This is a genomic window from Azotobacter bryophylli (assembly GCF_042643485.1).
GTDB classification, from domain to species: domain Bacteria; phylum Pseudomonadota; class Gammaproteobacteria; order Pseudomonadales; family Pseudomonadaceae; genus Azotobacter; species Azotobacter bryophylli.
Genome location: NZ_JBHRSJ010000006.1, coordinates 1 through 108,142 on the forward strand (window position 1 = coordinate 1; position 108,142 = coordinate 108,142).

At 62.8% G+C, this 108,142-nt stretch carries 92 protein-coding genes and 4 pseudogenes; 50 read left to right on the top strand and 46 right to left on the bottom strand.

What is annotated here, in order from left to right; all coding sequences use genetic code 11:
• Positions 1-623, bottom strand: a pseudogene (locus tag ACFOJE_RS03580) (hypothetical protein); the annotation flags it as partial.
• 219 nt (positions 624-842) lie between these two features.
• Here ACFOJE_RS03580 and ACFOJE_RS03585 point away from each other — a divergent pair.
• Positions 843-2,312: a DUF4118 domain-containing protein gene (locus ACFOJE_RS03585; protein ID WP_377812897.1), complete on the top strand. Its 1,470-nt coding sequence runs from the start codon at positions 843-845 to the stop codon at positions 2,310-2,312.
• A pseudogene (locus ACFOJE_RS03590) lies at positions 2,309-2,995 on the top strand (response regulator); the annotation flags it as partial. The gene ACFOJE_RS03585 and the pseudogene ACFOJE_RS03590, both read left to right, overlap by 4 nt.
• A 7-nt stretch (positions 2,996-3,002) precedes the next feature.
• Here the strand turns inward: ACFOJE_RS03590 and ACFOJE_RS03595 are convergent.
• From ACFOJE_RS03595 to ACFOJE_RS03640, 10 genes are all read right to left on the bottom strand, one after another.
• Positions 3,003-3,473, bottom strand: a complete 471-nt coding sequence (locus ACFOJE_RS03595) for a ferritin-like domain-containing protein (RefSeq protein WP_377812898.1) — start codon at positions 3,471-3,473, stop codon at positions 3,003-3,005.
• 11 nt (positions 3,474-3,484) lie between these two features.
• Entirely contained in the window at positions 3,485-3,769 is a 285-nt protein-coding gene (locus ACFOJE_RS03600; protein ID WP_377812899.1) for a ferredoxin family protein, read from the bottom strand.
• A gap of 10 nt (positions 3,770-3,779) precedes the next feature.
• Positions 3,780-5,078 (bottom strand): FAD-dependent oxidoreductase, encoded by a 1,299-nt coding sequence (locus ACFOJE_RS03605; RefSeq protein WP_377812900.1) that lies wholly within the window; start codon positions 5,076-5,078, stop codon positions 3,780-3,782.
• A 12-nt stretch (positions 5,079-5,090) separates the two neighbouring features.
• On the bottom strand, positions 5,091-6,173 hold the full coding sequence (locus ACFOJE_RS03610; RefSeq protein WP_377812901.1) for an electron transfer flavoprotein subunit alpha/FixB family protein: 1,083 nt from the start codon (positions 6,171-6,173) through the stop codon (positions 5,091-5,093).
• A 10-nt stretch (positions 6,174-6,183) separates the two neighbouring features.
• A complete protein-coding gene (locus ACFOJE_RS03615) occupies positions 6,184-7,029 on the bottom strand; it encodes an electron transfer flavoprotein subunit beta/FixA family protein (protein WP_377812902.1) in 846 nt (281 codons plus the stop codon).
• Between the two features lie 24 nt (positions 7,030-7,053).
• The gene (locus tag ACFOJE_RS03620; RefSeq protein ID WP_377812903.1) at positions 7,054-7,272 is read right to left on the bottom strand and encodes a 4Fe-4S binding protein; all 219 of its coding nucleotides are present in this window, start codon (positions 7,270-7,272) and stop codon (positions 7,054-7,056) included.
• 347 nt (positions 7,273-7,619) lie between these two features.
• Positions 7,620-8,150, bottom strand: a complete 531-nt coding sequence (locus ACFOJE_RS03625) for a hemerythrin domain-containing protein (protein ID WP_377812904.1) — start codon at positions 8,148-8,150, stop codon at positions 7,620-7,622.
• 98 nt (positions 8,151-8,248) lie between these two features.
• Complete coding sequence (gene glgB / locus ACFOJE_RS03630; protein ID WP_377812905.1) at positions 8,249-10,459, bottom strand: 1,4-alpha-glucan branching protein GlgB; 2,211 nt, start codon at positions 10,457-10,459, stop codon at positions 8,249-8,251.
• Complete coding sequence (gene treS, locus ACFOJE_RS03635) at positions 10,456-13,773, bottom strand: maltose alpha-D-glucosyltransferase (RefSeq protein ID WP_377812906.1); 3,318 nt, start codon at positions 13,771-13,773, stop codon at positions 10,456-10,458. The genes glgB and treS overlap by 4 nt, the downstream gene beginning before the upstream one ends.
• A gap of 62 nt (positions 13,774-13,835) precedes the next feature.
• Positions 13,836-15,854 carry an alpha-1,4-glucan--maltose-1-phosphate maltosyltransferase gene (locus ACFOJE_RS03640; protein ID WP_377812907.1) on the bottom strand — a complete coding sequence of 673 codons (2,019 nt, stop codon included), beginning with the start codon at positions 15,852-15,854 and terminating at the stop codon, positions 13,836-13,838.
• Between the two features lie 288 nt (positions 15,855-16,142).
• Here ACFOJE_RS03640 and ACFOJE_RS03645 point away from each other — a divergent pair, with 288 nt between their 5' ends.
• Positions 16,143-16,304, top strand: coding sequence for a hypothetical protein (locus ACFOJE_RS03645; protein WP_377812908.1), 162 nt, complete (start codon positions 16,143-16,145; stop codon positions 16,302-16,304).
• A gap of 6 nt (positions 16,305-16,310) precedes the next feature.
• On the opposite strand, the gene ku is transcribed toward ACFOJE_RS03645, so the two are convergent.
• Positions 16,311-17,195, bottom strand: a complete 885-nt coding sequence (gene ku / locus ACFOJE_RS03650) for a non-homologous end joining protein Ku (protein ID WP_377812909.1) — start codon at positions 17,193-17,195, stop codon at positions 16,311-16,313.
• A gap of 189 nt (positions 17,196-17,384) precedes the next feature.
• Between ku and ACFOJE_RS03655 the strand changes: the two genes are divergently transcribed.
• The 7 genes from ACFOJE_RS03655 to ACFOJE_RS03685 all read left to right on the top strand — a co-directional run bounded on the left by ACFOJE_RS03655 (position 17,385) and on the right by ACFOJE_RS03685 (position 21,647).
• Positions 17,385-18,053: a Bax inhibitor-1/YccA family protein gene (locus ACFOJE_RS03655; protein WP_377812910.1), complete on the top strand. Its 669-nt coding sequence runs from the start codon at positions 17,385-17,387 to the stop codon at positions 18,051-18,053.
• A gap of 98 nt (positions 18,054-18,151) precedes the next feature.
• Complete coding sequence (gene tusD, locus ACFOJE_RS03660; RefSeq protein WP_377812911.1) at positions 18,152-18,544, top strand: sulfurtransferase complex subunit TusD; 393 nt, start codon at positions 18,152-18,154, stop codon at positions 18,542-18,544.
• 1 nt (position 18,545) lies between these two features.
• Entirely contained in the window at positions 18,546-18,905 is a 360-nt protein-coding gene (gene tusC, locus ACFOJE_RS03665) for a sulfurtransferase complex subunit TusC (protein ID WP_377812912.1), read from the top strand.
• Positions 18,905-19,201 (top strand): sulfurtransferase complex subunit TusB, encoded by a 297-nt coding sequence (gene tusB / locus ACFOJE_RS03670; RefSeq protein WP_377812913.1) that lies wholly within the window; start codon positions 18,905-18,907, stop codon positions 19,199-19,201. The genes tusC and tusB overlap by 1 nt, the downstream gene beginning before the upstream one ends.
• On the top strand, positions 19,198-19,533 hold the full coding sequence (locus ACFOJE_RS03675; protein ID WP_377812914.1) for a TusE/DsrC/DsvC family sulfur relay protein: 336 nt from the start codon (positions 19,198-19,200) through the stop codon (positions 19,531-19,533). Before tusB ends, ACFOJE_RS03675 begins: the two co-directional genes overlap by 4 nt.
• Complete coding sequence (locus ACFOJE_RS03680) at positions 19,530-20,510, top strand: glycosyl transferase family protein (RefSeq protein ID WP_377812915.1); 981 nt, start codon at positions 19,530-19,532, stop codon at positions 20,508-20,510. The genes ACFOJE_RS03675 and ACFOJE_RS03680 overlap by 4 nt, the downstream gene beginning before the upstream one ends.
• 84 nt (positions 20,511-20,594) lie before the next feature.
• Positions 20,595-21,647: a glutathione S-transferase family protein gene (locus tag ACFOJE_RS03685; RefSeq protein WP_377812916.1), complete on the top strand. Its 1,053-nt coding sequence runs from the start codon at positions 20,595-20,597 to the stop codon at positions 21,645-21,647.
• Here ACFOJE_RS03685 and cysG read toward each other — a convergent pair.
• From cysG to ACFOJE_RS03715, 6 genes are all read right to left on the bottom strand, one after another.
• Positions 21,644-23,035 carry a siroheme synthase CysG gene (gene cysG, locus ACFOJE_RS03690; RefSeq protein WP_377812917.1) on the bottom strand — a complete coding sequence of 464 codons (1,392 nt, stop codon included), beginning with the start codon at positions 23,033-23,035 and terminating at the stop codon, positions 21,644-21,646. The two genes, ACFOJE_RS03685 and cysG, sit on opposite strands and share 4 nt — an antisense overlap.
• Positions 23,036-23,104: 69 nt before the next feature.
• Positions 23,105-24,385, bottom strand: coding sequence for a serine--tRNA ligase (gene serS / locus ACFOJE_RS03695; protein WP_377812918.1), 1,281 nt, complete (start codon positions 24,383-24,385; stop codon positions 23,105-23,107).
• Positions 24,386-24,401: 16 nt separating this feature from the next.
• Positions 24,402-24,776 carry a fluoride efflux transporter CrcB gene (crcB, locus tag ACFOJE_RS03700; protein WP_377812919.1) on the bottom strand — a complete coding sequence of 125 codons (375 nt, stop codon included), beginning with the start codon at positions 24,774-24,776 and terminating at the stop codon, positions 24,402-24,404.
• Positions 24,773-26,098, bottom strand: coding sequence for a replication-associated recombination protein A (locus ACFOJE_RS03705; protein WP_377812920.1), 1,326 nt, complete (start codon positions 26,096-26,098; stop codon positions 24,773-24,775). Before ACFOJE_RS03705 ends, crcB begins: the two co-directional genes overlap by 4 nt.
• Before the next feature lie 8 nt (positions 26,099-26,106).
• Positions 26,107-26,730, bottom strand: a complete 624-nt coding sequence (gene lolA, locus ACFOJE_RS03710) for an outer membrane lipoprotein chaperone LolA (protein WP_377812921.1) — start codon at positions 26,728-26,730, stop codon at positions 26,107-26,109.
• A 26-nt stretch (positions 26,731-26,756) separates the two neighbouring features.
• Positions 26,757-29,555, bottom strand: coding sequence for a DNA translocase FtsK (locus tag ACFOJE_RS03715; RefSeq protein WP_377812922.1), 2,799 nt, complete (start codon positions 29,553-29,555; stop codon positions 26,757-26,759).
• Positions 29,556-29,903: 348 nt separating this feature from the next.
• Between ACFOJE_RS03715 and trxB the strand changes: the two genes are divergently transcribed.
• From trxB to infA, 4 genes are all read left to right on the top strand, one after another.
• Complete coding sequence (gene trxB / locus ACFOJE_RS03720) at positions 29,904-30,851, top strand: thioredoxin-disulfide reductase (RefSeq protein WP_377812923.1); 948 nt, start codon at positions 29,904-29,906, stop codon at positions 30,849-30,851.
• A 43-nt stretch (positions 30,852-30,894) separates the two neighbouring features.
• The gene (gene aat, locus ACFOJE_RS03725; RefSeq protein ID WP_377812925.1) at positions 30,895-31,575 is read left to right on the top strand and encodes a leucyl/phenylalanyl-tRNA--protein transferase; all 681 of its coding nucleotides are present in this window, start codon (positions 30,895-30,897) and stop codon (positions 31,573-31,575) included.
• A gap of 78 nt (positions 31,576-31,653) precedes the next feature.
• Positions 31,654-32,361: an arginyltransferase gene (locus ACFOJE_RS03730; protein ID WP_377812926.1), complete on the top strand. Its 708-nt coding sequence runs from the start codon at positions 31,654-31,656 to the stop codon at positions 32,359-32,361.
• A 103-nt stretch (positions 32,362-32,464) separates the two neighbouring features.
• Complete coding sequence (infA, locus tag ACFOJE_RS03735; protein ID WP_002553999.1) at positions 32,465-32,683, top strand: translation initiation factor IF-1; 219 nt, start codon at positions 32,465-32,467, stop codon at positions 32,681-32,683.
• 64 nt (positions 32,684-32,747) lie between these two features.
• Here the strand turns inward: infA and clpA are convergent, their stop codons facing one another.
• Both clpA and clpS read right to left on the bottom strand, forming a co-directional pair.
• A complete protein-coding gene (gene clpA / locus ACFOJE_RS03740; RefSeq protein WP_377812927.1) occupies positions 32,748-35,018 on the bottom strand; it encodes an ATP-dependent Clp protease ATP-binding subunit ClpA in 2,271 nt (756 codons plus the stop codon).
• A 29-nt stretch (positions 35,019-35,047) separates the two neighbouring features.
• Positions 35,048-35,410 carry an ATP-dependent Clp protease adapter ClpS gene (gene clpS, locus ACFOJE_RS03745; RefSeq protein WP_377812928.1) on the bottom strand — a complete coding sequence of 121 codons (363 nt, stop codon included), beginning with the start codon at positions 35,408-35,410 and terminating at the stop codon, positions 35,048-35,050.
• A 223-nt stretch (positions 35,411-35,633) separates the two neighbouring features.
• Here clpS and cspD point away from each other — a divergent pair, with 223 nt between their 5' ends.
• Positions 35,634-35,906, top strand: a complete 273-nt coding sequence (cspD, locus tag ACFOJE_RS03750; protein ID WP_377812989.1) for a cold shock domain-containing protein CspD — start codon at positions 35,634-35,636, stop codon at positions 35,904-35,906.
• A 567-nt stretch (positions 35,907-36,473) separates the two neighbouring features.
• Here cspD and ACFOJE_RS03755 read toward each other — a convergent pair.
• Entirely contained in the window at positions 36,474-36,698 is a 225-nt protein-coding gene (locus ACFOJE_RS03755) for a hypothetical protein (protein WP_377812929.1), read from the bottom strand.
• Positions 36,699-37,086: 388 nt separating this feature from the next.
• Here ACFOJE_RS03755 and ACFOJE_RS03760 point away from each other — a divergent pair, with 388 nt between their 5' ends.
• A complete protein-coding gene (locus ACFOJE_RS03760; RefSeq protein WP_377812930.1) occupies positions 37,087-43,749 on the top strand; it encodes a DUF3320 domain-containing protein in 6,663 nt (2,220 codons plus the stop codon).
• Between the two features lie 613 nt (positions 43,750-44,362).
• Here the strand turns inward: ACFOJE_RS03760 and ACFOJE_RS03765 are convergent.
• The 6 genes from ACFOJE_RS03765 to ACFOJE_RS03790 all read right to left on the bottom strand — a co-directional run bounded on the left by ACFOJE_RS03765 (position 44,363) and on the right by ACFOJE_RS03790 (position 51,660).
• On the bottom strand, positions 44,363-45,961 hold the full coding sequence (locus ACFOJE_RS03765) for a GMC family oxidoreductase (RefSeq protein WP_377812931.1): 1,599 nt from the start codon (positions 45,959-45,961) through the stop codon (positions 44,363-44,365).
• A 1-nt stretch (position 45,962) separates the two neighbouring features.
• On the bottom strand, positions 45,963-46,796 hold the full coding sequence (locus ACFOJE_RS03770; protein ID WP_377812933.1) for an ABC transporter ATP-binding protein: 834 nt from the start codon (positions 46,794-46,796) through the stop codon (positions 45,963-45,965).
• Positions 46,784-47,587, bottom strand: a complete 804-nt coding sequence (locus ACFOJE_RS03775) for an ABC transporter permease (protein WP_377812934.1) — start codon at positions 47,585-47,587, stop codon at positions 46,784-46,786. The genes ACFOJE_RS03770 and ACFOJE_RS03775 overlap by 13 nt, the downstream gene beginning before the upstream one ends.
• A gap of 41 nt (positions 47,588-47,628) precedes the next feature.
• Positions 47,629-48,615, bottom strand: a complete 987-nt coding sequence (locus tag ACFOJE_RS03780; protein ID WP_377812935.1) for an ABC transporter substrate-binding protein — start codon at positions 48,613-48,615, stop codon at positions 47,629-47,631.
• A gap of 139 nt (positions 48,616-48,754) precedes the next feature.
• Positions 48,755-50,128 (bottom strand): aspartate aminotransferase family protein, encoded by a 1,374-nt coding sequence (locus ACFOJE_RS03785; RefSeq protein WP_377812936.1) that lies wholly within the window; start codon positions 50,126-50,128, stop codon positions 48,755-48,757.
• A gap of 41 nt (positions 50,129-50,169) precedes the next feature.
• The gene (locus ACFOJE_RS03790) at positions 50,170-51,660 is read right to left on the bottom strand and encodes an aldehyde dehydrogenase (RefSeq protein WP_377812937.1); all 1,491 of its coding nucleotides are present in this window, start codon (positions 51,658-51,660) and stop codon (positions 50,170-50,172) included.
• A gap of 474 nt (positions 51,661-52,134) precedes the next feature.
• Between ACFOJE_RS03790 and ACFOJE_RS03795 the strand changes: the two genes are divergently transcribed.
• Complete coding sequence (locus ACFOJE_RS03795) at positions 52,135-53,046, top strand: LysR family transcriptional regulator (RefSeq protein ID WP_377812938.1); 912 nt, start codon at positions 52,135-52,137, stop codon at positions 53,044-53,046.
• 33 nt (positions 53,047-53,079) lie between these two features.
• On the opposite strand, the gene argE is transcribed toward ACFOJE_RS03795, so the two are convergent.
• The 14 genes from argE to icd all read right to left on the bottom strand — a co-directional run bounded on the left by argE (position 53,080) and on the right by icd (position 65,648).
• On the bottom strand, positions 53,080-54,234 hold the full coding sequence (gene argE, locus ACFOJE_RS03800; protein ID WP_377812939.1) for an acetylornithine deacetylase: 1,155 nt from the start codon (positions 54,232-54,234) through the stop codon (positions 53,080-53,082).
• 114 nt (positions 54,235-54,348) lie between these two features.
• Positions 54,349-55,023 carry a DUF1028 domain-containing protein gene (locus tag ACFOJE_RS03805; protein ID WP_377812940.1) on the bottom strand — a complete coding sequence of 225 codons (675 nt, stop codon included), beginning with the start codon at positions 55,021-55,023 and terminating at the stop codon, positions 54,349-54,351.
• A complete protein-coding gene (locus ACFOJE_RS03810; protein WP_377812942.1) occupies positions 55,020-55,454 on the bottom strand; it encodes a RidA family protein in 435 nt (144 codons plus the stop codon). The genes ACFOJE_RS03805 and ACFOJE_RS03810 overlap by 4 nt, the downstream gene beginning before the upstream one ends.
• Before the next feature lie 29 nt (positions 55,455-55,483).
• Positions 55,484-56,800 carry a flavin-containing monooxygenase gene (locus tag ACFOJE_RS03815; RefSeq protein WP_377812943.1) on the bottom strand — a complete coding sequence of 439 codons (1,317 nt, stop codon included), beginning with the start codon at positions 56,798-56,800 and terminating at the stop codon, positions 55,484-55,486.
• A gap of 240 nt (positions 56,801-57,040) precedes the next feature.
• Entirely contained in the window at positions 57,041-57,364 is a 324-nt protein-coding gene (locus tag ACFOJE_RS03820; RefSeq protein WP_377812944.1) for a hypothetical protein, read from the bottom strand.
• A gap of 154 nt (positions 57,365-57,518) precedes the next feature.
• Entirely contained in the window at positions 57,519-59,288 is a 1,770-nt protein-coding gene (locus ACFOJE_RS03825; protein ID WP_377812945.1) for a DUF927 domain-containing protein, read from the bottom strand.
• Complete coding sequence (locus ACFOJE_RS03830) at positions 59,275-60,159, bottom strand: toprim domain-containing protein (protein WP_377812946.1); 885 nt, start codon at positions 60,157-60,159, stop codon at positions 59,275-59,277. Before ACFOJE_RS03830 ends, ACFOJE_RS03825 begins: the two co-directional genes overlap by 14 nt.
• On the bottom strand, positions 60,152-60,466 hold the full coding sequence (locus ACFOJE_RS03835; RefSeq protein ID WP_377812947.1) for a hypothetical protein: 315 nt from the start codon (positions 60,464-60,466) through the stop codon (positions 60,152-60,154). Before ACFOJE_RS03835 ends, ACFOJE_RS03830 begins: the two co-directional genes overlap by 8 nt.
• A gap of 86 nt (positions 60,467-60,552) precedes the next feature.
• The gene (locus ACFOJE_RS03840; RefSeq protein ID WP_377812948.1) at positions 60,553-60,864 is read right to left on the bottom strand and encodes a hypothetical protein; all 312 of its coding nucleotides are present in this window, start codon (positions 60,862-60,864) and stop codon (positions 60,553-60,555) included.
• Positions 60,861-61,178: a hypothetical protein gene (locus ACFOJE_RS03845; RefSeq protein WP_377812993.1), complete on the bottom strand. Its 318-nt coding sequence runs from the start codon at positions 61,176-61,178 to the stop codon at positions 60,861-60,863. Before ACFOJE_RS03845 ends, ACFOJE_RS03840 begins: the two co-directional genes overlap by 4 nt.
• A gap of 509 nt (positions 61,179-61,687) precedes the next feature.
• Positions 61,688-61,900 carry a helix-turn-helix transcriptional regulator gene (locus tag ACFOJE_RS03850; protein WP_449224143.1) on the bottom strand — a complete coding sequence of 71 codons (213 nt, stop codon included), beginning with the start codon at positions 61,898-61,900 and terminating at the stop codon, positions 61,688-61,690.
• A 205-nt stretch (positions 61,901-62,105) separates the two neighbouring features.
• Positions 62,106-62,843, bottom strand: coding sequence for a hypothetical protein (locus tag ACFOJE_RS03855; RefSeq protein WP_377812950.1), 738 nt, complete (start codon positions 62,841-62,843; stop codon positions 62,106-62,108).
• A gap of 91 nt (positions 62,844-62,934) precedes the next feature.
• Positions 62,935-64,179, bottom strand: a complete 1,245-nt coding sequence (locus ACFOJE_RS03860) for a tyrosine-type recombinase/integrase (RefSeq protein ID WP_377812952.1) — start codon at positions 64,177-64,179, stop codon at positions 62,935-62,937.
• A gap of 212 nt (positions 64,180-64,391) precedes the next feature.
• Positions 64,392-65,648, bottom strand: coding sequence for an NADP-dependent isocitrate dehydrogenase (icd, locus tag ACFOJE_RS03865; RefSeq protein ID WP_377812953.1), 1,257 nt, complete (start codon positions 65,646-65,648; stop codon positions 64,392-64,394).
• 710 nt (positions 65,649-66,358) lie between these two features.
• On the opposite strand from icd, the gene ACFOJE_RS03870 reads away from it, so the two are divergent.
• The 10 genes and pseudogenes from ACFOJE_RS03870 to ACFOJE_RS03915 all read left to right on the top strand — a co-directional run bounded on the left by ACFOJE_RS03870 (position 66,359) and on the right by ACFOJE_RS03915 (position 77,195).
• Positions 66,359-68,587: an NADP-dependent isocitrate dehydrogenase gene (locus ACFOJE_RS03870; protein WP_377812954.1), complete on the top strand. Its 2,229-nt coding sequence runs from the start codon at positions 66,359-66,361 to the stop codon at positions 68,585-68,587.
• A 990-nt stretch (positions 68,588-69,577) separates the two neighbouring features.
• Positions 69,578-69,868: pseudogene (locus ACFOJE_RS03875) on the top strand (alpha/beta hydrolase); the annotation flags it as partial.
• A 250-nt stretch (positions 69,869-70,118) separates the two neighbouring features.
• On the top strand, positions 70,119-71,168 hold the full coding sequence (locus ACFOJE_RS03880; RefSeq protein WP_377812955.1) for an NAD(P)-dependent alcohol dehydrogenase: 1,050 nt from the start codon (positions 70,119-70,121) through the stop codon (positions 71,166-71,168).
• 14 nt (positions 71,169-71,182) lie between these two features.
• On the top strand, positions 71,183-71,875 hold the full coding sequence (locus ACFOJE_RS03885; protein WP_377812956.1) for an SDR family oxidoreductase: 693 nt from the start codon (positions 71,183-71,185) through the stop codon (positions 71,873-71,875).
• Positions 71,876-71,969: 94 nt separating this feature from the next.
• Entirely contained in the window at positions 71,970-72,863 is an 894-nt protein-coding gene (locus ACFOJE_RS03890) for a LysR family transcriptional regulator (protein WP_377812957.1), read from the top strand.
• Positions 72,864-73,097: 234 nt separating this feature from the next.
• Positions 73,098-73,340: pseudogene (locus tag ACFOJE_RS03895) on the top strand (MFS transporter); the annotation flags it as partial.
• Between the two features lie 23 nt (positions 73,341-73,363).
• Positions 73,364-73,768, top strand: coding sequence for a LysR substrate-binding domain-containing protein (locus tag ACFOJE_RS03900; protein WP_377812990.1), 405 nt, complete (start codon positions 73,364-73,366; stop codon positions 73,766-73,768).
• Positions 73,769-73,974: 206 nt separating this feature from the next.
• Positions 73,975-74,421 carry a (2Fe-2S)-binding protein gene (locus ACFOJE_RS03905; protein ID WP_377812958.1) on the top strand — a complete coding sequence of 149 codons (447 nt, stop codon included), beginning with the start codon at positions 73,975-73,977 and terminating at the stop codon, positions 74,419-74,421.
• A 13-nt stretch (positions 74,422-74,434) separates the two neighbouring features.
• On the top strand, positions 74,435-76,666 hold the full coding sequence (locus ACFOJE_RS03910; protein WP_377812959.1) for a xanthine dehydrogenase family protein molybdopterin-binding subunit: 2,232 nt from the start codon (positions 74,435-74,437) through the stop codon (positions 76,664-76,666).
• Between the two features lie 52 nt (positions 76,667-76,718).
• The gene (locus ACFOJE_RS03915; protein ID WP_377812960.1) at positions 76,719-77,195 is read left to right on the top strand and encodes a (R)-mandelonitrile lyase; all 477 of its coding nucleotides are present in this window, start codon (positions 76,719-76,721) and stop codon (positions 77,193-77,195) included.
• A gap of 102 nt (positions 77,196-77,297) precedes the next feature.
• Here ACFOJE_RS03915 and ACFOJE_RS03920 read toward each other — a convergent pair whose 3' ends face one another.
• Positions 77,298-77,774: a cyclophilin-like fold protein gene (locus ACFOJE_RS03920; RefSeq protein ID WP_377812961.1), complete on the bottom strand. Its 477-nt coding sequence runs from the start codon at positions 77,772-77,774 to the stop codon at positions 77,298-77,300.
• 71 nt (positions 77,775-77,845) lie between these two features.
• Here ACFOJE_RS03920 and ACFOJE_RS03925 point away from each other — a divergent pair, with 71 nt between their 5' ends.
• The 22 genes from ACFOJE_RS03925 (at position 77,846) to nuoN (ending at position 103,753) form a co-directional block, all read left to right on the top strand.
• Positions 77,846-78,283, top strand: a complete 438-nt coding sequence (locus tag ACFOJE_RS03925) for an NUDIX hydrolase (RefSeq protein ID WP_377812963.1) — start codon at positions 77,846-77,848, stop codon at positions 78,281-78,283.
• 20 nt (positions 78,284-78,303) lie between these two features.
• On the top strand, positions 78,304-79,413 hold the full coding sequence (gene mnmA / locus ACFOJE_RS03930; protein WP_377812964.1) for a tRNA 2-thiouridine(34) synthase MnmA: 1,110 nt from the start codon (positions 78,304-78,306) through the stop codon (positions 79,411-79,413).
• Entirely contained in the window at positions 79,410-80,033 is a 624-nt protein-coding gene (gene hflD / locus ACFOJE_RS03935) for a high frequency lysogenization protein HflD (protein ID WP_377812965.1), read from the top strand. The genes mnmA and hflD overlap by 4 nt, the downstream gene beginning before the upstream one ends.
• A 111-nt stretch (positions 80,034-80,144) precedes the next feature.
• A complete protein-coding gene (purB, locus tag ACFOJE_RS03940; protein ID WP_377812966.1) occupies positions 80,145-81,515 on the top strand; it encodes an adenylosuccinate lyase in 1,371 nt (456 codons plus the stop codon).
• Positions 81,516-81,593: 78 nt separating this feature from the next.
• Positions 81,594-82,760, top strand: a complete 1,167-nt coding sequence (locus ACFOJE_RS03945) for a ribosomal protein uL16 3-hydroxylase (protein WP_377812967.1) — start codon at positions 81,594-81,596, stop codon at positions 82,758-82,760.
• Entirely contained in the window at positions 82,753-83,178 is a 426-nt protein-coding gene (locus ACFOJE_RS03950) for a GNAT family N-acetyltransferase (RefSeq protein WP_377812968.1), read from the top strand. The genes ACFOJE_RS03945 and ACFOJE_RS03950 overlap by 8 nt, the downstream gene beginning before the upstream one ends.
• A gap of 204 nt (positions 83,179-83,382) precedes the next feature.
• Positions 83,383-84,195, top strand: a complete 813-nt coding sequence (locus ACFOJE_RS03955; protein ID WP_377812969.1) for a secretin N-terminal domain-containing protein — start codon at positions 83,383-83,385, stop codon at positions 84,193-84,195.
• Between the two features lie 502 nt (positions 84,196-84,697).
• Positions 84,698-86,293 (top strand): isocitrate lyase, encoded by a 1,596-nt coding sequence (locus tag ACFOJE_RS03960; RefSeq protein WP_377812971.1) that lies wholly within the window; start codon positions 84,698-84,700, stop codon positions 86,291-86,293.
• Positions 86,294-86,425: 132 nt separating this feature from the next.
• Positions 86,426-88,450, top strand: coding sequence for a PhoX family protein (locus ACFOJE_RS03965; protein ID WP_377812991.1), 2,025 nt, complete (start codon positions 86,426-86,428; stop codon positions 88,448-88,450).
• 394 nt (positions 88,451-88,844) lie between these two features.
• Positions 88,845-89,261, top strand: a complete 417-nt coding sequence (locus tag ACFOJE_RS03970; protein WP_377812972.1) for an NADH-quinone oxidoreductase subunit A — start codon at positions 88,845-88,847, stop codon at positions 89,259-89,261.
• A 10-nt stretch (positions 89,262-89,271) separates the two neighbouring features.
• Positions 89,272-89,946, top strand: coding sequence for a NuoB/complex I 20 kDa subunit family protein (locus tag ACFOJE_RS03975; RefSeq protein WP_377812973.1), 675 nt, complete (start codon positions 89,272-89,274; stop codon positions 89,944-89,946).
• Between the two features lie 61 nt (positions 89,947-90,007).
• Complete coding sequence (gene nuoC / locus ACFOJE_RS03980; RefSeq protein WP_377812974.1) at positions 90,008-91,789, top strand: NADH-quinone oxidoreductase subunit C/D; 1,782 nt, start codon at positions 90,008-90,010, stop codon at positions 91,787-91,789.
• Position 91,790: 1 nt separating this feature from the next.
• Positions 91,791-92,285, top strand: a complete 495-nt coding sequence (nuoE, locus tag ACFOJE_RS03985) for an NADH-quinone oxidoreductase subunit NuoE (RefSeq protein ID WP_377812975.1) — start codon at positions 91,791-91,793, stop codon at positions 92,283-92,285.
• Positions 92,282-93,631, top strand: a complete 1,350-nt coding sequence (nuoF, locus tag ACFOJE_RS03990) for an NADH-quinone oxidoreductase subunit NuoF (RefSeq protein WP_377812976.1) — start codon at positions 92,282-92,284, stop codon at positions 93,629-93,631. The genes nuoE and nuoF overlap by 4 nt, the downstream gene beginning before the upstream one ends.
• A gap of 143 nt (positions 93,632-93,774) precedes the next feature.
• Positions 93,775-96,492, top strand: coding sequence for an NADH-quinone oxidoreductase subunit NuoG (gene nuoG, locus ACFOJE_RS03995; protein WP_377812977.1), 2,718 nt, complete (start codon positions 93,775-93,777; stop codon positions 96,490-96,492).
• Positions 96,489-97,481 (top strand): NADH-quinone oxidoreductase subunit NuoH, encoded by a 993-nt coding sequence (gene nuoH, locus ACFOJE_RS04000; RefSeq protein ID WP_377812978.1) that lies wholly within the window; start codon positions 96,489-96,491, stop codon positions 97,479-97,481. The genes nuoG and nuoH overlap by 4 nt, the downstream gene beginning before the upstream one ends.
• Positions 97,482-97,494: 13 nt before the next feature.
• The gene (gene nuoI, locus ACFOJE_RS04005) at positions 97,495-98,043 is read left to right on the top strand and encodes an NADH-quinone oxidoreductase subunit NuoI (protein WP_377812979.1); all 549 of its coding nucleotides are present in this window, start codon (positions 97,495-97,497) and stop codon (positions 98,041-98,043) included.
• A 13-nt stretch (positions 98,044-98,056) separates the two neighbouring features.
• On the top strand, positions 98,057-98,557 hold the full coding sequence (gene nuoJ, locus ACFOJE_RS04010) for an NADH-quinone oxidoreductase subunit J (protein ID WP_377812980.1): 501 nt from the start codon (positions 98,057-98,059) through the stop codon (positions 98,555-98,557).
• A gap of 4 nt (positions 98,558-98,561) precedes the next feature.
• Entirely contained in the window at positions 98,562-98,870 is a 309-nt protein-coding gene (nuoK, locus tag ACFOJE_RS04015; protein WP_377812981.1) for an NADH-quinone oxidoreductase subunit NuoK, read from the top strand.
• Positions 98,867-100,714, top strand: coding sequence for an NADH-quinone oxidoreductase subunit L (gene nuoL / locus ACFOJE_RS04020; protein WP_377812982.1), 1,848 nt, complete (start codon positions 98,867-98,869; stop codon positions 100,712-100,714). Before nuoK ends, nuoL begins: the two co-directional genes overlap by 4 nt.
• Positions 100,715-100,739: 25 nt before the next feature.
• Positions 100,740-102,269 (top strand): NADH-quinone oxidoreductase subunit M, encoded by a 1,530-nt coding sequence (nuoM, locus tag ACFOJE_RS04025; RefSeq protein WP_377812983.1) that lies wholly within the window; start codon positions 100,740-100,742, stop codon positions 102,267-102,269.
• A gap of 8 nt (positions 102,270-102,277) precedes the next feature.
• Positions 102,278-103,753, top strand: coding sequence for an NADH-quinone oxidoreductase subunit NuoN (nuoN, locus tag ACFOJE_RS04030; RefSeq protein WP_377812984.1), 1,476 nt, complete (start codon positions 102,278-102,280; stop codon positions 103,751-103,753).
• Positions 103,754-103,819: 66 nt separating this feature from the next.
• On the opposite strand, the gene ACFOJE_RS04035 is transcribed toward nuoN, so the two are convergent.
• The 4 genes from ACFOJE_RS04035 to ACFOJE_RS04050 all read right to left on the bottom strand — a co-directional run bounded on the left by ACFOJE_RS04035 (position 103,820) and on the right by ACFOJE_RS04050 (position 107,310).
• Positions 103,820-104,887 carry an AI-2E family transporter gene (locus ACFOJE_RS04035; protein WP_377812985.1) on the bottom strand — a complete coding sequence of 356 codons (1,068 nt, stop codon included), beginning with the start codon at positions 104,885-104,887 and terminating at the stop codon, positions 103,820-103,822.
• Between the two features lie 127 nt (positions 104,888-105,014).
• Positions 105,015-106,337 carry a sensor histidine kinase gene (locus ACFOJE_RS04040; protein WP_377812986.1) on the bottom strand — a complete coding sequence of 441 codons (1,323 nt, stop codon included), beginning with the start codon at positions 106,335-106,337 and terminating at the stop codon, positions 105,015-105,017.
• Positions 106,334-106,999 (bottom strand): response regulator transcription factor, encoded by a 666-nt coding sequence (locus ACFOJE_RS04045; protein ID WP_377812987.1) that lies wholly within the window; start codon positions 106,997-106,999, stop codon positions 106,334-106,336. Before ACFOJE_RS04045 ends, ACFOJE_RS04040 begins: the two co-directional genes overlap by 4 nt.
• Positions 106,999-107,310 carry a PepSY domain-containing protein gene (locus tag ACFOJE_RS04050; protein ID WP_377812992.1) on the bottom strand — a complete coding sequence of 104 codons (312 nt, stop codon included), beginning with the start codon at positions 107,308-107,310 and terminating at the stop codon, positions 106,999-107,001. Before ACFOJE_RS04050 ends, ACFOJE_RS04045 begins: the two co-directional genes overlap by 1 nt.
• A 288-nt stretch (positions 107,311-107,598) precedes the next feature.
• Between ACFOJE_RS04050 and queD the strand changes: the two genes are divergently transcribed.
• Positions 107,599-107,955, top strand: a complete 357-nt coding sequence (gene queD / locus ACFOJE_RS04055; RefSeq protein WP_377812988.1) for a 6-carboxytetrahydropterin synthase QueD — start codon at positions 107,599-107,601, stop codon at positions 107,953-107,955.
• Positions 107,956-108,142: the final 187 nt, after the last annotated feature.

Consider the following 108,142-nt stretch of genomic DNA (forward strand, 5'->3'; position numbering starts at 1 on the left):
GGCTCGACCGGGGCGGCCGCAGCGCGCGGGGCTTCCGCCGCCGGCGCGGCCCGGGCCGGCAGCGGGCGAGTCGGAGCGGGCGCGACGGGCGCCGGTGCAGGTGCCGCTGGCGCGACCGCCTCCTTCGCCTCGGCGACCGCCTCTTCCAGCGGCGCGGCGACGGGCTTCGCTGCCGGCGCATCGGTGCCGTCGGCGGCCGCGCGGCTCAGGTACAGGCGCCCGAGCAGCTCGTACAGCGTCGGAGACGCGCCGGTTCCGGCGGCCACGCTGACCAAGGCGATCGCGTCGTCCAGGCGCTCGGCGAGGACCAGCTCCTTCACCCGCTTCTTGAACGCCGCGAGATCCTCGACGCCGGCGGCTCCGCCGGCCCCGGTCTGGCCGAGCAGCAGGACCAGCTCCAGACGCCAGAGGATCTGCGGCGAGGCGACGTGGTTCTTCAGGGATTCGCCCAGCAACTCCTGGGCGAGCCCGTGCTGATCGGCATCAGCCAGATGGCGCAGGGCGCCGACCAGGGCCTGGAGCGAGCCGTCGGGGCAGGCCTCGCGCAGGGAAGATTCGAAGACGGCAAAACTGTGGGTGCGAACGATGCCCCACAAACGCTCGACGAGAGGTTTGTGTTCCAAACGGTGTTACCTATGCGTTGATTCGACGTGGTGCGGCGGAAAAAGCCGCGAACTCTACCACAAAGATGCCGCCTGCCCCGCCCCCGATGTGTCGGTCGGCGACCGGCGTCCCGCCTCCCGACCGCCGGCCCCGGGCCGTCGCGCGGATTTTTACGCCGTTTTTATACCGATGCCGATACGATGGCCGCCTGCATGTCTTCCGGGTGGTGCCCTATCGCCGTGACCCTTCGCCCGTTCCTGCCCGCCCTGCTGCTCAGCGCCGGCCTCACCCTGCTCATGCTGCCGTTGCAGACGGACATCGACCTGTCCAACACGGCGCTGCTCTACGTGCTGCTGGTGGTCGTCATCGGCAGCCGCTACGGGCGCGGCCCGGCGATCGCCGCGGCACTGGCCAGCGCCCTGCTCTACGCCCACGTCTTCGTCCCGCCCCTGTTTTCCCTGGCCATCACCGAGCTCCAGTACCTGCTGGCGGCCGGGGTCATGCTGGTGGTGGCCCTGCTGGTCGGCCATCTCACCGCCTCGCTGAAGGCCCACGCCGAACAGGTGCAGGCCCGCGAGGCCCAGGCCCGGGCCCTCTACGATCTGGCCCGGCACCTGACGGCGGCGCAGACCCCGGCGGAGGTGGAAGGCATCACCCGGCACTTTCTGGAAACCGTGCTGCAGGCCCGCGAGGTGCGGATCGTCCCGCAGAGCGCCTTCGCCGAACCGCCGGCGCCGCTCACGCCGGCCCTGCTGCAGGCGGTGCTGGCCGCCCGCCATCCGCTGCTGAGCGCCGGCGCCGGGCCGGACCGTTCGCTGGTGCTGGTGCCCCTGCTGGCCGCCGCCGGCCGCGGCTACCTGCTGGCCTGCGAGATTCCCGGCGCGGCGGCCGGGGCCGGCGCCACCCGGGAGCTCTTGGAAACCGCCTCGTCGGTGGTGCTGGTGGCCCTGGAGCGCACCTACTTCGCCGAGGTCGCCCGGGAGACCGAGATGCGCCGCTCCACCGAATCGCTGCGCAACTCCATCCTCTCGGCGCTATCCCACGACCTGCGCACGCCCCTGACCGTGATGGTCGGCCTGGCCGACACCCTGGGCCTGGGCAAGGCCTCGCCGGAGCGGCAGAAGAGCATGCTGGCGGCGCTGCGCAACGAGGCCCTGTCCATCAACCAGCTGGTCACCAACCTGCTGGACATGGCCCGGCTGCGCTCGGGCGGCATCGAGCTGAACGAGGCCTGGCAACCCATCGAGGAAGTGATCGGGGCGACCCTGCAACAGGTCCGCAGCCACTGGAAGGACCGCGAGGTCACCCTGGACATCCCAGCCGGCCTGCCGCCCCTGCGTTTCGACGCGGTGCTGGTGGAGCGGGTCCTGTGGAACCTGCTGGAGAACGCGATCAAGTACTCGCCGGCCGACACCCCCGTGGAGCTGGTGGTGCGCCGGGTCGGCGAGTGGCTGGACGTGATGGTCTGCGACTGGGGCCCCGGCCTGCCGGCGGAGGGCGGCGAGGAGCTGTTCGGCATGTTCCGCCGCGGGCAGGCGGAATCCAGCATCCCCGGGGTCGGCCTGGGGCTGGCCATCGCCCGCGGCATCGCCGAAGCCCACGGCGGGCAGGTCCTGGCCGAGAACCGCCTGGGCGGCGGCGCCTGCTTCCGCCTGCGCCTGCCCATCGGCAACCCGCCCGCGCTGGAAGAACTGGAGGAAGCAACGTGAGCGAGACCGCCAACATCCTGCTGGTCGAGGACGACCGGCAGATCCGGGAATTCGTCGCCGCCACCCTGGAAGGGGAAGGCTACACCGTGATCGAGACGGGCACGGCGACCCAGGGCGCGGTGGAGGCCGGCGCACGCAAGCCGGACCTGCTGATCCTCGACCTGGGGCTGCCGGATCGGGACGGCGTGGACTTCATCCGCGACTATCGGGCCTGGTCCCGGGTCCCCGTCCTGATCCTCTCGGCGCGCAGCCAGGAGGCCCACAAGGTGGCCGCGCTGGACGCCGGAGGCGACGACTACCTGACCAAGCCCTTCGGCGTCTCCGAGCTGCTGGCCCGAGTCCGTGCACTGCTGCGCCGCAGCCAGCTGGAGCGCGGCCAAGCCGACCCGCTGATCCGCTTCGGTGATTGCCTGATCGACTGCGTGCGGCGCCAGGTGAGCCGCGGCGGCGAGCCCCTGCACCTGACCCAGATCGAGTACCGCCTGCTGATTCTGCTGGCCTCGAACCCGGGCCGGGTGCTGACCCACCGCCAGTTGCTGCTGCAGATCTGGGGCGGCCAGGCGGTGGAGAACCACCAGTACCTGCGGGTCTACGTCGGCCACCTGCGGCAGAAGATCGAGGACAACCCGGCCCAGCCGCGCCACCTGCTGACCGAGATCGGCGTCGGCTACCGCTTCCAGCCCTGCCCCTTCACGCGCCCGTGCGGCCGGCCGCCACCCTGGCCAGCCGCGCCTCCAGCTGGGCGACGTGCCCGGCCTCCTCGTCGGCGAACGCCCGTGCCAGCGTCCCGACCTTGGGATTGCCGGTGTCGGCGGCGATCCCCCGGTAGAACTCCAAGCTGCGCCGTTCCCCGTCGAGGGCTAGCTCCAGGGCGGCGGGCACATCCATGTAGCCGTCCACCCCACCCCAGCCGGCCGCCTCCGGGCTCACGCCGTCGGGCCAGCGGTATTCCCCGGGCGCCAGCTCCGGCGGCGAATGGAAACCGCCGCGGGTCATGGCGTCGTTCAGATGCAATCGCGAGTAGTGCGCCATTTCCCGGAAGAAGTCCGCTACTTCCCGGTCGCCGAGCGTGCGCATGGCCTCCGCCAGTTCCTCGTAGCGGCGCGCCGAGTCCGTCTCCAGCCGGATGGCGTGGGCGAGAAAGCGATGAATGTCGTCCATCCCCTGCCTCCTCAGCCGAACTTGAACAGGATGCCGAACCCGCCGCGGGGCCATTCCCACTCCACGTTGCGGTGTTCGTCGCAGATGATCCGGCAGGTGCCGCATTCCAGGCAGCCGTCGGTGGTCAGCGCCACCTGGCCGCCGGCCTCGCGGCTGTAGCAGCCGGCGGGGCAGCAGACCGTGCACTGCTGGTTGCGGCAGTCGCGGCACAGCCCGGCGTCCTTGATGCGGATATGCGGCCGACCGGCGTCGACCCGGTAGCGGTCCTGGAACAGTTTCTCTTCGATCTTCGACATGGCAGCCCCCTTACTCGACAGCGCGCCAGAACTTGAAGGCATCGCCGATCAGCCCGAGCAGCGAGCGGGAGGCGATGAAGCTCTGCTTGATGGCCTTTTCCTTGCTCTTCTTGTCCACGCCGTCGACCCGGATCAGGGTCTGCGCCGCCTTGGAGAAGATCTCGGGATAGGTGGTGAAGAAATGCTTGTTGTGGTGGAAGATCTCCGGCAGACGCCGGTACTTCTTCAGGTCCTTCATGACGAAGCTGTCGTCCAGCTTCCGCTTGTAGGCGGCCAGGTTGACGGCGCTGAACGGCCGGCCGGCGGCCTTCAGCTCCACCAGGGTCTGCGCCGCCAGCATGCCGGTGGTGATGGCCAGGTTGGAGCCTTCGCGGTGGATGCCGTTGACGAACTGGCCGGCGTCGCCGGCGATCAGCCAGCCGTCGCCGTAGACCTGGGGAATGGCGTTGTAGCCGCCCTCGGGGATCAGGTGCGCGGCGTATTCCTTCATCTCGCTGCCGGCGATCAGCGGCGCGATGGAGGGGTGGGCCTTCATCCGGTCGAGCAACTCGTAGGGGGTGACCTTCTGCTCCTTGAAGTCGGAGAGCATGCAGCCGACGCCCAGGGTGATGGACTCCTTGTTGGTGTAGAGGAAGCCCGTGCCCATCATGCCGGCGCTGATCTTGCCGGCCATCTCGATGACCACGCCCTCGTCCTCGCCGATGTTGAAGCGGGACTCGATGGTTTCCTGGGGCAGGAAGTGGATCTCCTTCACCGCCAGGGCCACGTTCTCGGGCCTGACCTCCGGCTGGAAGCCGGCCTTCACCGCCAGGCGCGAATTCGCCCCGTCGGCGAGGATCACCGCGGCCGCGCGGATCTCGCCGCCCTTGCGGTCGGTGCGCACGCCCACCACCCTGCCGCCTTCCTGCAGCAGCTCGGTCACCGTGGTCTCGCAGATGGTCAGCACCCCGGCCTCGCGGGCCTTATTGTTGAACCACTGGTCGAAGTGGGCGCGGATGATGGTGTAGCGGTTGTAGGGCGGCTTGTTGAAGTCCTCGGAGCGGTAGTGGGTGCCCATGTAGGAAGCGTCGTCCATCACCCAGACCCGCTGCTCGATCAGGTGCCGCTCCAGCGGGGCGTCCTCGCGGAAGTCGGGGACGATCCGCTCGATGGCGTCGGCGTAGAGGATGGCGCCCTGCACGTTCTTCGAGCCGGGGGTCTCGCCCCGCTCGATCTGCAGCACCTTCAGCCCGCCCTTGGCCAGGGTGTAGGCGGCGGCGTTGCCGGCCATGCCGGCGCCGACCACGATCACGTCGAATGTTTCAGCCATGGTGTTCTCCTGTCAGCCGGTCTTTTTCGCTTGGGCCAGATGGGCCTTGAAGGCCTCGGTCAGGGCCGGGAGGATCGCCGTGGCGTTGCCGACGATGCCGTAGTGGGCGAAGTCGAAGATCGGCGCGTTGGGATCGCTGTTGATGGCGACGATCACATCGGCCCCGTCCATCCCCACCCGGTGCTGGATCGCCCCGGAGATACCGGCGGCGATGTAGAGCTTGGGCCGCACGGTCTTGCCGGACTGCCCGACCTGGCGGTCCAGTTCGGCCCAGCCGGCTTGCACCACCGGCCGCGAGGCGCCGACCTCGGCGCCCAGCACCCGGGCCAGGTCCCAGACGTGCTGGAAGTTCTCCTGACTCCGCAGGCCCCGCCCGCCGGCGACGATGATGTCGGCGAACGGCAGGTTGGGCTTGTCGCGGGTGTCGTCGGGGATGAACTCCAGCACCTTGGTGACGATGGAGGTCTCGATCATCGAGAACAGCACCTCGACGATCTCGCCCTGGCGACCGGCGGACGCCTCCGGCATGGCCATCACCCGCGGCCGCACCGTGGCCATCTGCGGCCGGTGACGCTGGGTCATGATGGTGCACAGCAGCGAGCCGCCGAAGGTCGGCCGGGTGGCCGCGAGGTTGCGCGTCTCGATGTCGATGACCAGCTCGGTGCAGTCCGCCACCAGCCCGGTGCCCAGGGTGGTGGCCACCGAGCCGGCCAGATCGCGGCCCAGGGTGGTGGCGCCGAGCATGAGGACTTCCGGCTGGTAGCGGTTCACCAGGTCGGTGAGCGCCTTGGTGTAGGGGTCGTTGCGGTAGTCCCGCAGGACCTCGTCCTGGACCAGGTAGCACTTGTCGGCGCCGTACTGGAAGGCCTCGCCGCAGATGCCCCGGCCGCGTTCGCCGGGGCCGCAGATGACCACGCCGCAGAGCTCCACGCCGAGGGCGTCGGCCAGCTTGCGGCCTTCGCCCAGGAGTTCCCAGGACACCGGATGCACCTCGCCGCGCTCGCTCTCGACGACGACCCAGACATGACGGTAATCGACGAAACGGGGGTCCAGCGCGACCTTCTTCTTGGCCGGCTTTTTCGCTTGTTCGCTCATCTCGTTCTCCTCACACCGCCCGCTTGGCGATTTCCTGTTCCAGCTTCGGGTGCTGGGTGAACAGCTTGGCCAGCAGGGTCACGGCCAGGTTCTTCGGCTCGCTGTCGCGCACCTCGATCATCTCGGCCCGCTTGCTGCGCGGCCGGGGGGCGAAGACCTTGCTCACCACGGTGGGGCTGCCCTTGAGGCCGATCATCTCCACGGCGTCGATGCCGGCGGCCTCGCGGTCCCAGACCTTGAGCTCGTGGCGGGCGGCGCGGAACAGATCGTCCAGATCGCCGAAGCGCATCTCGTTGGTCCCTTCGAGCATGGTGATCAGGCAGGGCGTGGAGGTCTTGATCAGTTGCACGCCGCCCTCGGCCCGGCGCTCCACCTGGATCTCCTTGTTCGCCACGTCCAGATCGACGATCCGGGAGACGTAGGTCAGCAACTGGTAACCCAGCCGCTTGGCGATGCCCGGCCCGACCTGGGCGGTGTCGCCGTCGATGGTCTGCTTGCCGGTGAAGATCAGGTCGACCGGCATGTCCTCCATGATCTTGCGGATGGTGGCGCTGAGCGCATAGGACGTGGCCAGGGTGTCGGAGCCGGCGAAGGCCCGGTCCGACACCAGGATGGCGTCGTCCGCCCCGAAGGACAGGCACTTGCGCAGCGCCGCCTCAGCCATGGGCGGCCCCATACAGACGACGGTGACCGTGCCGCCGAACTGGTCCTTGAGGCGCAGCGCCTCTTCCAGGGCGAACAGGTCGTAGGGGTTGACGATCGCCGGAACTCCCTGGCGCATGATGGTGTTGGTGACCGGGTGCACCCGGATCTGGGCCGAGTCCGGCACCTGCTTGATGCAGACGACGCTGTGCATGCTTGGCGCTCCGAAAACGGGGGATCAGACGGCCTGGTAGCGCGGAACGCTCTTGTCGATGACGATGCAGTCGACCGGGCAGTTGGCCACGCACTGGGCGTCGTCGAAATGACCGACGCATTCGGTGCACAGGTCCGCCTTGATGGCGAACACGCCGCCTTTTTCATAAATGGCGTCGTTGGGGCATTCGGGTTCGCAGGCGGCGCAGGCGGTGCATTGGGAACCGTCGATTTTGTAAGCCATGATCAAATCTCCTGAATATCGGCTAACGGGACGGATATGAATTTGCAACGCCTGTGCCACCGCCTTTTTTGGACGATTTTTATATAAAAACAATATAAAAAGCCTTATTAATCAATAAGTTGTTCGTTGTTGTCTTTATACTAGGAACAACCCATAAAACGCTTTTGGTCATCTTCGCGCCAGATCGGCCGCGAACTTTCCCCGGCCCTCCGGATATGGCGGAAAGAGGGGCGAAAACAGTTTTCGAAGTTCGAAGTTTCGAATGCGGAAAAGGGGCAAATAAAGAAAAGCCGGGCCGGCGCCGGGGGGAGAAAACCCGAAGGCGGAATCGGGCAGGCGGAAACGGCCTACTCGCCCTGCCAGCACCGCATCTGCTCGTGCAGCTGCTGGCTGCGCTCCCGGCCGACGGTCTTCAGCTCGAAGGCGGCGAAGTCGCGCTGCATGGCGTCCAGTTGGTCGGGACGGAGGATCTGCAGGGCCAGGGGGAAGAGCTCCGCGTTCTCCTTGGCGATGTGCCGCTCGGTGAACTCGACGTATTGCCGGGTGGCGGCGGCGAAGGCTTCGCCGTCGAAGACCGGCTCGACCGCCTGGCGCAGGGCGCGCAGCAGGAAGCTGCCCTGCTGGTGTTCGACCGAAAGTTCGCCGATCAGCTCGCAGCCCTGTTCCACGCAGCTCCGTCGCAGGGCCGGGAACAGCAGCCCCTCCTCCTTGCCGTGATGGCACTGGTCGACGAAGTCCCACAGGAAGTCCAGCAGCGCGCCGATGTCCGCGCCGCTCGCGGTGCCCAGCCGCGCCCGGTTGGCCATGCGCTGGAGGATCTTGAGAATGCAAGCGATCGCCTGGTGTTCGCTGCGCAGCACATCGATGGCCTGACTCATGGAGGGCTCCCGTGACGACTGGGCGGCCCGCAGGACGGTCCGCCCGACTCCTCTCAGCCTAGCGCAGGACGCGGAACCGAGACGCCCGTCCGGGCGCGTCACTCCGGCCGCAGGATCAGCACCCCGAGCGGCGGCAGGTTGAGCGTCAGGGTATGCGGCTGGCCGTGGCTGGAGAGGTCGTCGGCGATCACCCCGCCGGCGTTGCCGACGTTGGAGCCGGCGTAGAACTCGGCGTCGCTGTTGAGCACTTCCAGCCACTGCCCGCCGCTGGGCACGCCGATGCGGTAGCCGTGGCGCACCACCGGGGTGAAGTTGGCGACCACCATGAGCGGGTAGCCGGTGGGGCTCCAGCGCAGCCAGGCGAACACGCTGTTGTGCCGGTCGTCGCCGACCAGCCACTGGAAGCCGGCCGGCACGCAGTCCTGCACGTGCAGGGCCGGCTCCTGGCGGTAGAGCCGGTTGAGATCCTTGACCAGGCGCTGCAGGCCCTGGTGGTCGCCGTAGTTGAGCAGGTACCAGTCCAGCTCGTGGTCGTGGCTCCACTCCCGCCACTGGCCGAACTCGCCACCCATGAACAGCAGCTTCTTGCCCGGCATGGTCCACATGAACGACAGGTAGGCGCGCAGGTTGGCGAACTTCTGCCAGCGGTCGCCGGGCATCTTGTCGATCAGCGAGCGCTTGCCGTGCACCACCTCGTCGTGGGAAAGCGGCAGGATGAAGCGTTCGGAGAAGGCGTAGATCAGGCCGAAGGTCATCAGGTCGTGGTGGTGGCGGCGGTGGATCGGGTCCTGGCCCATGTACTTCAGGGTGTCGTGCATCCAGCCCATGTTCCACTTGTAGTCGAAGCCGAGGCCGCCCTCGGCGACGGGCTTGCTGACCCCCGGCCAGGCGGTGGACTCCTCGGCGATGACCAGCGCGCCCGGCGCCTCGGTCTTGACCACGTCGTTCAGGTGGCGGAGGAACTCGATGGACTCCAGGTTCTCGCGCCCGCCGTGGCGGTTGGGAATCCATTCGCCGGCGTTGCGCGAGTAGTCGCGGTAGAGCATCGAGGCGACCGCGTCGACGCGCAGGCCGTCGACATGGAACTCGCGCAGCCAGTGCAGCGCCGAGGCGATCATGAAGCCGTGCACCTCGGTGCGGCCGAGGTTGTAGATGAAGGTGTCCCAGTCCTGGTGGAGGCCCTCGAAGGGATGGGCGTACTCGTACAGGGCGGTGCCGTCGAAGCGGGCGAGGCCGTGGGCGTCGGTGGGAAAGTGCGCCGGCACCCAGTCGAGGATCACCCCGATGCCGGCCTGGTGGCAGGCGTCGACGAAGGCGGCGAAGTCCTCCCGCGAGCCGTAGCGGGCGCTGGGGGCGAACTGCGAGAGCGGCTGGTAGCCCCAGGAGCCGCCGAACGGGTGTTCCATGATCGGCAGCAGCTCGATGTGGGTGAAGCCGGTCTCGATCACGTAGGGGATCAGCCGTTCGGCCAGTTGCCGCCAGTTCAGCAGTGCCCCGCCCTCGCCGCCTTCCCGGCGCCAGGAGCCGACGTGCAGCTCGTAGATGGCCAGCGGCGCGTCCGCGCCCTGGCGGGCGGCGCGCTGCTGCAGCCAGGTGTCGTCCTGCCAGTCGTGCGCCAGGGGGCTGGCGACCCTGGAGGCGGTATTCGGCGGCGCCTCGGTGGCCAGGGCCACCGGGTCGGCCTTCAGCGGCAGGATGCCGTGCTGGCCGAGCAGCTCGTACTTGTAAGGCTCGCCCGGCGCCAGACGCGGGATGAAGAGCTCCCAGACCCCGGCCGGATGGCGCAGGCGCATGGGATGGCGGCGGCCGTCCCAGCCGTTGAAGGGGCCGACCACCGAGACCCGTCGGGCGTTCGGCGCCCACACCGCGAAGCGCACGCCCGCCACGCCCTCCATCGTCAGGCACTGGGCGCCGAAGACCTGGCCCAGGTTGCGGTGGTTGCCCTCGGCGAACAGGTAGAGATCCATCTCGCCGAGCAGCTGGCCGAAGCTGTAGGGGTCCTCGGTGACCTGCTCGCCTTCCGCCCAGCGGATCCGCAGCAGGTACGGCTGCTGCCGTTCCAGGCGCTGGACGAACAGGCCCGGCACGCGGCTGGGTTCCATGTCCGCCAGCTTCCCGCCGGCCCGGTCGAGCAGGTCGACGGCCACCGCGTGGGGCAGATAGACCCGCACGATCGCCCCCTCGCCGTCGGCATGGGGACCGAGGATGGCGAAGGGATCGGCGTGCTCGCCGCGGATCAGCGCATCCACGTCGTCCTCGCCGGGCAGCAGGGCGTCGCCCGGGTAGGTCTGGGGCATAGAGGCACTCATGGCAGGTCTCCGTCGATCAACTGGTGCGTCAGCTTCACCAAACCCTGCAGCGGCACGTTCAGCCAGGCCGGCCGGTGTTCGGCTTCGTAGGCGATCTCGTAGGCGGTCTTCTCCAGGCTGAACAGCGCCAGCGCCGCCTCCTCGCCGTCCTCGCCCCAGGCGTGGCCGATGCCCGCCGCCGCCTCGCGGTAGGCACCGAGGAAGGCCTTGCGCGCGTTGTATTGGTACAGCGCGGCGATGCGCTGGCGGGCCAGGTGGGATTCGGGGGAGCTGTCGGCGCTCTGCGCGTTGCGCACGGCCATGACCATCGCGTAGCTGATCGAGCGCAGGATGCCGGTCACGTCCTTGTACGGGCTGAGCTTGTCGCGCCGCTCGGCCAGCGGCCGCGACGGCTCGCCCTCGAAGTCGATGAGGTAGGCGTCGCCCTGCACCACCAGCACCTGCCCCAGGTGCAGGTCGCCGTGCACGCGGAAGCGCAGGCCGCCGATGCAGCGCCGGGCCAGCTCGGGCACCTGCGCGAGCAGGGCGTCGCGCTCCTGCAGCAGGTCCCCGAGTGCCTTGCGGTCGGCCTCCTCCAGGTCGGCCTGGCGCTGCTCGAGGATCTGCAGCGCACGCTCCAGCTGCGCGCCGATGCTGCCGGCCCAGCGCTCGGCATCCTCGGCGCCGGTCGGCAGGCTGGCGAAGTCCGGGTCGTCGGTCGGCGCGGCCAGGGTCTGGTGCATCTCGCCGAGGCGCTGGCCGAGCCGGGCGGCGAAGCGCTCCAGCTCCTTGAGCGCGCTGTACTGGTTCTCCAGGCTCGACTCGCCGCCGGCCAGCTCGTCGCGGATGGCGCGGTCGAGGGTGTTCTGCGTCCACTCCCAGGCGTCGCCCTGGTTCTCCAGGTAGCGCTGCAGCATCATCAGCACCGTGCCCCGGCCCTCGGCGTCCACCCGGCAGACCTCGCCGAGCACCAGGGCGATGTGGTTGAAACCGTGCAGGGTCAGGTACAGGCCCATCTCCAGTTCCGGGTGCACGCCGGGAATGACCCGGCGGATCAGCTTGAGCACCATGACGTTGCCGATCACCACCGAGCTGTTCGACTGCTCGGCCGACAGGTAGCGCACCTCCGCGTCCGCCGGCAGGTTGATCTCCGCCAGCGGGGGCGTCGGCACGAAGCGCAGCTCGCCCTGCTCCAGGGGCAGCACGCGGCGTTCGCACAGGGCCGGGATCAGCGCGCGGACGAAGCCCTCGAGGGTGAAGCCGTCGGTCAGCAATCCCACCCGCCGGCCGCGCCGCACCCGGGCCAGGGCCAGCTGCTGGGGCAGGACGTTGCCGAACTCCTCCTCCGGCAGGAAGCCCAGCGGCAGCTGGTAGCGCTGGCGGTTGCCCTCCGGGCCGACCTCGATCTCGCAGAACAGCACCGGCCGCGGCGTGGTGGGAAAGGCCAGGGTGTAGACGATGTGCAGGTTCTCCAGCGGGGTGTCCTTGGCGAACCAGCGGCGCTTGGGCAGGTAGGCCGGCAGCGCCTCCTTTTCCAAGATGCGCCGGTTGAGGGGTTCGAGCAGGTTGTCCAGGCGCTTGATCACCAGGGTGCGGAACTCGGGCATGGTCTCCACCGGCTTGTGGTGCCAGCTCGGCATCTGCGCGGCGGAAGCCAGCAGGAACCAGCAGAAGCCGTAGGGCGGCAGGGTCAGCAGATAGGGCAACTGGCCGATCGGCGGAAAGGCGCTGCCGCCGGTCATCTCCACCGGCACCATGCCGGCGTAGGAAGACAGGTCCAGCTCCACCGCCTGGGCCGAGCGCGAGACGTTGGCGACGCAGAGGATGGTCTCGCCGGCGCTGTCGGCGTGGTACTCGCGCAGGTAGGCGAAGACCCGCCGGTTGGCCGGCGCCAGCAGCTTCAGGACGCCGCGGCCGAAGGCCTTCTGCTGCTTGCGCACGGCGAGCATGCGCCGGGTCCAGTTGAGCAGCGAATAGCTGTCGCGCTGCTGGGCCTCGACGTTGACGCTCTGGAAGCCGTACAGCGGGTCCATGATCGCCGGCAGCACCAGGCCGGCCGGGTCGGCGCGGGAGAAGCCGCCGTTGCGGTCGTTGCTCCACTGCATCGGCGTGCGCACGCCGTCGCGGTCGCCCAGGTAGATGTTGTCGCCCATGCCGATCTCGTCGCCGTAGTAGATCACCGGCGTGCCGGGCATCGACAGCAACAGGCTGTTGAGCAGCTCGATGCGCCGCCGGTCGCGCTCCAGAAGCGGCGCCAGGCGCCGGCGTATCCCCAGGTTGATCCGCGCCCGGCGGTCGGCGGCGTAGTAGTTCCACAGGTAGTCGCGCTCGCGGTCGGTGACCATCTCCAGGGTCAGCTCGTCGTGGTTGCGCAGGAAGATCGCCCACTGGCAGTCGGCCGGGATCTCCGGGGTCTGGCGCAGGATGTCGGTCATCGGGAAGCGGTCTTCCTGGGCCAGGGCCATGTACATGCGCGGCATCAGCGGGAAGTGGAAGGCCATGTGGCATTCGTCGCCCCTGCCCTCCGGGGTGCCGCCGAAATACGGCTGGGTGTCCTCCGGCCACTGGTTGGCCTCGGCCAGCAGCATGCGGTCCGGGTAGTGGGCGTCGAGTTCGGCGCGGATGCGCTTGAGCACCGCGTGGGTCTCGGGCAGGTTCTCGTTGTTGGTGCCGTCGCGCTCGATCAGGTAGGGAATGGCGTCCAGGCGCAGGCCGTCGACGCCCATGTCCAGCCAGTAGCGCATGATCCGCAGCACCGCCTTCATCACCTGCGGGTTGTCGAAGTTCAGGTCCGGCTGGTGCGCGTAGAAGCGGTGCCAGTAGAACTGCCCGGCCACCGGGTCCCAGGTCCAGTTGGACTTCTCGGTGTCGAGGAAGATGATCCGGGTGTCCGGGTACTTTTCGTCGCTGTCCGACCAGACGTAGAAGTTGCGCGCCGCCGAGCCCTTCTTCGCCTTGCGCGCCCGCTGGAACCAGGGGTGCTGGTCCGAGGTGTGGTTGATGACCAGTTCGGTGATCACCCGCAGCCCGCGCTTGTGCGCCTCGCCGAGGAAGCGGCGGGCATCGGCCAGGTTGCCGTAGTCGGAATGGATGCCGCGGTACTCAGCGATGTCGTAGCCGTCGTCGCGGCGCGGTGAGGGGTAGAACGGCAGCAGCCAGATGGTGTTGACGCCCAGGTCGGCGATGTAGTCGAGCTTGGCGGTGAGCCCGGGGAAGTCGCCGATGCCGTCGTTGTTGGAGTCGAAGAACGACTTGACGTGCACCTGGTAGATCACCGCGTCCTTGTACCAGAGCGGATCCTCGATGAAGGCGGCGGACGGGGTCGGTTGGGCCATGATTCTCTCGTCTGTGGAAACGATGCACGGGGTTGTCCGGCGGCGGATCTCGGCGCGTCCGCTCACCCGGGCGGCGTCAGCCTCCAGATGCCGAAGGGCAGGTAGTCGGGGTCCAGGCGGGTCCACTGGACCTTGCCGTGCCAGGTCCAGCGATGGCCGTTCATCAGATCCTCGCCGTGCATGGCGGCGTGGTCGGGCAGGCCAAACTCCCACAGCGGCAGCTCGAAGTTGCCCTCCTGGGGGTGCCAGGGGTCGAGGTTGATCGCCACCAGGACGAAGTTGGACAGATCCGCCGTGCGCTTGCCGAACAGCAGGATGTTGTCGTTCCAGACGTTGTAGAGCTCGAGGCCCAGGTGGGTCTGCAGCGCCAGGTTGTAGCGGCGGATGCGGTTGAGCTGGGCGATCTCGGCGACGATGTTGCCCGGTGCCTGGTAGTCGCGCGGGCGGATCTCGTACTTCTCCGAGTCCAGGTACTCCTCCCGGCCCGGCAGCGCCGCCGACTCGCACAGCTCGAAGCCCGAGTACATGCCCCACAGCCCCGAGCCCATGGTCGCCAGGGCGGCGCGGATGAGGAAGCCGGCGCGCCCGGAGTGCTGCAGGAAAAAGGGGTTGATGTCCGGGGTGTTGACGAAGAAGTGGGGGCGGATGCAGTGCCGGGCCGGCGCCTGGTTGAGCTCGGCGAAGTAGCTGGCCAGCTCTTCCTTGGTGTTGCGCCAGGTGAAGTAGGTGTAGCTCTGGGAGAAGCCGAGCTTGCCCAGGCGCAGCATCATCGACGGGCGGGTGAAGGCCTCGGAGAGGAAGATCACCTCCGGGTGCCGGCCGCGCACGTCGCCGATCAGCCACTCCCAGAACGGCAGCGGCTTGGTGTGCGGGTTGTCGACGCGGAAGATCTTCACCCCCTCGGCCACCCAGCCCAGCACCACGTCGCGCAGGGCCACCCACAGGTCGGGGATGGCGTCCGCGGCGTAGAAGTCGACGTTGACGATGTCCTGGTACTTCTTCGGCGGGTTCTCCGCGTAGCGGATGCTGCCGTCCGGGCGCCAGGAGAACCAGCCCGGATGCTGCTGCAGCCAGGGATGGTCCTGGGAGCACTGCACGGCGAAGTCCAGGGCGATCTCCAGCTCGTACTCGCCGGCGGCGGCGACCAGTGCGCGGAAATCCTCGCGGCTGCCGAGCTGCGGGTGGATGGCCTCGTGGCCGCCCTCCTCGCTGCCGATGGCGTAGGGGCTGCCGGGATCGTCCGGCCCGGGCTCCAGACTATTGTTGCGGCCCTTGCGGAAGCGCTTGCCGATCGGGTGGATCGGCGGGAAATAGAGCACGTCGAAGCCCATGTCGTGGATCGCCGGCAGGCGTGCGATGACGTCGCGGAAGGTGCCGTGGCGGTGCGGCTCGTCGGTCTGCGAACGCGGGAAGAGCTCGTACCAGCTGGCGAACTGGGCCAGCTCGCGCTCCACCTCCAGCGGATAGGCGAGGCTGTGGCAGCGGTGCGGGCGCGGGTCGGCGGCGGCCATCGCGGCCGACGCCTCGCCGCTCAGCAGCAGGCTCACCGCCTCGGTGTGCGAAACGCTGTCCAGCCGGTCGAGCAGGTCGTCCAGCAGGGCGCGGACCTCGCCCTGGCTGCGCTCGCTGGCCTGCTGCAGCAGCAGACGCCCCTCCTGCAGCTCGAGGGTGAGGATCATGCCGGAGGCGTGCTTCTTCTGCAGGTCGTGCCGGTAGCTGGCATAGACGTCCCACCAGGCCTCGACCACGAACAGGTGGCGGGCCACCCGCAGCGGGGTGAACTCTGCCTGCCAGCGGTCGTTGCCGACGAACTTCATGCGCAGGCGGTGCCAGCCGGCCTCGCCGTCCGCCCGCCAGTACAACGCGGCGGCCAGCTGGTCGTGGCCGTCGGTGAAGATGGTGCTGGTGACCGTCACCGGCTGGCCGGCGATCGCCTTGACCGCGAAGCGGCCGTTGTCGATCACCGGCTCGGTGTCCTCGATGGCGATGCGCGGCAGCTCCAGCGCTTCGTCCAGGCTCGGCCGATGGTTCTCGCAATGCACGCCGGGCTGGCGCAAGTCCTGGGACCAGGTGTCGGGCATCGGCTCATTCCTCAAGGCTTCGCAGAACGGGCTCACCGTCTCGCCGACGCGGACTGGCCGCCCGGCGAGGGCACGAGGACGATCGGTACTTGGCGCCGCGCGCCTTTCCCGGCCATGCTGATTCCGAGACAGGAGGGCCGGAAAAGTTCAGTGGCGAAGCACGCATCCGCTCGTCCCGCGGCCCGTCGCCGCGGGAACCCCGCCGGCGTACCGGCCTCCTATAAACGATAATCCGTGCATCGCGGTCTTGCTTGGCCGACCGCCGTAACGAACCGCCAGGAGTGCGAGATGAACCAGCGATCCGACATTCCCCAGCCCGACCCGGTGGTCTGGAACCATCCGGGGGACTTCCCGCAGCAGCCGGAATACGAGCCGCCCGAAGAGATCAAGTACACCCCGCCGAACGACGGCAAGCTGACCCACACCACCGAGGAAGAAACGGACAAGTAGGCGGGCTCAGCCAGCCTTCTTGGTCGTGCGCCGCCCCGCCGCCCCCTTCGCGCCGCCCCGGCCGGAAGCGGCGCCGTGCGGAGCTGCGGCCTTCTCGCCGGCCTTGGGCCGCAGGCTGCGCCTGAGCAGTTCGGTCAGGTCGATCACCTCGGCGCCGGGCGCCTCGACCTCCTCCTCCGCGCCGACCTCCTCGATCTTGCCGGCCTCGGCCTTCTGCTCCACCAGGCGCATGATCTGGGCCTGGAAGCTGTCGTGATAGCGCTGCGGGTCCCAGTCCTCGCTCATGCCCTCGACCAGGCGCACGGCCATGTCCCGCTCGCGCTCGCTGAGCTCGGGTTCGAGGACTTCCGGCTTCAGCTCCAGGGAGTCGACCCCGCTGACGTCGTCGGCCCAGCGCAGGGTGTCCAGCACCAGCGCGCCGTCCAGCGGCATGATCACCGCCAGGTGCTGCTTGCTGCGCAGGACCACGTTGGCCACGGCGACCTTGCCGGTGGCGGTCAGGGCTTCGCGCAGCAGCCCGTAGACCTTCTCGCCGCGCTTGTCCGGCAGCAGGTAGTACGGCGTGTCCAGGTAGAGGAAGGGGATCTTCTCCGCATCGACGAAGGAGAGGATGTCCACCGTCTGGGTCGCCTTGGGATGCGCGGCGCGGATCTCCTCGTCGCTGAGCACCACGTAGCGGCCCTTCTCGTACTGCACGCCCTTGACGATGTCCCTGGCCTCCAGCTCCTCGCCGGTCACCTTGTTGACCCGCTTGTAGCCGACCGGGTCCATGCTGCGTCGGTCCAGCCAGTCGAAGTCGATTGCGCTGCTGCTGCGGGTCGCGGGCACTACCGCCACGGGGATGTGCACCAGACCGAAACTGACCGCGCCCTTCCAGATCGTGCGTGGCATGGCCTGCCTCCTTGGTGGGTGGGAAGCTGTCTGCGGTGGACCGGCGTCCTGGCGAAAAAGTTCGAGCGGAGCCGGGCCCGAGCCTTGGCGCCGGAAATACACTGTCAAACTCTGTGGGTTGGCAGCCCGCTCCCCTTTGTTATGATCACGCTATCGAAATACGGAAACTGTTCCAGTAAGGAGCGTGTCATGCACGAACAGAACTACGCACTCAGATCCGCGCAAGCCGAACAGCTGGAGGTAAGCCGCGTCCTGCGCAACACCTACGGCCTGCTGGCGCTCACCCTCGCCTTCAGCGGCCTGGTGGCCTTCGCGGCCCAGCAGATGAAGGTGGCCTATCCGAACGTCTTCGTCGTGCTGATCGGCTTCTACGGCCTGTTCTTCCTCACCGTGAAGCTGCGCGACTCGGCCTGGGGCCTGGTCTCCACCTTCGCCCTGACCGGTTTCATGGGCTACACCCTGGGCCCGATCCTCGACCGCTACCTGGGCATGGCCAACGGCGGCGAAGTGGTGTCCGCGGCCTTCGCCATGACCGCCGTGGTGTTCGGCGGCCTGTCCGCCTACGTGCTGACCACCCGCAAGGACATGAGCTTCCTCAGCGGCTTCGTCACCGTCGGCTTCTTCGTCCTGCTCGCCGCCACACTGGCCGCCCTGTTCTTCCAGATCAGCGGCCTGCAACTGGCGATCAGTGCCGGCTTCGTGCTGTTCTCCTCGGCCTGCATCCTGATGCAGACCAGCGCGATCATCCACGGCGGCGAACGCAACTACATCATGGCGACGATCAGCCTGTACGTGTCCATCTACAACCTGTTCGTCAGCCTGCTGCAGATCTTCGGCGTGGTGAGCTCCGACGACTGACGGACGCTCCCTCCGCCGGTACGAAAGCCCGCTCGCTGCGGGCTTTCGCTTTTCTGGCGTATCATTTCTACTTTCTCTTCTTCTTGCGGCCACGCGTCATGAAATTCGCCATCGCCCTCTTCTCGCCTCCCCACGCGCCGTCCTCGCGGCGGGCGCTGCGCTTCGCCGAAGCCGTGCTCGCCGGCGGCCACGAGATCAACCGGCTGTTCTTCTACCAGGACGGCGTGCACAACGCTTCGGGCGGGGTCGTCACGCCCCAGGACGAGGCGGATCTGCCCGCCCAGTGGCGCGCCTTCGTCGCGAACCACCGGCTGGATGCCGTGGTCTGCATCGCCGCCGCCCTGCGCCGCGGCGAGCTGAACGAGGAAGAAGCGAAGCGCTACGGCCGCACGGCGGTCAGCGTCGCGCCGCCGTGGGAGCTGTCCGGACTCGGCCAGCTGCACGAGGCAGCCCAGCAGGCCGACCGTCTGGTCTGCTTCGGAGGTGCCTGAGATGGCCAAGTCGATGCTCCTCATCAGCCGCCAGAGCCCCTGGGGCGGCCCCGGCGCCCGCGAGGCGCTGGACATCGCCCTGGCCGGCGGCGCCTACGAACTGCCGATCGGCATCCTGTTCCTCGATGACGGCGTATTCCAGCTGGTGCCCAAGCAGCAGCCCGCCGCCATCGAGCAGAAGGACCTCGGCGCCAACCTCCAGGCCCTCCCGCTGTTCGGCGTGGAAGACCTCTACGTCTGCCGCCAGAGCCTGCGTCTGCGCAGCCTCGACGGCCAGCCCCTGAGCCTGCCGGTCACTCTGCTGGAAGGACCGGAGCTGGCGAATCTCCTCGACCGTTACGACCTGGTGATCACGCTCTGATGGCTACCCTGCATCTGCTTTCCCAATCGCCGTTCGCCAGCCGCCTGGACAGCGTCCTGCGCCTGCTCGGCCCCCACGACGGCCTGCTGCTCTGCGGCGACGCCTGCCATGCCCTGCAACCCGGCAGCGCGCCGCAGCAGGAACTGGAGCGCCTGCCCGACTCGATCAAGCTGTATGCCCTCGCGGAAGACGTGGCCGCGCGCCAGGTCGGGCTCCCCGAACGGGTGAAGACGGTGGACTACCCCGGCTTCGTCGAGCTGTGCACCCATTACGCCAAGGTCAACGGCTGGCTATGAGCGACCTGAACGTCGCCGGCCGCCGCCTGCCCCTGGACAAGGACGGCTACCTGATCGAGCTGCAGGACTGGTCCGAGACCGTCGCCGAAGCCCTGGCCGCACGCGAGGAGCTGGAGCTGAGCGCCGAGCACTGGGAAATCCTCCGTCTGCTGCGCACCTTCTACGCAGAGTTCCAGCTGTCGCCGGCGACCCGTCCGCTGATCAAGTACGTCGCCCAGCAGCTCGGCCCGGAGAAAGGCAACAGCCTGCACCTGAACCGCCTGTTCAAGGGCACCCCCGCCAAACTGGCCGCCAAGTTGGCCGGCCTGCCGAAACCGACGAATTGCCTATGACCACCGTTACGGAACACCCTTTCGCCCAGTTCGTCCGCATCCTCGGCAAGGGCAAGCGCGGCGCGCGCGGCCTGACCCGGGAGGAAGCCCGCGAGGCCATGGGCATGCTGCTCGACGGCAAGACCGAGGACACCCAGCTCGGCGCCTTTCTCATGCTGCTGCGGCACAAGGAGGAAAGCCCCGAGGAGCTGGCCGGCTTCACCGAAGCCGTGCGCGCCCGGCTGCATCCTCCGGCCGGCCTGAACCTCGACCTGGACTGGCCGAGCTACGCCGGCAAGAAGCGCCACCTGCCCTGGTACCTGCTGGCGGTCAAATGCCTGGCCCAGCACGGCGTGCGCATCCTCCTGCACGGCGGCGGTGCGCACACCGCCGGACGGCTCTACACCGAGCAGCTGCTCGACCGGCTAGGCGTTCCCCTGTGTAAGGACTGGGCGCAGGTGGAGCAGGCCCTCGCGGCCGGCAACCTGGCCTTCATTCCGCTCGGCGCCTGGATGCCGCGGCTGCAGCGGATGATCGACCTGCGCAACACCCTCGGCCTGCGCTCGCCGATCCACTCCCTGGCGCGTCTGCTCAACCCGCTCGGCGCGCGCTGCAGCCTGCAGAGCATCTTCCATCCCGGCTACCAGGCGGTGCACCGCGAGGCCAGCCGGCTGCTCGGCGACAACGCCATCGTGATCAAGGGCGACGGCGGCGAGATCGAGATCAACCCGGACGCCACCAGCCATCTCTACGGCACGGCCGACGGCGCGAGCTGGGACGAGGAATGGCCGGCCCTGGCGCCGCAGCGCCACGTCAAGCCGGAGTCCCTCGACCCGGATTGGCTGCAGGCCTTCTGGCGCGGCGAAGTCGACGACGACTACGGCCGGCTGGCCGTGCTGGCGACCATGGCCCTGGCCCTGCGCGCCCTCGGCACGCCCCGCGAGGAGGCCATGGTCCGCGCGCAACGCTACTGGGACGAGCGCGACCGATCGAAATGATCGATGGTTACGACCCGAGCTTTGCGCCTTTTCGCTGAGCGAGGCCCGCTACACTGACCTCTCCGCATCGCTACGGGAGGCATCATGGGCCTGCTCATCGAAGGCCGCTGGCACGACCAGTGGTACGACACCTCGAAGGACGGCCGCTTCCGGCGCGAACAGGCCCAGCGGCGCAACTGGATCACTCCCGACGGCAGCCCCGGCCCCGGCGACACCGGAGGCTTCGCCGCCGAAACCGGACGCTATCATCTGTACGTGTCGCTGGCCTGCCCCTGGGCCCATCGCACCCTGATTCTGCGCAGGCTGAAAGGCCTGGAGGCGCTGATCGGGGTCTCCGTGGTGGGCTGGCTGATGGGCGAGCACGGCTGGACCTTCGATCCGCAATACGGCTCCACGGGCGACGCCCTGGATGGCTTCGATTACCTGCACCAGCGCTACACCGCCGACGATCCGGCCTATACCGGCCGCGTCACAGTGCCGCTGCTGTGGGACCGGCAGTTGGAGCGCATCGTCAACAACGAATCGGCGGAGATCATCCGCATGCTCAACTCGGCCTTCGACGGCCTGACCGGCTCGCGCCTGGATTTCTATCCCGCGCCCCTGCGCGGAGAGATCGACGCGCTGAACGCGCGCATCTATCCGAACGTCAACAACGGCGTGTACCGCGCCGGCTTCGCCACCACCCAGGCCGCCTACGAGGAGGCCTTCGACCGGCTGTTCGCCGAGCTGGACGTGCTGGAAACCCTGCTGGGCGAACGGCGCTACCTGGCCGGCGAGTACCTGACCGAGGCCGACTGGCGCCTGTTCACCACCCTGATCCGCTTCGATGCCGTCTATCACGGACACTTCAAGTGCAACCTGCGGCGCATCGTCGACTATCCGAACCTGTCCGGCTGGCTGCGCGAGCTGTACCAATGGCCGGGCGTGGCCGGGACCGTGAATTTCACCCACATCAAGAGCCATTACTACGCCAGCCACCGGACCATCAATCCCACCGGCATCGTCCCCAAGGGGCCGGCCCTGGATCTGGACCGCCCCCACGACCGGGCGCACCTGCCGGGACGGGGCGTCTGGGAAAGACCGGGCGCCTATAGGGGCGAATCCGTTCGCCCTGCGCAGCGAAGCCCCGGCCCCTAGCGGCCCTGAGCCCCCTCGAACCAGGCCAGCTTGTCCCGCAGCTGCACCACTTCGCCGACGATCAGGAGCGTCGGCGCCGCGACCTTCTCCTGTTCCACCCGCCCGGGCAGCTCGGCCAGGGTCGAGGTGATCACCCGCTGCTGCGGGGTGGTGCCCTGCTGGATCAGCGCCACCGGCGTGTCGGCCGCCCGGCCGTGCTCGATCAGCTTGGCGCAGATCACCGGCAGGCCGACCAGGCCCATGTACACCACCAGGGTCTGCGCCGGCGCCACCAGGTCCTTCCAGGGCAGATCGAAACTGCCGTCCTTGAGGTGGCCGGTGACGAAGCGCACCGATTGCGCGTAGTCGCGGTGGGTCAACGGAATTCCGGCATAGGCGGCGCAACCGCTGGCCGCGGTAATGCCCGGCACCACCTGGAAGGGGACGCCGTGGGCGGCCAGCTCCTCGATTTCCTCGCCGCCGCGGCCGAAGATGAAGGGATCGCCGCCCTTGAGGCGCACCACCCGCTTGCCCTGCCGGGCCAGCTCCACCAGCAGCCGGTTGATCTCCTCCTGGGGCACGGCGTGATGGGCGCGGCGCTTGCCGACGTAGACGCGCTCGGCATCGCGCCGGCACAGATCGATGATGGCCGGCGCCACCAGGCGGTCGTAGAGCACCACGTCGGCCTGCTGCATCAGGCGCAGGGCGCGGAAGGTCAGCAGATCCGGATCGCCCGGCCCCGCGCCGACCAGATAGACCTCGCCCAAGGTGCGGGGCGCCGCCCCGGCGAGCTTGTCCTCGAGCAACCGCTCGGCCTCGCCGGCCTGCCCGGCCAGCATCCGTTCGGCGATCGGCCCCTGGAACACCTCCTCCCAGAACACCCGGCGCTGCTGCACGTCGGGCAGGAGTTCCTTGACCCGGGCGCGGAACCGCTTCGCCAGACCGGCCAGCTGGCCGTAGGCCGACGGAATCCAGGTCTCCAGCCGTGCGCGGATCAGCCGTGCCAGCACCGGCGCGTCGCTGCCGCTGGAGACGGCGACCAGCAGCGGCGAGCGGTCGACGATGGCCGGGAAGATCACGCTGCACAGGGCCGGCGCATCCACCACGTTGACCGGCACGCCGCCGTCCTGGGCATCCCGGGAAACCTCGGCGTTCAATGCCTGATCGTCGGTGGCGGCGATGGCCAGCACGCAGCCGGCCAGATCCGCCGGCTGGTAGCCGCGCGCCAGGCACTGCCCGCCGCCCTGCTCCGCCAGCTCGGCCAGCTCCGGTCCGATCTGCGGCGCGACCACCCGCAGCACGGCGCCGGCCTCGATCAGCAGACGCGCCTTGCGCAGGGCGACCTCGCCGCCGCCGACCAGCAGCACACGGCGACCCTTGAGGTTATGGAACAGCGGAAGGTAATCCATGGCACGACTCTCGACGGGTGAAACGAAACGGGGTGGCCGGAGCCACCCCGTATGGAACTGCTGACGCGATCAGCCGATGACTTCGATTCCGCCCATGTAGGGCTTCAGCGCATCCGGCACGCGGATCGAGCCGTCGACCTGCTGGTAGTTCTCCAGCACCGCCACCAGGGTCCGGCCGACCGCCAGGCCCGAGCCGTTGAGAGTATGGACCAGCTCCGGCTTGCCGGTTTCCGGGTTGCGCCAGCGCGCCTGCATGCGCCGCGCCTGGAAGTCGCCGCAGTTGGAGCAGGAGGAGATTTCCCGGTACTTGTCCTGGCTGGGAATCCAGACCTCCAGGTCGTAGGTCTTGGTGGCGCCGAAACCCATGTCGCCGGTGCACAGCGCCAGCACCCGGTACGGCAGCTCCAGCCGCTGCAGCACCGCTTCGGCGTTGGCGGTCAGCTCCTCCAGCGCTTCGTAGGACTTAGCGGGCTCGACGATGCGCACCATCTCCACCTTGTCGAACTGGTGCTGGCGAATCATGCCGCGGGTGTCGCGCCCGGAGGCGCCGGCCTCGCTGCGGAAGCACGGGGTGTGGGCGACGAACTTCAGCGGCAGCTGCTTGGCGTCGAGGATCTCACCGCTGACGATGTTGGTCAGCGAGACTTCGGCGGTGGGGATCAGGTAGAGATCCGCCTCGCTCTCGCGGCGGATCTTGAACAGATCCTCCTCGAACTTGGGCAGCTGGCCGGTGCCCTGCAACGCGCCGGCCTGCACCAGATAGGGGGTGTAGGCCTCCTCGTAGCCGTGCTCGCCGGTGTGCAGGTCGAGCATGAACTGGGCCAGGGCGCGATGCAGCCGGGCGATGGGGCCGCGCATCAGGGCGAAGCGAGCGCCGGAGAGCTTGGCGGCGGTCTCGAAATCCAGCCAGCCGTGCTGCTCGCCGAGGGCGACGTGGTCCTTGATCTCGAAATCGAAGCTGCGCGGGGTACCCCAGCGGCGCACCTCGACGTTGTTCTCTTCATCGGCGCCGACCGGCACCGACTCGTGGGGCAGGTTGGGGATGCCCAGCATCAGGGCGTCCAGCTCGGCCTGGATCGCCTCCAGCTCGCGCTTGCCGTTCTCCAGGTCGCTGCCCAGCTGGTTGACCTCGGCCATCAGCGGGGCGATGTCCTCGCCGCGCTGCTTGGCCTGACCGATCGCCTTGGAGCGGGTGTTGCGTTCGTTCTGCAGCTGCTCGGTGCGGGTCTGCACGGTCTTGCGCTGGGCTTCCAGCGCCTCGATACGCGCCACGTCCAGTTGATAGCCGCGGGTCGCCAGGCGATCGGCGACTTCCTGCAGCTGGGTACGTATCAGTTTCGGATCGAGCATGTCGGTTCTCGTTCTGTCAGAGTTTGGCCAGTCCCAGCCCTGCCCAGGTGGCCAGCAGGCCGCCGAGCACGCTGAGCGATATATAGCCCAGAGCGACCCCCGCCGCGCCGTTTTCCAGCAGGCGCAGGGTATCCAGGGAAAAGGAGGAAAAGGTGGTGAACGCCCCGAGAAAGCCGAGAATCAGCCCGCTGCGCAGCTCTGCCGGCAGCTCCGGACGACCGACGAACAGCCCGTACAGATAACCGATCAGCAGGCAGCCGATCAGGTTCACGGTCAGGGTCGCCAGCGGGAAGTACTTGGGCAGATGGGTGTTGACCCAGCTGGATACGGCGAAGCGCAGCAGGGTGCCGATCACGCCGCCGGCGGACACGGCCAGGATCAGGCGGATCATCGCTTGCGCCTCTGCCTGGGGCTCGCCCGGTCCAGCCCGGCCAGATGCTGCAGCTTGTCGCCGATCTTCAGCTCCAGGCCGCGCGGCACCGGCTGGTAGTAGCGACGCGGCTCGAGCGCCTCCGGAAAATAGTCCTCGCCGGCAGCATAGGCCTCCGGTTCGTCGTGGGCGTAGCGGTACTCCTCGCCGTAGCCGAGCTGCTGCATCAGCTTGGTCGGCGCATTGCGCAGGTGCAGCGGCACTTCTAGGGAGCCATGGGCCTCGGCATCGTGGCGGGCCGCCTTGAAGGCCGTGTAGACGGCATTGCTCTTCGGCGCGCAGGCCAGGTAGACGATGGCCTGGGCCACCGCCAGCTCGCCCTCGGGGCTGCCTAGGCGCTCCTGCACGTCCCAGGCGGCCAAGCACAGGCTCAGGGCGCGCGGGTCGGCGTTGCCGATGTCCTCGCTGGCCATGCGTACCACGCGGCGGGCGATGTACAGCGGGTCGCAGCCGCCATCGAGCATGCGCGCGAACCAGTAGAGCGCGGCATCGGGATTCGAGCCGCGCACCGACTTGTGCAGGGCGGAGATCTGGTCGTAGAAGGCCTCGCCGCCCTTGTCGAAGCGCCGGCGGCTATCGCCCAGGAGGTCCTGCAGCAGCTCGACGCCGATCGCCTCGCCGTCCTCGACCAGATCGGCGGCGTTCTCCAGCAGGTTGAGCATGCGCCGCCCGTCGCCGTCGGCCGCGGCCAGCAGCATCCTGAAGCTGTCGTCCGGCAGGCTCAGCCGGCGCTTGCCGAGCCCCTTGTCCTCGCCCAGGGCTCGCTCGACCAGCTTGCGCAAGGCCGCCTCGTCCAGGCTTTTCAGGACGTAGACCCGCGCCCGCGAAAGCAGCGCGTTGTTCAGCTCGAACGACGGGTTCTCGGTGGTCGCACCGATGAAGATCAGCGTGCCGTCCTCGACGTAGGGCAGGAAGGCGTCCTGCTGGGACTTGTTGAAACGGTGCACCTCGTCGACGAACAGGATGGTGCGCCGACCGTACTGGGCCGCCTGCTGGCGGGCGACCTCGACCGCCTGGCGGATCTCCTTGACCCCGGCGAGCACCGCCGAGATCGTCTCGAAATGGGCGTCGGTGACCTTGGCCAGCAGCCGCGCCAGGGTGGTCTTGCCGACACCCGGCGGGCCCCAGAAGATCATCGAGTGCAGGGCGCCCTGCTCCAGCGCCTCGCGCAGCGGCTTGCCGCGGGCCAGCAGATGCTCCTGACCGACGTACTCGTCCAGGCTGGCCGGGCGCAGGCGCGCGGCCAGGGGCTGGGCGACGGGATCGGCTCGAAACAGGTCCACCTAGGGCATCACTCCTGGATCACGTCGGCACCTGCCGGCACTTTGAAGACGAACTGCGCGGCATCGATCTTCTGGTTCATCTTCACCCCGAAGAACAGGATGTTGGTGCGCTGGCCGACGCTGTCGATCAGCTGCATGTCGTTGACCACGCCATTGCGGAAGGATAGGCGCAGGTTGTCGAACAGCGTGTCCTTGGCTTTCGGCTTGAGGATGAAATCCACCACGCCCCCGGCTTCCTTGTGGGTGATCTCGAAGTTCTCGCCGATCTTGGACACGTCGCCGGAGAGCAGCAGCGCCGGCGTGTGGGTCAGGCGCTGATCGAGGGTCTGGATGGTTACCTGCTGCAGGTCCGGGTCGTAGAGCCAGACCTTCTGGCCGTTGGAGACCAGCAGCTGCTCCATCGGCTCGTCGGTGTGCCAGCGGAACAGCCCCGGGCGCTTCAGGGCCAGTTCGCCGGCGCTTTCCTGCAACTGGGTGCCGGAGCCGTCCAGGGTCAGTTGGGAGAAGCGTGCCGTCAGGGTCTGTGCCTGGTTGAGCAACTGGGTCAGACGCTGGATCGAGCGCTCGTCGGCCTGCACGGGCAGGAGGACGAGGGTCAGAGCGGACAGCAACAGCAGGCGGACAAGGCGCATGGGTTTTCTCTTGTGAGCGTGGGAGATCAGTCGCGAACCGGCGCCGGGGCGATCACTTCCCGCGAGCCGTTGGTATTCATCGACGACACGACACCAGCCATCTCCATGGCCTCGATCATCCGTGCGGCGCGGTTATAGCCTATTTTCAGCTTGCGCTGAACAGCGGAAATGGATGCGCGCCGACTTTCCGTGACGAAGCGGACGGCCTCATCGTAGAGCGGATCCTCCTCGCTGCCCTCGCCGCCCTCGCCGCCACCGCCCCCGTCGAAGCCGCTGCCGCCCTCTTCCACGCCGGACAGGATGTCTTCGATGTAGTCCGGAGCGCCGCGCTGCTTCCAGGCCTCGACCACCCGGTGCACCTCGTCGTCGGAGACGAAGGCGCCGTGCACGCGGATCGGCAGTCCGGTGCCGGGCGGCAGATAGAGCATGTCGCCGTGGCCGAGCAACTGCTCGGCGCCGCCCTGGTCGAGAATGGTGCGCGAGTCGATCTTGCTGGAAACCTGGAAGGCCATCCGGGTCGGGATGTTGGCCTTGATCAGGCCGGTGATCACGTCCACCGACGGGCGCTGGGTCGCCAGGATCAGGTGGATGCCGGCGGCACGGGCTTTCTGTGCGATACGGGCGATCAGCTCTTCGACCTTCTTGCCGACGATCATCATCATGTCGGCGAATTCGTCGACCACTACCACGATGGTCGGCAGCGGCTTCAGCAACGGCGGCTCGTCGTCCATGCTCTCGCGGCGGTACAGCGGATCGCCGAGCGGCATGCCGGCCTCCTCTGCGTCCTTGATCTTGCGGTTGAAGCCGGCCAGGTTGCGCACGCCCATCGCCGCCATGAGCTTGTAGCGCCGCTCCATCTCGGCCACGCTCCAGCGCAGGGCATTGGCCGCCTCCTTCATGTCGGTCACCACCGGGCAGAGCAGGTGCGGGATGCCCTCGTAGATCGACAGTTCGAGCATCTTCGGGTCAATCATGATCAGGCGCGCCTCTTCCGGCGTCGACTTGAACAGGATCGACAGGATCATGGCGTTGACCCCCACCGACTTACCCGAGCCGGTGGTACCGGCCACCAGCAAGTGCGGCATCTTCGCCAGGTCGGCGATAACCGGCTTCCCGCCGATGTCGTGACCGAGCGCGAGGGTGACCGGCGATTTGGCCTCTTCGTACTCGGGGGATGACAGCACCTCGGAGAAGTGCACCATCTGCCGGTCCTCGTTGGGAACCTCGATGCCCACGGTGGTCTTGCCGGGAATGACTTCCACCACACGTACGCTGATCATGGCCATGGAGCGCGCCAGGTCCTTGGCCAGGTTGGAAATGCGGCTGACCTTGATCCCCGGCGCCGGCTGAATCTCGAAGCGGGTGATGACCGGGCCCGGGTGCACGGACTCGACCGTGACCTCGACGCCGAACTCCTTGAGCTTGATCTCGAGCAGGCGCGAGAGATTAGCCAGTGCTTCGGCCGAATAATTTTGCGACTTCTTCTCGGCCGGATCGAGCAGAGAGATCGGCGGCAGAGTTCCGGCCAGGGCGCTGTCGACGAACGTCGGAGCCGGCCGGGTGACGACCTGGACAGGCGTGACCGGTCGCGGAGCGATGGATTCCGACAGGGGGGTGATGACCGGAGCGGGTCGTTTTTCCGGCTCGGCTGCCATCTCCACGGTCGGCCTTGGGGAGACTGCCGGGCTGTAGGACTCCCTCACCGGCACCGGGGCCTGGTGAGGCTCCTCGTCGACCGAGAACGGCACCTCATCGGCCCAGGGCAGTGCTTCATCCACCTTTTCATCGGCCTTGAGTGCCGTCTCATCGCCGAGCGGGATCTCGTCCCGGTCCGCGAAAAGCGGCTCATGGCTCACCGGCTCCTCGACCGGAGCCGAAACCGGGCGAATCTCCGGTGCCGCCTTCGTTACCTGGACCTGGCTAGCGGACTGCGGCTGTGGCGCCACCGGCTCGACGGCATCCACAGACTCCTCGTCGAGCGGCGCATCGATCCAGGGCTCGATCCGCGGTTCGATCCTGGCTTCGGCGCGAGGGACGGCGACTGTCGGGAGAGCGATCTTGGGCAATACGATTCCCTTCTCCTTGCGGGGAGGAGCCGTCTCCTCTTTCTGTTTGACCGGCGCATCGACAGGCTTGGCCGGCGCATCGACTTCCCGTAACTGGGCAACCAACCGCCTGCGTTCGACCCGAGCGCTCCACCAGCGAACGATGGCATTGCGGACCAAGTCGAAGAGATCGAGGGTGATCTTCCCGGTCAGGTCCATCAGCCCGAACCAGGACAGATCGGTGAAAACGGTCAGGCCGAACACGAAAAGAGCCAGAAACACCAGAGTGCTGCCATGCACGTTCAGCAGACTCATCCCCAGATGACCGAGAATCCCGCCGAGGGCTCCCCCCGGGGACGCCGGCAATTCGGAGGGCGACTGGAAATGGATGAAAGCCAGCGCAGACCCCGATATCAGCAGGAGCACCAGCCCTGCCAGGCGCCAGGAGAACAACCAGCCGTTCCAGCGCCAGGGCTCGTGGCGTGCCTTGAAGGCCTGGGTCGTCTTGATCGCCAGCAGCAGAGGGAAGAGATAGGCGAAATACCCGAGGGCCATGAACAGGATATCGGCAAACCAGGCGCCTGCGCGGCCGCCGAGATTGTGAACCTGTTCCACGTTGCTGGCATGGCTCCACCCCGGGTCGGCGCGATCGTAAGTCAGCAATGCCATCCACAGATACAGGCACAGGACGCCCATCGCGATCAGGGCCCCCTCCTTGAGTCGGGCATGCAAATGCTGACGCCAAACTGGCAACTGTGCGGTAGTAGAAGATTTCTTCAAACGCGTTTTCCTGCGCCCGCGGCGCTTCCCCATCTAAGATTACGATTCAGCCGACGCCCATGCAGCCGTCATCCGGACAGACAGCCAGGCGTCTTTCGTGCAGTGTCCAAGCCGATTTTCGGGATTCGGGCCCATGGCCCGCGAGTCAATTCCGCAACCACCGGAAACAGGCGGTCTCAGTCGTCGGATATTGTACGGTTTTGTCAGCCCCATACCATGCCACACGGCTGCTCCAGCCCGTTTTTGCTGCCCTCTCGCCCTTCGGTGTAGCATAGCCGTCAACTATTTCCCTGCGGCTCCATTGGAGCATGCATTCTCTTACACGACAAAGGCTTATGGGGACTTTTTATGAATGACGTCAAGCACTCGCGCCTGATCATCCTGGGTTCCGGCCCGGCCGGCTATACCGCCGCCGTCTATGCTGCTCGCGCCAATCTGAAGCCCCTGCTGATCACTGGCATCCAGCCCGGCGGCCAATTGACCACCACCACGGAAGTCGACAACTGGCCCGGCGACGTCGAAGGACTTACCGGCCCGACTCTCATGGAGCGTATGCAGAAACATGCCGAGCGCTTCGATACCGAGATCGTCTACGACCACATTCATACCGCCAAGTTGCAGCAGCGGCCCTTCACCCTGGTCGGCGACAGCGGTACCTACACCTGCGACGCCCTGATCATCGCCACCGGAGCATCCGCCCAGTACCTCGGACTGCCTTCGGAAGAAGCCTTCTCCGGCAAGGGCGTTTCCGCTTGCGCCACCTGCGACGGATTCTTCTATCGCAACCAGGTGGTCTGCGTGGTAGGCGGCGGCAATACCGCCGTCGAGGAAGCCCTATATCTCTCCAACATCGCGAAGGAAGTGCACCTGATCCATCGGCGCGACAAGCTCCGCTCCGAGAAGATCCTGCAGGACAAGCTGTTCGAGAAAGCCCAGCACGGCAACATTCGCATTCACTGGAACCAGACCCTCGACGAGGTACTTGGCGATGCCTCCGGCGTCACCGGGGTTCGCCTGAAGAACACCCAAACCGGCGCGACCGAGGAATTGCAGCTGACCGGCGTCTTCATCGCCATCGGTCACAAGCCGAACACCGAGCTCTTCGAAGGCCAACTGGCCACGCGCGACGGTTATCTGGTCGTCAAGGGCGGCAATGCGGGAGATGCCACCGAAACCAGTATCGAGGGCGTGTTCGCGGCAGGCGACGTGGCAGACAATGTCTACCGTCAGGCCATCACCTCGGCCGGCGCCGGCTGTATGGCTGCGCTGGATGCCGAGAAGTTCCTGGACAATTGAAACCCATGGCGGACTGAGTCCGCCCTCCTCTATCGGTCCCGCCATGCTGACCTGGCTGCAACGCGACAGTTCGAGCTTCCCTCCCCTGGACAGGGCCCTACGCGAACCCAATGGCCTCCTGGCAGCCGGTGGCGACCTCTCCGTCGAACGCCTGATCCGAGCCTACCGCCACGGCTGCTTCCCCTGGTATCAGGAGGGACAGCCGCTGCTCTGGTGGTCTCCCGATCCGCGCACCGTGCTTTTCCCCGACGAATTGCATCTCTCCCGTAGCTTGCGCAAGACCCTGCGCCAGAACATCTTCCAAGTCACCTTCGACCGGGATTTTGCCACTGTAATCCGGGCCTGCGCTGCTCCACGCGATTACACCGATGGAACCTGGATCACCCCGGAGATGCAGTCTGCCTATTTGGAGCTGCACAGACGGGGCATCGCCCACTCAGTGGAAGTCTGGCAAGACGGAACACTGGTCGGGGGCCTATATGGCTTGGCGATGGGGCGACTATTCTTCGGCGAATCCATGTTCAGCCGAACGGACAACGCATCGAAGGTTGGCTTCGCGACCTTGGTGGCGCGACTCAAGGAGTGGGGATTCGTCCTGATCGACTGCCAGATGCCCACTCAGCACCTGCACAGCCTGGGGGCCCGGGAGATCTCCCGCAGTCAATTCGCCGATTATCTGCGGCGTTACCTCGATTGCCCTAGCGCCGCTGATTGGCTTGCCTAGAAGAGGCCCGCAGCCTGGCATACACTGATCGAAGACTACTGAAGACTTCAGTAGCCAGGGCTATTCAGAGGGTTGACCATGACCGAGCTGGCTCGCCTTAAGTTCTATGCCACTCAACCGCATGCCTGCAGCTATCTGCCCGAAGAGCAGGCTACCACCCTGTTCCTCGACCCCAGTCAGCCAATGGATGTGCACGTCTACGCCGAACTGTCGGACATGGGATTTCGACGCAGTGGCGACCATCTTTATCGCCCCCACTGCCAGCAGTGCAACGCCTGCATCCCGGCCCGGATTCCAGCTGCCGACTTCATCCCGAACCGGCAGCAGCGGAAGATCCTGAGACGCAATCAGGCCCTCCGTGTGCGGGCCGTGCGGCCGACCTTTAACGATGAATACTACAGGCTGTATGCACGCTATATCGAACGACGGCATTCAGACGGAGACATGTATCCGCCCAGCCGCGACCAGTTCTCGACCTTTCTGGTCCGTGATCTGCCCTTTTCGCGCTTCTACGAGTTTCGCGAAAACGAACGGCTCATGGCCGTCGCGGTAACCGACGTCCTACCGAACGGGCTCTCGGCGGTCTATACCTTTTACGACCCCGACGAAGAACATCGCAGCCTCGGACGCTATTGTATTCTCTGGCAGGTTCACGAAGCGGCGAGGCTCGGCTTGCAAGCTGTCTATCTGGGCTACTGGATCAAAAACTGTCGGAAGATGAACTACAAAACCCAATATCGTCCGATAGAACTATTGGTGAATCAGCGCTGGATTACCTTGACGTGAGCGCTGGTGGCGTTATTGGCTATTTTCAGGCACAATGCACGCCGTTTTTGCTCGCGCGCCAGCTGCGCTGAGCCATTCAACTGTATCCCGAGGGCTTTACTGCATGTCGAAAGAAGACAGCTTCGAGATGGAAGGCACTGTCGTCGACACCCTGCCCAACACCATGTTCCGCGTGGAGTTGGAAAATGGGCATGTCGTTACCGCGCATATCTCCGGCAAGATGCGCAAGAATTACATCCGTATCCTCACCGGCGACAAGGTGCGGGTCGAGCTGACGCCTTACGATCTCAGCAAGGGTCGCATCACTTACCGCGCCCGCTAAGCTGACTGTGACCATAATGAAAACGCCCGGCATGCCGGGCGTTTTCATTTACAGCTTCAGAAATTCAAGCCATTTCTGCCGTGGTCTCGTATTCGAAGAAGAGCTCTCCATCCTTGAGATCGATATGCACTACGCCACCATGTTCGGCCAATTCCCCGAATAGAATTTCCTCGGCGAGCGGCCGCTTGATCTTGTCCTGAATCAGGCGCGCCATGGGCCGCGCGCCCATCTGCGCATCATAACCATGCTCAGCAAGCCAGCCGCGCGCCTCGTCACTGACATCCAACTGGACCCGCTTGTCTTCCAGTTGCGCCTGCAGCTCGGTTAGGAACTTGTCGACGATACTCTTGATGACTTCGTGACTCAGTCGGCCAAACTGGATGATGGTATCGAGACGGTTGCGGAACTCGGGCGTGAAGCTCTTCTTGATCACCTCCATCGCATCGGAGGAGTGATCCTGAAGAGTGAAGCCGATCGATGCCCGCGCCGCCGTTTCCGCACCAGCATTGGTGGTCATGATCAAAATGACGCTACGGAAGTCCGCCTTGCGCCCGTTGTTATCAGTCAGCGTGCCATGATCCATGACCTGCAGGAGCAGGTTGAATACCTCCGGATGCGCTTTCTCGATCTCATCGAGCAGCAGAACGCAATGCGGCTGCTTGGTGATCGCCTCGGTCAGTAGACCGCCCTGATCGAAGCCAACATACCCGGGAGGAGCGCCGATCAGCCGCGAAACGGTATGTCGTTCCATGTACTCGGACATATCGAAACGGACCAGCTCGACCCCCAACGCCTTGGCCAACTGCCGTGCAACCTCGGTCTTGCCCACACCAGTAGGACCGGCGAAGAGGAAAGAACCGACCGGCTTATCCGGCGACTTGAGCCCTGCGCGCGACAGCTTGATGGCGGTAGACAAGGAATCGATTGCGGCGTCCTGACCAAAGACGGTCAGTTTGAGATCCCGCTCGAGATTGCGCAGCAGCTCCTTATCAGAACTGGACACATGCTTCGGCGGAATGCGGGCAATCTTGGCTACGATTTCTTCGACCTGCGGCACCTCGATACGCTTGACACGCCGCTCCTCCGGTTGCAAGCGCTGATAGGCACCCGCCTCATCAATTACATCGATAGCCTTATCTGGCATATGACGGTCGTTGATGTAACGCGATGCCAGCTCGGCGGCAGCTCGCAGGGACTCATCGCTGTATTCGATGGCATGATGCTGCTCGAAGCGGCCTTTGAGCCCCCGCAGAATGCCGACCGTATCCTCGACCGATGGCTCGACGACATCGACCTTCTGGAAACGCCGAGCCAAAGCCCGATCCTTCTCGAAGATACCGCGAAACTCCTGAAAAGTAGTCGATCCAATGCAGCGGATTTCGCCAGATGAAAGAAGCGGCTTCAGTAAGTTCGAAGCATCCATCACGCCACCAGATGCCGCTCCAGCACCGATGATGGTATGAATCTCATCGATGAAGAGAATGGCGTGAGGCTTCTTGCGCAACTCATTGAGAAGGGCCTTAAAGCGCTTCTCGAAATCACCGCGGTACTTGGTGCCCGCCAGCAGAGCCCCCAGGTCGAGGGAGTACACGACGCTGTGAGCGAGCAGATCCGGCACCTGATTATCGACGATGCGCTTGGCAAGCCCTTCGGCAATCGCCGTCTTGCCGACCCCAGCCTCACCGACCAGCAGCGGATTGTTCTTGCGGCGCCGAGCAAGGATCTGAGCAACGCGCTCCACCTCATTCTCCCGACCAACAAGCGGGTCGATGCGTCCCTGACGAGCCAACTCGTTCAGGTTGCTGGCATAGGCTTCCAAAGGATGCCCGGCCGATGAAGACTCTCCTGCTTCCTCATCCTGCATATCCTGCTCACCATCCGGATGATCACCATGCCCTGGTACCTTGGAGATACCATGGGCGATATAGTTCACCACATCGATGCGTGCCACATTTTGCTGTTTGAGCAGGAAGACGGCCTGGCTTTCCTGTTCGCTGAAGATCGCCACCAGCACATTGGCACCGGTGACCTCTCGCTTGCCCGAACTCTGCACATGGAATACTGCGCGCTGCAGAACCCGCTGAAACCCCAGAGTCGGCTGAGTTTCACGCTCCTCATCATGATGAGGGATTAAAGGTGTCGTGGAATCGATGAATTCCTGAAGATCATGGCGAAGCCTGTCCAGATTCGCGCCACAGGCTCTCAAGACGGTGGCCGCGGCTTCGTTGTCCAGCAGCGCCAGCAAGAGATGCTCCACGGTCATGAACTCATGACGCTTTGCGCGAGCCTCCTTGAAGGCCAGATTGAGTGTGACTTCGAGCTCACGGTTCAACATAGCTTCACCTCATACCCAAGCGGTCGGCATTAACCGTCCTTCTCGATCTCACAGAGCAGCGGATGCTGGCACTCCCTTGCGTACTGATTGGCCTGCATGGCCTTGGTTTCCGCAATATCACGAGTAAACATTCCACATACTGCCCGTCCCTCTGTATGGACAGTCAGCATGACCTTTGTTGCCAGCTCGCGGTTAAGGTTGAAAATCTTCTCTAGTACTTCGACCACGAAATCCATTGGTGTGTAGTCGTCGTTGAACATTACCACCTTGTACATCGGTGGTACCTGCAACTCCGGCCTGGCTTCCTTCACGACCAGATCGAAGGAGTCGTCCTCATGCACATCGGGGCGATCCTGATTGAATGTTAGTCGAATCTGACTGCTTGCGAACATGGCTGGGAGAAAGCTTCCGGTTGGACGAGTACGATAGTAGTGGATTGAACCGCCTGGACGGACAAGTACAGCATTGCCTTGACTATCGGCCAAACGATGATAAAAACAAGGGATGTCCGTAAGGGCATCAGAGGTTCCGTACGCTCGTCCAACCTGGTCGTTCGTGCACGGAACGTAATGGATGATACTCCAGGAGATGGAGTCTTTGCAGAGGGACGACGGCATGCTTAGCGGTAAGGTCAAATGGTTCAATAACGCCAAGGGCTACGGATTCATAGTGGCAGATGGACGCAGCGAGGATCTGTTCGCCCATTATTCAGCCATTCAGATGGACGGCTATAAAACCCTGAAAGCAGGCCAGGCCGTGAATTTTGAACTCTTGCAAGGCCCCAAGGGCCTACACGCGATCAACATTCGCCCCTGCTCTACCAGCGCCGACGCTCCGGCCATGATCGGCGAAGAACAGCCATCGGCCGCCGACACGAGCGACATCTGAATAAAGGAAAACAAAAAAGCCGGTCATGGACCGGCCTTTTTCTGGCTAAAAGCCGCATTCTGCGCAGGCTTCGCTACTGAATACTTTCCTAGCCCACACTTTAGCCCACACTTTGGACTGAGTGTGGGTACTTATTGGATGTCATGCTGGCGCTGGCGAATTTGCCTCGGCGATTCAGCGCCCCTCACCAGGCAAAGGCCGGGCTGATCCCCAGGCGTGAGTAATTCGCTTCGGTCTACCCTTCCGCACCTCAGTAAAAACCGAGTGCGGTTATGACGACTGCCTGGTCTATTCTCAACCGCTCGCAACCCCATACAAGCGCCTTTGGATATCGGCCAAATTTTCGGCCGATCTTTCAGGGGCGCCGATGTGATCCACACCGGCCTGACCCCGGCCTGTTTCGGTGGATACCGCGCTGGATACCACCGCTGGATACCGGCAATTGGCATGGCGATCGGCGCTTGCGTAGAAAGTGCATGAGGTCTCGGTATTGGCCGATGTGGCTCGCTCCCCGACTTGCTTGGGGGTATCCCGCGGAGATGCTGCCGAGGCCTCTCCCTCCCACCCCTAGGCCAGCGTAGTGCCAGCAACTTGCGAACCGCAGAGCCAGCCATCCATCCAGCGGCGAACACGCAGCTCAGGGCGTAGCGCCTCCCGCCAACTGGCGCCCCGGTAACGACGCATCTTCACCGTCTGCCACTTCAAGCCACGCTCGGCTGCCCATTGGCTGGCCGGCAGGGTTTTCTCGCCCAGGGTCACCGGCATCTCTGCCGCGCAGATCGTGTCTCGCATTTCGCCACCTCGCTCCGTGTTCTGGAGCGGATGACGCTATGTGACTTGCGCAAGAGCAATAGTGGGCTGCGCTGGTTAGGTCGGCTGGTGATGGTGCCTTGGGGCAATAGTGGTAGGGCGTGCCGAAGTGAGCCAAGAAGGCGTCCGGCAGAGAACAGCCAAAAGCGGACATCGAGTGCCTAGGAAATCCGGGAAGATTCAAGCCATTTGAATCTTCCTATCCGACAGCGCGTCTGGAAACGTCAACATAGACACTTGGCCACTCGCCACCACCTACCAACGACAGCTACGATGAGGCGATGTAGGGAAGTGCGCGTCAAGGGAGGGCCTGACGCGAGAGTCTTCCACGTCCTGGACTCTGTACCAGGCTTAGGACAAGGAGAAAGGCATGAGCGACGAGGTCATCGAGCAGCCCGGCAGCAAGCTGCCTCAGGATACCCATGCTATAGCTCACTCCACGGAGCCTACGCAGACCAAGACTGTTCAAGTTCACGCCGCCCTTGTCGCCAAGCTGAACCTGGCTGACTTCCAGAACTCGGTACCGGTAATCCGGGAGCTTCGCCTGGTCAATGACACTGACCAAAAGTACACCGATCTTGAGCTTCAACTCACTTCCGACCCTCTGGTTTTCAAAACGAAGACATGGCACATCGATGCGCTCAGCCCGGGCACATTCCTCCCTATTCCAGGACTCGACCTCCAGATCGATGGTGCGCTGCTGGCTCGGCTGAGTGAGGCTGAATACGCTGCGGTCGTCTTTACCCTGACAGCGAAGGGCGCCGATGAAGAGGGACGACAGGAGGTTGCTCGGCAGGAGATTAGTCTGGAGCTACTTCCTCGCAACCAATGGGGTGGCCTCTCCCATCTTCCGGAGATGACGGCAGCCTTTGTCCAGCCCAATGATATTGCTATTGAACGACTGCTGAAAAAGGCTGCCGAATTGCTTCGGGCGCAAGACAAAGATCCTGCACTCAACGGCTATTCCGGTGGATCCGCGCATGCATGGGAGATCGCCTCGGCAATCTGGGCTGCGGTTGCATCGTATACGTTGGACTATGCCCTTCCCCCGGCAAGCTTTGAACAGTCCGGCCAGAAAGTGCGAGGCCCCAGCCACATTCTGGAAAGTGGCCTCGGTACGTGCCTCGACCTGTCCTTACTTTTCTGTGCGGCGCTGGAGCAGGCCGGGCTCAATCCACTGCTGGTATTCACTAAAGGGCATGCCTTCACTGGTTTCTGGCTCAAGGCGGAAGAGTTTTCAAACAGTGCCGTAGATGACATCACGGCACTGCGTAAACGCATCAAGCTCAATGAGCTGAAACTCTTTGAAACCACACTCGTTACACAGCCGAGTATCCCTCCGTTTTCCTATGCCATCGAGCGAGGTGCACAGCATCTTGCCGAGGGCCAAGAACATGCCTTCGAGTTGGCTCTGGATATTCGGCGATCCCGCCTACAGCGCATCAAACCACTGGCCAGCGGGGATACTTCAGCGGTCGCCCCCCAACAAAATGATGGTAAGGCAGCTAGTGGCCAGGAGCTGATAATCGAGCTGCCGCCGGCTCTGCCTGATGAAGTACCTGCCGAGATTGATGTCACCTCGCTCGATCCCAAGGATCGATTGGCACGCTGGCAGAGAAAGCTCCTCGACCTCTCCCTGCGCAACAACCTACTGAACTTCAAAGCCGGGAAGAAAGCGGTTCGACTGGAGGCACCAGATCCTGGCGCGCTGGAGGATATTCTTGCCAGTGGTCAGCAGATCAAGCTGCATACCCGCCCAGACTTGATGGATGGTTCTGATCCCCGCGATCAGGCACTGCACGAAGAGCGTGAGCGCGAAGACGTCAGGCGACAGCATGCTCTGGATGCCCTTAAGCAGCGAGAAGTGTTCGTTGGCCTGCCCGAAGCAGAACTCGAGTCGCGCCTGACGGAGCTCTATCGGGGAGCTCGGACAAACCTGCAGGAAGGTGGCTCCAATACTCTGTTCCTGGCACTGGGATTCCTGACCTGGACACGAGAAGGAAAGAAGGACCAACGCTATCGCGCGCCACTGATTCTGGTGCCCGTAACCCTTGAGCGAAAAAGCGCACGCTCAGGATTCACTCTGGTACTGCATGATGATGAACCGCGCTTCAACCCGACGCTGCAGGAAATGCTTCGACAGGACTTCGAGCTCAACCTCGGCGTAGTCGAAGGCGAGCTGCCTAAAGACGAGGCTGGCCTGGATGTCGCTGCGATCTGGCGTACCGTAGCTCACGCCATCAAGGACATCAAAGGGTGGGAGATTAGCGAAGACGTCGTGCTCTCTATGTTCTCGTTCGCCAAATACCTGATGTGGAAAGACCTCTCGGAGCGCTCGGAAGCGCTTCGGCAAAGCCCTGTGGTACGGCACCTGCTGGATACCCCTCGCGATGCATTCAATGGCAGCGGTGGCACTTTCCCGGATGAGCGGAAACTGGATGCCGAGTACAGCCCACAGAAAGTCTTCTGCCCCCTCCCCTCCGACTCGTCGCAGCTGTCTGCGGTGCTGTCTGCTGCTCAGGGGCGTGATTTCGTTCTGATCGGGCCACCGGGCACCGGTAAGAGCCAAACAATCGTGAACATGATTGCCCAGTTCATCGCGCAGCAGAAACGGGTGCTCTTTGTCTCTGAAAAGATCGCCGCACTGGACGTGGTGTACCGTCGACTGAGGGAAGTCGGCCTGGGCGAATTTTGTCTTGAGGTGCACTCGAGCAAGTCCAAAAAAACGGAAGTTCTCTCACAGCTTCATTCTGCCTGGGAGGCACGCGGCACCTCAGATGCCGCGACCTGGCAGATGGAGGCCCAGCGGCTCCAGAGCCTGCGGGAAAATCTGAACCTCTACGTTGAGCGCCTGCATGAGCGCTACCCCAATGGGTACTCGATTTACGATGCCATCGGCGTTGTCATCAGCAACAAGGATCTGCCCCTGATCGGACTGAGCTGGGGCTCGCACCTACAGCATCAGCCCTCCGACATGTTCGCCATGCGCGAGGCGGCTGACCGCCTGGAAGTCAATGCACACGCTGTTGGCCTCAACGCGTTGGCCAGCCATCCCCTGCACCTGATCGGCAACAATGACTGGTCACCCACCTGGCAACAGCAGGTCATCGATGCGGCACGTGAGCTCATTCCATCCATTCGCACTGTCGAGAAGGCCAATGAGCGCTATGCCCAGATGGCAGGCCTACCCTCGTTGCCGTCCAATGCCACCACACTCCAGGGGCTATCGGTACTCGCCAAGATTCTCCCGCTCGCTGCGGGGCAAGACTGGCGCTTCGTGCTGCGTCCCGATGCCAGGACAATAGGTCAGCGCCTGGAGACAGGGCTGCAGTTGATCGAGCAGCATCAACAGCTGAACCAAACACTCCCCAGTTGCTGGACATCCAGCACTCTGGAAGAGTGCCAACGAGGCCTTACTCTGCTAGCCCGACACTCGGAGCAGAAATCCAAACTCGCTCAACCATGGCCGGTAGCGAGCATAATCCTGTTAAACCAAGGAGTTGATGCGCTAGCCGAGGTAACGAAGCATCAGGAAGCACTGTCAGTCTCCTACTCTGAGGCAATCGAGAAGCTCGACGTCGCCCAACTGCTGCACGATTGGGAGCTAGCGGAACAGTCCATGTGGCCGAAGTCCTGGCTGATTCAGCGTCGCGTAACCAGGCTGCTGACGAGTACCCAGTCGTCTCCCGGCACACTTGCAGTCTTGGAAGATCTCCAACGCTGGGTCGAAATACGCAAGCTTCGGGAACGCCTCAATGCAATGGATCCCGGTTCGCATACCGTGCCGGTATGGCAAGGAGCGAAAACCAACCCAGTCCTCCTCTCGACAGCTATACGCCTGCAGGCAGCGCTGACCGCAGCAACTGAAGGCTGTACCTGGACAGAGCAAGGGTTCGAGTCTATTGCACAAGGCGAAGCCGGCTCAGCCCTGAAGGAAACGCTTGAGCAGATTCGCAGTCTCCAAGCGCTCGAAGCAGAGATTGCATCGCTCGCCCCCATAGCAGAGAGCACGGGCCGCCTATGGGACGGTCTACAAACACGGGTCGACGCGCTGAGCGCGGCTGTTGCCTTCCAGCGTGCACGCCGAAGCATTGTTCATGAAGGGCGCCTGGAGGAAGAACACGAACTCGTGGCGTCGGGTAAATGCGGCGATGGGCTCCAAGGGGAATTGAAGCTACTGAGGCAGCGTGAGGGGATCGAGCAAGAACTGGGCGAGCTGGCCGATCTACGCGATATCACAGCGGGACTCTGGGCGGGCCTACACACCAAGTCCGATGCCGTGGCCCGGGCTCTTAAATTCCATGGTCATCTGGCAGGTGCCATTGCTGCCCTCGCTCAAACACCCGAGCAAGTCGAGAGTCTTAAGTCCGCGCTGGGGCGACTACTTGGAGATGCAAACACGCTTCTCGAACCGGAAGGGCAATTAGGCCTGGCCGGCCAGCAACTGCTCGAAGCCTTAGAGGCGTACATTGCTCAGTCGAGAAAACTGATCGAGATCGGCCATTTCCTCAAGGAGGACGACACGGACTTCGCCACACTAGAGCTTTCGCAGCAGTCCCAGCATTGCGAGCGACTCGTGCAATCGGCGCCGGTACTACGCGCCTGGTGCGCTTGGAGAAAGGCTCGCGACGAAGCTTCATCCATTGGTTTGCTTGCACTGGTCGAAGCCCTGGAAGCTGGCGATGTCCAGCCAGGGTCGGTACGCAATACCTTTGAAACCAACTACGCCCGCTGGTGGCTGAATACTGCGGTCGACCACGAACCGGTCATTCGCACCTTTGTGAGTGTCGAGCACGAGCAGCGTATTCGTGATTTCCGGGCCCTGGACGAGCGATTCACGGCGCTGACTCGAGATCTGCTTCGCGCTCGCCTGTGCGCCGAGCTACCAACTCAGGACTCGGTCAGCAGGAGCTCGGAGTGGGGGGTCCTGCGTCATGAGATTACGAAGAAAACTCGTCATCTTCCGTTACGCGAATTGATGTCGCGCATTCCTGATGCGCTTACCAAGCTGACGCCCTGCTTGCTCATGAGTCCACTTTCCATCGCCCAGTACCTCGCCGCCAATGCAAGTGTCTTCGACGTGGTGATATTCGACGAGGCCTCCCAGATTCCGGTATGGGATGCAATCGGTGCCATTGCCAGAGGTAAGCAAGTGGTCATGGTAGGCGATCCGAAACAGCTGCCGCCCACATCCTTCTTCGATCGCGCTGAGTCCACCCAAGACGATGAGGATGTGGAGGCTGATCTGGAGAGCATCCTGGATGAGTGCATCAGTGCCAACCTCCCCGTACGCAATCTCAACTGGCATTACCGCAGCCGGCACGAGAGCCTCATCGCGTTCTCGAACCAGCGTTACTACGAGTCCAAGTTGGTAACGTTCCCCTCCCCGGTCACGTCTGATCGCGCGGTAAACCTGCACATCATAAACGGGGTCTACGAGAAAGGTGGCGCTCGAACCAACCCTACCGAAGCCAAAGCGCTCGTGCATGACGTGGTCTCGCGTCTCCGCAGCCCCGGCTTCCGGGAAAGCAAGCTAACTATTGGCGTCGTGACCTTCAATGGCGAACAGCAAAAGCTGATCGAAGACCTGCTCGATACCGAGCGAAAAAATGATCCGTCGTTGGAGAGCTACTTCGCCGAAACTGAGCTCGAACCTATCTTCGTGAAAAACCTGGAAAGCGTTCAAGGAGATGAACGCGACATTATGTACTTCTCGATCACTTACGGCCCTGATGCCGCCGGCAATGTCGCGATGAATTTCGGGCCACTGAACAGGACTGGTGGTGAACGGAGACTCAATGTTGCTGTTACCCGGGCCCGCCATGAACTGAGGGTATTCAGCACACTGCGACCTGAGAAGATCGATCTGGCTCGCACTCAGGCATTGGGTGTGCGCGACCTCAAACATTTCCTAGAATTTGCCGAGCGAGGCCCGCGAGCCCTAGCCGAGGTGGACGTTGGCAGCCTCGGCGGATATGACAGTCCGTTCGAGGAAGCAGTGGCCAATACCTTGCGCCAGAAAGGTTGGCAGGTCGTGACACAAGTGGGGGTTTCAGCTTTCCGCATCGACCTGGGCATCGTTGACCCCGATGCCCCTGGTCGCTACTTGGCCGGCATTGAATGCGACGGTGCCACTTACCACCGCAGCGCGACAGCACGCGACCGTGACAAGCTTCGTGAGCATGTCCTCCGTGGCCTGGGCTGGGAAATCCTGCGCATCTGGTCAACCGACTGGTGGATTGATGCCGCCGGCACAGCCCAGAAGATCCACGAACGCCTGGAGGCATTGCTCGCGAAGAGCCGAGAGCAACGCGCTGCCCGCGACGCGCAAGTAGGGCAGGCTGCTATAGCTGTGGCTGACACCGAAGCTGACGACTACGACAACGTTGTCCCCTTCCCGCAAGACAAGGCGCCGGCACAAGAACCAATGGAGCCCTCCCTCGAGACGACGAGCCCAGAGTTAGAAATGCCAACCCAACAATATGCTCGTGCAGACGCTGGAGCGTCAGCCTCAAGCACTGGTTTTGGGCTGTATCGAGAGAGCGATCCGCTGACGGCGGTGGAAGGTGTCGATCCAGATGCCTTTTTCGACTCACGCTACGACTCTACTCTTGAAACGATGGTTACACATGTCATCGAAGAGGAAGGTCCGATCCTCGACACTACCCTAGCCCGCCGCATTGCTCGTGCACACGGATGGACACGCACCGGCGCCAGGATTCGTGATCGAGTAACCAGCGTGGCCAATCGAAGCCATCGCCAGAACACCGAAGACGTAGGGCAGTTCTTCTGGCCAGCACGGCAGTCCGACTCAATGGCTGTTACCTTCCGACGTCCTGCCGATGCCGGGAGCATGCGCGCCGTCGATGAAATCTGCAGCCTGGAGCTAGTGGCTCTTGCACGAGCGCTTGCCGAGCAGCGCTTGGCTGGCGACGAGCTGCTCTATGCTATGGCGCGAGAAATCGGATTGCAGAAAGTTTCTGCATCCAGTAGAGCCCGCATAGAAGCGGCAATCAGCCAAATGTTCTCCTGATGGTCCGCTTTTTGCCGTTTCCGACCCGATGAAGCAGGCAGCTTTGGGTCGTTTGCCGCTGGTCATATTGAGGGATGTCGAGCATGAAGCGCCGCTTGGCCAGGACTGACTGCCTCCCCAACCTGGGGCCAGATCATCGGATTGACGCGATGCCAGCGTCTGCGTACAAAAGGAGCGAGCCCAGCGATAGGGGCGAAACTTGAACCCGTCTGATAGTACGGGTCAGGCCGCCCACAGGAATCCTGGGCTTCTCTGTTTCTACCGCGATGCCGCGCACCGATCGGTAGCCCCTTCCCCCGGAACCGGGCCGACCACCACGAACATCGTGATAGCCGCTGGGCATGGCACCCTGCAGCCAGTAGGGCTACTTGCCGACGCGGCGCAGCTCGGGCGGCAGCTTCGGCCCGAACGGCGCGCCCGGGGCAAACGGATCGGGTAGCAGGTGCTCGTGGCTGTGACGGTTGAGTTCCTGCTGTGGCGCCCAGTGCTGCCCTCCAGGCTGAAATTCGCATGCAACTATGCACCCGACAGCTCTGTGCGCCATCCACGAAGATGGGATGGTATTAATCTGAGTGAAATGCGCCGTCTCGTCTCAGGCGAGCCGGCACAAGACTCAGTGCGTCGGCGCCGGCGCCCGAACGAATTCCGCCGCTCGCTCTCCGATCATGATGCACGGCGCGTTCGTGTTGCCGCTGATCAGCGTGGGCATGATCGATGCGTCTGCGATGCGCAGATTGTTGACGCCGCGCACCTTCAGCTCTGGGTCGACCACGGCCATTGCGTCGATGCCCATCTTGCAGGTGCCGACCGGGTGGAACACGGTGGCGGCGTAGTCGCGTAGGTGCGCCAGCAGTTGTTCGTCGCTCTGCACCTGGGGGCCGGGAAGCATTTCGGCGCCGCGCAAGGCGTCGAACTCGGGTTGGGCGAGGATGCGGCGAGCGAGCTTCACACCTTCGACCAGCACCTTGGCGTCTTCGGGATCGTCGAGGAAGTTGAAGTCGATTTCCAGGCTGCGCCCCGCGCCCAGGCGCACTTCGCCGATGCTTTTCGGGCGCAGCACGCAGGTGTGGATAGCATAGCCGTGGCCCCACTCGAACAGCCGACCACGGTGGCTGCGATAGCCAGGGACGAAGTGCATCTGCACGTCCGGCAATTCACCCGCCAGCGGCGTGCGGGCGAAGCCGCCGGCTTCGACGTAATTGGTGGTCAGCCAGCCCATCTTCTGTGCCAGGTACTTGAACGGCGAGGCCAGTACCTTGGGCAACGAGCCTAAGGAGAAGCCAAGCGACAACGGGTTTTTCGAGCGTACGGTGACCAGGCCATCGATGTGGTCCTGCAGGTTCTTGCCCACGCCGGGCAGATCAACCTTGCAGGCCACACCCGCCAGTTCCAGTTCGTCCTTAGGACCGATGCCGGAGTTGAGCAGGATGTGCGGCGAGCCCAACGCGCCGGCACAGAGAATGGTTTCACGCTCGCAATGCAAGGTGCGCCACTGGCCGCCTTGTTGCAATTCGAGCCCGGTGACGCGGCTGCCGTCGAGCAGCAGGCGGCCGACCTGGCAGCCGGTGAGTACGGTCAGGTTGGCGCGATCACGCACCGGGTGGACGAAGGCACGGTAGCTGGACAGACGCTTGGCGCCCTTCTGCGTGACATTGTAAAGACCGACGCCTTCGAGGCTGCCGCCATTGAAGTCATCATTACGACGCAGGCCGATGTGTACGCCAGCGCGGATGTAGGTTTCCGACAACGGGTTGGGATCGCGCGGACGATCCACCAGCAGTTCACCCTGGGTGCCGTGATAGAGCAGCGACTGGCCAAGGCAATTGCCTTCCGAGCGCTTGAAGTAGGGCAATACGTCCTGCCAGCCCCAACCGGGGCAGCCGGCGCTTTCCCAACGGTCATAGTCGCTGGCGTCGCCGCGGATGTAGATCATGCTGTTCATCGAACTGGAACCGCCCAGAGCCTTACCACGCGGGGTGTGCAAGCTGCGGCCGGCGAGATTCTTCTGCGGCACGGAGAAGTAGTTCCAGCTAAACACCTTGCTCTTGTACAGGGTGATGGTGCCGGCCGGGGTCTGCACCCGTGGGCTGGCGTCACTACCACCGGCCTCGATCAGGCACACACTCACGTTCGGGTCGGCGCTCAGGCGGTTGGCCAGCACGCAGCCGGCCGAGCCGGCACCGACGATCAGGTAGTCGTAGCGGTCGCTCATCTCAGTGCACCTCGGCCATGTCGTCATGCAGCAGGCCGAGGATGTGGCGCTTCATGCTGATGAATTCCGGCTCCATCACTACATCGAGGCTGCGCGGTCGTTCCAGCTGCACGTCGAGGACTTCCTTGATCCGGCCTGGGCGCGCGCCCATCACGTAGATGCGGTCGGCTAGCAGGATCGCCTCGTCGATGTCGTGGGTAACGAACACCACGGTCTTCTTACTGTTGCCCCACACCTGCAGAAGCAGTTGCTGCATCTGCAGACGGGTCTGGCTGTCGAGGGCGCCGAACGGCTCGTCCATCAACAGGATCTGCGGGTCATTGGCCAGGGCGCGGGCGATGGCCACGCGCTGCATCATGCCGCCGGACAGCTGCTTGGGGTGATGCTCAGCGAACTTGGCCAGGCCGACCTCGCCCAGGTAGAACTCGACGATGGTGCGAATTTCGTCCTGCGGCAGGCCGCGACGCTTGAGACCGAACTCGATGTTCTGCCGTACGGTCAGCCAGGGGAACAGGGTATAGCCTTGGAACACCATGCCACGGTCGGCGCCGGGACCGTCGACCTTCTGCCCGCCGACGTAGATATATCCCTCGGTCGGCTCGTTTAGGCCGGCGGTGAGGTAGAGCAGGCTCGACTTACCGCAGCCGGACGGGCCGACGATTACCGCGAACTGCCGGTCTGGCACCTCGAAGGAAACCCGGTTCAGAGCAGTGAAGGTTTCACCCTTAGGCGAGCGGTAGCGCAGACTGACGTTGTCCACCCGCAGGCGCGCCGCAACCTCGGCGTACACGCTGAGCGGCGGCATGATATAGGGTTTCTTGGCTACTGCGCCCATGCGGCAATCCTCAGTCGAAGCAGTCGGAACAGTTGGTCGGTGATCAGCCCGAGCAGGCCGATGATGGCGATGGCGAGGAAGATCACATCCACCTGGAAGCCACGCATGGCCTTGAGGCTGATGTAGCCCAGGCCGCTCGACGCAGCGACCAGTTCGGCCACCACCAGGTAGGTCCAGGCCCAGCCCATGGTCACTCGCAAGGTGTCGAGGATGCCCGGTAGCGACGCCGGGCCGAGCACGTGCAGGACCACATCGCAGCGTTTGGCGCCGAGGGTGTAGCTAGCGTTGATCAGATCCTTGGAGATGCCGCGCGAGGCGTCGGCGACCATCACCAGTTGCTGGAAGAACACGCCGAAGATGATCACCGCCACGCGCTGCTCCAGACCGATGCCAATCCACAGGATGAACAGCGGCACGAAGGAGGTCACCGGCAGGTAGCGGATGAAGTTGACCAGGGGCTCGAGGAACGCCTGGACGATGCGGAAGCTGCCCATCAGCAGGCCTAGCGGCACCGACACCAGGGACGACACGAGGAAGCCGATCAGCACAACTTCCAGGCTGGCCAGCACGTGCTTGCTCAGGGTGCCGTCACCGGCCAGACGGGCGCCGGCGGCGAGCACCTCGCCCGGTGTCGGCAGAAACATCGACGGCACCACGCCGCCATAGGACAGACCGGCCCACAGGCCGATCACCAGCAGCCAACACAGGCTGCTCGCGCCGAGCATGAGTTTGCCCGGCAGCTCGACTTTTGGTGTCAGGCAGCGCTGCAACCAGGATTTTTGCGTGGCCATTGCACCACCTCTTTTTGGAAATTAAACGCGACGCGGATCGATCAGGGCTTGACGAAGCGGGTATCAACCAGGTCTTCGTACTTCACGGTGTAAGGCTTGCCCTGCAGGCTGCTCCAGGTCTCGTTGGCCAGACTGATAATGCCGGCGATGTCGCCCGACTGGCCGGGCACGCCGAGCAGCTTCTCGCTCATGGCCTGGTCGTAGAACCTGACGCCCTTGGCGGCTTCGGCCAAGTCTTCGGGTTTGGAGAGGTAGCCGCCCACGCCCTTGGCCATGATTTCGTAGGCCTCCTTGGGATGGGTCTTGGTGTACTCGACCGCCTTGTACAGGCCGGCGACCAGCGCCTTGACATCTTCCGGCTGCTTCTCGATCACGTCGCAGCCCAGAGCCACCACGTCGACGATCACGCCGGGAGTGGTGCTGCTGTCGACCAGCACATTGCCAGCGCCTTTCTGTTTGACGGTGGTCAGGTTGGGCTCCCAGGTCACGGCAGCTGGCACGCGACCGGCGATGAAAGCCGAAGCAGCGTCGTCGGCGGTCATGTTCTGCACCTCGACGTCGGCCATGGTCATGCCCTGCCGTTTGAGCAGGTAGGACAGCCAGAACTGCGAGACCGAGCCTTCGTTGACGGCGACCGGCTTGCCCTTCAGGCCCTTGATATCGGCGATGTCCTTACTCACCACCAGGCCGTCGCCACCGTGTGATTCATCCAGGGCGGCGACCGCCTTGAAGCAAAAATCCTTGGAGCGATACTTGAGGATCTCGTCGATGGTCGAAGCCGAGCCGGAAAGTTTTCCCGAGGCCTGCGCAGCCATGTACATCGAAGCTTCCTCGATGGTGGTCAGTTCCAGGTCCAGGCCGGCGTCCTTGAAGTAGCCAAGGTCACGGGCTAGGTACAAGGTGCCGTAGCCGACCCAAGTGGTGTGGCCGATGGACAGCTGGCCGGCCTGGGCCGTGGCGACCATGCCAGCGGCCAGTGCAGTGCACGTGAGTGAACGGACGATACGGTGGCGCAAGGACTTTTTCATGAAGCACTCCCACAGCCTGTTGGCTCGCTTTTGGTTTTGCGTGGGGCAGGAATTGGCCAATGGCCCAAGGGGTCTTGCGGGCCGGCCTCGTCGGGCCGGCGCCTGGTTCTTGCACCGCCCTCTGCGGGGCGGTTTCGAGTCACAGCAGGTTCAGGTCGCGGGCGGTGCGGTCCACCGCGCGGCGGGTCTTCTCCACGAGTTCGTCGAGTTCGGCGTGGGTGGCGACTAATGCCGGTGCCATGATCATCCGGCCCAAGGTCGAACGGATGATCAGGCCTTCGTCGAAGCCGACGGTGCGGCAGTGCCAGGCTATGTCGTTCTCGTTGGCGAAGCGTTTGCGCGTAGCCTTGTCCTCCGTAAATTGCAGCGCGGCGACCAAGCCGGCGCCCTGCACCTCGCCGATCAGCGGGTGTTCAGCGAAGGTGTCGCGCAGCAGCTTCTGCAGGTACGGGCCGCTGTCGCTCTTCACCGTCTCGATGATCTTCTCGTCACGCAGCGCAGTGAGGTTGGCGATGGCAACGGCGGCGGCCACCGGATGCCCGGAGTAGGTCAGGCCATGGGCGAACACACCGCCCTGCTGCACCAGAACCTCGGCCATGCGCGCGCTGAGCACCAAGCCGCCCATGGGGATGTAGCCGCTGGTCAGGCCCTTGGCGATGGTCAGGGTGTCCGGCTCGAAACCGAAATACTGATGGGCGAACCATTCGCCGGTACGACCGAAGCCGCCGATCACTTCATCGGCGCACAGCAGTACGTCGTACTCGCGACAGATGCGCTGGACCTCCCCCCAGTAGCTGGCCGGCGGGAATATCATGCCGCCGGCGCCTTGGAAGGGTTCGGCGACGAAGGCGGCGACGTTTTCCGCACCCAATTCGAGAATCTTCGCTTCCAGTTCACGGGCAGCCTTGAGGCCGAATTCGTCTTCGCTCAGGTCACCACCTTCGGCGAAGTAGTAGGGCTCACCGATGTGAGCGAAGTCCGGCAGCATGCCACCCATCTCGTGCATGAAGCCCATGCCGCCGAGGGCGGTGCTGCCCAGGGTCGAGCCGTGGTAGCCGTTCCAGCGGCCGATCATGACCTTCTTCTGCGGCTTACCGAGGATCTGCCAGTAGCGGCGCACGCTGCGGATCAGCACCTCGTTGGCCTCAGAACCGGAGTTGGTGTAGATGGCGTGGCTGTAGTGCGCCGGTAGCAAGCTGAAAAGCAGCTCCGACAGCTCTACAACCCGCGGGTGGGTGGTGTGAAAAAACAGGTTGTAGTACGGCAGCTCTTGCAACTGGCGCGTGGCGGCAGCGTTGAGATCGGCACGACCGTAGCCGAGGGCGGTGCACCACAGACCGGACATACCGTCCAGGTAGCGTTTGCCCTCGGTGTCCCACAGGTTCAGGCCCTGCCCCTTAGCGATCACCAGTGCCCCTTTCTCGTTTAGCGCCTTCTGGTCGAGGAAGGCGTGGATGTGGTGCGCCGCATCCAGTGCCTGATATTCCTTTGTGGTGTGGCTTGGGGCAGTCATTGCAAAGCTCCTGTGTTCTGTTCGGCTCTGATGGCCATGGCTTAGCGCAATTGAAACCAGGTGGTTTTCAACTGGGTGTACTTGTCAAACGAGTGCAACGACAGGTCGCGGCCGAAACCCGACTGTTTTCCTCCACCGAACGGCGTGCTGACGTCCAGCGCATCGACTGTGTTGACCGACACGGTTCCAGCCCTCAGCCGTCGAGCCACACGATGGGCGCGGTTGAGGTCGTCGCTCCACAGCGAAGCGGCCAGACCGTAGATGCTGTCGTTGGCCAGTTGCACAGCCTGCTCTTCGCTGTCGAACGGCATCACTGCCAGCACCGGGGCGAATACTTCCTCGCGGGCCAGGCGGCTGCTCGGCGCCACGCCGGTAAAGATGGTCGGTTCGATGAAGTTGTCCGAGCCGTTGAAGCTCAGCTGCTTGCCGCCGCAGGCGAGCCGGGCACCGTCAGCCTGGGCGCTGCTGATGAACTCCATGATGCGTGCGGTCTGCCGTTGCTCAACGATGGCGCCGGCACGGCTGGCTGGGTTCAACGGATCGCCCGGCTGCCAGTCGCGGGCCTTGCTCAGCAGGCGCTCGACAAACTCGTCATGAATGGAGCGCTCGACCAACAGGCGCGAGTTGGCCGAGCACACCTCGCCCTGGTTGAAGAAGATGCCGAAGGCGGCTTTCTCGGCAGCGAGGTCTAGATCTTGGCACTCGGCGAACACCAGATTGGCGCTCTTGCCACCGCACTCCAGCCACACTTGCTTGAGATTGGACTGCGCCGAGTAGCCCATGAAGTATTTGCCGACCTCGGTGGAGCCGGTGAAAGCCAGGCAGTCGACATCCATGTGCAAGCCGAGGGCTTTGCCGGCGCTCTCACCGAGGCCGGTGACCACGTTGAACACGCCTTCAGGAACGCCCGCCGCCAAAGCCAGTTCGGCCAGGCGCAAGGCGGAGAACGGCGATTGCTCGGCGGGCTTGAGAATCACCGAATTGCCAGCAGCCAGCGCCGGGGCGAGCTTCCAGGCAGCCATGTCCAGAGGAAAATTCCACGGCACCACGGCCGCCACTACGCCGAGGGCTTCGCGGGTGATGGTGGCGAGTACGTTGGGGGCGCTCGGTGCGACTTCGTCGTACAGTTTGTCGAGGCTTTCCGCGTACCAGCGAAACACGCCGGCAGCACCAGGCACGTCGATGTTCCAGGCATCCATCACCGGCTTGCCCATGTTCAGCGAGTCGAGCAGTGCCAGTTCGTCACGGTTGGCGAGGATCAACTCAGCCAGCTTGAGCAGCACCTGCTTGCGCTCAGCCGGCGCACGCTGCGACCACACGCCCGAGTCGAAGGATTGCCGGGCGACACGCACCGCCAGGTCAACATCGGCGGCATCGCAGGCTGCGACGTTGGCCAGCAACCCACCGGTGGCCGGGTTGATCGAGGCGAAGGTCGCACCGGACTGCGCACCGACCTGACGACCACCGATGATCGAGCCCTCGATAAAGCGTTGCCGCTGTGCGCGTTGCTGCCAGTCGCTGAGTTCGTACACCGCCCTCTCCTCTCATCGGTTGAATGCTGTTGCGAGCTGATGGTGGCCCAAGAGCGATGAGAGGAAAATTATTAAAAATGTCATTGGAACATACGAAAAAGCTGGCTTTGCTCGCGCCAATACAGCGCACCCGGCCCCACATCCGGGCACGCTCATGCGCAGCACCAAGGCTCGTCCTCATACATCCACAGCGATGCACTTGGTCATGCCGGTTGCCTGTTCGAATCGCCTAGCGCATAGCTATCGGCGGCGGTCGAGCTCGTACGTGCAGCGCCTCATTTTGGTGCTCGCGCCATCACCTGTCAGGCCAGTTTTTCGCACTCACCCGGCGGCCTGACCGGCGGCCAGCATCTTGCAAAGGCAAGAAGGCATGCAGGCCATGAAAAACCTGCCTACTGCCCAGCAAAATGCTTTGCCGGCGCGGCATTCCACCGCGCTATGGTGAGCGCCGCAATCGTCACACCGAGGTATCCCGTGGCTTCCTACACCCTGCGCCAGATCCGCTATTTCGTTACCACCGTGGAGTGCGGCAGCGTCGCCGAAGCGTCGCGCAAGCTGTACATCGCCCAGCCGTCTATTTCCACTGCGGTCAAGGGCCTGGAAGAGAGCTTCGGTGTACAGTTGTTCATCCGCCACCATGCCCAAGGTGTTTCGCTCACCCCCAGCGGAGCACGCTTCTACCGCAAGGCGCAGGAGCTGCTGCGCATGGCCCACGAGTTCGAGCAGAACGCCCTGGCGGACAACGACGTGGTCGCCGGACAGATCGATATCGGCTGCTTCGAGACGGTCGCGCCACTCTACCTGCCACGCCTGATCGCCGGATTTCGCGAGCTGTATCCAGGCGTGGAAATCCGCCTGCACGACGGCGAGCAGCAGGAACTGGTGCAAGGCCTGACCGGCGGCCGCTTCGACTTGGCAATCTTCTACGAACATGACCTCGACGGCACCATCGAGACCGAACCGCTGATGCCACCGCAGCGGCCCTACGCGCTGCTGCCCGAAGGCCACCGCTTCGCCGCACAGGAGCAGGTATCACTGCGTGATCTGGTGCTGGAGCCAATGATCCTGCTCGACGTACTGCCCAGTCGCACCTATTTCGTGAGCATCTTCGAAGAACTGGGGCTGGCCCCCAACATCGTCTTCAGCTCCCCTTCCATCGAGATGGTGCGCGGCATGGTCGGCCAGGGCTTCGGTTTCTCCGTGCTGGTCACCCGCCCACATAGCAACACCACCTACGACGGCAAGCAGGTGGTCTGCGTGTACATCGCTGAGGACGTCACCGGCTCCGGCCTAGTTGCTGCCTGGCTGAAGCGCGCTCAATTGACCAAGCCGGCGCGACTATTTGTCGATTATTGCAAGGCGCAGTTGGGACCTGTCGAGGCGTGATCCTTCCCTCCTCTAAGCGGGAAGAGTGTGTACCTAGGTCTGCTGCATCCACTTAGCGAGCCGCACCAGCAACGCATCGCACTGCGCCAACTGATCGAGGCTGACGAACTCGTCCGGCTTATGAGCCTGGTCCATGCTACCGGGACCGCAGATCACCGTGGCGATGCCGGCTTCGTCGAACAAGCCACCTTCGGTACCGAAGGCCACGGTGGAAAAATCCTCACGCTCGCAGAGCAGAGCCAGCAGACGTGCAGCATCGCTGCCCGGCTCGGTAAGCAGGCCCGGATAGCTTGACAGCTCGCTGAAATGAATGGCGCTGCGCTCGCTCACCGCACGCATACGCGGCAACAGTTCATCCTCGGCGTAGGCTCGCAGCTCGGCGGCCACCTGCCGTGGATCATCCGCGGGCAAAGCACGTACCTCAAAGTCGAAGCGGCATTCGGACGGAACGATGTTCAGCGCGCGACCACCTTGGATCACGCCGGTCTGCACCGTCGAATAGGGCGGATCAAAACGTGCGTCATGATTCGCCGGATCGGCCAGGCGCCGGCCGATCTCGCCGAGCTGGCCGATCAGCCGTGCCGCGTACTCGATGGCGTTCACCCCCAAGGGCGCGTAGGCCGAGTGGCAGGCAGCGCCGTGCAACTCGCAGCGCATCGCCAGCTTACCTTTGTGGCCGAGCACCGGGCGCATCTCCGTGGGCTCGCCGATCAGGCAGAAGGTCGGTCGCTCCGGGCTTGCGCGCAGGTGCTCTACCAGGCTGCGTACGCCGAGGCAACCGACCTCTTCGTCGTAGGAAATAGCAATGTGCAGCGGCAGGCGCAGGGGCTGTCCGAGAAAGCGCGGCAGGCTGGCCAGCACGCAGGCGATGAAACCCTTCATGTCCGCCGTGCCACGGCCGTACAGGCGGCCCTCACGTTCGGTTAGCTGGAACGCAGGGAGCGTCCACACCTGGCCGTCCACCGGCACCACGTCGCTGTGCCCGGAAAGCATCAGCCCGCCAGGACCGGCTGGGCCTAAGCGTGCATACAGGTTGGCCTTGGTTCGCTCGGTGTTGTAGATCAGCTCGCTGGCGATTCCCAGGCCAGCGAGGTAATCACGTACGTAGTCGATCAGCGCCAGGTTCGACTCGCGGCTAGTGGTGTCGAAGGCGATCAGTTTTTCCAGCAGGCTGCGGCTGTCGAGCATGGCGTCCTCGTTGATGAATGCCGGGGGAAGGCATTATCCATCCACCAACACACTGTCCAGTGGACGAAAAGAGCGTCAGTTACGCGCCCCGATCCGCCCTACTGGATCACCCACTCATTCGTCGCCGGGCACGCCGTAGCTCGGCGCCTTGGTCGGGTCGAGGGCGCGGGTGATGTAGTCGTGCAATTGCGGCTCATAGGCACGCCAGAGCGTGTCCAGTTCGCCGATGGGGTCTTCGTCGGCCCAGTCGACACGCAGGTCGACCACCGGCCAGACCAGGTCCCCCACCACCGACAGCGCCGCCGAATGTACCGGCCCGGCCTCGCCACCGGCGGCCACGGCCGCATGCATGGCTGCCAGCAGGCGATCCGGCAGACCACCGTCGGCACCTTCGAACGCCGCGATCATGGCGTCGATCACCTCGGTCGACGCCAACAGGTTGCCGGCCGCCACGCACTGCTCGCCGGCCTTGGCGTGATTCAGTCCTAGTGCCTCGCTGCCGGTGAAGTGGGCGCTGGTGCCATGGCTGTCGATCACCGTGACCTGGCGGTACTGGCCATAACCGTTGCTATCCAGCGCCTGGCGCACTGCGGCGGCCGGGGTGCATCCTGACTCCAGCAGATCGAGGATCTGCGGGCCGAGAGCCGGCAGCGTGATGTTCTGCGTCGACACCGCGCCAACCCCAGCGCGCAGCCAGGGGCAACGAGCGCCCACGGCGATGCTCGACGAACTGATGGCGATGCCGAGCATGCCGGTGTCCGGACAGCGGCCGACGATGGAAAAGGTCATGGTCGCGCCTCAGCTTGCCAGTCATCCGGGATCACCGCGATCACGTCGATCTCCATCAACCACTGCGGCTGGCCTAGGGCCGAGACCACCAGGCCGGTGGAAATCGGGAACACGCCCTTCAGCCACTTGCCGACCTCCTGATAGACCGGCTCGCGGTAACGCGGATCGATGAGGTAGGTGGTGGTCTTGACGATGTGCGAGAGGTCGCTGCCTGCTTCTTCCAGCAGTTGCTTGACGTTCCTCATCGCCTGCTCGGCCTGGGCCCGTGCGTCACCAAGGCCGATCAGATTGCCATCGAAGTCGGTACCGACCTGACCGCGTACGTACACGGTATTGCCGGCGCGCACAGCTTGGCACAGGTCGTTGTCCAGGGACTGGTTGGGGTAGGTGTCCTTGGTGTTGAACATGCGGATGCGGGTATGGGTTGGCATCGGGGTCACTTCCAATGATCGGTCGGTTGTCAGTCGTTGGCCTGGCGCTGCGCGGCATCACGGTAGGCACTGTATTTGCGCTGCGTCGCGATGTGGTCGGCAACGTGCTTGGCGTCATGCCAGACGCCCCAGATGAAGGTGGACCCACGACGCGACAGCCATGGCAAGCCGACGAAGTACACGCCAGGCTCGCTGGACACGCCGCGCTGGTGCTGCGGCTTGCCCTTGGCGTCGAAGGCATTGACGTCCAGCCAGCTGAAGTCCACCGAGTAGCCGGTCGCCCAAATGATCGAGGTCACGCCGGCCTTGGCCAGGTCGAGCTCGAGGATCGGCTCAGTCACGCACGGCGGGTCGGGATACTTGAAGCGGGCTTCAGGTTCTTCCGGCAGGTCGAGATGGTTGCGCTCGACATAGGCGTCGGCGGCATCCAGTAACGACAGGTAGTTCTCGTCGCCACGGGCAATATTGTCGGCCAGGTCCGCCTGGAAGGTGACCACACCATCCTTGAAAGACTGGGTCACGCCGACCAGGGTAATGCCCTGGTGAGCGAGATTGCGGAAGTCGATGGTATGACCGCCATGGGCTCCGCTGACGGCGATAGTCACATGCTCCTTGCCCGGCTGCGCGGCCTCCTGGTCCCACAGGCCGAGCACACCTAGCCACCAGACGAAGTCGCGATTGCGGTAAGAACGCGGCGGGCGATCGTGGGGGCCGACCGAGAGATAGACTTGGCGACCGGCACGCTGCAGTTCATCGGCTATCTGCACTCCCGACGAACCAGCCCCGACCACCAGGGCGGCGCCTGCCGGCAGTTGCCGCGGATTGCGATAATCGGCGGAGTGAATCTGCATGAGCCGGTCATCCTGGGGCGCGATGGCCGGTATCACCGGCTGCTGGAACGGCCCGGTGGCGGCCACCACACGATTGGCCTGGATCACCCCTTCGGAGGTTTCGACGGTGAAGCCGGGACGGTCGGCGTTGCGGGTGACCTTCCTCACCTCGACACCAGCGCGAATCGGCGCGTCGAACTTGCGCGCATAATCCTCGAAGTAAGCGGCGATGCGTTCCTTCGACGGAAAGGCATCGGGGTCGAGGTCTTCGAACTCCAGGCCCGGAAAACGGTCATGCCAGGCCGGCCCGTTAGCCACCAGCGAATCCCAGCGCCCGGTACGCCAGGCTTCGGCGATGCGTTTACGCTCCAGCACCAGGTGCGGCACACCGAGCTTGCCCAGGTGTTCACTCATGGCCACGCCAGCTTGGCCAGCTCCCACGATAAGAGTATCGATCTCGGTTGTTTCGACTGGCTTTTCGGTGGGCTGAAAAGCGCTCTGATTCAGGTCGGTCATGGCTTGCCTGCTCTGCTTCTGGTCATGGCGGCTACGCAACGCAGTGGCGCCATGGGGCGGGTGTTGACCGCATTCTGTTCAGAGCAAGGCAATCGCGAAATTATGATTTTTGTAGTCGCAGACTAGGAAAAAGCTGCGTGCTGAGCGGCAGGAGCTAACAAGGCGTTCGCTGGTCGCGCCGGCTGGTGCCCGGTTTCTTGCCGATGTCGGCCAGGGTACGGATTAGGAGCGTGCCCAGGTTCAGCTCTCCAGAATGTCCGCATCCGACCAGCCCCAGCGGGCTTCGGCCAAGGCTTCGTCGCGGGTCATGGGGGCGCCGCAGACTGTGCAGATCGGCCGGCCCCCTCGGGTGATCGTCCAGGCGTTACGCCGGGCTGCCGGTACGCCTTTGGTTATCGTGGTACTCCGCTCCACGTTTCTAGCCGGAGCGTTTGGTGGCGGCACGAGCACGGCCTGTGTGTCATTGGCTACCGGCGTGCGAGGTACGTCTTCAAGGCGGGCGGTGCTGGCCGCGGGAATTGCCTGCGGTGGTAGGCCGGCGATCAGATCAAACAAAGTGCCCATAGCATTCGTCCTTTGCTGTTTTTGTAGGGCTACCGGGGCTACCAGTAGCCCCGGTAGCCCCATGCCAGAAGTAATGGGTTACCGCTGCAAGCCACGCCGTTGCCGGCTGTAGCCCTGGTAGCCCCGGTAGCCCAAAGCGAACAGCAATATGCATTCATTCCCCCAGCTCAAGACGGCAGGGATCGATGTGGTACAGCCGTTTGGGGGACTTAAGTCCGGGGATCTTCTTCTGAGCTTGATGTTTGCCAGCATCCCGCTTGGTGATCGCCCCCACGCTATCCAGGGCCCGCACCACGCGGGTCAAATCGAACCCCGGAGTGGCTTCCTCCAGGCCGCCACTGGTGAACAGGTACAGACGTCCCCCCTCCGGGCGCCCTTCCCACCAGCCGGCCCGCTCGCGCACCTCGTCGGCGCCGACCTCGATGGACTGGAAGCGGGAGCCGCCGTGGCGGTCGATGAAGTCGGCAATGGCCTTGAGTATCTGGCGGTCCTCGCTCGGGCCTTCGCCGCGTCCGGCCCGCCAGCCCGCGAACAGCTCCACCATGCTGCGGGTACCTTCGCCGCTGGCCATGGGCAGCAGGCCGATGCCCACGCCCAGCTCCAGCGCCAGGGCGACAATGGCGAAGCGTTCGGCCACCCGGGCCGGCTGGCCGCTCTCGGCGGGAAAGTGCGCCTTGATGGCCTCCAGCATGGCCGGCAGGTTGCGCAGCTCGCCGCTGTCGATCAGCCCCAGCACGAAGGCCGGTCCGGCATGGCCGTAATGGGTGGTGCTGGCCTGCTTGAGCGCATCGGACAGGCTGGCGCCGCTCGGGTGGCCATGCAGGTCGTCCCAGGCGCCGAAGGTGCGCCCTGCCGATACCGTCACCAGGCGGACTTCCTGTCCGGCCCGAATGCGCTTGCCGCCTTCGGCCATCTTGGTCTCCAGGGTGACTTCCCCGCTCGACAGCAGCATCACCCGCCAGCGGCGCACCTTGCGGGCGGCGCTCGAGCGGCCGGCGCGCTGCTTGCCGATGCCATCGGCCACGCTGTACACCACGTCGCCCACGTAGCGCCCGTCCGCCTGCCCCAGCTCGTCCAGCGCCAGCAGACAGTCGTTGCGCAGGGCGGCGATGCCCTCCAGGCCATTGGCGGTGGCGTTCCATTTCAGGGTGAAGTAGGCGCCATGCCCCCAGGCCGAGGCCGCGCACTGCACGATGGTGGTCTTGCCGTTGGAGCTGTCCCACAGCAGATGGAAGCCGCCGCCGGTGTGGATGCCGAAGTGATACAGCAGCGGGCCCGCCAGGGCGGTGCCGATGCCCAGTTGCAGCAGCGGGTTGCCCGGCAGCATGGCACCGATGCTGTCGCGCCAGCCCTGCAGGGTGCCGGCCTTGCCGTAGTCGCCGTCGGCGGTGCTCTCGGCCTGGTAGATGGCATCGCCCTTGCCGAGGGGGCCGGTGGGCGTGATGAACAGCTCCGGGCCGTGCCAACCGGTCGCCGTGGCGGCGGTGATGCGCCGCTTCGGGTGCTGGCTGGCGATGTAGCGAGGCACCTGGGCACGGCGCCGGTAGTCGATCTCCAGGCCCATGTTGAACAGCACCGCCAGGATACCCTCGGGCCGGCCGGCCAGCAGCTCGCCCGGCATGGCCCAGGTCAGCTCCCGGTTGTCCAGGTTGCGGAAGCGCAGCAGCCGGCCATAGTCGGCGCCGTTGCCCTCGGCGCGGGTCACCGCGTCAACATGCAGCGGGCCGCACAGCCATTCGTTGACCGGCCGCTCGCCGCCCTCGCCGTCGCTCCGGGTGCCGTGGAACCAGACGCCCGGGCGCAACGTCTTGCCGTCGACGATGGCCGGGTGGTCATAGACGCGGTAGCCGGGGCGCTCCGGCGTCATCTCCGGTAGCTCGCCGCCGGCCACCAGGGTCAGGGCGGCCGATTCAGGCTGGCTCATGGGCGGCCCTCCACCAGTTGGCCAAATCGTTGAAGTCGGACAGGAATAAGGGCGCGTCGGCCGGCCAGACGGGGAAAGTGACCAGCCCGCCGACCGCGATGGCGGCCGCATTGGCGGCCTTGCGCCCGGGATTGCCTTCGGTCTGGCGGTCGTCGTCGCCGGCAAACACCAGCTCGACCTCGGGGTAGGCCCGGCGCAGACGCTGGCCGGCTTCCAGCAGGTTGCCGGCATTCATCGCGCAGGCCACGGCGGCGCCGGTGTGCTCGTGGATCGTCGCCCCGGTCGCCCAGCCCTCGCAGATGTACAGGCTCGCGCCTGGCTCCAGGCGGCCCAGGGGGGAGTAGCAGCCGGTCACCCGACCGCCCGGCAGGAAGCGCTTGGCACCGTCCGGGTAGATGCGCTGCAGGTTCACCAGCACGCGGTCCAGGTACAGCGGCACCAGCAGCACGTCGCCCTGCTGGCGCAGGGTGTGCGGCTGGCAGCCCTTGCGGATCAGGTACGGGTGGTCGGCCGCCGCCGGGGTGCTGATGTCCCACAGGCGTTGCGCCTCGCGGGCGGCTTCCTGCTGGCGCTGGTGCTGCTCGGCTTCGCGCTGGCGGCGGGCCCGCTCGGCGAGCCGGCGCAGCCGGTCGGCCTCGAACGGATCGGCCGGCTGGCGGCTGCTCCAGGACTGCGAGCCGCTGGCCTTCCACGAGCCGAAGGCACCATAGGCGATCCCCTCCAGATGGAGCACATACCAGCCATTGCGGGAGCCGGCGCGGTCGCCGGGAACGTGGAAGCGATGGATCTTGCCGTCAGGGATCGGCCGGTCGTCGAACTGGCCGAAGGTGGCGACCAGCTCGTCGCGGAACCGCAGTACGGGATCAGTCATCGGCGGCCTCCTCGTGGAGCATGGAGAGCAGGATGACGTCCATGCGCTTGGCTTCCTCGGCAATCCAGGCGGCCGCGGCATGCAGTCGGCCATCCTCCGGCAGGCGCTGCGCGAGGTACTCGGCCATCACGCCGATGCACAGCGAGGAATTGGCCGCGGCCTTCATGTGCTGGCGCCAGCAGGCGTCCCGCTCGGCCTGTCGGCGCAGCCGGTTGGCGCGGTTCAGGTCGGCCCGGTCGATCAGCTCATCCATCTGCTGGTGCGGGTCGGCGTCGTGCTCCGGCGTCGGGGACTTCGAGGTGCTCATGCGGTTCCCTCCCGGCGGGGCGAGGCGTTTTTCGGGCAAGCCGATCCCGTCGCCGCCGGGTGGCAGCGTTGAACGATGGTCATGGGTCAGTCTCCGGCGCGGGTCAGGCGGGGGATGCCGAGGGCGCTCTGCAGGGCTTCCCGGAAACCCGGTACCGCGGCGGCGAGGGCGTCGTTCAGGGCCTGGCGGGCCGCGTTCTGCCCGGTCACCACGTCATAGGAACCGGCGCCGGCCTGGCGGGCCCAGTCGGGCAGCACGCCGTGCAGTCGCAGTTCGCTGAGGATCGTCCAGGCCCGGGTGGCATGGGCTCGCTCGGCGGCCAGCAGCGCCACCAGGTGGGCGGCGGGATCGGGACGGTTCGGCTTCGTGAGGGCGGGAATGGGAGCGGACCGGCTCATTGCGCAGCCTCCCCGGTTGCCAGGGTGGCGAGGGCGCGGACGTGGCGCAGCTGGTCGGCCAGGTTCACCGCGTCGATATGCACCGACTGGCCAGACTGGAGCCAGGACAGGGCGGTACGCGGATCGCGGGTGGCGTGGACCGGCGGGTGGTCCGCTTCGGCTTCCAGGGCCCGGGCCTTCGACATGGCCGCGTTGTAACGGGCCAGACGGACGGACAGGCTGGAGTCGCTGCACAGGGCGGCGAGGGCCAGGGCGCGGTGGGCGGCGGCGCGTTGCCGGAGTGCGGACGGATTGCGGTCGGGGTACTGCTTCATGGGTACAGCTCCTTGATTTAGGGAGCTGCCACCGTTCGCGGCCAAGCGAAGGATGGTGACAGCTGTACGCGGGTTGGCCGACCGGGAATCAAGGTACCCGGCACACCCGAAGGTGTCCCACGCACAGCCGCCATGACACGAAACAGCAGACACAAAAAAAGCGCCTGCGTTCGGATGGTGGGCGCTTACGCGCCTTGATTTACTCGACCGGCCAAGGTCGGCCCCGGATTTTGCCGGGACGGCCGTACCATAGCGTCGGCTGCTGGGGCGTGCAACCCCCTGCGGCATACGGACCGGGCAGTAGGGTTTCCCGATTTCAAATCGGAGAATTCCAAACCGCCGGGCTTCGGACGACTTTCGCACGAAGCAGCCCTCAGTCTCGAGGATCGGCAACTGTCGGCTGCAGATCGTGATGGTGTTCATGCTGCCACCGCCTTGCGGCCCTTGGTCGGTGACGGACTGGGCCAGCAGCGAGCGGCTTGGTTTTTGGGGAAGGGGCGCCTGTTTCATTACTGGCGCTCCTCCAGACGATCAGCGACCCACGCTTCGACCTCCTGACTGTCCCAGCCCACGGCACGGGTGCCGATGCGGCGGGCCTTGGGAAACTCTCCGCGGCTCATCAGGGTGTAAATCCAGGCACGACCAAAGCCGGTGGCAGCCTGTACTTGGGGCAGGCGCATGATGCGGCGAGGTTGAGGGGTGACGATGGCAGCCATAGCCAATACTCCTTTGCGCTGGGTGGCGCGTAGTGGACTTGGCTGCGGAAATTAAGCACGCGGGGCGGTGATGAATAGCTGGGTGGGTTGCAGAAAACCCACCCCCGGGAAAGCGGGCAAGGGGTGGGTAGGTTCTTGCCCATGGGGTGGGTGGGTTCCCCGCGCCAGCGACGCAAAGCCAGGCGTGGCGCGGCTTTCAGGGGTGGGTTGGTTAGTAGCCGCCAGGAGTTTTACCAGGCCCGCCTTCTGGCCTCCAGTTCGCCACCTTGGCTGTTTCCTCTACGCCCTGGGCACTGGGTGTGCCGTCATCCTTGGTAAGCCCGTATTCGGCGGCATGCTCATTCAGCCATTTGGAAAGCGCAGCCTTGGGAGTTCTCCCACGCAGACGCTCTTCGTCAATGGTCACGGCTTCCCATGCTCGAATGGCTGCAGCCAGCCTGGGAGCATAGTTCGGATGGTTTTTATCTAAGTAACCAGCTTGGCTTTCCTCTTGATTGGAGAAGAAAAAGCCAGCCTTGAACCCACGGCTTGCCAGCCAAGTGCGCAAGTCATTCACATTTACAGTTGTCAGATTCCAATCGGGGAAGGGCTTGTAAAAAAAGGAACCATCATCAGACAGGATTTCTCCTTCTTCGGCGGTTCGACCCCGACCAGACTCAAGAAGGATCTCGTTGTACTCAATGTCTGCTAGCGCGTCAGCTGTCCCGTATTCTCTTGCAGATACTCTGATTTTTGCTTTAAGCACACCATCTCTAATCGCGCCTGTTAATGCCGCTACAGCTGCCTGAAAGTGGGGGTCAAGCTCATGCTCATTGTCTATGTAATTGCTAACGCAGAGATAAGCGCAGTCCTCACCTCTAATGCCGCTAGGTGGAGCTCCGACGATTAGCGCCGCAGCCTGATAAATACTCAGCGACTCACACAACCGCCAATAGTCTAGTTCGTCCAACTCTCACCCTCCTATTCTGAATAGGTCGGCTGGCCGGAGCGGCAGGGAAGTCCGCTTTTCGGGGGCGCCCCGAGGCCAGCCGGTAATTCAGTCAAGCTCGCTTGAAGTCCCCTTGGATGACATTGGCTGCCGGCGCTGTAGTGGCGTACCGCGCCCAGTCAGCCATCAGGGCGCGGCGCTTCTCCAGAAGGTCAGAGCGGGAATAAGCGCCCTCGGTCTGGTCGCGCTCATCGTGGGCAAGCGCCAGCTCGCAGATCTCGCGGGGGTAGTTGGTGCGCTCGTTCGCCCAGCCGCGGAAGCTGGAGCGGAATCCATGGCGGGTCACGTCGGCATGCCCCAGGCCGTGAAGCAGGTTGCGGATCGCATTGGCATGCATGACGCCGGTCCGGCCGCGGCCTGGGAACAGGTAGGGGCTGCCCTCGGTACGCGGGATGCTCTTCAGCAGCTCGACCACTTCGGGCGCCAGGGGGATATCGAATGCCTGCCTCATCTTCATGCGCTCAGCCGGCAGCGACCAGACGCCGGCCTCCAGGTCGAGTTCGGACCAGGCCGCGAAGCGGATCATGTGCGATCGGGCGCCGGTCAGAATCAGCAGGCGCGCCGCCATGGCATCATAGGAGTCGAGCTCGGCAAGCACAGCTATGAGTGCGGGCACGTCGCGCCACGCCATGGCGGGAAAGTGCTTGCGCTTCCTCGCCTTCTTCTTCTCCGCCTTGCTCAGCAGGTTCTCCAGGTGCCCACGCCAGCGGGCCGGGTTCTCGCCGGAACGCAGGCCACGCGCCTTGCCCGCGTCCAGTATCTGCTCGATCTGCCCGCGCACCTCATCGGCGGTGCGGGTCTTGTCGGCCCATATCGGTTGCAGTACCTGCAGCACCAGCTCCGTGTCTATCTCGTCGGCCGGCAGGGTGCCCACATGGGGGAAGGCGTATAGCTCCAGCTTGCGCAGCCAGCCCCGGCGCCATTTATCCGACCAGCTCGCCCCATGCGCCGCCATGAAATCGGCAGCCAGCTTCGTGAAGGGCATGCGCTTGGCTTCCCACAGCCGCTGGGCTTCCCGGTGCGCCTCTCGCTCGGCGTCACGGGCGGCGAGAGGATCTTTGCCCACGGCGGACAGCTTGCGTGCGTCGGCCGCCAGGATGCGGGCATCAGCAAGGCTCACCTCGGGATAGCTGCCGAGCCCCATGTAACGGCTCTTGCCGGCAATCTTGTAGCGGTAGATCCAGCTCGCCCCGCCGGTCTGGCCGACCTTGAAATACAGCCCTGCGCCGTCGCCGGTCATTCCGGGCACTCCGGCTTTCTCCAGGCTCGCCACGGTCCGCGCCGTCAATGTCCCCACGTTTCCTCCTCGGGCGGAATCTCCAGCCCACACCCTCCAGCCCACACTTTGGCCCACACCTTTGCAGGTGGCTTGGGGAAGTTTTGGGCGGATGCCAGTGGACGAAGGATAAGTCGGAAGCCCCGTAGAATCTAGGGATTAGTGAATGGTGACAGAATGGAGCAGAAATAAAAAAAGCCGGTCATGGACCGGCCTTTTTGCGGAGGTCAGGCTCACATATGGGCGATCATGGCCTCCCCGAACTCCGAACAGGACAGCAGTTTAGCGCCCTCCATCAGGCGCTCGAAGTCGTATGTCACCGTCTTCGCCGATATGGCGCCATTAATTCCTTTTATGATGAGATCTGCCGCTTCGCCCCACCCCATGTGGCGCAGCATCATCTCGGCCGAGAGAATGATGGAGCCGGGGTTGACCTTGTCCTGACCGGCATACTTCGGAGCGGTCCCATGAGTGGCCTCGAACATGGCCACGCTGTCGGACAGGTTAGCCCCAGGGGCAATACCTATCCCCCCCACTTCAGCAGCCAACGCATCCGATAAGTAGTCGCCGTTCAAGTTCAGCGTGGCGATCACATCGTACTCGGCGGGTCGCAGCAGGATCTGCTGCAGCATGGCATCGGCAATCGCATCCTTGACCACGATATTCCTGCCCGTACTCGGGCTCTTGAACTGCATCCATGGCCCGCCATCCAGCAACTCGGCCCCGAACTCGTCGCGGGCGACCTCATACCCCCACTCCTTGAAGGCCCCCTCGGTGAACTTCATGATGTTGCCTTTATGTACGATAGTCACGGAACTGCGGTCATTGCTCACTGCGTACTGCAGAGCCTTGCGCACCAGACGCTTGGTACCTTCCTGGGAAACCGGCTTGATGCCGATACCGCAGTTCTCGGTGAAGCGGATCTTCTTGACCCCCATTTCTTCGACGAGAAATTTGATGATTTTTTCCGCCTCGGGAGTGCCGGCTTTCCATTCAACACCGGCGTAGATATCTTCCGAGTTCTCACGAAAGATCACCATGTCCACGTCGCCAGGTTTCTTAACAGGGCTAGGCACCCCCTCGAACCAACGAACCGGTCGTAGACAGACGTACAGATCCAGCTCCTGCCGCAGCGCCACGTTCAACGAGCGGATCCCACCGCCAACAGGAGTCGTGAGCGGCCCCTTTATCGAGACGACGTAATCGCGAACGGCCTCAAGGGTCTCCTTCGGCAGCCAGGTATCTTTGTCGTAGACTTGAGTGGCCTTCTCACCGGCATAGACCTCCATCCAGGAAATCTGTCGCTTGCCTCCGTAGGCCTTCTCGATAGCGGCATCCACCACTTTGATCATTACCGGGCTGATATCAACGCCAATCCCATCCCCCTCTATGAAGGGAATGATCGGGTTATCCGGCACACTCAGAGACATATCTGCATTAACAGTGATTTTTTCACCGTTGGCCGGCACCTGGATCTTTTGGTATCCCATGCTTGACTCCGCTGTAGGTGGTCTGACATCCCGCTACACCTCTGTGTAGCGAATTGGGTCCTGGCTGACTTACTCACTAAGTGTGGCATGCTCATGGCAACGCAGCAGGCAAAGGGAACCGCATGGCGGACATGCCCCACGAAGCAGCGCTCAATAAGAAAGAGCACGCCTCCAGGTAGCGCTGCGCTCGAATGGCAGTGAAGACGGAAGGAGGCTGGATAGGATTAGGTTGAAATTCCCAAGTAGGGATTGCACGAACCGCATGAGGCGAATCGGACATTACGAAGTCCTCCGTCATTCAGCTGGCCATATCCTTCGGCCACGCCCCTGACCTAGCGTAGCCTGTCTCTGGAAGCCCGACCACATGAAGCGAACGACTCGGACGTCCTCGTTGAGGACGGTAAGCCGCATTCACGAGAGATCCACAGACCGAGATCACCGAGAGTAATGCAAGGGACATATCATATTGATATACTCTCCGCAACTGATGAAGAGCAGTCCAAAACAAGCCTCTTCGCCTTGCTCTCCCGAACCTCGATAAGTTGTCGGGCAGCACTTGCAAATCGCCAGTTAACGGCTATCGCTCGACATCCCAGATCAATTACAAGGAACTTCGACTTTACGCTCATTGATGCAACGAAGAGAATTCGCCTACTCTTCGGGCATCGATGGTTTGTGCACTGCAGCAAAATAGAGGGTTAACTTAAAAAATGTCTACACGATCCAAGATTATCTATACATTTACTGACGAAGCGCCTGCACTGGCAACCTACTCGCTGCTCCCCATCATCAAAGCCTTCACCGCCTCCTCCGGCATCACCTTCGAAACTCGTGACATCTCCCTCGCCGGCCGTATCCTCGCAAGCTTCCCCGAATACCTGAGCGACGACCAAAAGGTCTCCGACGCCCTGGCCGAACTGGGTAAACTGGCCACCACCCCGGAAGCCAACATCATCAAGCTGCCGAACATCAGCGCTTCCGTTCCGCAGCTCAAGGCCGCCATCAAAGAACTGCAACAGCAAGGCTTCAAGCTGCCTGACTACCCCGAAGAGCCCAAGAGCGACGCGGAAAAAGACATCAAGGTGCGCTACGACAAGATCAAGGGCAGCGCCGTGAACCCCGTTCTACGCGAAGGCAACTCCGACCGCCGCGCGCCTCTCTCCGTCAAGAACTACGCTCGCAAGCATCCCCACAAGATGGGCGCCTGGAGCGCAGATTCGAAGACCCACGTCGCCCACATGAGCGCCGGCGACTTCTACGGCACCGAAAAAGCCGCCCTGATCGAAGCCCCCGGCAGCGTTAAAATCGAGCTGATCGCCGCTGACGGTAGCACCAAGGTGCTCAAGGAAAAGACCCCGGTTCTGGCGGGCGAGATCATCGATTGCTCCATTATGAGCAAGAAGGCCCTGAGCAGCTTCATCGACGAGCAGATCGAGGACGCCAAGAAACAAGGCGTACTGCTGTCGGCCCACCTGAAAGCAACCATGATGAAGGTCTCCGACCCGATCATGTTCGGCCAAATCGTCGCCGAGTATTACAAGGACGCCCTGGAAAAGCACGCCATCGTCCTGCAGGAAATCGGCTTCAACGTCAACAACGGCATCGGCGATCTGTACGCACGTATCAAGACCCTGCCCGCCGAGAAGCAGGCCGAAATCGAGGCCGATATCCAGGCCGTCTATGCCAAGCGTCCGCCGCTGGCCATGGTGAACTCGGACAAGGGCATCACCAACCTGCACGTGCCGAGCGACGTCATCGTCGACGCCTCCATGCCGGCCATGATCCGCGACTCCGGCAAGATGTGGGGCGCCGACGGCAAGCTGCATGACACCAAAGCGCTGATCCCCGATCGTTGCTACGCCGGCGTGTACCAAGTCGTCATCGATGACTGCAAGAAGCACGGCGCCTTCGACCCGGTGACCATGGGCAGCGTGCCGAACGTCGGCCTGATGGCCCAGCAGGCCGAGGAATACGGCTCGCACGACAAGACCTTCCAGATCCCGGCCAACGGCGTGGTCCGCGTGACCGACGACAAGGGCCAGGTCCTGCTCGAGCAGAACGTCGAAACTGGCGACATCTGGCGCATGTGCCAGGCCAAGGACGCACCGATCCAGGATTGGGTCAAGCTGGCCGTCAACCGTGCCCGCGCCAGCAACACCCCGGCCGTGTTCTGGCTGGATCCGGCTCGTGCACACGATGCCCTGATGATCGAGAAGGTTCAGCAGTACCTGAAAGATCACGACACCAGCGGCCTGGACATCCGCATCATGTCGCCGGAGGAAGCCACCCAGTTCTCCATCGACCGCATCCGCGCCGGCCTGGACACCATTTCGGTGACCGGCAACGTCCTGCGCGACTACCTGACCGACCTGTTCCCGATCATGGAGCTGGGCACCAGCGCCAAGATGCTGTCCATTGTCCCGCTGATGGCTGGCGGCGGCCTGTTCGAGACCGGTGCCGGCGGCTCTGCGCCCAAGCACGTCCAGCAGTTCCTCGAGGAAGGTCACCTGCGCTGGGATTCGCTCGGCGAGTTCCTGGCTTTGGCAGCCTCCCTCGAGCACCTGGGCAACGCCTACAGCAACGCCAAGGCCAAGGTTCTGGCCAAGACGCTGGACCAGGCCAACGGCAAGTTCCTCGATACCAACAAGTCGCCGTCGCGCAAAGTAGGCGATATCGACAACCGCGGCAGCCACTTCTATCTGGCACTCTACTGGGCCCAGGCTCTGGCGGAGCAGACCGAGGACAAGGAGCTCCAGGCCCAGTTCGCCACTCTGGCCAAGACGCTCGCCGACAACGAAGCCAAGATCGTTGCCGAGCTGAATGCCGCTCAGGGCAAGCCCGTGAACATCGGTGGTTACTACCATTCGAATCCGGAGCTGACCAGCAACGCCATGCGTCCGAGCGCAACGCTCAACGCAGCCATTGCTTCGCTTGCATAAGCGTTCTGGCAGCAGGATAGGCGACAAAACTTGCCTATAGCCTCACAAGAACCCCGGCCACAAGCCGGGGTTCTTTCATCTGGAAGCCGCGTAGAACACAGCCTACGCAATCCCCCCTCGTTTCGTTCCCCCCCACTTTGCACACCCATGTTACGTTTTCTGCCAGCACCAGCCTTTCTGCCGGTCGAGTTTGGCAAGCTGGTGTGATGCAGTGGTCGGCGGGAAATTCCCTTTGACTTTCTCGAAGCTTTTCCCAACACGGCACTAAGCAAAGCCGGGCTGCCCCCAGGCGAGATTCATACACCTTCGCCCCCTTCTACACCCTGGTAAAACCGAGTGCGGTGCCGACGACTGTCCGGCTTGCCCCCAGGTGCTTGTGCTATGCCCCTTCTTCGGTACAAACAAAAACGGCGAGGTGATTAGCCTCGCCGTTCATTTTTTCCTATTTTCCATTTGCTCATCATCCTGACGAGCAGCCGCTTATCCTGCGACTTTTCCCTGGCCGCCATCCTTGGTCAGCTTGCGTCGTTCCTTCGACGTCTTTGTGAAGCTCACTGTATCCAAGCGTTCGCCTCAAGCACATTGGAAAAACTCTCGATCTCTTGTAGGGCACGGCTTACATCGGGCGTGCCCCAAAATGCTGATCCCACCTCGTGATACCTCCACGGAATCGGCAGATCGATCGGCGCTTGCGTAGAGAGCAAATGAAGCCGCGATGTTGGCCGGTGCCGATCTCTGAACCTGGGTGTTCATCTCGTCCGCATATGCTGCCGTGGCTCCCCCTCTCCCCCACAGCACCGGCGACAAGGATGCTAAAGGTAGGCCAACAGAGGGCGAGCCCCAGAACCAAACATCCAACCAGTGGCGAACATGAAGCTCATGATGTAGCACATCTCGCCCGCAGGAACGGACCACGTTATACGACGGGCACAAGAGCAATAGCGATCCAGCCAGATAAATTGATCAACCCTAGTCCCGAGACGAATACACCCCGAAGGCCAGTCGCTCGAACTCACCACGCACCCGACGCTGACCAGCAACGTCAAGTTCACGAACTTCTATCCATTTGCCGATATCGAGACTATTTCGCCCCGGCCCACGCTCTTCATCATCGGCGAAAACGCCCACTCCCAGGAATTCAGCGAGGAGGCCTACAAGCTCGCGGGCGAGCCCAAGGAGCTGCTGGTGATTCCGGACGCCGGCCATGTGGATCTCTATGATCGGGTCAATCTGATCCCGTTCGAAAAACTCGCGACGTTCTTCCGGAACACGCTGAAGTAACTCGACCATCCGTTGTTCGCATGGGGCGTCCCACAGAAAGGCCACGCCATCGGGCGTGGCCTTTTCGCTTGACGCTGATTCGCCAGAATCCTCATCCACCAGCCCCCCAGGACCGAGCTTCGGATTGATGAATCCCTTACATAGGTCCATGCGGCCTGAATGCCTTATTGGTCGGTCCGTGTCCGCTTACATTGGCCACTTCCCCTGCGCCTCGGACCGAGCGTGCGGCACGTTGATGAAGGAGCCTCCCATGGTTGTCAAAGCTTACGGCGCCTATGCCGGCGACAAGCCCCTCGAACCGCTGGAGATCACCCGCCGGCCCCCGGGGCCGCATGATGTCCAGATCGACATCGCCTATTGCGGCGTCTGCCATTCCGACCTGCACCAGGTGCGCGCCGAGTGGGCCGGCACCCAGTTTCCCTGCGTTCCGGGTCACGAGATCGTCGGCCGCGTGTCGGTCGTCGGTGCGCACGTATCGGGCTTCCGCCCGGGCGACTTGGTGGGCGTCGGCTGCATCATCGACAGCTGCAAGCACTGCGAGGAATGCGAGACCGGCCTGGAAAACTACTGCGACGGCATGGTCGGCACCTACAACTTCCCGACGCCGGACGAGCCGGGCTGGACGCTGGGCGGCTACTCGCAGCGGATCGTCGTGCACGAGCGTTACGTGCTGCGCATCCGGCACCCCGAAGACCAGCTCGCCGCCGTGGCACCGCTGCTGTGCGCGGGCATCACCACCTACTCACCGCTGCGTCACTGGCAGACCGGCCCGGGCAAGAAGGTCGGCGTCGTCGGCATCGGCGGCCTGGGCCACATGGGTATCAAGCTCGCCCATGCGATGGGCGCGCACGTGGTGGCGTTCACCACCTCCGCGTCCAAGCGCGACGATGCCAGGGCACTGGGCGCCGACGAGGTCGTGGTATCGCGCAACCCCGAGGAAATGGCGGCCCATGCGAAGAGCTTCGACCTGATCCTGAATACCGTGGCCGCGCCGCACGACCTCGATGCCTTCCTGGCCCTGTTGAAGCGGGATGGCACCCTGACGCTGGTGGGCGCGCCGGCCTCGCCCCACCCTTCCCCCGATGTGTTCAACCTGATCTTCAAGCGCCGCTCGATCGCCGGCTCGATGATCGGCGGCATCCCGGAAACCCAGGAAATGCTCGACTTCTGCGCCGAGCACGGCATCGTCGCGGACATCGAGCTGATCAGGGCCGAGCAGATCAACGAGGCCTACGAGCGGATGCTCAAGGGCGACGTCAAGTACCGCTTCGTGATCGACTCCGCCACTCTGGCGGTTTGACCGGGAGAAGGCTCATGAGCATCACCTATGACTTCAAGGGACAGGTAGCGCTGGTCACCGGCGCGGCCTCGGGCATGGGGCTGGCCACCGCTCGCGCCTTTGCCGCCGGCGGCGACGTCATCGGCGTGGTCTGCGACGTTGCCGATGAGGCACAAGTAGAGGCGCTGGTCGGCCAGGCCGTATCGACCTTCGGCCGGCTGGACGCGGCCTTCAACAATGCCGGCATCCAGGTTCCCGCCAGCGAGATCGCCGACCAGCCACTGGCGGATTTCGACCGCGTCACCGCCGTCAACCTGCGCGGCGTCTGGGCCTGCATGAAGCACGAACTGGTGCAGATGCGGCGTCAGGGCAATGGGGCGATCGTCAACTGCTCGTCGATTGGCGGACTGGTCGGCCGCGGACTGCTGGCCGCCTACCATGGCTCCAAGCATGGCGTGATCGGACTGACCCGCAGCGCCGCCCTCGAATACGCCGCGCGCGGCATCCGCGTGAACGCCGTGTGCCCCGGCACGATCGATACGCCCATGGTGTCGAACATGCTGGACAGAGGCATGCTGGCCATGGATGACCTGCTGCGCGAGCTGCCGATGGCGCGCCTGGGACGCCCCGAAGAAATCGCCGACGCGGTGCTGTGGCTGTGCAGCCCCGGTTCCACCTTCGTCACCGGCCAGGCCCTGGCCGTCGACGGCGGCTTCACCGCGTACTGAGGCCCTCGTAGCCGCCTTCGCCCCCAGCAGGTGCCGGCATCCGCCGGGGGTATCCGGCGGGTGCAATTCCGCCGTCCCTGCCTGGAATGAATCGATGCCGCGGGAACACTACAGCGATCTGCTCGCGTTGATGGCCGTTGCCAAGGAGCGCAGCTTCACCCGTGCAGCCGCCCGGCTGGGCATCTCCCAGTCGATGCCCAGCCATACGATCCGTGGGCTGGAAGCACGGCTCGGGGTGCGGCTGCTGACGCGGACCACGCGCAGCGTATCGGTCAAGGAGGCCGGCGAACGGCTGTTGCGCGTGGTCGCCCCGCGGTTCAAGGACATCGAGTCGGAGCTGCGGCATGTCACCGAGCTGAGCGAAACGCCCGCCGGCGCGCGCCGCATCACCGCCACCGAGCACGCCATCGACATGCCGCTGTGGCCGAAGCTCGCCGAGATCCTGAGCGCCTACCCGAAGCTGAAGGTGGAGCTGAGTTCCGACTACACCCTCACCGATATCGTCCAGGGCAGGTACGACTTCGGCGTTCGCCTGGGCGACGGGCTGACCAGGGACAGCTCGCCCGTGCGCATCGCACCCGACCTGCAATTCGCCATCGTCGGCGCGCCGTCGTATTTCGCCGCGCGCGCGATGCCTGCCAGCCCCCAGGACCTGACGAACCACGAGTGCATCAATTTCAGGCTGCCGACGCGGGGCAACCTGTACGCCTGGGAACTCAAGAAGGGCCAGAGCGAGCTGAATGTGCGGGTGGAAGGCCGCTTGGTGTTCAACGGTATCTACCAGATCGTGAACGCCGCCTTGTCGGGCCATGGACTGGCCTACGTCCCCGAAGACCTGGCTCGCCCGCATCTCGAATCGGGACGCCTGCTGCCAGTGATGAAGAGCTGGTGGCGCACGTTTCCCGGCTATCACCTCTACTACTCCAACCAGCGCGAAACCTCGCGGGCCATGCGGGTCCTGATCAAGGCGCTGCGCTACGGGGAATAGCCTCGCCCGCAACCCGCCGGATTGATTACTTAGGCTCATGGCTCTATTCAGTCTGCGGTGTTCTTCGAGCAACCCGGCCTCTCTATCATCAGGCTCCAACGACGACGGCAAGCGAACGATCCCGCTCGCGACATCCTGCACGCCCGGCCACACTTTCACCTGACCTCGACCACGTTGCGCCCCTCCTCCGCAAGGCGGATGGGCATGACCCTGCTGATTCTGCTGTCGCTGGTGATGATCGCCCTGGCGCCCGATTTTTCCCTGCTGATGACGGCCCGCGCCCTGCTGGGACTGGCGATCGGCGGTTTCTGGTCGCTGGCCACGGCGACCGTCATCCGGCTGGTGCCCGCCGAGCACGTGCCGAAGGCGCTTGGCAACATCTACATGGGCAATGCCATCGCCACGGCGTTCGCCGCACCGATCGGGGCCTACGTGGGAGAACTGTTCGGCTGGAGGGTCGTGTTCGGCGGCCTCGTGCCGCTGGTGATCGTCAATCTGCTCTGGCAGGCCAGGAGCCTGCCCTCGATGCCGCCGCGGGCGGCCATCCCTCTCCCAGCCAGCCGGATGATCTCATGCCGCACAACTGCATCAACCTGCGCCTGCCCACCTACGGAGGACTCTGGGCCTGGGAGTTCGAAAAGGACGGACGGCAGGTGAACATCCGCGTGAACGGCCAGCTCACCTACAACAGCCTCTACGATTGCCTTGATGCCGCGATGGCGGGCCTCGGCGTGGCCTACGTGCCGGAAGAAATCGCCCTGCCCTACATCCGCACCGGCCACCTGGTGTCGGTGCTGGAAGACTGGTGCCCCTACTGGTCGGGATACCATCTCTACTACCCCAGCCGGCGGCAACCGTCGGGGGCCATGTTCCTGCTGATTGCGGCCCTGCGTTACGAGCCGTAGGCCAGGATCAGGCCCGCGCGCAGGTTACGCAGCCGCTGCCCCTACCCGATTAATCGATGGGACACATAGGTCCATGCAGTTTTCCCCTCTATCCGGGCTGGCATTTCGTCTGGACTAATATCCGTAGACTGCAACCGCGCCCCCTCCCGGCGAGTCAAGAACACTGCGATGCCTGGCGCGCACCAATCCATCCGAGGAGAAGATCTATGGAGCTGACGATCAATGGGAAGAAGCGCCAGGTGGATGTGGCCCCCGATACGCCGCTGCTCTGGGTCATCCGCGAGGAGTTGGGCCTGACCGGCACCAAGTATGGCTGCGGGGTCGCCCAGTGCGGGGCCTGCACCGTACTGGCGGATGGTCGCCCCATCCGCTCCTGCGTCATACCGGTGAGCGGCGTGGCCGACCAGGCCATCACCACCATCGAGGCCATCGAAGAAGATCCGGAGGGCAAGCGAGTGGTCGAGGCCTGGGGCGAGCACCAGGTACCGCAGTGCGGGTACTGCCAGTCGGGCCAGGTGCTGACCGCGACCGCCCTGCTGAAACGGAACGCCAGGCCCGGCGAAACGGAAATCGCCGCGGCCATGGTGAACCTCTGCCGCTGTGGCACCTACAACGCGATTACCGATGCCATGCGTCAACTGGCCAAAGGCTGAGGAGATGATGCCGATGAACATGCCTCAGCTTCCCGCGCCCCTGCCCGCGGACGGACAGCCCCTCAATCTCTCCCGGCGCCGGTTCCTGGGGGCCTCCCTGGGCGCACTGGTCCTCGGCGTCCTGCTGCCCGGCAAGGTCGTGAGAGCCGCTCAGAGCGCGGCGTCCGAAATCAAGCCGGGAACCCGTATTCCGGCCTTCCTGGAAATCCGCCCGGACGGCACGGCCCTGCTGCGCAGCCCCTTCGTCGAAGGCGGCCAGGGCATCTACACCGCCTTCGCGCAGATCGTCGGCGAGGAACTCGATATCGCCCCGGAGCGCTTTTCCGTCGAATGCGCACCGCCGGGAGCCGACTACCTGCTGGTCAATGGCGCCCGCTTCACGGGCGGCAGCTTCTCAGTGCGATCCAGTTACGAGGTGATGCGCCGCCTGGGGGCCTGCGCACGCCACATGCTGCTGCAGGCCGCCACCGCCAGGCTGGACGTGCCGCCGGGCAGCCTCACCACGCAACCGGGCATCGTAGTGCACGAGGCCTCCGGCCGTACCCTCGGTTACGGCGAGCTGGCCGCCCTAGCCGCCGGGCTGCCGCCTCCCGAGCAGGTTCCCCTGCGCGAGAGGAAGGACTTCCGCTGGATCGGCAAATCGGTACCGCGCCTCGACGCCCGCGACAAATCCACCGGCAAAGTGACCTACAACATCGACCTGGAGGTCGACGGCATGCTCCTGGCGGCGGTGCAGCACGCACCGCGCATGGGCGGCGAGCCCGGGGCCATCGCCAACGAGGCGCAGGTCAAGGCGATGCCGGGCGTGCACTCGATCCATCGCCTGCCCGGCGCCGTCGCGGTGGTCGCCCAGCGTTGGTGGCAGGCCCGGCGTGCCGTGGAGTCGCTCAAGGTCAGCTGGAAGGAAGCCGCGCCGGGAACCGTGCACGCCATGCCCGCCGATTTTTCCTCCGCCGGCATGCGCGCCGCGCTGGCCGCCGCTCCCGGCCCGGGCATCGCTGCCGAGGAGATCGGCGATGCCGCCAAGGCGCTGGAGCAGGCCAGCCGTGTGATCGAGGCGACCTACGACGCACCCTATCTGGCCCACGGCCAGTTGGAGCCACCTTCGGCACTGGCCCGCTGGAACGCGGACGGCACCCTCGAGCTTTGGCTACCCAACCAGGCGCCGGAGCTGTTCCAGCAGGCTGCCGCCAAGGTCGCGGGCATCGCCCCCGACAAGGTCATCCTCCACTCCTCGACGCTGGGCGGCTTCTTCGGCCGGCACTTCCTCTACGGCACGGCGAACCCCTTCCCCCAGGCCATCCAGCTGGCCAAGGACATCGGACGTCCGGTGAAACTGATCTGGAGCCGCGAAGAGGAATTCCTGCGCGATGCGCTGCGGCCGATGGGGCTGGCACGCTTCCGTGCCGGAATCGACGAGAGCGGGCTGCCGCAAGCGCTGTACGCCGAGGCCGTCGGCGAGAGTCCCACCGAGCGCTGGTTCGGCCGCCAGCCGAACAAGGCCAACGACGCGGCGGTCGAAGGCATCGCCAAGAAGCCTTATGCCATTCCCCATCGACGGGTCGCCCAGGTCTACCTGGAACACCCGCCCACCATTGGCTTCTGGCGTTCGGTCGGGCATTCGATGAACGATTTCTTCTACGAGTCCTTCTTCGATGAAGTGGCCGATGCCGGCCAGCAGGACCCGTACGAGCTGCGCCTGCGTCTGTTGGCGGACAAACCGCGGCACAAGGCGCTGCTGCAGGCGGTCGCCGAGCTTTCAGGCGGCTGGAGACGGGGCCCCTTCACCACCGGTGACGGCAGCCAGCGCGCCCGGGGCGTGGCCATGGCGTCGCCGTTCGGCAGCGAGGTCGCCACCATCGCCGAGGTGTCCCTCGAGGGCGGCTCGGTGCAGGTCCACGATGTCTGGGTGGCCTTCGACCCCGGCAGCATCGTCAACCCCGCCATCGTCGAGGCCCAGGTGAAATCCGCCGTGGCGCTGGGGCTTTCGTCCACTCTGCTGGAGGAGGTCGTATACGAGAACGGCATGCCCCGCGCGCGCAACTTCGGCGCCTACGCCACCCTGCCGCTCGGCCGGATGCCCCGCGTGCATGTGCGCATCGTCGAGAGCGGCGCCCCGATGGGCGGCGTCGGCGAGCCCGGACTGCCGGGCGTGCCGCCGGCCGTGATCAACGCGGTCGCGGCGCTCACCGGGCAGCGCGTGCGCAGCCTTCCCCTGTCCAGGACCCGCTTCGCTGGCGCGTGATGCGCCGGCCCGGCCTCACCATCCCCCGCTACCCGTAAGGAAACCGCTGACCATGAAGCGCTCCCTCCAAGCTACCTTGCCTCTCGCCCAGCTCAGCACCGACGGCGGCGTCGGCGCCGCGCTCGCCGACGGCATCGAGGTGATACCCAATGGCGACCAGGCCAGCATGGCGGGCCCGGCCGACTACTTCACCGGCGCCGTCGTGGTCGACATGCTGTTCAGCCCCACGGAATACAGCCAGGCCAGCGGCGGTCACGTCACCTTCGCGCCGGGCGCACGCACGGCCTGGCATACCCATCCGCGCGGTCAGACGCTGATCGTCACCTCCGGCAAGGGCTGGGTGCAGGAATGGGGCAAGCAAAGGCGAGAGATCGAACCGGGCGATGTGGTGCGGATCGCCCCTGGCGTCAAGCATTGGCACGGTGCTACCGCCAGCAACGGCATGCGCCACATCGCCCTCCAGGAGGCCGTCGATGGCAAGAATGCCGAATGGCAGGAACAGGTCAGCGACGAACAGTACGCGAAATGATGATCCGCTTCGCCCTCCGCTCGGCGGCAGCCATGCTGCTGCCCGCCCATGTCGGCGCGTGGCGACACGGCCAGCCGCAATGTCATCTGCCGGGCGTCTCGGTCAGCGCTCGAGCTTGCGGAGGGTAGCCTCGTACGATCCGGGACGACGCAAGAGTTCGCTGCCCGAATCGAGCGTGCCCAGCCTCACCAGGTCGCTGGAGTAGTGAAAGTTCTTGTGGAAGATGGCGAAGTTTCCCCACGGGGCGTAGTAGGCCAGATCGCCAACCTTTGCGGTGATACCGGCGGGCGCGCCGCTGGTCGACAAAGGCTTCGGCAGATCGCTGAGCTTCTCCGTGGCGGCATAGTCTTCGAGCGTCAGCGAAAGAGGCAGCAAAGAGGCAAAGTCCCTGGCCGCCTCGCTATCCTCCAGTGTCCCGGTGACCACAGCACCCTCTATCTCGATGCTTATCCGCAGGGCGCTCTCCGGGAGAGTTACTGGAAATTGAGAGGAAGATCGGCCCGCGCTATCGTCCCCCCCCGCATTGGCCGCAGCAATCGCATCATTAGCGGCTTCGGCCAGGGCTTCGCCATGGCCCACGGGAGCGCCGCTGCGCCTCGAGGAAGAGTCTGCGTATAATTGCCAGTTTTAACGAATACTCGGGTGGTTCTATGGACTGGCACGCACACGTTACCGTCGCCACTGTCATCGAAGCCGAAGGTCGCTTTCTACTGGTGGAAGAGCTCAAGGGCGGGCGCGTGGTGATCAACCAGCCGGCCGGCCATCTCGAGCCGAACGAGAGCCTCATCGAGGCCGCGCAACGGGAAACCCTCGAGGAAACCGGCTGGACGATCGAAATCCAGGGCATCGTGGGCGTGGGCCTCTACACTGCCCCCAGCAACGGCATCACCTACTACCGTACGACGTTCTACGGCAAGCCCGTGGCCCACGACCCGGCGCGCGCGCTCGACGAGGGGATCGTCCGCGCCACCTGGCTCACGGAGGAAGAAGTCCGCGCGGAATCGGAGCGGCTTCGCAGCCCTATAGTGATGAAGGCGATCGAACAATACCTGGCTGGGCATCGTTACCCGCTATCGATGATTTTTTGAGATAGGAAGGGGTTTCTCTCTTGAACGGAAAACGCGTCATTGTCGGCATGTCGGGCGGCGTCGACTCCTCCGTATCCGCCCTGCTACTCCTGCAACAGGGGTATCAGGTGGAAGGTCTTTTCATGAAGAACTGGGAAGAGGACGACGGTACCGAATACTGCACGGCCAAGGAGGACCTGGCAGATGCCCAGGCAGTCTGCGACCGGCTCGGCATCAAGCTGCACACCGCCAATTTTGCCGCCGAGTATTGGGATAACGTGTTCGAGCACTTCCTCGCCGAATACAAGGCCGGCCGCACGCCGAACCCGGACATCCTCTGCAACCGGGAAATCAAGTTCAAGGCTTTCCTCGACTACGCCCTGCTGCTCGGAGCCGATCTGATCGCCACCGGCCACTACGTTCGCCGCCGCGACCGCGACGGCCGTACCGAGCTGCTCAAGGGGCTCGATCCGAACAAGGATCAGAGCTATTTCCTGCATGCCGTGGGGGGCGAGCAGATCGCCAAGACGCTTTTCCCGGTCGGAGAGCTGGAGAAGCCAGCGGTACGCGCCATCGCCGAACAGCACGGACTGGCCACAGCGAAGAAGAAGGATTCCACGGGTATCTGCTTTATCGGCGAGCGCCGCTTCAGCGACTTCCTCAAGCAATACCTGCCGGCTCAACCGGGCCCCATCGAAACCACCGACGGCGAGGTGATCGGCCAGCACCACGGGCTGATGTACCACACCATCGGTCAGCGGCAGGGCCTGGGCATCGGGGGCATGAAGGATGCCAGCGACGAGCCCTGGTACGTGCTGGCCAAGGACCTCGCGCGCAACGTGCTGATCGTCGGCCAGGGCAACGAGCACCCGTGGCTATTTTCCCGGGCCCTGGAAGCCTCGGAGATCTTCTGGGTCAATCCGATCGATACCGCTGCCCCGCTACGCCTGACCGCCAAGGTCCGCTATCGCCAGAGCGACCAGGCTTGCACGCTGGAGCGGAGCGCAAACGGCTACCGCATAACCTTCGACGAGCCCCAGCGAGCGGTGACGCCCGGACAGTCCGTGGTCCTCTACGACGGTGAAGTCTGCCTCGGAGGGGGAGTCATCGAGAACACCACGCCCTGGGATACGGAGATCGAGCGCCCATGACGCCGCGACAGGAGCAACTGGTCGCCTTGGGCGGCATCTTCGAGGCCGCCTATCTGGTCGACAAGATCGCCAAGACCGGCCAGGCCAGCGAGGCGGATCTTGGCTGCATGCTCGGCAGCCTGCTGGTTCGCGATCCGAAGGACACTCTGGAGGTCTACGGCGGCGACGATCTCAACCTGCGTGACGGCTACCGCGCCTTAGCCAGCGCCCTCGAGCGCAATACGGCGAGCCTTCAGCGCGAGCCGCTGCGCTACGCGCTGGCGCTCGTTGCCCTCGAGCGCCAGCTCGACAAGCGCGGCGACATGCTCCAGCTCATCGCCAACCGGCTCGGCCAGATCCAGCAACAGGTCCAGCATTTCGGCCTGGTGCACGACAACGTGATCGCCGCTTTCGGCGGCCTCTACGAAGACACCCTCAGCACCTTTCGCCATCGCATTCAGGTGCATGGCGATATGCGATACCTGCAGCAGTCCGGCAATGCCGCGAAGATTCGCGCCTTGCTCCTGGCCGGCATCCGCTCCGCACGCTTGTGGCGCCAGCTCGGTGGGTACCGCTGGCAGATGGTGTTCAGTCGTCGCAAGCTGCTGGACGAGCTCTATCCCCTGCTGCGCCAGAGCTGATCGAAAAAGCGGTGCCCGAACAGCCGAGCTAGACTTTAGCTCGGCGGGCCCGCCTGCTTTCGTGTATCATTTGCGCCCTTTTTGTTGCCCGACTGTCTGAGACATTCTCCCATGCAGCTCTCCTCGCTCACCGCGGTTTCCCCCGTCGATGGCCGCTATGCCGGCAGAACCAGCATCCTGCGCCCGATTTTCAGTGAATTCGGCCTGATCCGCTTCCGCGTGCACGTGGAAGTCCGCTGGCTGCAGCGCCTGGCCAACCATGCCGGCATCCCGGAGGTCGCGCCCTTCTCTGCCGAAGCCAATGCCTTGCTGGATCAGTTGGCCGAGAACTTCCAGCTAGAGCATGCCGAGCGCGTCAAGGAGTTCGAGCGCACCACCAACCACGACGTCAAGGCGGTGGAGTATCTGCTCAAGGAACAGGCCAGGAAGCTTCCCGAGCTGGCCAAGGTCAACGAGTTCATCCATTTCGCCTGCACCAGCGAGGACATCAACAACCTGTCCCATGCCCTGATGCTGCGCGAAGGCCGCGACAACGTGCTGCTGCCCCTGATGCGCCGCGTCGCCGAGTCCATCCGCGAGCTGGCGGTCAAGTTCGCCGATGTCCCCATGCTGTCGCGCACCCATGGCCAGCCCGCCTCGCCGACCACGCTCGGCAAGGAATTGGCCAACGTGGTCTATCGCCTCGAGCGGCAGATCGCCCAGGTCGCGGCCGTACCGTTGCTGGGCAAGATCAATGGTGCGGTGGGCAACTACAACGCTCACCTCTCGGCTTATCCGGAAGTAGACTGGGAAGCCAACGCGCGCGAATTCATCGAGGGCGACCTGGGCCTGACCTGGAACCCCTACACGACCCAGATCGAACCGCACGACTACATTGCCGAGCTGTTCGACGCCATTGCCCGCTTCAACACCATTCTCATCGACTTCGACCGCGACGTCTGGGGCTACATTTCCCTCGGCTACTTCAAGCAGAAGACCGTGGCCGGCGAGATCGGCTCCTCGACCATGCCGCACAAGGTCAATCCGATCGACTTCGAGAACTCCGAAGGCAACTTGGGCATCGCCAATGCCCTGTTCCAGCACCTGGCCAGCAAGCTGCCGATCTCCCGCTGGCAGCGCGACCTGACCGACTCCACAGTGCTGCGCAATCTCGGCGTCGGCTTCGCCCATAGTGTGATTGCCTACGAGGCCAGCCTCAAAGGCATCAGCAAGCTGGAGCTGAATGCCCAACGTCTGGCCGAAGATCTGGATGCCTGCTGGGAAGTCCTGGCCGAGCCGATCCAGACGGTCATGCGTCGCTACGGCATCGAGAACCCCTACGAGAAGCTCAAGGAGTTGACTCGCGGCAAGGGCATCAGCCCCGAAGCCCTTAAAGTGTTCATCGACACCTTGGAGATTCCCGCTGCCGCCAAGGCCGAGCTGCACAAGCTGACGCCGGCCACCTATGTCGGCAACGCTGCCGCCCAGGCCAAGCGCCTCTGACCGCAGCCATCCCTCCTCGCGCCCGGCTGTGCCGGGCGTTTTTATTTTCGGCTCTCGTGAAAGAGCAAGGTATTAGCCATGACTTCTGATATTCCACTTCAAGTTCTGGGCGGCATCAGCGCACGTGAGTTCCTGCGCGATTACTGGCAGAAGAGGCCCCTGCTCATCCGCCAGGCCATCCCCGGCTTCGTGAGTCCCATCTCCCCAGACGAACTGGCGGGCCTGTCGCTGGAAGAGGAAGTCGAATCGCGACTGGTGATCGAACATGGCGAGCAGCCGTGGGAACTGCGCCGCGGCCCGTTCACCGATGAAACCTATCAGAACCTGCCGGAGCGCGACTGGACCCTGCTGGTGCAGGCGGTCGACCAATTCGTCCCGGAAGTGGCCGAACTGCTGGAGCATTTCCGCTTCCTGCCGAGCTGGCGGATCGACGATGTGATGATCAGTTATGCCGCTCCCGGGGGCGGTGTCGGCCCGCATTTCGACAATTACGATGTTTTCCTGCTCCAGGGCTACGGCAAGCGTCGCTGGCGCATCGGCCAGATGTGCGACAGCGCAAGCCCGCTCATGAAGCACCCGGACCTGCGCATCCTGGCGGACTTCCAGGACAGCGATGACTGGGTGCTGGAGCCGGGCGACATGCTCTACCTGCCACCGCGCCTGGCACACCTGGGCACCGCAGTGGACGAATGCATGACCTACTCGGTTGGCTTCCGGGCTCCCAGCGCCGCCGAGGTACTGACCCATTTCACCGACTTCCTCGCCCAATTCCTGCCTGATGAAGAACGCTACGGCGATGCCGATATCAGCCCCTGCGACGATCCCAGCCAAATTCAGCGCGATGCCCTGGAGCGCCTGAAAGCACTGATCCAGGAGCACATGGGCGACGAGCGTTTGCTGCTGACCTGGTTCGGACAGTTCATGACGGAGCCTCGCTATCCGGAACTGGTGGCAGGAACGGAGATACCCGAAGAGGAACTGCTGGCCGGCCTCCAGGAGGGCGCCATACTGATCCGCAACCCCAGCGCACGATTGGCCTGGTCCGAAATGGACGGGGATCTGGTACTGTTCGCCAGCGGTCAGAGCCGACTGCTGCCGGGCAAGCTGCGCGAGCTGCTCAAGCTGGTCTGCTCCGCCGAGGCCTTGCACTTCGCCAACCTGGAAGGCTGGCTGGCCGATGAAGACGGATGCCAGCTCATATGGCAATTGGTACAACAGGGAAGTTTGGAGTTCGCCGATGAATGAGATCTACGTCCGGATCGCCGACTGGCAGAAGGACAACGCCGATATACGCCGCATACGCGAAAGCGTATTCGTCGTCGAGCAGGCAGTCCCCATAGAACTGGAATGGGATGCGGAGGACGAGGAAGCGGTCCACTTCCTCGCCTTCGAGAAGGATTTCGCCGTGGGCACGGCACGCCTGCTGCGGGACGGGCACATCGGTCGAGTCGCAGTCCTCAAGGACTGGCGAGGACTGAAGGCCGGCGACGCCCTGCTGCGCACGGCCATTGCCGAGGCCGAGCGCCGTGGACTCAGAAGGCAGATGCTGAGTGCTCAGGTGTATGCCACACGCTTCTATGAGCGACACGGCTTTGCCGTCATCAGCGAGGAATATATCGACGCGGGAATCCCCCATATGGATATGCTGCGCCTGAGCGCTTGATGGCGAGAGCACCGGCGATCGGAGAACGATGAGCGTAACGCCTTCGCATTTCGGCCGCCGGTATCTTTACCTGCAATCCCCTATCGCTTATTCCTTGCCGCCAAGGAGCCCAGGTCGAACCGTTCTGCGCTCGCTCCTGCCGTTTCACGCCACCCAATCGTCAACCGCCTTGTCCCAATTCCCCAGGGTTTCGGAGTTTGTTCCATGACGCTAAGAGCATTTCTCATCGTGCTGCTGTCGGTGTTCGGCACCCCTTTGCTCGCCGCGACAGAAATCATCCCACTGAACTACCGCATGGCGGAAGAAATGCTACCCATGGCGCAATCGATTCTGGGCAATGACGGCAAGGTCAGCGCCTATGGCAATCAGCTGATCGTCAATGCTCCGCAAGGGAGAATCAGCGAATTGCGCCGGGTGCTGGGCGAGCTGGATAGCCCTCCCCGCAGGCTGTTGATCAGTATCGCCACCAACAAGGCGGCGCGTGTCGATGAGAGCGGATACGCCGTGGATGGCACGCTCAGTGCCGGCGGAGTGGCAGTCAGCAGCGGCCGAGGTGAAATGCACAGCCAGGACAGCGTACGCATCCTGCGCAGTAGTACGCGCGATCGGGACGGCGACACACAGCAGATCCAGGCGACCGAAGGCTATCCGGCCCTGATCCAGCTGGGACAGAGCGTGCCCCTGGAGATCGCGACCGGTTTCGGGCCCTACGGGCGGATGTACCGTGAAACGGAATATCGCGACGTGACGCGAGGCGTTTACGTCACGGCCCGGGTTTCCGGCGACGTGGTGCATGTCACCCTGAGCAGCAGGCGAGCGCAAATGAACGCTACCTCCTCCGACGTGATCGACACCCAGAGCCTGGATACCCATGTCACCGGACACCTGGGCGAATGGATCGATATCGGCGGCTCCACCGAGGGGACACGAACCGAGGAAAGCGGCGTGCTTCGGCAACGCGTCGATACCAGCCAGGGAGAACTCTCCATGCGCCTGAAAGTCGACATTGTTGAGTGACAGGCTAGGGAATTGGCACCGATGAACGGTATTAGACTTTCTTGTAGTGATCATAAATTTTCACTACAAATCCATTGACGTCGCGTTTGGAAATTAGCATCATGGCCTCGCTCCCGCTAACCAGAGGCCCTAAATCGGCCTCCGGATCAGGCTCCCGCCACCTAGCGAGCTGGTCCGTGTCTTTGCCACCCAGAAGGTAGCGTGACGAGGTTGCGACTGGAATGAGTCCCTCCGGGGACGGGGAAGTGATCGACGTATCAGCCGCATGACAGTTGCAGTCCGCTGAATCGCCCACCGGCCTCGAGTCGGCAGGTGTCGGCTTGGCTCAGCCAGGCTACAGCCCCTCTGTCTCTGCGAAGATCCTTACCCTGCTCCGGCGTAATTCTTCCAGCCGATATTTCGACGCCCTGCCGCGTGTTGTCCGCATCGATCAGCGTTAGCACGTAGCCCCAAGGCGGGAAAGTCGGTTGCTCAACCCACATTCAATTTTGAAGGATTGACCATGTCCGCTTATCAAAACGACATCAAGGCCATTGCCGCCCTGAAAGAACAATTTGGCAGCAGCTGGAGCGCGATCAACCCTGAGTCCGTCGCTCGTATGCGCGCCCAGAACCGCTTCAAGACCGGCCTGGAAATCGCTCAGTACACCGCTGACATCATGCGCAAAGACATGGCCGAGTACGATGCTGACTCGTCCGTCTACACCCAGTCGCTGGGTTGCTGGCACGGCTTCATCGGTCAGCAGAAGCTGATCTCCATCAAGAAGCACCTGAAAACCACCAACAAGCGTTACCTGTACCTGTCCGGCTGGATGGTTGCAGCCCTGCGCTCCGACTTCGGCCCGCTGCCGGACCAGTCGATGCATGAGAAGACTGCAGTCTCCGACCTGATCGAAGAGCTGTACACCTTCCTGCGCCAGGCTGACAGCCGCGAACTGGACCTGCTGTTCACCGCACTGGACGCCGCCCGCGAAGCCGGCGACACTGCCAAGGCCGCTGAAATCCAGTCGCAGATCGACAACTACGAAACCCACATCGTCCCGATCATCGCCGACATCGACGCCGGCTTCGGTAACCCGGAAGCCACCTACCTGCTGGCCAAGCGCATGATCGAAGCCGGTGCTTGCTGCATCCAGATCGAGAACCAGGTTTCCGACGAGAAGCAGTGCGGCCACCAGGATGGCAAGGTCACCGTTCCGCACGTTGACTTCCTCGCCAAGATCGCTGCCGTTCGCTACGCCTTCCTCGAACTGGGCATCGACAACGGTATCATCGTTGCTCGTACCGACTCCCTGGGCGCCGGCCTGACCAAGCAGATCGCCGTGACCAAAGAGCCGGGCGACCTGGGCGATCTGTACAACTCCTTCCTGGATTGCGACGAAATCTCCGAAGCCGAACTGGGCAACGGCGACGTCGTGATCAAGCGAGAAGGCAAGCTGCTGCGTCCGAAGCGTCTGCCGTCCAACCTGTTCCAGTTCCGCAAGGGCACCGGCGAAGACCGTTGTGTCCTGGACTGCATCACCTCCCTGCAGAACGGCGCCGACCTGCTGTGGATCGAAACCGAGAAGCCGCACGTTGGCCAGATCAAGGGCATGGTTGACCGCATCCGCGAAGTCATCCCGAACGCCAAGCTGGTGTACAACAACAGCCCGTCCTTCAACTGGACCCTGAACTTCCGTCAGCAAGTGTTCGATGCCATGGTCGCCGAAGGCAAAGACGTGTCCGCCTACGACCGCGCCAAGCTGATGAGCGTCGACTACGACGAAACCGAACTGGCTGCCCGTGCCGACGAGATGATCCGCACCTTCCAGCGTGACGGTTCCGCTCATGCTGGCATCTTCCACCACCTGATCACCCTGCCGACCTACCACACTGCGGCCCTGTCCACCGACAACCTGGCCAAGGGCTACTTTGCCGACCAGGGCATGCTGGCCTACGTGAAGGGCGTGCAGCGTCAGGAAATCCGTCAGGGCATCGCCTGCGTCAAGCACCAGAACATGGCTGGCTCCGACATCGGCGACAACCACAAAGAGTACTTCGCTGGCGAAGCTGCTCTGAAGGCCTCCGGTAAAGACAACACTATGAACCAGTTCCACTAAAAGGACGATTCACTCGACCAAATAAAAACAATAAATGGGCCGATGAAGCGAACCCCGGCAGAAATGCCGGGGTTTTTGCTTTTTATGGGAATCCGGCAGGTCATTATCCTGTCGTACAAACGGGCTAGGGTCATGGCTCCGTTGAGAACCCATGCATGGAGCTATATTGTGGCAAACCAGAAAGATTCGACTCTTTTCGGCAATGGCGATGAGCTTCCCAGCAACAGCTCGAACAATCCGCATATCCACGAACTGATAGAGGGCATTGGTCGGCGCCAGGTGATCACCGGAGGGGCGGCGCTGGGTATACTGGCTTTTTTAGGAGCGCCCCTACTACCGCGCACCACTGAAGCCAGCCAAGCGGCAGGACTGCCCAGGCGCCAAGAGAGACTGCTGTTCAACGCAGTACCGGTCACCCGCGCCGATACGGTTACGGTTCCCGAAGGATTCAAGGCGAGCGCTTTCATACCTTGGGGTACCCCGATCACCGGCACCTACCCGACCTTCCTCGACGACGCCAGCAACACTGCCCGGGACCAGGGCGAGCAAACCGGCATGCATCACGATGGCATGCACTTCTTCCCCATCGATGCCCAGAATGGCAAGGGCCGTGACAGTAGTCATGGCTTGCTGGTCGTTAACCATGAATACATAGACGCCCCGCTGCTCCACAAGAACGGCCCCACCGTAGTCAACGGCAAACGAGTGAATGCGAATGAAGTACGCAAGGAGATCAACGCTCACGGCGTCTCGATAGTGGAAATTCGCCGCACAATTAACGGCCAGTGGGAAGTCGTTCCTTCTGCACGTAATCGCCGCATTACGGCAGCCACCCCCATGCAGATACACGGCCCCGCTCGCGGCCACAAACTCATGGTCACTCGTCACAGCCCCGACGGAACATCAGCCCGCGGCACCCATAATAACTGCTCGAACGGTTTCACCCCCTGGGGCACCTACCTGACCTGCGAAGAAAACTGGGCCGGGTATTTCGCCACCAAAGATACCGAACTACCTCGCGAATTGAGCAGGTATGGAGTGAGTAGCACCAGCCGTTATGGCTGGGAGACCCTCGCAGGCGACGAGTTCGAGCGTTTCGATGCCACTCGCAAGAGCAGCGATGCCGGTGGCGATTACCGCAATGAGCCCACCACGTTCGGCTGGATCGTCGAGATTGACCCGTTCAATCCGGACTCCACACCGATCAAGCGTACGGCCCTTGGCCGATTCGCTCACGAAGGGGTGATCTTCGCCCCGACTAGATCTGGCAAGCCCGTAGTTTGCTACTCGGGCGACGACTCTCGGAACGAATACATCTACAAATATGTGAGTAGGGATAAATATCGCCCCGGTAGTCGCAACACTGACAGCCTGCTAGACGAGGGCACCCTGTATGCCGCTCGCTTCAACGCCGACGGAAGCGGTGAATGGTTGGCGCTGGACATCGCCGATCCAGCCTTCCGCTCCGCCTGCGACACCGCGGGCGTCAGCTTCGCCGACCAGGGAGAGGTACTGATAAACACGCGCCTGGCGGCCGATGTGGCTGGCGCCACCAAAATGGACCGGCCGGAATGGGGAGCAGTGCATCCGGACACGGGCGATGTCTATTTCACTCTCACCAACAATACATCCCGCAAAGAGCCGGACGCAGCCAACCCCCGCCAGAACAACGCCTACGGGCATATCATCCGCTGGCGCGAAGAAAGCCGCGATTATGCCGGCCGGCGATTCAAATGGAGCCTGTTCCTCCTCGCCGGCCCGCAAAGCGACAGCCAAGGCCCAAATGGTCAGCCGCTGACAGCGGACAACATCCTCGCCAGCCCGGATGGCCTATGGTTCGACAACGAAGGGCATTTATGGATACAGACCGACATGAGCGGCAGCCAACAAACCGATGGCCCCTTCGGCAATAACCAGATGCTGGTCGCAGACCTGAAGAGCGGCGAGATGAAGCGCTTTCTGGTAGGCCCGGTCGGCTGCGAAGTTACAGGGATCACCGCCACACCGGACTTCCGCACGTTATTTGTCAATATTCAGCATCCAGGCGAAGGCTCCACCCCGAACAACCTGCTCAGCACCTGGCCCAATGGCTCGGGCAAACGCCCGCGAGCTGCCACAGTCATTATCACTCGCGAGGATGGGCGAAAAATCCTATAGCCCTAAAGCACTTTCAGAGCAAGAGATCGGCCAAGACCGATCTCTCCAGCTGCTAAAAGGATCGGACAAATCAAATGAGAAAGGATCTGCTACACGGGGTGGAAGTATAGTTTTCCTCCGCAGTAGCGGCGATGCAGGAACCGCCTTGAGAGCAGGAGCTATCGGCTGCACAGCCGACAGAGCACTATAATTAGCGTCCTAAAGCTTTAGCACAGCACTGCACAAAACAGCCTGCAAGCCCCAGCAATGCCCCCTTCGTATTCGACCAAATAATTAGATTGAACATTTACTTATCGCGCCCCATGCGCATAGAATTGCTGATATTGAACGGCTGCTACCTATTGTCGCAGCCCTAAAACTGTTCAAGCCGTTCCTTCCGCTACGGAGTCCCGGCATGCCTGAAGCCGCTGTTGCCACCCTGACCCATAACTGGGGTTTCGCTGTTTTCCTACTGGGAGTTTTCGGCCTCTGCGCCTTCATGATTGGCGCGTCCCGCCTACTAGGCAGCAGGGCGATCGGGCGAAGCAAGAACGAGCCTTTCGAGTCGGGTATCGTGCCCACCGGCGGCGCGCGCCTGCGCTTGTCCGCAAAATTCTATTTGGTCGCGATGCTCTTCGTGATCTTCGATATCGAAGCCCTATTTCTCTTCGCTTGGTCGGTTTCCGCGCGCGAAAGCGGCTGGGCCGGCTTCATCGAAGCCTCCGTTTTCATAGCAATTCTGTTGGCAGGTCTTGTCTATCTCTGGCGAATCGGGGCCCTCGACTGGGCTCCCGCAGGACGTCGTGCGCGGCAGGCGAAGCTAAAACAATGAGGCTTTGGCGATGCAATACAAACTCACCAAGATCGATCCGGATGCTTCTTATGAAAAGTATCCAATCGGCGAGCGGGAGACCGTTTCCGATCCGCTAGCGGATCAGGTTCACCGCAATATCTTCATGGGCAAGCTGGAAGACGTGCTCAGCGGTGCGGTCAACTGGGGGCGCAAGAATTCCCTTTGGCCATACAACTTCGGCCTTTCCTGCTGCTATGTGGAGATGACCACCGCTTTCACTGCCCCCCACGACGTAGCCCGCTTCGGTGCTGAAGTTATCCGTGCATCGCCTCGCCAAGCTGACTTCATGGTCGTTGCCGGTACCTGCTTCATCAAGATGGCCCCGATCATCCAGCGCCTCTATGAGCAGATGCTCGAACCCAAATGGGTCATTTCCATGGGCTCGTGTGCCAACTCGGGCGGCATGTATGACATCTACTCGGTCGTGCAGGGGGTCGACAAGTTCCTCCCTGTAGACGTCTACATTCCCGGCTGCCCGCCTCGTCCCGAAGCGTTTCTGCAAGGTTTGATGCTACTGCAGGAGTCCATCGGCGAGGAACGCCGGCCGCTTTCCTGGGTCGTCGGTGACCAAGGCATCTATCGTGCTGAAATGCCGTCCCAGCGGGAAACGCGCCGCGAACAGCGAATCCAGGTAACCAACCTGCGCAGCCCCGACGAAGTTTGAGCCCACTTCTTCCCCACTGAAGACAAGCTCATCCGTACGCTGACCGAAAGCGACCGAGACCATGACTGCAGACACCGTTCTGTCTATTCCGCCGTACAAGGCTGACGACCAAGATGTGGTCGTCGAACTGAACTCCCGATTTGGCGCCGAAGCCTTCACCCTACAGTCCACCCGTACCGGGATGCCGGTGGTATGGGTGCCTCGGGAAAGGCTCATTGAAGTCCTGACCTTCCTGCGCAACCTTCCGCGCCCATACGTCATGCTCTATGACCTGCATGGCGTGGACGAGCGCCTGCGCACCCAGCGCCGCGGATTGCCCGATGCAGACTTCACTGTCTTCTATCACCTGATGTCGCTGGAGCGTAACAGCGATGTGATGATCAAGGTGGCGCTCAAGGAAGGCGATCTGAATCTCCCCAGTGCCATCCCGGTCTGGCCGAATGCCAACTGGTACGAGCGCGAAGTCTGGGACATGTATGGGATCAACTTCACCGGCCACCCGCATCTTTGCCGGATTCTGATGCCCCCGACCTGGCAAGGTCATCCCCTGCGCAAGGATTATCCGGCCCGCGCTACCGAGTTCGACCCTTATAGCCTTTCCGTCGCCAAGCAGGACCTGGAACAGGAAGCCTTGCGCTTTAACCCTGAAGAATGGGGCATGAAACGCAAGAGCGAGCATGAAGACTACATGTTCCTCAACTTGGGTCCGAACCACCCTTCCGCTCACGGTGCATTCCGTATAGTCCTGCAGCTGGATGGTGAGGAAATCGTCGATTGCGTTCCGGACATCGGATATCACCACCGCGGTGCCGAGAAGATGGCCGAGCGCCAGAGCTGGCACAGCTACATTCCCTATACCGACCGGATCGACTACCTCGGCGGGGTGATGAACAATCTCCCCTACGTGCTGGCAGTGGAGAAGCTCGCGGGTATCAAGGTGCCCCAGCGGGTCGACGTGATCCGCATCATGATGGCCGAGTTCTTCCGTATCCTGAACCACCTGCTCTACATCGGCACCTATATTCAGGACGTCGGTGCCATGACCCCGGTGTTCTTTACCTTCACGGACCGTCAGCGTGCCTACAAGGTCGTCGAAGCCATCACCGGTTTCCGCATGCACCCGGCCTGGTACCGTATTGGCGGTGTCGCCCATGACCTGCCGAAAGGGTGGGATCGCCTTGTCAAGGAGTTCATCGATTGGATGCCCAAGCGTCTCGATGAATACGAAAAGGCAGCCCTGAAAAATAGCATCCTGCGCGGTCGCACCCAGGGCGTCGCCCAGTACAACACCAAGGAGGCGCTGGAGTGGGGAGTCACGGGCGCCGGTTTGCGCGCAACCGGGCTCGACTTCGATCTGCGTAAGGCTCGCCCCTACTCCGGTTATGAGAACTTCGAATTCGAGGTTCCGCTGGCTCATAACGGAGATGCCTACGACCGCTGCATGGTCAAGATGGGCGAAATGCGCCAGAGCCTGCGAATTATCGAGCAGTGCCTGAAGAACATGCCGGAAGGCCCGTACAAGGCTGATCACCCGCTGACCACGCCTCCGCCGAAAGAACGTACGCTGCAGCACATTGAAACTCTCATCACCCACTTCCTGCAGGTTTCCTGGGGTCCTGTGATGCCAGCCAACGAATCCTTCCAGATGATCGAGGCAACCAAGGGTATCAATAGCTATTACCTGACCAGCGACGGCAGCACCATGAGTTACCGCACGCGGATTCGTACGCCCAGTTATCCCCACCTGCAGCAGATTCCATCGGTGATCCGCGGCAGCATGATTGCCGACCTGATCGTCTATCTGGGCAGTATCGACTTCGTTATGGCCGACGTGGACCGCTGACATGACCTCAATTATCCAGACTGATCGTTTCGTCCTGAGCGAAACAGAGCGCTCGGCCATCGAGCACGAAATGCACCACTATGAAGACCCTCGAGCGGCATCCATCGAAGCCCTGAAGATCGTGCAGAAGGAGCGCGGCTGGGTGCCGGACGGCGCCTCAGAAGCGATCGGAGCGATTCTCGGCATACCGGGAAGCGACGTTGAAGGCGTGGCCACCTTCTACAGCCAGATATTTCGCGTGCCTGTTGGTCGCCATGTCATCCGCGTATGCGACAGCATGACCTGCTACATCGGCGGCCATGAGTCCGTGCTTGGTTCCATTCAGAAACAGCTTGGCATTGGCCTTGGCCAGACCACTCCGGACCAGCGTTTCACCCTGCTGCCGGTGTGCTGTCTGGGCAACTGCGACAAAGCCCCGGCTCTCATGATTGACGAGGACACCTTCGGCGACGTCAAAGCCGAGGATGTGGCCAAACTACTGGAGGCTTACGCATGAAGACTTTGACCTCCATTGGTCCGGCCAACCGGATGCCTCGAACTGCGGAAGCCCATCCACTCACGTGGCGGCTTCGCGACGATGCCCAACCCGTCTGGCTTGAGGAATACCGGCAGAAGAATGGCTATGCCGCCGCTCGCAAGGCGCTGACGGAAATGGCCCAGGCCGACATCGTGCAGCAGGTCAAGGATTCTGGCCTCAAGGGCCGCGGCGGCGCAGGCTTCCCCACAGGGGTGAAGTGGGGGCTGATGCCGGCCGACGAGTCCCTGAATGTCCGCTACCTGCTGTGCAACGCGGACGAGATGGAGCCGAACACCTGGAAAGACCGCATGCTGATGGAGCAACTTCCGCACCTTCTGGTAGAAGGAATGCTGATCAGCGCCAGGGCCCTCAAGGCTTACCGCGGCTACATTTTCCTGCGCGGCGAGTATGTCGATGCGGCGCGCAACCTCAACCGTGCAATCGAGGAAGCAAAAGCTGCCGGCCTGCTCGGCAAGAATATCCTCGGCAGCGGCTTCGACTTCGAGTTGTTCGTACACACCGGCGCAGGCCGCTACATCTGCGGCGAAGAAACGGCACTGATCAATTCGCTGGAAGGACGCCGCGCCAACCCCCGCTCCAAGCCCCCCTTCCCCGCCGCAGTGGGCGTCTGGGGTAAGCCCACCTGCGTGAACAACGTGGAGACGCTCTGCAACGTGCCGGCCATCGTCGCCAATGGCGTCGATTGGTATAAATCCCTCGCCCTTCCCGGTAGCGAAGATCACGGCACCAAACTGATGGGGTTCTCCGGCAAGGTGAAGAATCCCGGACTGTGGGAGCTCCCCTTCGGCATCACCGCGCGCGAATTGCTCGAGGACTACGCCGGCGGCATGCGCGATGGCTACAAGCTGAAGTGCTGGCAGCCGGGAGGCGCCGGTACCGGCTTCCTGCTGCCGGAGCACCTGGATGCGCAGATGTACGCCGGCGGTATCGGCAAGGTGGGCACCCGTATGGGTACCGGCTTGGCTCTGGCGGTGGACGACAGCATCAACATGGTTTCGCTGCTGCGCAATATGGAAGAGTTCTTTGCCCGAGAGTCGTGCGGTTGGTGTACGCCGTGCCGAGACGGACTTCCTTGGAGCGTGAAGCTGCTGCGTGCCCTTGAGCGTGGCGAAGGCAAGGTCGGCGATCTGGAGACCCTGGATCAGCTCTGCCGTTTCCTCGGGCCGGGCAAGACCTTCTGTGCCCATGCGCCTGGTGCCGTGGAGCCGCTGGGCAGTGCGCTCAAGTACTTCCGCGATGAGTTCGAGGCAGGAATCGCCAGACAAGACCAGACAGGGGTGAAGCCCCAGATGGTCGGAGCTTAAAGAACAGCCCCTGTCCTTTTCGCTGGAGAGGTGGAATTGGGAAGTTGGCTAGTCAGCCATTACCCCTGCCACCCTCTCGAAGAGAGTGGAGCCAAGATTTCCCTTAGTCACACCCGCCTCGGTGGGTAAGAAGAAACTGAACCATGGCCACTATTCACGTAGACGGCAAGACGTTCGAAGTCGATGGAGCAGACAACCTGCTGCAGGCTTGCCTGTCCCTCGGACTCGACATCCCGTACTTCTGCTGGCACCCGGCGCTCGGCAGCGTCGGCGCCTGCCGCCAATGCGCGGTGAAGCAGTACAACGACGAGAACGACAAGCGCGGTCGTCTCGTAATGTCCTGCATGACACCCGCCACGGACAACACTTGGATCTCGATCGATGACGAAGAGGCGAAGCAGTTTCGCGAGAGCGTCGTCGAATGGCTGATGACCAACCACCCGCACGACTGCCCAGTTTGCGAGGAAGGCGGACATTGTCATCTGCAAGACATGACGGTGATGACCGGGCACAGCGCCCGACGTTATCGCTTCACCAAGCGCACCCATCAGAACCAGGAGCTCGGCCCGTTCATTGCCCACGAGATGAACCGCTGTATCGCCTGCTACCGCTGTGTCCGTTATTACAAGGACTATGCCGGTGGCACCGACCTCGGAGTCTTCGGCGCGCATGACAATGTGTATTTCGGCCGGATCGAAGATGGGGTACTGGAGAGCGAGTTCTCCGGCAACCTCACCGAAGTATGTCCGACCGGCGTATTCACCGATAAAACCCACTCCGAGCGTTACAACCGCAAGTGGGACATGCAGTTTGCACCCAGCATCTGCCATGGTTGCTCGGTAGGCTGCAACACCAGCCCGGGAGAGCGCTATGGGGAGATTCGTCGCATCGAGAACCGCTTCAACGGTTCGGTGAACCACTATTTCCTTTGCGACCGCGGCCGCTTCGGCTATGGCTATGTCAATCGGAAAGATCGGCCACGCCAGCCATTGCTGCTGGCAGGCCAGAAGACTATGGGGCTAGATGCCGCTCTGGACCAGGCCGCCACCCTGCTGAAAAATCGCAAGGTGATTGGCATCGGCTCTCCCCGCGCCAGTTTGGAAAGCAACTTTGCCCTCAGCGAGCTCGTGGGCATGGATAATTTCTACTCGGGTATCGAGGCCGGTGAATTGGAGCGCCTGCAGCTGATCCTGAAGATCATGCAGGAAGGCCCTCTGCCAGTCCCCTCCCTGCGAGACATGGAAGAGCATGACGCAGTGTTCGTGCTCGGCGAAGACCTGACTCAGACCGCTGCTCGTATCGCCCTGGCCCTACGCCAAGCGGTCAAGGGCAAAGGCGAAGAGATGGCCGCCAAGCTCAAGGTCCAGCCTTGGCTGGATGCTGCGGTGAAGAACATCGCGCAGCACGAACTTAGCCCGCTTTACATCGCCAGCCTGGCGCCGACCAAGCTGGATGATGTGGCCAGCGAATGCGTTCATGCAGCCCCGGATGACCTGGCCCGCCTGGGCTTCGCCGTGGCTCACGCCATCGATCCAAGCGCACCGGCGGTGGCCGGCCTGGAGCCCGAGGCCTCCGAACTGGCCCAGCGGGTCGCCGAGGCGCTGCTGCAAGCCAAGCGCCCTCTCATCGTTTCCGGCGAATCACTCGGATCCAAGGCGATCATCGAGGCGGCGGCCAACATTGGCAAGGCTCTGCACAATCGCGAGAAGAATGCCTCTATCAGTCTGGTCGCCCCCGAAGCAAACAGCTTGGGGCTGGCCTTGTTCGGCGGTCGCTCGCTGGACGCCGCCCTGAAAGCTCTCAGCAGCGGCCAGGCTGATGCCGTGGTAATTCTGGAGAACGATCTGTACCGACGCGCCGATGCTGCGCTGGTGGATGCCGCGCTGACGGCCGCCAAGGTCGTGATCCTCGCCGATCATCAGCAAACACCCACCAGTGCGAAGGCTCATCTGCTGCTTCCCGCGGCGAGCTTCGCCGAAGCCGACGGCACTTTGATCAGCCAGGAGGGTCGTGCTCAACGCTTCTTCCAAGTTTATGACCCAAGCTACTACGATCCCAGCAACTTGGTTCGCGAAGGCTGGCGCTGGCTGCACGCACTTCATAGCACGCTGGAAGGAAAGTCGGTCGACTGGACCCAGCTCGATCATGTGACGGCCGCCTGCGCCAACGCGCACCCGCATCTTGCTGGCATTCTCGATGCAGCCCCCAATGCCTCTTTCCGTATCAAGGGACTGAAGCTAGCCCGCGAGCCGCACCGCTACAGCGGCCGGACGTCAATGCGCGCCAATATCAGCGTGCATGAGCCGCGTACACCACAGGACATGGATACTGCCTTCGCCTTCTCGATGGAGGGCTACTCCGGCAGTGCAGAAGACCGGCAGCAAATCCCCTTCGCCTGGGCGCCGGGCTGGAACTCGCCTCAGGCCTGGAACAAGTTTCAGGACGAAGTCGGGGGACATCTGCGCGCCGGCGATCCGGGTGTCCGCCTGATCGAGCCCCAAGGTGATCGCCTGGGCTGGCTCGGCGAGGCTCCGAAGGCCTTTAATCCAGCACCGGGGCACTGGCAGGTAGTGCCGCTCCACCATTTGTTCGGCAGTGAGGAAACCAGCTCCCGCGCCGCCCCGGTGCAGGAGCGCATTCCGCAGCCCTACTTGGCCTTGGCCAAGGCCGAAGCTGACCGCCTCGGCGTGAGCGAAGGCGCCTTGCTCAGCGTGCATATCAATGGAATGGAATTTCGCCTGCCGTTGCGCGTGAGTGATGATCTGGGTATTGGCATGCTGGCCTTGCCTGCTGGTCTGCCGGGCATTCCTGCCTCGGTATTCGGCAGCCTGGCTAGCAGCCTGCAGGAGGCATCGAAATGAGCTGGCTGACCCCAGAATTGATCGATATCGTCATTGCCGTTCTCAAGGCGATCGTCATCCTGCTGGCCGTCGTGGTCAGCGGAGCTCTGCTCAGCTTTGTCGAACGCCGTCTCCTCGGTCTCTGGCAGGACCGTTACGGTCCGAACCGTGTTGGTCCCTTCGGCATGTTCCAACTGGGCGCGGACATGCTGAAGATGTTCTTCAAGGAAGACTGGACCCCGCCCTTCGCCGACAAGCTGATCTTCACGCTCGCTCCCATCGTGGCGATGAGTGCGCTGCTAATCGCCTTCTCCGTGATACCTGTGACTCCGACCTGGGGGGTAGCGGATCTCAACATCGGTCTGCTGTTCTTCTTCGGCATGGCTGGTCTCGCGGTGTACGCAGTACTCTTTGCCGGCTGGTCGAGCAACAACAAATTCGCCTTGCTCGGCAGCCTGCGCGCCTCCGCCCAGACCTTGTCCTACGAAGTGTTCATGGGCCTTGCCCTGATGGGGGTGGTGCTACAAGCCGGCTCCTTCAATATGCGCGATATCGTCGAACACCAGGCGCAGAATCTGTGGTTCATCATTCCGCAGTTCCTGGGTTTCTGCACCTTCTTCATTGCTGGCGTCGCGGTGACCCACCGTCACCCCTTCGACCAGCCGGAAGCAGAGCAGGAATTGGCCGACGGCTACCATATCGAGTATGCCGGGATGAAGTGGGGCATGTTCTTCGTTGGCGAATACATCGGCATCGTGCTGGTTTCGGCACTACTGGTGACCCTGTTCTTCGGCGGATGGCATGGCCCGTTCGGTATCCTGCCGCAAATCCCGTTCGTCTGGTTTGCCTTGAAGACTGCCTTCTTCATCATGCTGTTCATCCTGCTGCGCGCCTCCCTGCCGCGTCCGCGGTATGACCAGGTGATGGCATTCAGCTGGAAGTTCTGCTTGCCGCTGACCCTGCTCAACCTGCTGGTGACCGGCGCACTCGTGCTGGCCTCGGCCCAGTAAGGAGAATCACGCGATGTTTAAATATATCGGGGATGTGCTTTACGGCACCTACACCCAGTTGCGCAGCCTGGTGATGGTGTTTTCCCATGCATTCCGCAAGCGCGACACCCTACAGTACCCGGAAGAACCCGTGTATCTGCCGCCGCGCTACCGCGGCCGTATCGTCCTGACTCGGGATCCCGACGGCGAAGAGCGCTGCGTAGCATGTAACCTCTGCGCCGTTGCATGCCCGGTAGGGTGCATTTCTTTGCAGAAAGCCGAGAAGGACGATGGCCGGTGGTATCCTGAGTTCTTCCGCATCAACTTCTCTCGCTGCATCTTTTGCGGCCTGTGCGAGGAAGCCTGCCCGACCACCGCAATCCAGCTGACCCCGGACTTCGAGTTGGGCGAGTACAAGCGCCAGGATCTGGTGTACGAGAAGCAGGATCTGCTGATCTCCGGCCCCGGCAAGAACCCGGACTACAACTTCTATCGCGTGGCAGGCATGGCTATCGCCGGCAAGCCGAAAGGCGCTGCACAGAATGAAGCCGAGCCGATCAACGTGAAAGGCTTGCTGCCTTAAGGACCCAGGAAACATGGAATTCGCGTTCTATCTAGCAGCCGGGGTCGCTGCAGTGTCCACCCTGCGGGTGATCACCCATACCAATCCCGTGCACGCCCTGCTCTATCTCGTTGTGTCACTGCTGGCGGTATCGATGTGCTTCTTCAGCCTCGGCGCCCCTTTCGCCGGCGCTCTGGAAATCATCGTGTATGCCGGCGCCATTATGGTGCTGTTCGTCTTCGTCGTGATGATGCTCAACCTCGGCCCAGCCATTGCCGAACAGGAGAGGAAGTGGCTCTCCCCGGGCATCTGGACGGGACCCGCCGTACTCTCCGCCCTGCTCCTAGGCATGCTGGTTTACGTGCTGTTCGGCACCTCAAACGGCTCAGTGATCGGTCAGACCACTGTGGATGCCAAGGCGGTCGGCATAAGCCTGTTCGGCCCCTACTTGCTGGCAGTTGAGCTTGCCTCCATGCTGCTTCTCGCAGCGCTGGTCGCGGCTTATCACCTCGGCCGCCACGAAGCGAAGGAGTGACACCATGAATGCAATCCCCATGGAGCACGGATTGGCGCTTGCCGGTCTGCTGTTCAGTCTAGGCCTGGTCGGCCTCATGGTACGGCGCAATATTCTGTTCGTGCTCATGAGTCTGGAAATTCTGATGAACGCCTGCGCTCTGGCTTTCGTCGTTGCAGGTAGTCGCTGGGCTCAGGCCGATGGCCAGATCATGTTCATTCTGGTGATTACCCTTGCTGCCGCTGAGGCCAGCATTGGTCTGGCGATCCTGCTGCAGCTGCATCGCCGCTTCAATACCCTCGATATCGACGCTGCCAGCGAGATGCGCGGATGAACCTACTATTTCTGACATTCCTGTTTCCGCTGATCGGCTTTGTGCTATTGGCGTTTTCCCGCGGGCGCTGGTCTGAAAACCTGTCAGCCCTTGTCGGTGTAGGCTCTGTCGGCCTGTCGGCCTTGACGACTGCTTGGATTATTTGGCAGTTCAACGTCGCCCCGCCGGAAGGGAGGGTTTATACCCAGCAACTCTGGCAGTGGCTATCGGTCGACGGCTTCGAGACCAACTTCACCCTGTATTTGGATGGTCTGTCCTTGACCATGCTGGGCGTGGTGACCGGGGTCGGATTTCTGATTCACATGTTCGCTAGTTGGTACATGCGTGGTGAAACCGGATATTCGCGCTTCTTCGCCTATACCAACCTGTTTATCGCCAGCATGCTGTTCCTGGTGCTCGGCGATAACCTCTTGTTCCTGTACTTCGGCTGGGAAGGTGTGGGCCTGTGCTCCTATCTGCTCATCGGGTTCTACTACCACGAACGCAAGAACGGCAACGCAGCACTCAAGGCCTTTATCGTCACCCGTATCGGTGACGTGTTCATGGCCATCGGCCTGTTCATCCTAGTCTTCCATCTTGGCACCCTGAACATTCAGGAACTGATGGTCCTGGCTCCGCAAAAGTACGCAGCGGGGGATGGCTGGCTGCAGATCGCCACGCTGATGTTGCTCGGGGGGGCCGTTGGTAAGTCCGCCCAGCTGCCGTTGCAGACCTGGCTGGCCGACGCCATGGCTGGCCCGACTCCGGTTTCCGCCCTGATCCACGCTGCGACCATGGTCACCGCCGGCGTCTACCTGATCGCCCGTACCCACGGCCTCTTCCTGCTGACGCCGGAAGTCCTCGAATTGGTCGGCACCGTCGGTGGCGTGACATTGGTGCTGGCAGGCTTCGCCGCCCTGGTGCAAACCGATATCAAGCGCATCCTCGCCTACTCCACCATGAGCCAGATCGGCTACATGTTCCTGGCCCTAGGCGTTGGTGCTTGGGATGCAGCCATTTTCCATCTGATGACTCATGCATTCTTCAAGGCCCTATTGTTCCTGGCTTCCGGTGCGGTGATTATTGCCTGCCACCATGAGCAGAACATCTTCAAGATGGGCGGACTGTGGAAGAAAGTACCGCTGGCCTACGCCAGCTTCCTCGTCGGCGGCGCTGCGCTGGCAGCCCTGCCGATGGTCACCGCCGGCTTCTACTCCAAAGATGAGATTCTTTGGGAGGCCTTTGCCAGTGGCCATCAAGGCTTGCTCTATGCCGGCCTAGCCGGTGCCTTCCTGACATCGATCTACACCTTCCGCCTCATCTTCATCGTCTTCCATGGCGAAGCCAAGACCGAGGCACACGATGGGCATGGCATTACTTACGCTCTGCCTCTGATGCTTCTGATCGTTCTTTCCACCTTCGTTGGTGCCATGATCACTCCGCCACTGGCCGGAGTACTGCCGGAAAGCATCGGCCATGCCGGAGGCGAGGCCAAGCACAGTTTGGAAATCACCTCAGGGGCAATCGCCCTTGCCGGAATCCTGATCGCCGCACTGCTGTTCCTCGGCAAGCGCAGCTTCATCAATGCCTTGGCCAACAGTGCCCCCGGACGTTTCCTGGGCGCTTGGTGGTATGCCGCCTGGGGCTTCGACTGGCTTTATGACAAGCTCTTCGTCACACCCTATCTGCTGTTGTGCCGCCTGCTCGGCCGTGACCCAATCGACCAGACCATTGGCCTGCTGCCGTTACTGGCACGCGGGGGGAATGCGATTCTGAGCCGCAGCGAAAGCGGCCAGCTACGCTGGTACGCCACTTCCATCGTCGGCGGTGCCGTGCTCCTGCTCGGCATTGTGCTGCTGGCCTGACTTTTTAGAAGGAATTGAGCCCGTCATGATACTGCCCTGGCTAATCCTGATTCCCTTTATCGGCGGCTTCCTCTGCTGGCTAGGTGAGCGCCTCGGCGCCGCCGCGCCACGCTGGATAGCACTGCTGAGCATGGCTTTGCTGTTCGCTCTCGGCCTATGGCTGTGGGCTTCCGGCGACTTCAGTCTAGCACCGGCGCCAGGTGCCGAACCTCGCTGGACCAGTGAGTTCCAGGTGGACTGGATCGACCGGCTGGGCATCAGCGTACATCTGGCACTGGATGGTCTTTCGGTGCTGATGGTCGTTCTCACCGGTTTGCTTGGTGTCCTCTCTGTTCTCTGCTCCTGGAAAGAGATCCAGCATCGCGTAGGTTTTTTCCACCTCAATCTGATGTGGATCCTCGGCGGGGTTATCGGCGTCTTCCTCGCCATCGACCTGTTCCTGTTCTTCTTCTTCTGGGAAATGATGCTGGTGCCGATGTATTTCCTCATCGCGCTCTGGGGTCATAGCGGCAGTGTGGGCAAAAGCCGTATCACGGCAGCCACCAAGTTCTTCATCTTCACGCAAGCCAGCGGTCTTATCATGCTGGTGGCCATCCTCGGCCTGGTATTCGTCCATTACAGCCAGACTGGTGTGCTGACCTTTGCCTATGCGGACCTGCTGAAGACCCAGATGGCTCCTGGTACAGAGTACCTACTGATGCTCGGCTTCTTCGCCGCCTTCGCGGTCAAGTTCCCGGTCGTGCCAGTGCATTCCTGGCTGCCCGATGCCCATGCTCAGGCACCGACTGCAGGCTCTGTGGACCTTGCGGGAATCCTGCTGAAAACCGCAGCTTACGGCATGCTGCGCTTCTCTCTGCCGCTGTTCCCCAATGCATCGGCAGAGTTCGCGCCGATTGCCATGGCCCTCGGCGTATTCGCCATCGTGTACGGCGCACTGCTCTCCTTTGCACAGACCGACATGAAGCGCTTGGTGGCATTCTCCAGCGTGTCCCACATGGGCTTCATTCTGATTGCAATCTATTCGGGAAGTCAGATTGCCTTGCAAGGCGCGGTCGTCCAGATGATCTCGCACGGTCTCTCCGCTGCGGCGCTCTTCATCCTCAGCGGTCAGCTCTACGAACGGCTGCATACCCGCGACATGCGCGAAATGGGTGGCCTGTGGGGCCGTATGTCATGGCTACCGGCCGTTAGCCTGTTCTTTGCAGCCGCGGCGCTCGGCCTACCAGGCACCGGCAACTTCATCGGTGAGATCCTGATCCTCATCGGCACTTTCCCCAGCTTCCCTTGGATCGCCTCCTTGGCAGCAACTGGCCTGGTGTTCGGCTCCGTCTACTCGCTGTGCATGATCCACCGTGCCTATTTCGGCCCTGCCAAGTCTGAGAGTGCCATAGCTGGCTTGAACAGCCGTGAACTCATTACGGTGCTCGGCCTTGCAGGTCTGCTGATTCTGCTTGGCGTATATCCGCAGCCGGTACTCGATACCTCCGCCGCCAGCATGCAGGGCGTGCAGCAATGGATTGGCACCGCCTTTTCCCAACTTGTCACGGCCCGGTAAGTAGCGCTATGCAACTGACGACTCAACACTTCATCGCTCTGCTGCCGTTGCTCATCACCTGCGCCACCCCCGTGGTGGTGATGCTCGGTATCGCCTGGAAGCGCAATCATTCGCAGACCTTCATGCTCTCTACGATTGGTCTGAACTTGGCATTGCTGTCGATCATCCCAGCCTCCAAGGCCGCCCCCCTTGAGGTCACTCAGCTGCTGATGATCGACAACTACTCGCTTCTGTATATGTCGCTCATACTCGTGACCACCCTGGCTTGTATGACCTTGTGTCATGCCTACCTGGGAGACAAGGCTGGCTTACCCGGCTATCCGGGCAACCGCGAGGAGATCTACCTGCTGTTTCTTCTGGCTTCTGCCGGTGGTGAGGTACTGGTCAGTGCCCAGCATCTCGCCAGCCTGTTCATCGGTTTGGAACTACTGTCGATCCCGGTCTACGGCATGGTCGCTTATGCCTTCTTCAATAAGCGATCACTCGAAGCCGGCATCAAGTATATGGTGCTGTCTGCAGTAGGATCTGCCTTCCTGCTGTTCGGTATGGCACTACTCTACGCAGACTCTGGTAGCCTGAGCTTCATCAGCTTGGGTAAGAGTTTGTCGGGCTCAGGAGTTCACGGCACCCTAGTGCAAGTCGGGGTCGGCCTGATGCTGATCGGCTTGGGCTTCAAACTTTCGATGGTTCCCTTCCATCTGTGGACACCGGACGTCTATGAAGGCGCACCTGCTCCAGTTGCGGCCTTCTTGGCAACTGCCAGTAAAGTAGCAGTATTTGCAGTGCTATTGCGCCTGTATCAGATCTCCCCTGCGATGGCCGATGGTTGGCTCAACCACCTGCTCAGCTTGATCGCCGTTGGATCGATCATATTCGGCAACCTGTTGGCCTTGATGCAGAGCAACCTAAAGCGGCTGCTCGGTTATTCCTCCATCGCCCACTTCGGCTATCTGCTCATCGCTTTGATCGCCAGCAAGGGGATGGCTGTCGAGGCGGTAGGTGTCTATCTCGTTAGTTATGTTCTGACGAGCCTGGGCGCTTTTGGTGTGATCACTCTAATGTCCACTCCGTTCAGCGGACGCGATGCCGATGCGTTGTACGAGTATCGCGGTCTCTTCTGGCGTCGCCCTTACCTGACCGCCGTGTTGACTCTGATGATGCTGTCGCTGGCCGGTATCCCGCTCACTGCAGGATTCATCGGTAAGTTCTATGTGATCGCTACGGGCGTCGAGTCAGAACTGTGGTGGCTCATTGGCGTACTGATCCTCGGTAGTGCCATCGGTGTCTTCTACTACCTGCGGGTGATGGTGACCCTCTACCTCATCGAACCGCATCTGCGCCGCCATGACGCTCCTTTAAACTGGGGCCAACGCACCAGCGGTATCATGTTGATGCTCGTTGCGTTCTTGGCTTTCCTTCTCGGCGTATACCCGCAGCCGTTGCTGGATCTGGTTCATCACAGCAGCTTGGCTCTAGCAGGTTGAGTCCGCTCCTGACGCACGGCCCCACCTAGGTGATCCGTGCGTCAGCCCCCCTTCCCTTCTCCTCTCCTAACCGTCTGAAGCATCGCGATCCTCTGGCTCACTGAACAATCCCCATATCGAAATGAATAGCGCAGCTATCAAGGGGCCGATAACAAAACCGTTGAGTCCGAAAAGAGCTAGTCCACCCAGAGTCGTCACCAAGACCAGATAGTCTGGCATCTTGGTGTCCTTACCGACCAAGAACGGTCTCATTAAATTATCTACAAGACCGATCACGCAGACACCGAAAAGGGTTAAGACTACTCCTCTCCATACCTCTCCGCTCAGCATCCAATAGAGTGCTATCGGCGCCCAAATCAGAGCAGCGCCAACTGTCGGCAATAGAGAAAGAAATGCCATCACGACTCCCCAGACCAATGCACTGGGTATCCCCATGAGAGCAAAAATCAGTCCCCCTATGGCTCCTTGAGCAATTGCCACAAGGATATTGCCCTTGATCGTTGCCCTAACCACACGTGTGAATCTGCGCAGCAACCGATGCTTCTGCGCTTCTTCAAGAGGTATAGCCTGAGTAACGCGCGCCACCAATACAGGCCCATCCCTGAGGAAAAAGAAAAGCAGGTAGAGCATCACAAAGCTACTGAGGATGAATTGGAATGTGTTTTGACCGATATTGAAGGCCTTGGTGGCGAGAAACTGGCTAGCCTGCATTGCGCCACTGGCTATCCTATCCCTCAGTCCGCCCAAATTATCCAATCCGAAGCGTGAGAGCTGGATATTCAGAGGATGCGGTAGCATCATCCTTATCCTTTCGATAAAGCTTTGAAAATCTACACTCCCCGATTCGATTTGCTTAAATAGTTCAGCGCCCTCTTCGACCATCAGGCCCACCATGACGGTGACCGGCAATACGGCGACGACCAGACAAGCCGATAATGTGATCAAGGAAATTAAATTCCTCCATCGGCCCTTGGAAAGATGTTCCAGACGACATTGGAGAGGGCGGAAGAGAATGGCTAGGCTGACAGCCCAGAATACGGCGCCGTGAAAAGGCAGTAGAATCCAGCAGAACCCCAGCGTTACCAAGATCAATAGCAATAGGAAGAACTTGTATTCAAGGCCCTGATTGATCATTTCCAATCCCGAAGAAAGGACTCTCACCCATTAGTCCGTTTCTCTCGGGCTGAGTGCCGATATGCACCTACATGATTCAATACAGAGCGACTACCGGCTCGAATGCGAGGGGCAGCTCTCAGCCGTTTCACACCGTAGGCCGTATCGGTAGTTTCAGAACAACACGCAAGCCCCCCCATGGGCTATCCTGCAATTCGAGGGTTCCCTTCCAAGCATCAAGTATGTCCCTGACGATAGCTAGCCCTAGCCCATGGCCAGCGACCTGCTCGTCCAGACGAATTCCGCGCCCTAATATTTCAGCGCGTGATTCGGCTGCTACCCCTGGGCCATCGTCATCCACCCAGATCAATAGGCGGTCCGACTCAATACTAATCTGCAGATGGACTTTCGAACGCGCCCACTTACATGCGTTATCCAAAAGGTTGCCGAGCAGTTCCAATACATCTTCCCTGTCCCATGGCAATCGCAAGCCTTTTGGTACATACCAATCCAGCACTAGGTTCCGGTTATGCACCATTTTCAGCGTATCAAACAAGCTGGGCAGCTCTGCATCGCAATCGAAGTAATTAAGTGGTGTAACTTCACCTGCAATACGCGCCCGAGCAAGTTCCCGTGAGAGACGTTGTTCGATGGATGCCAGTTGCTCTCGTAAGACATTGCGAAGTTCTGGGATTAGCGAGAACTCATTTCGCTGCGCAAGACTTATGAGTACTGCTAGAGGGGTCTTCAGTGCATGACCAAGACTGCCAATGGCATGACGTGAGCGCTGCAAGGTTATCTCGGTTTGATGGAGCAGATGATTTATCTGCTCAACCAAAGGCTCCAACTCGAGGGGAACCTGGCCATCTAGCTCCTTTCGCTGGCCTTTCTGAAGCTGAATCACCTGTTGGCGTACCTCCTCCAAGGGAGAGAGCGCACGTCGAACCATAAAACGCTGCAGTAGCAGCAGCAAGATCAGGGTCGTGGTTCCCAGAAGACTTCCAGCCCATTGCATTTGCCGATAGGTTTTTAGAATGGGTGAGTAATCCTCAGCCACCGTAATGGATATGTTTTCCCCGAATCGTCGATAATTAATCCGATAAACCAACAGCTTCTGTGCTTTGGGCCCGTCTTCGAGATCAGCTTGCAACCCGTTTTCTTCTGGCGGCACCATGGGGTAGTCCCAGAGAGAGCGAGAGCGCCAACTCTGCATTGAAAAATCGATCCGGAAATAGTGGCCGGAATAGGGGCGTTGATAGCCGCCAGGAAGATGCTGCTGATCCAATTGGATACCATTTGGGCTGCGGACCAGGGCCGCCAACAGGCCTTCAGCCTCCTCTCGAAGACTGATCTCCAAATAACGGCGTAAGCCGATATCGAATAACCAGAGAGTGGTTTGCGCCAAAAGCAAACCAGTCGTCAATAGAACTATTACGAGGCTGAAACTCAACTTGCGTTGGATAGACGTCACTCTGCACCGCAAAAGCGGTAGCCCTGACCGCGGCGAGTTTCAATCACATTGCGTCCCAGTTTTCCTCGTAGACGATTAATGTGCACTTCTATTACATTTGAATCCCGTTCTGTTTCCCCGTCATACAGATGGTCAGCAAGCTGCGCTTTTGAAAGCACTTTGTTTGAGTTGAGCATCAAATAACGAAGTAAACGAAATTCCGCCGTCGTTAACTCGATATATCTATCCCTACACGTGACTGTTTGTTGGTCCTCATTGAGCTGCATCCCCCCTGCTTCGAGTTGTGGCTGGTTAGCTAGCCCATGTGATCTACGCAATAAAGCTTGAACACGTAATAGAAGCTCCTCTGGATGAAAAGGTTTACAGAGATAATCATCAGCTCCGGCTTTCAAACCATCAATGCGCTCCGCCCAGGAAGATCGAGCGGTAAGAATCAGCACTGGGGTGGTCATCTTGCCAGAACGCCACTCCTTCAACACCTCCAGACCAGACTTGCCTGGCAGTCCAAGGTCGAGGATTATGATGTCATATGGATCAGTTAGCCCTCGATAAGCTGCGTCACGCCCATCCGTGAGCCAATCCACTGCATAACCTTGCTGTATCAAGCTTGCAGTCAGCTCGTCAGCCAAGGGGATTGAGTCCTCAACCAGCAGTAGACGCATCAGTCTTCCTCCTCATCACTCAACAAGCGCCCATTCCGCGCGTCAAACTCCAGTTCTCGCACGCCTCCAGATTGGGTGAGCAGCTCTACCTCATATATGTACTTCCCTTTTTCATCCTCGAGCTCCACCTCCAACAACCGAGCCTTTGGATACTGCTGGAGCGCTAGGTGAACGAGATCCTCTAGGGGCATAATGACTCCATCCATTCGCAGACGTAGCGCTTCATCTTGCTCCAGATCTCTAGCAATTGCTGAAAACATGCTGAGATAGAGCATAAGACCTAATGCACAATGCTTAGATAACCAAGTCATTAAACTGCCTATTTTTAGAGCAATCATGAGGAGGACTTAGGCTGGTAGTCGCTAGCCTATCCTTCTCTAGGGTATATGGCCAAACTTAAGCTAGGCTGAATCCCATCACACGCCGTATTTATAGGTCTTACTGTCTCATACATTTATAATGCTCAATCATCTCGTTATACGAGCCTCAGGGGGTAACATCCTGCGAGGGTTATCTTGGTAAGGAAGCAGGCAGCCTAGGCCATCAGAAAAGAGATGGTCCTAACGTCGATCAATCAATCGTGCTATCAGAGTCTATCTGTGGAATTATTTAAAGAGTTTACATTTGAAGCTGCACATCGCCTGCCGCATGTCCCATGTGGTCACAAATGCGGTCGTCTACATGGACATTCTTTTCGAGTGGCGATTTATATCGAAGGGGAAATCGATCCGCATTCTGGCTGGATACGGGATTTCTCCGAGATCAAGGCAATTTTCAAGCCTATATATGAAAAACTAGACCATAATTATCTGAATGATATCCCTGGCCTAGAGAATCCAACCAGCGAATTTATAGCAAAATGGGTTTGGATACAGCTAAAACCACTATTACCCGAGCTTTCTCGGATACGAATTCATGAGACATGTACTAGTGGCTGTGAATACCGTGGAGATTAAATAGACATCAAGGCCATCTCCGGATGGCCTTGTCTGCTCCGCCGACGCGGCGAGCCGTGTCGGCCGTCACCTCGGGTGGGCGGCCCCTTTTTTCGCGGCGCAAAGACGAACCCCCGACCGGCAGGTGCCAGTCGGGGGTTCGGGATAGGCGCTTGACGATGACCTACTCTCACATGGGGAAACCCCA

What these genes read in the sequence shown, in the direction of transcription:
- ACFOJE_RS03595 (WP_377812898.1), bottom strand. Translation starts at nt 3,473, where the DNA reads ATGGACGACATTCATCGCTTTCTCGCCCACGCCATCCGGCTGGAGACG.
- ACFOJE_RS03600 (WP_377812899.1), bottom strand. Translation starts at nt 3,769, where the DNA reads ATGTCGAAGATCGAAGAGAAACTGTTCCAGGACCGCTACCGGGTCGAC.
- ACFOJE_RS03605 (WP_377812900.1), bottom strand. Translation starts at nt 5,078, where the DNA reads ATGGCTGAAACATTCGACGTGATCGTGGTCGGCGCCGGCATGGCCGGC.
- ACFOJE_RS03610 (WP_377812901.1), bottom strand. Translation starts at nt 6,173, where the DNA reads ATGAGCGAACAAGCGAAAAAGCCGGCCAAGAAGAAGGTCGCGCTGGAC.
- ACFOJE_RS03615 (WP_377812902.1), bottom strand. Translation starts at nt 7,029, where the DNA reads ATGCACAGCGTCGTCTGCATCAAGCAGGTGCCGGACTCGGCCCAGATC.
- ACFOJE_RS03620 (WP_377812903.1), bottom strand. Translation starts at nt 7,272, where the DNA reads ATGGCTTACAAAATCGACGGTTCCCAATGCACCGCCTGCGCCGCCTGC.
- ACFOJE_RS03625 (WP_377812904.1), bottom strand. Translation starts at nt 8,150, where the DNA reads ATGAGTCAGGCCATCGATGTGCTGCGCAGCGAACACCAGGCGATCGCT.
- glgB (WP_377812905.1), bottom strand. Translation starts at nt 10,459, where the DNA reads ATGAGTGCCTCTATGCCCCAGACCTACCCGGGCGACGCCCTGCTGCCC.
- treS (WP_377812906.1), bottom strand. Translation starts at nt 13,773, where the DNA reads ATGGCCCAACCGACCCCGTCCGCCGCCTTCATCGAGGATCCGCTCTGG.
- ACFOJE_RS03640 (WP_377812907.1), bottom strand. Translation starts at nt 15,854, where the DNA reads ATGCCCGACACCTGGTCCCAGGACTTGCGCCAGCCCGGCGTGCATTGC.
- ACFOJE_RS03645 (WP_377812908.1), top strand. Translation starts at nt 16,143, where the DNA reads ATGAACCAGCGATCCGACATTCCCCAGCCCGACCCGGTGGTCTGGAAC.
- ku (WP_377812909.1), bottom strand. Translation starts at nt 17,195, where the DNA reads ATGCCACGCACGATCTGGAAGGGCGCGGTCAGTTTCGGTCTGGTGCAC.
- ACFOJE_RS03655 (WP_377812910.1), top strand. Translation starts at nt 17,385, where the DNA reads ATGCACGAACAGAACTACGCACTCAGATCCGCGCAAGCCGAACAGCTG.
- tusD (WP_377812911.1), top strand. Translation starts at nt 18,152, where the DNA reads ATGAAATTCGCCATCGCCCTCTTCTCGCCTCCCCACGCGCCGTCCTCG.
- tusC (WP_377812912.1), top strand. Translation starts at nt 18,546, where the DNA reads ATGGCCAAGTCGATGCTCCTCATCAGCCGCCAGAGCCCCTGGGGCGGC.
- tusB (WP_377812913.1), top strand. Translation starts at nt 18,905, where the DNA reads ATGGCTACCCTGCATCTGCTTTCCCAATCGCCGTTCGCCAGCCGCCTG.
- ACFOJE_RS03675 (WP_377812914.1), top strand. Translation starts at nt 19,198, where the DNA reads ATGAGCGACCTGAACGTCGCCGGCCGCCGCCTGCCCCTGGACAAGGAC.
- ACFOJE_RS03680 (WP_377812915.1), top strand. Translation starts at nt 19,530, where the DNA reads ATGACCACCGTTACGGAACACCCTTTCGCCCAGTTCGTCCGCATCCTC.
- ACFOJE_RS03685 (WP_377812916.1), top strand. Translation starts at nt 20,595, where the DNA reads ATGGGCCTGCTCATCGAAGGCCGCTGGCACGACCAGTGGTACGACACC.
- cysG (WP_377812917.1), bottom strand. Translation starts at nt 23,035, where the DNA reads ATGGATTACCTTCCGCTGTTCCATAACCTCAAGGGTCGCCGTGTGCTG.
- serS (WP_377812918.1), bottom strand. Translation starts at nt 24,385, where the DNA reads ATGCTCGATCCGAAACTGATACGTACCCAGCTGCAGGAAGTCGCCGAT.
- crcB (WP_377812919.1), bottom strand. Translation starts at nt 24,776, where the DNA reads ATGATCCGCCTGATCCTGGCCGTGTCCGCCGGCGGCGTGATCGGCACC.
- lolA (WP_377812921.1), bottom strand. Translation starts at nt 26,730, where the DNA reads ATGCGCCTTGTCCGCCTGCTGTTGCTGTCCGCTCTGACCCTCGTCCTC.
- trxB (WP_377812923.1), top strand. Translation starts at nt 29,904, where the DNA reads ATGAATGACGTCAAGCACTCGCGCCTGATCATCCTGGGTTCCGGCCCG.
- aat (WP_377812925.1), top strand. Translation starts at nt 30,895, where the DNA reads ATGCTGACCTGGCTGCAACGCGACAGTTCGAGCTTCCCTCCCCTGGAC.
- ACFOJE_RS03730 (WP_377812926.1), top strand. Translation starts at nt 31,654, where the DNA reads ATGACCGAGCTGGCTCGCCTTAAGTTCTATGCCACTCAACCGCATGCC.
- infA (WP_002553999.1), top strand. Translation starts at nt 32,465, where the DNA reads ATGTCGAAAGAAGACAGCTTCGAGATGGAAGGCACTGTCGTCGACACC.
- clpA (WP_377812927.1), bottom strand. Translation starts at nt 35,018, where the DNA reads ATGTTGAACCGTGAGCTCGAAGTCACACTCAATCTGGCCTTCAAGGAG.
- clpS (WP_377812928.1), bottom strand. Translation starts at nt 35,410, where the DNA reads ATGTTCGCAAGCAGTCAGATTCGACTAACATTCAATCAGGATCGCCCC.
- cspD (WP_377812989.1), top strand. Translation starts at nt 35,634, where the DNA reads ATGCTTAGCGGTAAGGTCAAATGGTTCAATAACGCCAAGGGCTACGGA.
- ACFOJE_RS03755 (WP_377812929.1), bottom strand. Translation starts at nt 36,698, where the DNA reads ATGCGAGACACGATCTGCGCGGCAGAGATGCCGGTGACCCTGGGCGAG.
- ACFOJE_RS03760 (WP_377812930.1), top strand. Translation starts at nt 37,087, where the DNA reads ATGAGCGACGAGGTCATCGAGCAGCCCGGCAGCAAGCTGCCTCAGGAT.
- ACFOJE_RS03765 (WP_377812931.1), bottom strand. Translation starts at nt 45,961, where the DNA reads ATGAGCGACCGCTACGACTACCTGATCGTCGGTGCCGGCTCGGCCGGC.
- ACFOJE_RS03770 (WP_377812933.1), bottom strand. Translation starts at nt 46,796, where the DNA reads ATGGGCGCAGTAGCCAAGAAACCCTATATCATGCCGCCGCTCAGCGTG.
- ACFOJE_RS03775 (WP_377812934.1), bottom strand. Translation starts at nt 47,587, where the DNA reads ATGGCCACGCAAAAATCCTGGTTGCAGCGCTGCCTGACACCAAAAGTC.
- ACFOJE_RS03780 (WP_377812935.1), bottom strand. Translation starts at nt 48,615, where the DNA reads ATGAAAAAGTCCTTGCGCCACCGTATCGTCCGTTCACTCACGTGCACT.
- ACFOJE_RS03785 (WP_377812936.1), bottom strand. Translation starts at nt 50,128, where the DNA reads ATGACTGCCCCAAGCCACACCACAAAGGAATATCAGGCACTGGATGCG.
- argE (WP_377812939.1), bottom strand. Translation starts at nt 54,234, where the DNA reads ATGCTCGACAGCCGCAGCCTGCTGGAAAAACTGATCGCCTTCGACACC.
- ACFOJE_RS03805 (WP_377812940.1), bottom strand. Translation starts at nt 55,023, where the DNA reads ATGACCTTTTCCATCGTCGGCCGCTGTCCGGACACCGGCATGCTCGGC.
- ACFOJE_RS03810 (WP_377812942.1), bottom strand. Translation starts at nt 55,454, where the DNA reads ATGCCAACCCATACCCGCATCCGCATGTTCAACACCAAGGACACCTAC.
- ACFOJE_RS03815 (WP_377812943.1), bottom strand. Translation starts at nt 56,800, where the DNA reads ATGACCGACCTGAATCAGAGCGCTTTTCAGCCCACCGAAAAGCCAGTC.
- ACFOJE_RS03820 (WP_377812944.1), bottom strand. Translation starts at nt 57,364, where the DNA reads ATGGGCACTTTGTTTGATCTGATCGCCGGCCTACCACCGCAGGCAATT.
- ACFOJE_RS03825 (WP_377812945.1), bottom strand. Translation starts at nt 59,288, where the DNA reads ATGAGCCAGCCTGAATCGGCCGCCCTGACCCTGGTGGCCGGCGGCGAG.
- ACFOJE_RS03830 (WP_377812946.1), bottom strand. Translation starts at nt 60,159, where the DNA reads ATGACTGATCCCGTACTGCGGTTCCGCGACGAGCTGGTCGCCACCTTC.
- ACFOJE_RS03835 (WP_377812947.1), bottom strand. Translation starts at nt 60,466, where the DNA reads ATGAGCACCTCGAAGTCCCCGACGCCGGAGCACGACGCCGACCCGCAC.
- ACFOJE_RS03840 (WP_377812948.1), bottom strand. Translation starts at nt 60,864, where the DNA reads ATGAGCCGGTCCGCTCCCATTCCCGCCCTCACGAAGCCGAACCGTCCC.
- ACFOJE_RS03845 (WP_377812993.1), bottom strand. Translation starts at nt 61,178, where the DNA reads ATGAAGCAGTACCCCGACCGCAATCCGTCCGCACTCCGGCAACGCGCC.
- icd (WP_377812953.1), bottom strand. Translation starts at nt 65,648, where the DNA reads ATGGGATACCAAAAGATCCAGGTGCCGGCCAACGGTGAAAAAATCACT.
- ACFOJE_RS03870 (WP_377812954.1), top strand. Translation starts at nt 66,359, where the DNA reads ATGTCTACACGATCCAAGATTATCTATACATTTACTGACGAAGCGCCT.
- ACFOJE_RS03880 (WP_377812955.1), top strand. Translation starts at nt 70,119, where the DNA reads ATGGTTGTCAAAGCTTACGGCGCCTATGCCGGCGACAAGCCCCTCGAA.
- ACFOJE_RS03885 (WP_377812956.1), top strand. Translation starts at nt 71,183, where the DNA reads ATGAGCATCACCTATGACTTCAAGGGACAGGTAGCGCTGGTCACCGGC.
- ACFOJE_RS03890 (WP_377812957.1), top strand. Translation starts at nt 71,970, where the DNA reads ATGCCGCGGGAACACTACAGCGATCTGCTCGCGTTGATGGCCGTTGCC.
- ACFOJE_RS03905 (WP_377812958.1), top strand. Translation starts at nt 73,975, where the DNA reads ATGGAGCTGACGATCAATGGGAAGAAGCGCCAGGTGGATGTGGCCCCC.
- ACFOJE_RS03910 (WP_377812959.1), top strand. Translation starts at nt 74,435, where the DNA reads ATGAACATGCCTCAGCTTCCCGCGCCCCTGCCCGCGGACGGACAGCCC.
- ACFOJE_RS03915 (WP_377812960.1), top strand. Translation starts at nt 76,719, where the DNA reads ATGAAGCGCTCCCTCCAAGCTACCTTGCCTCTCGCCCAGCTCAGCACC.
- ACFOJE_RS03925 (WP_377812963.1), top strand. Translation starts at nt 77,846, where the DNA reads ATGGACTGGCACGCACACGTTACCGTCGCCACTGTCATCGAAGCCGAA.
- hflD (WP_377812965.1), top strand. Translation starts at nt 79,410, where the DNA reads ATGACGCCGCGACAGGAGCAACTGGTCGCCTTGGGCGGCATCTTCGAG.
- purB (WP_377812966.1), top strand. Translation starts at nt 80,145, where the DNA reads ATGCAGCTCTCCTCGCTCACCGCGGTTTCCCCCGTCGATGGCCGCTAT.
- ACFOJE_RS03945 (WP_377812967.1), top strand. Translation starts at nt 81,594, where the DNA reads ATGACTTCTGATATTCCACTTCAAGTTCTGGGCGGCATCAGCGCACGT.
- ACFOJE_RS03950 (WP_377812968.1), top strand. Translation starts at nt 82,753, where the DNA reads ATGAATGAGATCTACGTCCGGATCGCCGACTGGCAGAAGGACAACGCC.
- ACFOJE_RS03955 (WP_377812969.1), top strand. Translation starts at nt 83,383, where the DNA reads ATGACGCTAAGAGCATTTCTCATCGTGCTGCTGTCGGTGTTCGGCACC.
- ACFOJE_RS03960 (WP_377812971.1), top strand. Translation starts at nt 84,698, where the DNA reads ATGTCCGCTTATCAAAACGACATCAAGGCCATTGCCGCCCTGAAAGAA.
- ACFOJE_RS03965 (WP_377812991.1), top strand. Translation starts at nt 86,426, where the DNA reads ATGGCTCCGTTGAGAACCCATGCATGGAGCTATATTGTGGCAAACCAG.
- ACFOJE_RS03970 (WP_377812972.1), top strand. Translation starts at nt 88,845, where the DNA reads ATGCCTGAAGCCGCTGTTGCCACCCTGACCCATAACTGGGGTTTCGCT.
- ACFOJE_RS03975 (WP_377812973.1), top strand. Translation starts at nt 89,272, where the DNA reads ATGCAATACAAACTCACCAAGATCGATCCGGATGCTTCTTATGAAAAG.
- nuoC (WP_377812974.1), top strand. Translation starts at nt 90,008, where the DNA reads ATGACTGCAGACACCGTTCTGTCTATTCCGCCGTACAAGGCTGACGAC.
- nuoE (WP_377812975.1), top strand. Translation starts at nt 91,791, where the DNA reads ATGACCTCAATTATCCAGACTGATCGTTTCGTCCTGAGCGAAACAGAG.
- nuoF (WP_377812976.1), top strand. Translation starts at nt 92,282, where the DNA reads ATGAAGACTTTGACCTCCATTGGTCCGGCCAACCGGATGCCTCGAACT.
- nuoG (WP_377812977.1), top strand. Translation starts at nt 93,775, where the DNA reads ATGGCCACTATTCACGTAGACGGCAAGACGTTCGAAGTCGATGGAGCA.
- nuoH (WP_377812978.1), top strand. Translation starts at nt 96,489, where the DNA reads ATGAGCTGGCTGACCCCAGAATTGATCGATATCGTCATTGCCGTTCTC.
- nuoI (WP_377812979.1), top strand. Translation starts at nt 97,495, where the DNA reads ATGTTTAAATATATCGGGGATGTGCTTTACGGCACCTACACCCAGTTG.
- nuoJ (WP_377812980.1), top strand. Translation starts at nt 98,057, where the DNA reads ATGGAATTCGCGTTCTATCTAGCAGCCGGGGTCGCTGCAGTGTCCACC.
- nuoK (WP_377812981.1), top strand. Translation starts at nt 98,562, where the DNA reads ATGAATGCAATCCCCATGGAGCACGGATTGGCGCTTGCCGGTCTGCTG.
- nuoL (WP_377812982.1), top strand. Translation starts at nt 98,867, where the DNA reads ATGAACCTACTATTTCTGACATTCCTGTTTCCGCTGATCGGCTTTGTG.
- nuoM (WP_377812983.1), top strand. Translation starts at nt 100,740, where the DNA reads ATGATACTGCCCTGGCTAATCCTGATTCCCTTTATCGGCGGCTTCCTC.
- nuoN (WP_377812984.1), top strand. Translation starts at nt 102,278, where the DNA reads ATGCAACTGACGACTCAACACTTCATCGCTCTGCTGCCGTTGCTCATC.
- ACFOJE_RS04035 (WP_377812985.1), bottom strand. Translation starts at nt 104,887, where the DNA reads ATGATCAATCAGGGCCTTGAATACAAGTTCTTCCTATTGCTATTGATC.
- ACFOJE_RS04045 (WP_377812987.1), bottom strand. Translation starts at nt 106,999, where the DNA reads ATGCGTCTACTGCTGGTTGAGGACTCAATCCCCTTGGCTGACGAGCTG.
- ACFOJE_RS04050 (WP_377812992.1), bottom strand. Translation starts at nt 107,310, where the DNA reads ATGACTTGGTTATCTAAGCATTGTGCATTAGGTCTTATGCTCTATCTC.